The organism is Rhizomicrobium sp. (assembly GCA_037200985.1).
GTDB lineage: Bacteria > Pseudomonadota > Alphaproteobacteria > Micropepsales > Micropepsaceae > Rhizomicrobium.
The window spans coordinates 688,318-801,548 of sequence record JBBCGJ010000001.1; the positions used below are offsets into that span (position 1 = coordinate 688,318).

The 113,231-nt window shown below is 66.1% G+C and carries 113 protein-coding genes (2 of these 113 only partly in view); 58 read left to right on the top strand and 55 right to left on the bottom strand.

Translation table 11 applies throughout. The annotated features are described in order from the left end of the window. Positions 1-544, top strand: partial view of an SDR family NAD(P)-dependent oxidoreductase gene (locus WDN01_03010; protein MEJ0024975.1) — the 3' portion only. Its footprint begins 242 nt before the window's first position; the window shows 544 of its 786 coding nt (coding positions 243-786); the start codon falls outside the window, past its left edge; the stop codon is at positions 542-544. Between the two features lies 1 nt (position 545). On the opposite strand, the gene WDN01_03015 is transcribed toward WDN01_03010, so the two are convergent. Further along, on the bottom strand, positions 546-1,085 hold the full coding sequence (locus tag WDN01_03015) for a hypothetical protein (protein MEJ0024976.1): 540 nt from the start codon (positions 1,083-1,085) through the stop codon (positions 546-548). Positions 1,086-1,202: 117 nt separating this feature from the next. On the opposite strand from WDN01_03015, the gene WDN01_03020 reads away from it, so the two are divergent. From WDN01_03020 to WDN01_03030, 3 genes are read left to right on the top strand one after another with little or no spacing between them, the layout of a single operon-like run. Further along, positions 1,203-2,378 carry a zinc-dependent alcohol dehydrogenase gene (locus tag WDN01_03020; protein MEJ0024977.1) on the top strand — a complete coding sequence of 392 codons (1,176 nt, stop codon included), beginning with the start codon at positions 1,203-1,205 and terminating at the stop codon, positions 2,376-2,378. A gap of 39 nt (positions 2,379-2,417) precedes the next feature. Continuing rightward, positions 2,418-2,573 carry a hypothetical protein gene (locus WDN01_03025; protein ID MEJ0024978.1) on the top strand — a complete coding sequence of 52 codons (156 nt, stop codon included), beginning with the start codon at positions 2,418-2,420 and terminating at the stop codon, positions 2,571-2,573. A gap of 52 nt (positions 2,574-2,625) precedes the next feature. Next, positions 2,626-3,603, top strand: coding sequence for an ATP-dependent DNA ligase (locus WDN01_03030; protein ID MEJ0024979.1), 978 nt, complete (start codon positions 2,626-2,628; stop codon positions 3,601-3,603). Positions 3,604-3,646: 43 nt separating this feature from the next. Here WDN01_03030 and WDN01_03035 read toward each other — a convergent pair whose 3' ends face one another. Then, positions 3,647-4,924, bottom strand: a complete 1,278-nt coding sequence (locus WDN01_03035; protein ID MEJ0024980.1) for a DUF763 domain-containing protein — start codon at positions 4,922-4,924, stop codon at positions 3,647-3,649. Positions 4,925-5,183: 259 nt separating this feature from the next. On the opposite strand from WDN01_03035, the gene WDN01_03040 reads away from it, so the two are divergent. Then, complete coding sequence (locus tag WDN01_03040; protein MEJ0024981.1) at positions 5,184-7,433, top strand: TonB-dependent receptor; 2,250 nt, start codon at positions 5,184-5,186, stop codon at positions 7,431-7,433. A 62-nt stretch (positions 7,434-7,495) separates the two neighbouring features. Then, a complete protein-coding gene (locus WDN01_03045) occupies positions 7,496-8,200 on the top strand; it encodes a hypothetical protein (protein ID MEJ0024982.1) in 705 nt (234 codons plus the stop codon). Here WDN01_03045 and WDN01_03050 read toward each other — a convergent pair whose 3' ends face one another. From WDN01_03050 to coxB, 9 genes are read right to left on the bottom strand one after another with little or no spacing between them, the layout of a single operon-like run. After that, a complete protein-coding gene (locus WDN01_03050) occupies positions 8,201-8,845 on the bottom strand; it encodes a DUF1345 domain-containing protein (protein ID MEJ0024983.1) in 645 nt (214 codons plus the stop codon). Further along, positions 8,842-9,486, bottom strand: a complete 645-nt coding sequence (locus WDN01_03055) for a c-type cytochrome (GenBank protein ID MEJ0024984.1) — start codon at positions 9,484-9,486, stop codon at positions 8,842-8,844. Before WDN01_03055 ends, WDN01_03050 begins: the two co-directional genes overlap by 4 nt. Before the next feature lie 12 nt (positions 9,487-9,498). Then, on the bottom strand, positions 9,499-10,275 hold the full coding sequence (locus tag WDN01_03060; GenBank protein ID MEJ0024985.1) for a quinoprotein dehydrogenase-associated putative ABC transporter substrate-binding protein: 777 nt from the start codon (positions 10,273-10,275) through the stop codon (positions 9,499-9,501). Continuing rightward, positions 10,265-12,058: a PQQ-dependent dehydrogenase, methanol/ethanol family gene (locus tag WDN01_03065; protein MEJ0024986.1), complete on the bottom strand. Its 1,794-nt coding sequence runs from the start codon at positions 12,056-12,058 to the stop codon at positions 10,265-10,267. The genes WDN01_03060 and WDN01_03065 overlap by 11 nt, the downstream gene beginning before the upstream one ends. Further along, complete coding sequence (locus WDN01_03070; GenBank protein MEJ0024987.1) at positions 12,055-12,675, bottom strand: cytochrome c oxidase assembly protein; 621 nt, start codon at positions 12,673-12,675, stop codon at positions 12,055-12,057. The genes WDN01_03065 and WDN01_03070 overlap by 4 nt, the downstream gene beginning before the upstream one ends. Beyond that, positions 12,666-13,082: a hypothetical protein gene (locus WDN01_03075; protein MEJ0024988.1), complete on the bottom strand. Its 417-nt coding sequence runs from the start codon at positions 13,080-13,082 to the stop codon at positions 12,666-12,668. The genes WDN01_03070 and WDN01_03075 overlap by 10 nt, the downstream gene beginning before the upstream one ends. After that, a complete protein-coding gene (locus WDN01_03080; protein MEJ0024989.1) occupies positions 13,079-13,693 on the bottom strand; it encodes a cytochrome c oxidase subunit 3 in 615 nt (204 codons plus the stop codon). Before WDN01_03080 ends, WDN01_03075 begins: the two co-directional genes overlap by 4 nt. Further along, positions 13,686-15,641 (bottom strand): cytochrome c oxidase subunit I, encoded by a 1,956-nt coding sequence (ctaD, locus tag WDN01_03085; protein ID MEJ0024990.1) that lies wholly within the window; start codon positions 15,639-15,641, stop codon positions 13,686-13,688. Before ctaD ends, WDN01_03080 begins: the two co-directional genes overlap by 8 nt. Further along, the gene (gene coxB, locus WDN01_03090; GenBank protein ID MEJ0024991.1) at positions 15,638-16,570 is read right to left on the bottom strand and encodes a cytochrome c oxidase subunit II; all 933 of its coding nucleotides are present in this window, start codon (positions 16,568-16,570) and stop codon (positions 15,638-15,640) included. Before coxB ends, ctaD begins: the two co-directional genes overlap by 4 nt. A 245-nt stretch (positions 16,571-16,815) precedes the next feature. Between coxB and WDN01_03095 the strand changes: the two genes are divergently transcribed. The 3 genes from WDN01_03095 to WDN01_03105 all read left to right on the top strand — a co-directional run bounded on the left by WDN01_03095 (position 16,816) and on the right by WDN01_03105 (position 20,401). Further along, positions 16,816-18,585, top strand: a complete 1,770-nt coding sequence (locus WDN01_03095) for a thiamine pyrophosphate-requiring protein (GenBank protein ID MEJ0024992.1) — start codon at positions 16,816-16,818, stop codon at positions 18,583-18,585. Further along, positions 18,582-19,766, top strand: a complete 1,185-nt coding sequence (locus WDN01_03100) for a cytochrome c (protein MEJ0024993.1) — start codon at positions 18,582-18,584, stop codon at positions 19,764-19,766. The genes WDN01_03095 and WDN01_03100 overlap by 4 nt, the downstream gene beginning before the upstream one ends. A 68-nt stretch (positions 19,767-19,834) precedes the next feature. Further along, positions 19,835-20,401 (top strand): DUF4142 domain-containing protein, encoded by a 567-nt coding sequence (locus WDN01_03105; GenBank protein MEJ0024994.1) that lies wholly within the window; start codon positions 19,835-19,837, stop codon positions 20,399-20,401. A gap of 54 nt (positions 20,402-20,455) precedes the next feature. On the opposite strand, the gene WDN01_03110 is transcribed toward WDN01_03105, so the two are convergent. Then, complete coding sequence (locus WDN01_03110) at positions 20,456-20,668, bottom strand: hypothetical protein (GenBank protein ID MEJ0024995.1); 213 nt, start codon at positions 20,666-20,668, stop codon at positions 20,456-20,458. Between the two features lie 14 nt (positions 20,669-20,682). On the opposite strand from WDN01_03110, the gene WDN01_03115 reads away from it, so the two are divergent. Further along, a complete protein-coding gene (locus WDN01_03115) occupies positions 20,683-21,216 on the top strand; it encodes a cupin domain-containing protein (protein MEJ0024996.1) in 534 nt (177 codons plus the stop codon). A gap of 26 nt (positions 21,217-21,242) precedes the next feature. Here WDN01_03115 and WDN01_03120 read toward each other — a convergent pair whose 3' ends face one another. The 5 genes from WDN01_03120 to WDN01_03140 form a co-directional block, all read right to left on the bottom strand. Then, entirely contained in the window at positions 21,243-21,914 is a 672-nt protein-coding gene (locus tag WDN01_03120) for a polysaccharide deacetylase family protein (GenBank protein MEJ0024997.1), read from the bottom strand. Between the two features lie 13 nt (positions 21,915-21,927). Continuing rightward, positions 21,928-22,938: a hypothetical protein gene (locus tag WDN01_03125; GenBank protein MEJ0024998.1), complete on the bottom strand. Its 1,011-nt coding sequence runs from the start codon at positions 22,936-22,938 to the stop codon at positions 21,928-21,930. A 69-nt stretch (positions 22,939-23,007) separates the two neighbouring features. Next, positions 23,008-23,790, bottom strand: a complete 783-nt coding sequence (locus WDN01_03130; GenBank protein MEJ0024999.1) for an SDR family oxidoreductase — start codon at positions 23,788-23,790, stop codon at positions 23,008-23,010. 50 nt (positions 23,791-23,840) lie between these two features. Then, positions 23,841-25,283, bottom strand: coding sequence for an aldehyde dehydrogenase family protein (locus WDN01_03135; GenBank protein MEJ0025000.1), 1,443 nt, complete (start codon positions 25,281-25,283; stop codon positions 23,841-23,843). A gap of 45 nt (positions 25,284-25,328) precedes the next feature. Further along, a complete protein-coding gene (locus tag WDN01_03140) occupies positions 25,329-25,880 on the bottom strand; it encodes a VOC family protein (GenBank protein MEJ0025001.1) in 552 nt (183 codons plus the stop codon). A 362-nt stretch (positions 25,881-26,242) separates the two neighbouring features. On the opposite strand from WDN01_03140, the gene WDN01_03145 reads away from it, so the two are divergent. From WDN01_03145 to WDN01_03195, 11 genes are all read left to right on the top strand, one after another. Beyond that, entirely contained in the window at positions 26,243-27,127 is an 885-nt protein-coding gene (locus WDN01_03145; GenBank protein MEJ0025002.1) for a substrate-binding domain-containing protein, read from the top strand. 51 nt (positions 27,128-27,178) lie between these two features. After that, positions 27,179-28,297 carry an alcohol dehydrogenase catalytic domain-containing protein gene (locus WDN01_03150; GenBank protein MEJ0025003.1) on the top strand — a complete coding sequence of 373 codons (1,119 nt, stop codon included), beginning with the start codon at positions 27,179-27,181 and terminating at the stop codon, positions 28,295-28,297. Positions 28,298-28,316: 19 nt separating this feature from the next. Then, positions 28,317-29,051: an alpha/beta hydrolase gene (locus WDN01_03155; GenBank protein MEJ0025004.1), complete on the top strand. Its 735-nt coding sequence runs from the start codon at positions 28,317-28,319 to the stop codon at positions 29,049-29,051. A gap of 77 nt (positions 29,052-29,128) precedes the next feature. Beyond that, positions 29,129-29,776 carry a fumarylacetoacetate hydrolase family protein gene (locus WDN01_03160; protein MEJ0025005.1) on the top strand — a complete coding sequence of 216 codons (648 nt, stop codon included), beginning with the start codon at positions 29,129-29,131 and terminating at the stop codon, positions 29,774-29,776. Between the two features lie 15 nt (positions 29,777-29,791). Further along, complete coding sequence (locus WDN01_03165; protein ID MEJ0025006.1) at positions 29,792-29,995, top strand: aldo/keto reductase; 204 nt, start codon at positions 29,792-29,794, stop codon at positions 29,993-29,995. Positions 29,996-30,365: 370 nt separating this feature from the next. Next, on the top strand, positions 30,366-32,159 hold the full coding sequence (locus WDN01_03170) for an NAD(P)/FAD-dependent oxidoreductase (protein MEJ0025007.1): 1,794 nt from the start codon (positions 30,366-30,368) through the stop codon (positions 32,157-32,159). A 156-nt stretch (positions 32,160-32,315) separates the two neighbouring features. Further along, a complete protein-coding gene (locus WDN01_03175; protein MEJ0025008.1) occupies positions 32,316-33,260 on the top strand; it encodes a hypothetical protein in 945 nt (314 codons plus the stop codon). After that, on the top strand, positions 33,257-33,724 hold the full coding sequence (locus WDN01_03180; GenBank protein MEJ0025009.1) for a lasso peptide biosynthesis B2 protein: 468 nt from the start codon (positions 33,257-33,259) through the stop codon (positions 33,722-33,724). Before WDN01_03175 ends, WDN01_03180 begins: the two co-directional genes overlap by 4 nt. 172 nt (positions 33,725-33,896) lie before the next feature. Continuing rightward, the gene (locus tag WDN01_03185; protein MEJ0025010.1) at positions 33,897-34,046 is read left to right on the top strand and encodes a hypothetical protein; all 150 of its coding nucleotides are present in this window, start codon (positions 33,897-33,899) and stop codon (positions 34,044-34,046) included. 47 nt (positions 34,047-34,093) lie between these two features. Continuing rightward, positions 34,094-34,408 (top strand): PqqD family peptide modification chaperone, encoded by a 315-nt coding sequence (locus WDN01_03190; GenBank protein ID MEJ0025011.1) that lies wholly within the window; start codon positions 34,094-34,096, stop codon positions 34,406-34,408. A 2-nt stretch (positions 34,409-34,410) separates the two neighbouring features. Further along, positions 34,411-36,351, top strand: coding sequence for an asparagine synthase-related protein (locus WDN01_03195; GenBank protein ID MEJ0025012.1), 1,941 nt, complete (start codon positions 34,411-34,413; stop codon positions 36,349-36,351). A 27-nt stretch (positions 36,352-36,378) separates the two neighbouring features. Here WDN01_03195 and WDN01_03200 read toward each other — a convergent pair whose 3' ends face one another. The 10 genes from WDN01_03200 to WDN01_03245 all read right to left on the bottom strand — a co-directional run bounded on the left by WDN01_03200 (position 36,379) and on the right by WDN01_03245 (position 49,760). Continuing rightward, complete coding sequence (locus tag WDN01_03200) at positions 36,379-37,887, bottom strand: methyltransferase (GenBank protein ID MEJ0025013.1); 1,509 nt, start codon at positions 37,885-37,887, stop codon at positions 36,379-36,381. Positions 37,888-37,891: 4 nt separating this feature from the next. Beyond that, positions 37,892-39,715, bottom strand: a complete 1,824-nt coding sequence (locus WDN01_03205; GenBank protein MEJ0025014.1) for a RiPP maturation radical SAM C-methyltransferase — start codon at positions 39,713-39,715, stop codon at positions 37,892-37,894. Between the two features lie 178 nt (positions 39,716-39,893). Next, positions 39,894-40,859 carry an SDR family NAD(P)-dependent oxidoreductase gene (locus WDN01_03210; protein ID MEJ0025015.1) on the bottom strand — a complete coding sequence of 322 codons (966 nt, stop codon included), beginning with the start codon at positions 40,857-40,859 and terminating at the stop codon, positions 39,894-39,896. A 76-nt stretch (positions 40,860-40,935) separates the two neighbouring features. After that, on the bottom strand, positions 40,936-42,339 hold the full coding sequence (locus WDN01_03215; GenBank protein MEJ0025016.1) for an aldehyde dehydrogenase family protein: 1,404 nt from the start codon (positions 42,337-42,339) through the stop codon (positions 40,936-40,938). Between the two features lie 115 nt (positions 42,340-42,454). Then, a complete protein-coding gene (locus WDN01_03220; protein MEJ0025017.1) occupies positions 42,455-44,185 on the bottom strand; it encodes a cytochrome c biogenesis protein DipZ in 1,731 nt (576 codons plus the stop codon). A 117-nt stretch (positions 44,186-44,302) separates the two neighbouring features. Further along, positions 44,303-45,931 carry an OFA family MFS transporter gene (locus tag WDN01_03225; protein MEJ0025018.1) on the bottom strand — a complete coding sequence of 543 codons (1,629 nt, stop codon included), beginning with the start codon at positions 45,929-45,931 and terminating at the stop codon, positions 44,303-44,305. A gap of 14 nt (positions 45,932-45,945) precedes the next feature. Beyond that, positions 45,946-46,455, bottom strand: a complete 510-nt coding sequence (locus tag WDN01_03230) for an HPP family protein (GenBank protein ID MEJ0025019.1) — start codon at positions 46,453-46,455, stop codon at positions 45,946-45,948. A gap of 54 nt (positions 46,456-46,509) precedes the next feature. Then, positions 46,510-47,709 carry an NAD-dependent formate dehydrogenase gene (locus WDN01_03235; GenBank protein ID MEJ0025020.1) on the bottom strand — a complete coding sequence of 400 codons (1,200 nt, stop codon included), beginning with the start codon at positions 47,707-47,709 and terminating at the stop codon, positions 46,510-46,512. Between the two features lie 213 nt (positions 47,710-47,922). Next, a complete protein-coding gene (locus WDN01_03240) occupies positions 47,923-48,837 on the bottom strand; it encodes a LysR family transcriptional regulator (GenBank protein ID MEJ0025021.1) in 915 nt (304 codons plus the stop codon). A 23-nt stretch (positions 48,838-48,860) separates the two neighbouring features. Next, a complete protein-coding gene (locus WDN01_03245; GenBank protein MEJ0025022.1) occupies positions 48,861-49,760 on the bottom strand; it encodes a LysR family transcriptional regulator in 900 nt (299 codons plus the stop codon). A gap of 100 nt (positions 49,761-49,860) precedes the next feature. Between WDN01_03245 and WDN01_03250 the strand changes: the two genes are divergently transcribed. The 6 genes from WDN01_03250 (at position 49,861) to msrA (ending at position 54,251) form a co-directional block, all read left to right on the top strand. Further along, positions 49,861-50,922 carry an NAD(P)-dependent alcohol dehydrogenase gene (locus WDN01_03250; GenBank protein ID MEJ0025023.1) on the top strand — a complete coding sequence of 354 codons (1,062 nt, stop codon included), beginning with the start codon at positions 49,861-49,863 and terminating at the stop codon, positions 50,920-50,922. Positions 50,923-50,934: 12 nt separating this feature from the next. Next, positions 50,935-51,906, top strand: coding sequence for an aldo/keto reductase (locus WDN01_03255; protein MEJ0025024.1), 972 nt, complete (start codon positions 50,935-50,937; stop codon positions 51,904-51,906). A gap of 92 nt (positions 51,907-51,998) precedes the next feature. After that, entirely contained in the window at positions 51,999-52,373 is a 375-nt protein-coding gene (locus WDN01_03260) for a 6-carboxytetrahydropterin synthase (protein ID MEJ0025025.1), read from the top strand. Between the two features lie 14 nt (positions 52,374-52,387). Continuing rightward, a complete protein-coding gene (locus WDN01_03265; protein MEJ0025026.1) occupies positions 52,388-53,251 on the top strand; it encodes an aldo/keto reductase in 864 nt (287 codons plus the stop codon). 14 nt (positions 53,252-53,265) lie between these two features. After that, positions 53,266-53,727 (top strand): peptide-methionine (R)-S-oxide reductase MsrB, encoded by a 462-nt coding sequence (gene msrB / locus WDN01_03270; protein MEJ0025027.1) that lies wholly within the window; start codon positions 53,266-53,268, stop codon positions 53,725-53,727. Further along, positions 53,724-54,251, top strand: coding sequence for a peptide-methionine (S)-S-oxide reductase MsrA (gene msrA / locus WDN01_03275; protein MEJ0025028.1), 528 nt, complete (start codon positions 53,724-53,726; stop codon positions 54,249-54,251). Before msrB ends, msrA begins: the two co-directional genes overlap by 4 nt. 62 nt (positions 54,252-54,313) lie before the next feature. Here the strand turns inward: msrA and WDN01_03280 are convergent, their stop codons facing one another. Beyond that, positions 54,314-55,279 (bottom strand): alpha/beta hydrolase, encoded by a 966-nt coding sequence (locus WDN01_03280; GenBank protein ID MEJ0025029.1) that lies wholly within the window; start codon positions 55,277-55,279, stop codon positions 54,314-54,316. A gap of 124 nt (positions 55,280-55,403) precedes the next feature. Next, positions 55,404-57,851, bottom strand: a complete 2,448-nt coding sequence (locus tag WDN01_03285; GenBank protein MEJ0025030.1) for a PAS domain-containing protein — start codon at positions 57,849-57,851, stop codon at positions 55,404-55,406. A 157-nt stretch (positions 57,852-58,008) separates the two neighbouring features. Between WDN01_03285 and WDN01_03290 the strand changes: the two genes are divergently transcribed. After that, positions 58,009-60,192 carry an EAL domain-containing protein gene (locus tag WDN01_03290; GenBank protein ID MEJ0025031.1) on the top strand — a complete coding sequence of 728 codons (2,184 nt, stop codon included), beginning with the start codon at positions 58,009-58,011 and terminating at the stop codon, positions 60,190-60,192. A gap of 1 nt (position 60,193) precedes the next feature. Here WDN01_03290 and WDN01_03295 read toward each other — a convergent pair whose 3' ends face one another. The 6 genes from WDN01_03295 to WDN01_03320 all read right to left on the bottom strand — a co-directional run bounded on the left by WDN01_03295 (position 60,194) and on the right by WDN01_03320 (position 65,721). Further along, positions 60,194-60,688, bottom strand: a complete 495-nt coding sequence (locus WDN01_03295) for a spore coat protein U domain-containing protein (GenBank protein ID MEJ0025032.1) — start codon at positions 60,686-60,688, stop codon at positions 60,194-60,196. Further along, positions 60,685-62,997: a fimbria/pilus outer membrane usher protein gene (locus tag WDN01_03300; protein ID MEJ0025033.1), complete on the bottom strand. Its 2,313-nt coding sequence runs from the start codon at positions 62,995-62,997 to the stop codon at positions 60,685-60,687. Before WDN01_03300 ends, WDN01_03295 begins: the two co-directional genes overlap by 4 nt. Continuing rightward, positions 62,994-63,722 carry a fimbria/pilus periplasmic chaperone gene (locus tag WDN01_03305; protein MEJ0025034.1) on the bottom strand — a complete coding sequence of 243 codons (729 nt, stop codon included), beginning with the start codon at positions 63,720-63,722 and terminating at the stop codon, positions 62,994-62,996. Before WDN01_03305 ends, WDN01_03300 begins: the two co-directional genes overlap by 4 nt. A gap of 10 nt (positions 63,723-63,732) precedes the next feature. Further along, positions 63,733-64,263, bottom strand: a complete 531-nt coding sequence (locus WDN01_03310) for a spore coat U domain-containing protein (protein ID MEJ0025035.1) — start codon at positions 64,261-64,263, stop codon at positions 63,733-63,735. 286 nt (positions 64,264-64,549) lie between these two features. Beyond that, positions 64,550-65,170 carry a pyridoxamine 5'-phosphate oxidase family protein gene (locus WDN01_03315; protein ID MEJ0025036.1) on the bottom strand — a complete coding sequence of 207 codons (621 nt, stop codon included), beginning with the start codon at positions 65,168-65,170 and terminating at the stop codon, positions 64,550-64,552. Between the two features lie 26 nt (positions 65,171-65,196). After that, complete coding sequence (locus WDN01_03320; protein MEJ0025037.1) at positions 65,197-65,721, bottom strand: hypothetical protein; 525 nt, start codon at positions 65,719-65,721, stop codon at positions 65,197-65,199. Between WDN01_03320 and WDN01_03325 the strand changes: the two genes are divergently transcribed. From WDN01_03325 to WDN01_03335, 3 genes are all read left to right on the top strand, one after another. Then, positions 65,711-65,851 (top strand): hypothetical protein, encoded by a 141-nt coding sequence (locus WDN01_03325; protein ID MEJ0025038.1) that lies wholly within the window; start codon positions 65,711-65,713, stop codon positions 65,849-65,851. The two genes, WDN01_03320 and WDN01_03325, sit on opposite strands and share 11 nt — an antisense overlap. A gap of 118 nt (positions 65,852-65,969) precedes the next feature. Then, positions 65,970-66,497 (top strand): iron transporter, encoded by a 528-nt coding sequence (locus WDN01_03330; GenBank protein ID MEJ0025039.1) that lies wholly within the window; start codon positions 65,970-65,972, stop codon positions 66,495-66,497. A gap of 159 nt (positions 66,498-66,656) precedes the next feature. Further along, positions 66,657-67,775 (top strand): NAD(P)-dependent alcohol dehydrogenase, encoded by a 1,119-nt coding sequence (locus WDN01_03335; GenBank protein MEJ0025040.1) that lies wholly within the window; start codon positions 66,657-66,659, stop codon positions 67,773-67,775. A gap of 137 nt (positions 67,776-67,912) precedes the next feature. Here the strand turns inward: WDN01_03335 and WDN01_03340 are convergent, their stop codons facing one another. The 11 genes from WDN01_03340 to WDN01_03390 form a co-directional block, all read right to left on the bottom strand. Further along, positions 67,913-70,075, bottom strand: a complete 2,163-nt coding sequence (locus WDN01_03340) for a malate synthase G (GenBank protein MEJ0025041.1) — start codon at positions 70,073-70,075, stop codon at positions 67,913-67,915. A 12-nt stretch (positions 70,076-70,087) separates the two neighbouring features. After that, positions 70,088-71,482, bottom strand: coding sequence for a dihydrolipoyl dehydrogenase (gene lpdA, locus WDN01_03345; protein ID MEJ0025042.1), 1,395 nt, complete (start codon positions 71,480-71,482; stop codon positions 70,088-70,090). A gap of 86 nt (positions 71,483-71,568) precedes the next feature. Further along, a complete protein-coding gene (locus tag WDN01_03350; protein MEJ0025043.1) occupies positions 71,569-72,846 on the bottom strand; it encodes a dihydrolipoamide acetyltransferase family protein in 1,278 nt (425 codons plus the stop codon). 2 nt (positions 72,847-72,848) lie between these two features. After that, positions 72,849-73,862 carry an alpha-ketoacid dehydrogenase subunit beta gene (locus WDN01_03355; GenBank protein ID MEJ0025044.1) on the bottom strand — a complete coding sequence of 338 codons (1,014 nt, stop codon included), beginning with the start codon at positions 73,860-73,862 and terminating at the stop codon, positions 72,849-72,851. A gap of 3 nt (positions 73,863-73,865) precedes the next feature. Continuing rightward, complete coding sequence (locus WDN01_03360; protein MEJ0025045.1) at positions 73,866-75,098, bottom strand: thiamine pyrophosphate-dependent enzyme; 1,233 nt, start codon at positions 75,096-75,098, stop codon at positions 73,866-73,868. 165 nt (positions 75,099-75,263) lie between these two features. After that, positions 75,264-76,424: a 4-hydroxybenzoate 3-monooxygenase gene (gene pobA / locus WDN01_03365; protein MEJ0025046.1), complete on the bottom strand. Its 1,161-nt coding sequence runs from the start codon at positions 76,422-76,424 to the stop codon at positions 75,264-75,266. Positions 76,425-76,431: 7 nt separating this feature from the next. Next, positions 76,432-77,505 carry a 4-oxalomesaconate tautomerase gene (locus WDN01_03370; protein MEJ0025047.1) on the bottom strand — a complete coding sequence of 358 codons (1,074 nt, stop codon included), beginning with the start codon at positions 77,503-77,505 and terminating at the stop codon, positions 76,432-76,434. Positions 77,506-77,508: 3 nt separating this feature from the next. Then, positions 77,509-78,204 carry a 4-carboxy-4-hydroxy-2-oxoadipate aldolase/oxaloacetate decarboxylase gene (locus WDN01_03375; protein MEJ0025048.1) on the bottom strand — a complete coding sequence of 232 codons (696 nt, stop codon included), beginning with the start codon at positions 78,202-78,204 and terminating at the stop codon, positions 77,509-77,511. Between the two features lie 81 nt (positions 78,205-78,285). Continuing rightward, positions 78,286-80,019, bottom strand: coding sequence for an ATP-binding protein (locus WDN01_03380; GenBank protein ID MEJ0025049.1), 1,734 nt, complete (start codon positions 80,017-80,019; stop codon positions 78,286-78,288). Positions 80,020-80,144: 125 nt separating this feature from the next. Beyond that, on the bottom strand, positions 80,145-81,005 hold the full coding sequence (locus WDN01_03385; GenBank protein MEJ0025050.1) for a class III extradiol dioxygenase family protein: 861 nt from the start codon (positions 81,003-81,005) through the stop codon (positions 80,145-80,147). Between the two features lie 2 nt (positions 81,006-81,007). Then, positions 81,008-81,358, bottom strand: coding sequence for a protocatechuate 4,5-dioxygenase subunit alpha (locus WDN01_03390; protein MEJ0025051.1), 351 nt, complete (start codon positions 81,356-81,358; stop codon positions 81,008-81,010). Positions 81,359-81,506: 148 nt separating this feature from the next. Here WDN01_03390 and WDN01_03395 point away from each other — a divergent pair, with 148 nt between their 5' ends. From WDN01_03395 to WDN01_03430, 8 genes are all read left to right on the top strand, one after another. After that, entirely contained in the window at positions 81,507-82,529 is a 1,023-nt protein-coding gene (locus WDN01_03395) for an amidohydrolase family protein (protein MEJ0025052.1), read from the top strand. Positions 82,530-82,582: 53 nt separating this feature from the next. Then, positions 82,583-83,449 (top strand): amidohydrolase family protein, encoded by an 867-nt coding sequence (locus WDN01_03400; protein MEJ0025053.1) that lies wholly within the window; start codon positions 82,583-82,585, stop codon positions 83,447-83,449. Further along, positions 83,446-83,841 carry a protocatechuate 4,5-dioxygenase subunit alpha gene (gene ligA / locus WDN01_03405; protein MEJ0025054.1) on the top strand — a complete coding sequence of 132 codons (396 nt, stop codon included), beginning with the start codon at positions 83,446-83,448 and terminating at the stop codon, positions 83,839-83,841. The genes WDN01_03400 and ligA overlap by 4 nt, the downstream gene beginning before the upstream one ends. Beyond that, entirely contained in the window at positions 83,841-84,716 is an 876-nt protein-coding gene (locus WDN01_03410; GenBank protein MEJ0025055.1) for a class III extradiol dioxygenase subunit beta, read from the top strand. The genes ligA and WDN01_03410 overlap by 1 nt, the downstream gene beginning before the upstream one ends. 126 nt (positions 84,717-84,842) lie before the next feature. After that, entirely contained in the window at positions 84,843-85,793 is a 951-nt protein-coding gene (locus WDN01_03415) for a Gfo/Idh/MocA family oxidoreductase (protein MEJ0025056.1), read from the top strand. Next, entirely contained in the window at positions 85,790-86,773 is a 984-nt protein-coding gene (locus tag WDN01_03420) for an aldo/keto reductase (protein MEJ0025057.1), read from the top strand. Before WDN01_03415 ends, WDN01_03420 begins: the two co-directional genes overlap by 4 nt. Beyond that, positions 86,770-87,651: a DUF1932 domain-containing protein gene (locus WDN01_03425; protein MEJ0025058.1), complete on the top strand. Its 882-nt coding sequence runs from the start codon at positions 86,770-86,772 to the stop codon at positions 87,649-87,651. The genes WDN01_03420 and WDN01_03425 overlap by 4 nt, the downstream gene beginning before the upstream one ends. A 38-nt stretch (positions 87,652-87,689) precedes the next feature. Then, positions 87,690-88,100 (top strand): VOC family protein, encoded by a 411-nt coding sequence (locus WDN01_03430; GenBank protein ID MEJ0025059.1) that lies wholly within the window; start codon positions 87,690-87,692, stop codon positions 88,098-88,100. A gap of 116 nt (positions 88,101-88,216) precedes the next feature. On the opposite strand, the gene WDN01_03435 is transcribed toward WDN01_03430, so the two are convergent. Beyond that, complete coding sequence (locus WDN01_03435; protein MEJ0025060.1) at positions 88,217-89,224, bottom strand: amidohydrolase family protein; 1,008 nt, start codon at positions 89,222-89,224, stop codon at positions 88,217-88,219. Between the two features lie 164 nt (positions 89,225-89,388). On the opposite strand from WDN01_03435, the gene fdhD reads away from it, so the two are divergent. Together fdhD and WDN01_03445 are read left to right on the top strand one after the other, a co-directional pair. Beyond that, positions 89,389-90,231, top strand: coding sequence for a formate dehydrogenase accessory sulfurtransferase FdhD (fdhD, locus tag WDN01_03440; GenBank protein MEJ0025061.1), 843 nt, complete (start codon positions 89,389-89,391; stop codon positions 90,229-90,231). Continuing rightward, the gene (locus tag WDN01_03445) at positions 90,221-90,433 is read left to right on the top strand and encodes a formate dehydrogenase subunit delta (GenBank protein MEJ0025062.1); all 213 of its coding nucleotides are present in this window, start codon (positions 90,221-90,223) and stop codon (positions 90,431-90,433) included. The genes fdhD and WDN01_03445 overlap by 11 nt, the downstream gene beginning before the upstream one ends. On the opposite strand, the gene mobA is transcribed toward WDN01_03445, so the two are convergent. Genes mobA through WDN01_03465 form a run of 4 tightly spaced genes read right to left on the bottom strand, consistent with a single transcriptional unit; the run spans position 90,434 to position 93,870 of the window. Then, on the bottom strand, positions 90,434-91,027 hold the full coding sequence (gene mobA / locus WDN01_03450) for a molybdenum cofactor guanylyltransferase MobA (GenBank protein ID MEJ0025063.1): 594 nt from the start codon (positions 91,025-91,027) through the stop codon (positions 90,434-90,436). It abuts the gene before it with no gap. Beyond that, positions 91,024-92,361: a biotin carboxylase N-terminal domain-containing protein gene (locus WDN01_03455; GenBank protein ID MEJ0025064.1), complete on the bottom strand. Its 1,338-nt coding sequence runs from the start codon at positions 92,359-92,361 to the stop codon at positions 91,024-91,026. Before WDN01_03455 ends, mobA begins: the two co-directional genes overlap by 4 nt. Further along, positions 92,358-92,813: a biotin/lipoyl-containing protein gene (locus tag WDN01_03460; protein MEJ0025065.1), complete on the bottom strand. Its 456-nt coding sequence runs from the start codon at positions 92,811-92,813 to the stop codon at positions 92,358-92,360. Before WDN01_03460 ends, WDN01_03455 begins: the two co-directional genes overlap by 4 nt. Positions 92,814-92,820: 7 nt before the next feature. After that, on the bottom strand, positions 92,821-93,870 hold the full coding sequence (locus WDN01_03465) for a PEP/pyruvate-binding domain-containing protein (protein ID MEJ0025066.1): 1,050 nt from the start codon (positions 93,868-93,870) through the stop codon (positions 92,821-92,823). 210 nt (positions 93,871-94,080) lie between these two features. Here WDN01_03465 and WDN01_03470 point away from each other — a divergent pair, with 210 nt between their 5' ends. Beyond that, a complete protein-coding gene (locus WDN01_03470; protein ID MEJ0025067.1) occupies positions 94,081-94,965 on the top strand; it encodes an SDR family NAD(P)-dependent oxidoreductase in 885 nt (294 codons plus the stop codon). A 16-nt stretch (positions 94,966-94,981) separates the two neighbouring features. Here WDN01_03470 and WDN01_03475 read toward each other — a convergent pair whose 3' ends face one another. Next, a complete protein-coding gene (locus tag WDN01_03475; GenBank protein ID MEJ0025068.1) occupies positions 94,982-95,467 on the bottom strand; it encodes a MarR family transcriptional regulator in 486 nt (161 codons plus the stop codon). Positions 95,468-95,690: 223 nt separating this feature from the next. On the opposite strand from WDN01_03475, the gene WDN01_03480 reads away from it, so the two are divergent. From WDN01_03480 to WDN01_03490, 3 genes are all read left to right on the top strand, one after another. Then, a complete protein-coding gene (locus tag WDN01_03480) occupies positions 95,691-97,334 on the top strand; it encodes an MFS transporter (protein MEJ0025069.1) in 1,644 nt (547 codons plus the stop codon). Positions 97,335-97,581: 247 nt separating this feature from the next. Further along, entirely contained in the window at positions 97,582-98,973 is a 1,392-nt protein-coding gene (locus WDN01_03485) for a hypothetical protein (GenBank protein ID MEJ0025070.1), read from the top strand. A 193-nt stretch (positions 98,974-99,166) separates the two neighbouring features. Then, positions 99,167-100,230 (top strand): IS630 family transposase gene (locus WDN01_03490; protein ID MEJ0025071.1). Its coding sequence is split into 2 segments (ribosomal slippage): positions 99,167-99,647 and positions 99,647-100,230, totalling 1,065 coding nucleotides; the frame shifts between segments, so codons are not numbered across the junction. Between the two features lie 20 nt (positions 100,231-100,250). On the opposite strand, the gene WDN01_03495 is transcribed toward WDN01_03490, so the two are convergent. Continuing rightward, positions 100,251-100,976 (bottom strand): ZIP family metal transporter, encoded by a 726-nt coding sequence (locus WDN01_03495; GenBank protein ID MEJ0025072.1) that lies wholly within the window; start codon positions 100,974-100,976, stop codon positions 100,251-100,253. Between the two features lie 66 nt (positions 100,977-101,042). On the opposite strand from WDN01_03495, the gene WDN01_03500 reads away from it, so the two are divergent. The 12 genes from WDN01_03500 (at position 101,043) to WDN01_03555 (ending at position 111,944) form a co-directional block, all read left to right on the top strand. Further along, positions 101,043-101,306: a hypothetical protein gene (locus WDN01_03500; GenBank protein MEJ0025073.1), complete on the top strand. Its 264-nt coding sequence runs from the start codon at positions 101,043-101,045 to the stop codon at positions 101,304-101,306. Positions 101,307-101,436: 130 nt separating this feature from the next. Further along, entirely contained in the window at positions 101,437-102,048 is a 612-nt protein-coding gene (locus WDN01_03505; protein ID MEJ0025074.1) for a hypothetical protein, read from the top strand. A gap of 315 nt (positions 102,049-102,363) precedes the next feature. Then, a complete protein-coding gene (locus WDN01_03510) occupies positions 102,364-103,386 on the top strand; it encodes a KpsF/GutQ family sugar-phosphate isomerase (GenBank protein ID MEJ0025075.1) in 1,023 nt (340 codons plus the stop codon). A 29-nt stretch (positions 103,387-103,415) separates the two neighbouring features. Next, positions 103,416-104,090 (top strand): LPS export ABC transporter periplasmic protein LptC, encoded by a 675-nt coding sequence (gene lptC, locus WDN01_03515; protein ID MEJ0025076.1) that lies wholly within the window; start codon positions 103,416-103,418, stop codon positions 104,088-104,090. Then, positions 104,087-104,617 (top strand): LptA/OstA family protein, encoded by a 531-nt coding sequence (locus tag WDN01_03520; protein ID MEJ0025077.1) that lies wholly within the window; start codon positions 104,087-104,089, stop codon positions 104,615-104,617. Before lptC ends, WDN01_03520 begins: the two co-directional genes overlap by 4 nt. Before the next feature lie 62 nt (positions 104,618-104,679). Further along, entirely contained in the window at positions 104,680-105,459 is a 780-nt protein-coding gene (lptB, locus tag WDN01_03525; GenBank protein ID MEJ0025078.1) for an LPS export ABC transporter ATP-binding protein, read from the top strand. Positions 105,460-105,604: 145 nt separating this feature from the next. Then, entirely contained in the window at positions 105,605-107,122 is a 1,518-nt protein-coding gene (rpoN, locus tag WDN01_03530) for an RNA polymerase factor sigma-54 (GenBank protein MEJ0025079.1), read from the top strand. Positions 107,123-107,373: 251 nt separating this feature from the next. Then, positions 107,374-108,759 carry an ATP-binding protein gene (locus WDN01_03535; protein MEJ0025080.1) on the top strand — a complete coding sequence of 462 codons (1,386 nt, stop codon included), beginning with the start codon at positions 107,374-107,376 and terminating at the stop codon, positions 108,757-108,759. Positions 108,760-108,948: 189 nt separating this feature from the next. Continuing rightward, positions 108,949-109,278 carry a ribosome-associated translation inhibitor RaiA gene (gene raiA, locus WDN01_03540; GenBank protein MEJ0025081.1) on the top strand — a complete coding sequence of 110 codons (330 nt, stop codon included), beginning with the start codon at positions 108,949-108,951 and terminating at the stop codon, positions 109,276-109,278. Between the two features lie 20 nt (positions 109,279-109,298). Beyond that, positions 109,299-109,772, top strand: a complete 474-nt coding sequence (gene ptsN, locus WDN01_03545; protein MEJ0025082.1) for a PTS IIA-like nitrogen regulatory protein PtsN — start codon at positions 109,299-109,301, stop codon at positions 109,770-109,772. Between the two features lie 325 nt (positions 109,773-110,097). Then, positions 110,098-110,481 carry a DUF305 domain-containing protein gene (locus WDN01_03550; GenBank protein MEJ0025083.1) on the top strand — a complete coding sequence of 128 codons (384 nt, stop codon included), beginning with the start codon at positions 110,098-110,100 and terminating at the stop codon, positions 110,479-110,481. An 11-nt stretch (positions 110,482-110,492) separates the two neighbouring features. Continuing rightward, positions 110,493-111,944, top strand: a complete 1,452-nt coding sequence (locus tag WDN01_03555; GenBank protein MEJ0025084.1) for a YncE family protein — start codon at positions 110,493-110,495, stop codon at positions 111,942-111,944. Between the two features lie 78 nt (positions 111,945-112,022). Here the strand turns inward: WDN01_03555 and WDN01_03560 are convergent, their stop codons facing one another. Continuing rightward, the gene (locus tag WDN01_03560; protein ID MEJ0025085.1) at positions 112,023-112,274 is read right to left on the bottom strand and encodes a DUF1150 family protein; all 252 of its coding nucleotides are present in this window, start codon (positions 112,272-112,274) and stop codon (positions 112,023-112,025) included. Next, positions 112,271-112,720 carry an Hsp20 family protein gene (locus tag WDN01_03565; protein ID MEJ0025086.1) on the bottom strand — a complete coding sequence of 150 codons (450 nt, stop codon included), beginning with the start codon at positions 112,718-112,720 and terminating at the stop codon, positions 112,271-112,273. The genes WDN01_03560 and WDN01_03565 overlap by 4 nt, the downstream gene beginning before the upstream one ends. A 167-nt stretch (positions 112,721-112,887) precedes the next feature. Here WDN01_03565 and WDN01_03570 point away from each other — a divergent pair, with 167 nt between their 5' ends. Further along, positions 112,888-113,231: the 5' portion of an aminodeoxychorismate synthase component I gene (locus WDN01_03570; protein MEJ0025087.1), read on the top strand. Its footprint extends 1,414 nt past the window's final position; only the first 344 of its 1,758 coding nucleotides appear in the window; its start codon is at positions 112,888-112,890; its stop codon lies off the right edge, out of view.

Genomic DNA, 113,231 nt, shown 5'->3' on the forward strand with positions numbered 1-113,231 from the left:
CGCCTTGCTCGCCAATGCGGGTCATGGCCTTGGCCATGCCTTTCTCGACCAGGACTTCGACGAAGCTCGCCACGTCGTCGATACCAATATCGTCGGCACGATTTATCTCATTCACAAGGTCGGCAACGACATGCGTCGGCAAGGCTCGGGCCGGATCCTGATTACCGGCTCGATCGCCGGCTTCATGCCCGGCAGCTTCCAGGCAGTCTACAATGCCTCGAAAGCGTTCCTGGATTCGTTCTCCGACGCCCTGCGCAACGAGCTGAAGGACACGGGCGTCACCGTTACCTGTCTCATGCCCGGCGCCACCGAGACGAACTTCTTCGAGCGCGCCGGCCTGATGGACACCAAGATCGGCCAGTCGGAAAAGATGGGCGCGGCGGAGGTTGCCCAGCAGGGCTTCGAGGCCATGATGGACGGCAAGGACGGCGTCATCACCGGCTGGAAGAACAAGCTGGAAGTCGCGGAAAGCCGTGTCCTGCCCGCGAGTCGGCTCGCCGAAGCCCATCGCAAGCAGACCGAACCGGGCTCGGCCAACAACTAGGTTAGTCCTCCGCCGTCTGAACCTGTCCGCGGCGCGCAGCCCGCGCGCCGCGGATGAATTCCTCCGCGTAAGGGAAGATTGCGAGCAGCAGGAACGAGATGGCAGGTGGAGTCAGCGCCCACCAAGTCGGTGGCTCCTTGAGCGCGAGCGACCAGTCTGCGTGTTCCGGCCCGCTGCCGAAAAGCGCCTGTGCCTGCGGCCAGCGCAGGATGAAGAGAAGCAGCATTGCGGTCAGCGGCATCATCTCGAGCACGCTATGCACCTGCTGCTCGAACGCGGTGACGTTTCGGGTGCGCATCGCGATCTGCAGGTCGAGATAACCGGTGATCTCGTGCGCGATGAGGCACAGGATCATGAAACTCATGGTCAGCGCGTCCACCCGCAGGAAGACTGCTGCGAGCAACGGGATACCGACCTCGCCCAGCATCAGCCAGTGGATCGCCGATTCCGCCGGGCCGCTCGCATGTTCGATGTGGGACCGTCGATGGCACAGATAATCGATGAAGCCGGCGACCACCCAGAGCGGGAGGATCAGATACATCAGGACGAACCAAACGGGGTTGGATGACATGGGACCTCGAAAAACTAGGAGCGGCGATCAGGACACAGGAACAATCGACGACGCCTCGCATTGTCAGGAGAACAGCGGAGATTTCCAATGCGCGCGCTTGTCTGGCATGGCCGAAACGATGTTCGCCTCGACACAGTTCCCGATCCGACTATCGAAGATCCACGTGACGCCATCGTGAAAGTCACCTCGACCGCGATCTGCGGTTCCGATCTTCATCTCTACGACGGCTATATTCCCGCCATGGAGAAAGGCGATGTCCTCGGCCATGAGTTCATGGGCGAGGTCGTCGAGGTCGGCGCCGGCAACAAGAAGCTCAAGCCGGGCGACCGCGTCGTGGTTCCGTTCAACATCTGCTGCGGCGAATGCTTCTTCTGCAAGAAAGGCCAGTGGTCGTGTTGCGAGCGCACGAACCGGGATGCCGACAAGGCCACCCAGATGTTCGGCCACAATACGGCGGGCCTTTTCGGCTATTCGCATCTGACCGGGCACTATCCCGGCGGCCAGGCGGAATATGTGCGCGTCCCCTTTGCCGATGTCTGCCCGACCAAGGTGCCGAACGGCCTCACCGATGAGCAAGTTCTCTTTCTCACCGACATCTTTCCGACCGGCTGGCAGGGCGCGGATTTCGCCGGCATCGAAGACGGCGACACGGTCGCCGTGTGGGGTTGCGGACCGGTCGGCCAGTTCGTCATCCGCTCGGCACAGATGCTGGGCGCCGGACATGTCGTTGCCATCGACCGCATCCCGGAACGGCTCGCGATGGCTGCGGTCGCCGGTGCCGAGACGATCAATTTCGAAAAGGAGGATGTCTACGACCGCCTCAATCAGATCACGAAAGGCCGCGGACCCGACCGCTGCATCGACGCCGTCGGCATGGAAGCGCACGGAAGTGGAAGCTGGGACGCGGTTGCCGATCGCGCCCTGGCGCTGACCGGGCTTGGCACCGATCGCATCCATGCCTTGCGCGACTGTCTTCGCAACGTGCGCGCCGGCGGCACCGTCTCGATCTCCGGGGTCTATGGCGGGTTTCTCAACATGGTGCCGCTCGGTGGCGCCTTCCAAAAGGGCGTGACGATCAAGATGGGCCAGTGCAACGTCCTCAACTACATCGACAAGCTGATGCGCCTGATCGAGGACGGGAAGATCGACCCATCCTTTGTGATCACACATCGCTGCACGTTGGATGACGGCCCCAAGATGTACGATACCTTCAAAGGCAAGAAGGACGGATGCATCAAGGTGGTTATGCATCCACATGGCTGACGCCCCCGAAGAGACCGCCGATCCAAGGATGGGATTCTAATGCCGCTGACACCCAATGATGGCGACGAAGCGATCGACAGCATCGTCGACGCCGGTGAAGGCCCCGGACTTGAGGAGATGATTGCCGCACGGCCCATTACAGCGGTGCTGATTGCGACGCTGCTCGGTTTTGCCATCGCACGGATTGTTTTCTAACACCGCGGATTGGATACGCCTCACCGGGTGCTGCGCCGAAATGCTTGCTCCGATGGAAGCACATATCGCCGACGCGTTGCCATCAGACCGCGGTTGGCAGTTCGAACCCAAATGGGATGGTTTTCGCTGTCTTGCCGTGCGGCGCGGAACGACGGTTTCGCTCCAGGCCAAGTCCGGCAAGGCGCTCACCCGCTACTTTCCGGAGATGGTCGCGACTCTGGGCGCGTTGAAAGCAGACGATTTCATTCTCGACGGCGAACTCGCCGTGCCTCTGGGCAAGGCGCTTTCGTTCGATGCCCTGCAAGCCCGCTTGCATCCGGCGCAAAGTCGCGTCCGCAAGCTTTCCGTCGAAACGCCATCCGTCCTTATTCTCTTCGACCTTCTGCGGCTCGACGGGCGATCTTTCCTGGACCGCCCGCTGTCCGAGCGCCGCACCGCGTTGGAGGACTTTTTCGAATCCGAGGCGCCGGCGTTCTCACTACGTCTTTCGCCCTTCACCCGTGATATCCGTGTCGCGCGGCGATGGCTGGGCCGGACCGGCGGGTCGCTCGACGGCGTAGTTGCCAAACGCCTCGACGAACCGTATCGCGCGGGTGAGCGCGCCATGCTCAAAGTGAAGTGTCTGCGCACCGCGGACTGCGTGGTGGGGGGCTTCCGCTATGCCAGCGGCAGCCGCGCGGTTGGTTCGCTTCTGCTCGGCCTCTATAATGGCGAAGGCAGGCTCGACCATGTCGGATTCACCTCCGGCTTCGCCGCGCTCGACCGCAAAGCGCTCACAAAGACGTTGGAGGCACTACGGGGCGGTTCCGGATTCACCGGCGACGCGCCGGGCGGCCCGTCGCGTTGGAGCACCGAACGGTCGGCCGAGTGGGTACCACTGAAGCCCAGGCTGGTGGCCGAGGTGCGCTACGATCACGTCACCGGCTGTCGCTTTCGGCACGGTACGAAGTTCCTACGCTGGCGGCCGGACAAAGCCCGGTGCAGTGCACGTTCGATCAGATCGAGCCTCCGGCACGCCCGGCGAAACTGATCGCCATTCGCCCGACCCGCGCTAGTTTTGCGCCATTTTAGGTTCAGGGATCGGACGAGCGCTGCTGAGCGCGTTGCGGCACTGGCTGTGTGTCCTGCGGCGCTGGCTCCCAACCGAACACGCTTCGCCCGCCATAAGCAGGCGAGCGTTGCCGCTCTGTGGCGATCAGCGATTCGAAGTCTCCCGTCTTCACCTGCCGCTCAAGCTGCCTGGACTGGTTGTCGAGGCGCTTGAGCGCGTCGAGCATCTCCTGGCGTCCGAGCCTGGCGTTTTCGACCGCGGTCTTCATCACCTTAAGCGTCTGGTCGTAAACCTTCAGCGGCACGGGAAACGGATGCCGGTCCTTGCCGCCATGGGCATAGGAGAACCGGCCGGGGTCGGAAAAGCGGTATGGCGCGCCGTGCACGACCTCCGCGACCAAAGCAAGCGCCTCCACCGTGCGGGCGCCGACGCCCGGCACCAGGAGCAACTCGGCGAAATCCTTCGGGCCGCGTTCCGCCGCCGCCGCGAGATTGCCGTGCAGCCGGCGGACATGGACATCGCTGGACCGGACATCGTGATGCGCCGGCATGACGAGATGCGGCAGCATCGGCTGGTGGACGGGCACGGGTTCCGGCGCCAGCGCTGCGAGTTCGCGCGCGATCCCGTCAGGCCCCAGTGCCTGCAGGATTTCGATCTGCGTCCGGCGTGACGCCTCGGCCCTGCGATCGGTGAGATTGACGATGATGCCCTGGTCCTGGCCGTCAATCGCCGCATGCGGCTCCTCGACGAAGCTGCTCAGTCCCTCCGAGAGCCAGTGATAGCGCCGTGCCTGTTTGGCCCCGCCGTTCATACCCTGCTGCACCACGACCCAATGACCGTCATCGGTGACGATGAAGCCGTGGAGGTAGAGGTCGAAGCCGTCCTGTACCGCGGCGCTGTCGACTTTGGCGACCAGCCGGCTCGCGGTCGCCAGCGCGCCGCCGTCGAATCCTACCCGTTCGCCGATCGCGGTCAGTTCGCCCGGCGTCTTGCGCGAATGGCTGCCGCGCCCGCCGCAGACGTGAATGCCCAACTCGCTCGACAGCGGCGCCAGCCCGCGCTTCAGCGCACCGATCACGCTGGTGGTGATGCCGGAGGAATGCCAGTCCATGCCCATGACGGCGCCGAACGACTGGAACCAGAAAGGATGTGCCAGACGCCGCAGCAGCTCGTCGCGGCCATAGTGCTGCACGATGGCTTCGCTGATGACGGCGCCAAGCCTGCTCATGCGTTCGGCGAGCCAGGGCGGCACGCGACCGCCATGCAGCGGCAGGTCGGCGCTTCCGGCGCGGCGGGCCATGCGAGATCCTCGACTTGATGTCGGTCAGCGTAGCGCAGATGGCGTGGCGCGGGCCAGATTTCAACGCGGCCGTCGCGGCGCACAAAGTTCCGGAAGATCCTGCATCCGAAATCCGTCCCGAACGTTTGACGTTCGTTGTCCCCGGACGATCGCCTTGAACCACCGTAGCGGCCACAGGATCGCAGCCTTCGCATGCTTTTGGTTGTCCGCACCGGTCGCCGTCGCGGCCGCTCCGGATGGCGGTTCGGTTGAGACAATTGTGGTCACCGCCGCGGCGCCCCTGCCGGGCAGCGGCATCGACGTGGACAAGGTGGCTGGATCGGTCGAGACCTTGTCCGTACCCGACCTGATTCGCGACCGCGCGCAGGACGTCCTGCCCAACGCCGTCGCCACCCAACTCTCCAGCGTCGCGCTCAACGACGAGCAGGGCAGTCAGTTCCAGCCCGACCTCGTCTATCGCGGCTTCGAGGCTTCGCCGATCTCGGGCGTGGCCGAAGGCATCGCGGTCTATCAGGACGGCACGCGCCTCAACGAATCCTTCGGCGACAATGTGAACTGGGACCTGGTCCCGGAATTCGCCGTCGATCGCTTCACGCTTCAGAGCAACAACCCGGTGTTCGGGCTGAACACGATGGGTGGCGCGGTGACGCTGGAGATGAAGACCGGCCTGACGTTCGACGGGACCGACGCCGAGATTTCCGGCGGCTCCTTCGGCAACATTGGCGGCCATGCGGAATACGGCGGACGTTTCGGCGACTTCGGCGTCTATCTCGGCGTCGGCGGTTTGCAGGATAATGGCTTCCGCTATCGCTCGCCCACCACGCTCGAACAGGCCTATGGAGACATCGCCTATCAGTCCGGCGGGTTGGTCCTGCATCTGTCTTTTTCCGGTGCGTCCAATATGATCGCGGCCGTCGGCCCGACACCGGTGGAGATGCTGGCCTCCGACCCGCGAGCGGTATTCACCTTCCCGCAATCGATGCACAACGAGATGGAGCTGGTGCAATTTCGCGGCACATATCAAGCAAACGACACGCTTACTTTGAGCTTCAACAGCTATTACCGGCACTTCCACCAGAACCTGATCGACGGCAACACCACCGATGTCGACATTTGCGGCAACGACGCGACCGAGCTTTGCCTCGAAGGCAATTATGAATTCCCCGACGATGCGCTGTACGATACCAGCGGGAATCCAGTGCCGGCCAGCGCCCTGCCGGCCGGCGCGACACCCGGCGAAACCGATTTCACCCACACCGACGCCAGAACGTTCGGCATCGCCGTACAGCTTTCCTGGACCGCACCGATCCTGGGTCATGGCAACACGTTTGTGCTCGGCGGCTCGCTCGACCAGGGCCAGACCGACTATGCGGCCTATGGCGAACTCGGAAGCCTGCTCGACGATCTCGCCGTCGTGGGCTCCGGCGTCGTCATCGATCAGGCGCTGAGCCCCACCGCATCGCCGCCCATCGAGGCGCCTGTCAGCGTCGGCGCCCGCAACACCTATGGCGGCCTCTATGCGATCGACGTGTTCGACATCACGCCGGCCTTGGCCTGGACCCTGAGCGGCCGGCTCAACACCGCCGATGTCAAATTGACCGACCGGCTCGGCGGCGGCCTCGACGGCGACCACGGCTTTTCCCGCATCAATCCCGGCACCGGACTGGCTTACAAGGTTTCGGACGCGCTGACCGCCTATGGCGGCTATTCGCAGTCCAACCGTGCGCCGACCGCGGGCGAACTGTCCTGTGCCGATCCGGCGGCACCATGCCTGCTCGATGCGTTTCTGGTGTCCGATCCGCCGCTCAAGCAGGTGGTCTCGCACACCTATGAGTTCGGCTTGCGCGGCCGTTTCCAAGTCGATGCGCTGCCTGGCGTCATCTCTTGGAACGCCGGTGCCTACCGCACCGACGCCGACAACGACATCCTGCTGCTCGCCACCGACATCAACGGTTTCGGGTTCTTTCAGAATGCCGGCACGACCCGCCACCAGGGCATCGACGCGCATCTTGGCTATCGCGACGCGCGCTGGCGATTCGACGCCAACTATTCCCATCTGGAGGCGACGTTCCGCAATGCGCAGACATTGTCGTCCAACAGCCCGTCCGCTGATGCCAACGGCCTGATTTACGTTTCGCCGGGCGACCGCATTCCGCTCAACCCCGCCAACCGGTTGACGCTGTCCGCAGACTATGCCGCGACGCCGGCTTGGAGTGTGGGCGCCGATCTGCGCCTGCAAAGCGGCGAATATCTCGTGGGCGACGAATCCAACCAAGAGCCCAAGCTGCCGGGTTTCGCTACTGTCGATCTGCGAACTGCCTACGCTCTCGGATCGCATTTCATGCTGTTCGCGGACGTGCAGAACCTGTTCGACCGGCGCTATTACACCTATGGCGCCTTCACCGAACTCGACGGCCTGCCGCCGAGCTTCAACCTGTCCAACCCGCGAACCTACAGTCCCGCGCCGGGCCGCCTCTTCTTCGCAGGGTTGCGCGCGGCGCTAGACTGATCCGAACGGAACACAAGTTTCCGCCGGAACGTTGCCTCTTTGAGGTAGACGAGGATACCGCCATGCCGAAATCGTTGGCCCTTCGCGCCGGCGCCGCATACGCCCGCTCGCAGCCTTCACCGTCGCTGGGACGTGCGCGCCGGAAGTTCCTTCGGTTCTTCCCGGGCGGATTCCGCGACGAGACCTATCTGGCCTGGGAGCGAAATTACAAATGGGAAGCTCATCTGGAGTGGAAGGCACATCTCAATCAAAAGGATTTTGCCCGTGCACTGCATGAAGGACGCCATGCGGAGATCGCCGCGCGGGCGGTGCGGATCGAATCCGGCCGCAGCCTGCTGTTCTCGTTCGAGAAGATGGCTTTGCGCGATGCGGTCCGCGAAAAGGCCGGTGCGAAGGCCTTCGCGGAAGGATTGTTCGCCTTCCTGCATGGTACGCCGCCGCTCGCCGAGCGGTTCGAACGCTGGTGTGCCGCCGTCGAGGCTTTGCCGCGCAAGCAGACGCGCGTGCTGACATGGCCGCTGGTCACGGTGTTCGGCTTCCTCGCTCAGCCGCAGACGCATATCTTCCTGAAGCCGAACACCACCAGGGAGGCGGCGCGGATCCTGAGATTGCCTTTCGACTATACCTCGCGGCCAAATTGGCGGACCTATGAAGGCTATCTCGCGCTCGCCCGCGCGGTTCGCACGTCCATCCGCGACATGCGTCCGCGCGACCTGATCGACGTCCAGTCCTTTCTATGGGTGCAGGGCTCGGACGAATATCGTTGATCAGTGCGACACGGCGGCGTTCACCGCCAGCGCGATCAGAACGGTGTTGAACAGAAACGACACGAAGCCGTGCAGCGTGACCGCATTGCGCATGGACGCGCTTCGCACCTCCACATCCGAGGTCTGCGCCGTCATCCCAACGACGAACGAGAAATAGAGGAACTCGGCGACGCCCGGCTCTTCCGTTCCGGGGAATTCGAGTGGCGGCTGCCGCTTTTGCCCGCGTCCGGGCTTGGCGTAGAACAGGTTGGAATAGTGCAGCGTCTCGTTGAGCTGGATCACCAGCCAGCCCAGCGGTGCGCCGGCCAGCGACAGGGCGGTCCAGCCCGCGCCGGGCGACGGCTTGGCGTTCAGCGTCATGAAGATCGCGTCGCAGCAATAGGCGATGACGGCGAAGATGATCAGCGAGACGATAGCCGCGCCCTCGTCTTCGACCTGCGCCCGCGCTTGCAGCTTTTCCGGACTCATCCACGGCACCGTGACGGCGAAGCCGATGATGAACGACAGGAAGAACGCGTCCGCCGCGATCGCCACCGGCATGCGCACTTGCAGGTATAGCGAAACCGCAAACGCAACCACGCCGATCGCGAGCGAGGCATAGAATTTCGCATGATGATGCCAGTGATGGGTGAACGTCTCGGTCATCGGCCTTGGCTACCGGGTTGCTGCCCGTTCGGCGGCAAGGGTTCGGTATCGCTCCACGGCGTGGCGGTGACGGCGCGGCCCTGCGGGACCTGCTCGACATTCGGCGATTGCGGTGCGATCGAGGTCGTGGTGCCGAATTTGCCGCTCGGCTTCTCCGAGATGCTCTTGATGTAGGCCACGAGCTCCCAGATCGTGCGGTCCGGCAGCATGGCGCCGAAGGCGGGCATGCCCGCCTGACGGCCTTGCGCGATAGTGAGATAAATATTCCCGGGCGACGAGCGGTAGATCCAGATATCGTCGCTGAGCGATGGGCCCATGCCGCCGCCGGCATTCGCCGCATGGCAGCCCGAGCAGTTGAAGGCGTCGAAATCCTTCATGCCGCGCTGCACCGCATCGGGATCGTTGGCCAGCGGGTTCTGCATATTGGGATTGAGCCCCGCCGCATTGCCGCCGGGATAGATGCCGGTCACCGGCACGCGCAGCAGCGCACCTGCCGGCACCGCGCCGTTGTATCCGTTCGCGAGGTCCTGCTGCCGCGCCGCATCCTGCGAACCGGGCATCACGATGCGATAAAGCGCGACAGCGATCACCGCGATCACCACCACCGCGATGCCGAGCGTGATCCAGCGAAGCTTATCCATCAGAGCCTCCTTTCATCTCCACAGAGGGACGCCATAGGAGGTCAGAATGTTCCGGATGACGCCGTGCTCGCGTGCGATCACGCCGTCGAGACGGTTGCGCAGTGCGCTGTCACCCTTGCGCACGCCCATGGCGATGGCGAAACGGAAGCGCAGCGGCGCGAAGCCCTCCGTGCCTGTGACTGGCGTCACGCTTAGGGGCACGGGCGACACTTTGGCGAAATAGCCGCCTAAGGGTCCCCACACCGCTGCGACATCCACTTGGCCACTTTCCACCGCCTCGATCAGGCGCGCGGGCGGATTGGGCTTGGCATAGTCGCCATAGATCATGAAGCCCGAAACGTTATTGACAATGCCCTCCTGCCCCAGCGCGGCCTCTGGCGGTGCCGGATCGTCGCCGATCAGGTGGACGCCGATCTTCAGGCGGCGCAGGCGGGGATCGGTCAGCGAGGCGACGCGCGCACCGCCCCGTCGCGCCACGAAGACATAAGTCGAGGCATAGTAGGGACGCGTCTGGTCTACTTCGTCGTAGCCCACCGGCACGCCCATCACCACGTCGCAGGCATGCTTGTTCAGCGTGCGTTTGACGAAGGTCTCGTGCTGCGCCGCCCAGGTATAAGCGACCGTCATGTGAAGGTCGCGCGCGACCAACTCGGCGATCCTGTTCTCGAACCCCTGACCCGCGCGGTTGGAAAAGGGCAGGTTGTTCGGATCGGAGCACACGCGCAGCGCCGCGCCTTGTGCCACCGCAGGCACGCACAACAGAACCAGCGCCGCAAGCTTAAGGTGCACGGCCGCCTCCGCCGGGAAGCGAGAACACCAACAGCGTGCTGCCGCCGCTGGTGACGCCGGGCAGATCGCCGACCGCGCCGGTGAAGCCCAGCGCGCCGTTGCGCACGCGCGGGTCGATCTCGGCATTGGCGATCGCGCCGGGCCAGCCGCCGACGCCGTCCAGGATCGCGATGTACTGCTTGCCGTCCGTGCCCTGATAGGTGATCGGCTGGCCAACGAAGCCGCTCGGCGCATGGAACTGGTAGAGCAGTTTGCCGTTGCGGTCGTCGACGACCTTGAACCAGCGGTCCAGCGTGCCATAGACCGCGATGTGGCCCGCCGTCGCCATCGTGCCGCTCCACACCGGAAATTTCTCGTGGATTGCCCAGACCTTGGTGCGCTTGGTCGGGTCCCAGGCCGCGAACTCGCCGCGATAGCCGCCTGGTCCGCCATACATGTCGACCGTGGCGCCGACATAGGGCGTACCGGCAATATAGCCGACCTCGCTCGTCTTGTAATCCATGCACAGATGCTGGTGCGGGATGTAGAGGAGGTGCGTCAGCGGCGAGTACGCCGTCGGCTGCCAGTCCTTCGTGCCGGGCGAGGCGGGGCAGATGCCGCTGATGTTCTTGCCCAGGAGCGGTTTCATCGCGTCATTCATCACCGGCCGCGCCGTCGCGAGATCGACGCGCAGGATCGAGGTCTGGTTGTCGTATTTGTCGGCGGAATAAACCTGGCCGGTGGCGCGGTCGATCACATACATGAAGCCGTTGCGGCCCGGATGCACCACGACCGGCCTGACTTTGCCGTTGATAGGCAGGTCGAGCAGAAGGTTCTCGTTGATCTCGTCATAGTCGTAGAGATCGTGCGGATCGAGCTGCACCGCCCACACCGCCTCGCCGGTGTCGGCGTCGCGCGCGAAGATCGTGCTGGTCCAGAGATTATCGCCCGGCCGCTGGTTCGAATTCCACGGGCCGGGATTGCCGGTGCCGTAGATCACCAGATTCAGCTTCGGATCGTAGCTGATCCAGCCCCAGACCGGCCCGCCGCCGACCTGCCAGCGCCCCGGCGGCCAGGTGGAAATGCCGAGGTCCTTGCCGATCAGCTTCTTGTAGAATGGATGGAATTTTGGCCCGATCAGCACATCCTTGTCGGCGCCCACCGAATAGGCGCGCCAGGCGATGCGGCCGGTGTTCTCGTCGAGCGCCGTCAGCCAGCCGCGCACGCCCATCTCGCCGCCGGAATTGCCGACCAGCACCTTTCCCTTCACCACGATGGGCGCCATGGTGATGGTCATGCCGCGCGTGATCTCGCCCAGCTTGACGACCCACAATTCCTGCCCGGTCTTCGCATCCAGCGCGACGGTGTGGTCGTCCAGCGTGTTGAAGAAGATCTTGCCGTTGTCGTAAGCCTCGCCGCGATTGACCACGTCGCAACAGGCGACGCCTTGCGACGACGGATCGACATGCGGCGAGTATTTCCACTTCAGGTCGCCGGTAGTGGCGTTCAGCGCGAAGACCTCGTTGGGATAGGCGCCGACGACATACATCGTGTCGCCGACCACGATCGGCGCTGCCTCCTGGCCGTGGTTCGAGCCGACCGAGAACGTCCAGGCGACGCGCAACTGGTTCGCATTGCCTGCATTGATCTGCGCCAAACTCGAAAAACGCGTGTTGGCGTAGTCCTTGGCCGGCATCACCCATTGTCGGTCGTCGCGCATCATTGTGCCGAGGTCCTCGGCAACAGCGATCGAGACCGTGCCGAGAGCGGCAACCACGGCGGCGAAGAGCAAGCGTTGTCTCATGAAGTCACCAAAGTGCGTGGCGGTTGGGCGCGCATATACTGCGCGAACAGAAATATGGCGAAGCCGAAGAACACCAGATTGGCCGGCACCCACATGAGGAGGCCCGCGAACTGCTGGTCCTCCAGCGCCGACAGCCCGAAGCGTGCGGCGTTCTCGTCCGGCATGGTGCAGATGGCGCGCGGCGCGAAGATCATCACCACGCCCGGCAGGTCGGTGGCGATGGCGGCCGTCATGACGAACAGCGCGGACGCGCCATGGCCGAGCCGCGGCGCCGGCGCCAGCATCGCTGCCCAGAACACCGTCGCAGCGGCGAGGACACTGCCGAGCTCCAGCAGGCGCGTCGCTTCCGCCGCCGCGGCCCATTGGAACACCGCCGGCCAGTGCCAGAACAGGAACACGCACACGAAGGCGCACCACGCGGTGAGTGGTGCGACGCGTTCCAGTGCCGACCAAGGCCGCGCCAGCGCCAACAGGGGCGCGGTGATGCAGATCAGGATCAGATGCTGCGCCATATGCGCGGCGAAGAGCTCGCGCGCGGCGCTCTCCAGCGGCGGCAACAACGCCACGGCCAGCGAGACCGCGGCGGCGACGAGCAGGAGCGCCTGTCTCATCCGCATGGCGGCACCGTGACCGACGCGATCGTCGCGAACAGGATGGCGACCAGGAAACAGCCGCTCGACAGCATGCCCCAGGTCGAGAGGAACCGGTTGCGCGCCTCGCCGATATGGGCGATCGGTTCGGTCTCACGCGCCTTCTCGTCGCGCACGCTTTGCCAGACGCGGTACGAAACGAAGAATCCCGCGACGGCCACCGCGATCGACAGGACGTCGAATATCGCCACGCAGACGATAAGGCCGCGTGAGCTCTCCCACACGATCGGCGTGTCGCCCGGATAGCAGCGATAGGCCCAGAGAAAATAGCCGAGCAGCAGCTGCGCGAACCAGAAGCCCGGCGCTGCCGCGATGCCAAACCATAGCAGCCACAGGTTGGCGGCGCGGCGATGGGGCTGCAGCACCTCGCTCATGCGCGCAATCCCAGGAGCGGCGTAATGTAAAGCGTAAAGAACACCGCCAGCCATACCGCGTCGACGAAATGCCAATACAGCGCGCCGATATGGATCGGCGCATACCGCACGCGGTTGAAATAGCCCAGCGCCGACCACACGAGAACGGTCGCAAGAACGCCCACACCGACCACGACATGCATCATGTGAAAGCCGGTGATGACGAAATAGAGCGACGAATAGGCCGTCGAGGACAGCGTGAACGGCTTCTGCGCCCACTCGAAATACTGCACGATCAGGAAGACAACACCCAGAGCGACCGCAACAGCGAGACCTATGATCAGCCGCAGGCTGTCGTCGCGCTGGATGTTGAACTGCGCCCAACCCACCGCGACCGAGGATGTCAGCAGGATGATCGTGTTGGGCAATGCCAGGGCCAGCGACGGCGTGCCGCCTTCCGGGAAGGTGCCGGGCGCGTGCGGCTGGACCGCCAGATAGAAATAGCTGAACAGCAGATAGCCGAACAGCGCGGCCTCGGTGCAGACGACGAAGATCATCGCCCACCAGCCGCTGGCGCGCGTGTCGATGGCGCCGACCGGCAGGGTGCCTTCGAGGGCGATGCGGTCAGTCACGGGCCGGCTCCCGTGTCTCGCCCAAATTCCGCTCCGGCCACAGCCAGCCCACCGTCGTCGCCGCCGTGACGACGGCCGCCAACGCCACCAACCACCATGCCAGGAGCAGCAGGCCGATGAAGATCGCCGTCACGGCGATCGCGAAGACGAGCGGCGCATAGGAATCGCCCGGCATCTTCAGGATGATGTCCGGCTGCGCGTCGAGCGGGTCGGTGCCGATGGCTTCGCGCCCGTGCTCCAGCACCAGCCCGGCATGCGGATGGCTGCGGGCTTCGTCCGGCCGGCTCGCCAGCCGGTCTTCCCACAAGGGATGGCGGCTCTGCACCGTCGGAATCACGACGAAATTGTAGGGCGGCGGCGGCGAGGATGTCGCCCATTCCAGCGTCGGCGCGTCCCACGGATTGTCGCCTGCGATCGCTCCGCTGCGCACGGACTTCAGCACGTTCCAGATCAGCATGAGCACGCCGGCCGCGAACACGAACGAGCCCAGTGTGGTGATGAGGTTCAGCCAGTCCCACCCCATTCCTTCTGCATAGGTGTAAACGCGCCGCGGCATGCCGAGCAGGCCGGAAATGTGCATCGGGAAGAAGCCGAGATTGAAGCCCACGAACATGGTCCAGAAATTCCATCGCCCCAGCCGCTCGTCGAGCATCCGGCCGGTGAATTTCGGGAACCAGAAATAGATCGCGCCCGCGACCGGGAAGACGTTGATGCCGATCAGCACATAGTGAATGTGCGCCACCACGAAATACGTATCAGTGAGCTGCCAGTCGACCGGCACCGATCCCGTCATGAAGCCGCTGACGCCGCCGATGGTGAAGAGAAGGATGAAAGACGCAAAGAACAGGAATGGTGTCGTGAACACCGGCCTTCCCGTCCAGATCGTCGCGAGCCAGGCGAACACGCCGACGGCGCTCGGCACCGCGATGATGATCGAGGCAGCACTGAAGAACGACAGCGAGATGTTCGGCAGGCCCGTCGCGAACATGTGATGCACCCACACGCCGAAGCCCAGCACCATGGTCGCGACCGTCGCCAGCGCCACGGCGCTGTAGCCGACCAGCGGCCGGCGGCAGAACACCGGCAAGCCGTCCGACACCATGCCCATCGCCGGCAGCACGATGGCGTAGACCCAGGGATGGCCGAACATCCAGAACAGATGCTGCCACAGCATCGCCGACCCGCCGCCGCCCGCCGTGTCGAAGAAATGCGTGCCGACATTGCGGTCCATCCAGAGCAGGAAGAACGCCAGGCTCACCGCCGGAATCGCGAAGATGTTGGCCATCGACGCGGTCAGCGTCCCCCAGATCAGGATCGGCACACGATTGATCGACATGCCGGGCGCGCGCATGCGCATGAAGGTGACGACGAAATTGACCGCGCCGACCGTCGTCGAGATGCCGAGCAGGATCATGCCCAGCGCATAGAAATCGATGTTCGGCCCGCCATTATAGGCCCGCGCCGCCAAGGGCACGTAGTTGAACCAGCCGTCGTTCGGCCCGAAGCCGATGGCGAAGGCGGCGTAGAGGAAAATCCCCGCGAACAGATAGATCCAATAGGACAGGGCGTTCAGCCGCGGCAGCGCCATGTCACGCGCGCCGAGCAGCAGCGGCCACAGGTAATTGCTGAATCCCGACAGCACCGGCCCGGCATAAAGGAAGATCATCGTCATGCCGTGCATGGTGAAGAGCTGGTCGTATTGCTCCGGATTCAGCAGATGCCGGTCCGACCATGACAGTTGCAGCCGGAAGACCAGCGCCTCGACGCCGCCCAGAATCAGGAAGGCGAAGGCGGTGACGATGTAGCGGAGCCCGATCTCCTTGTGGTCGACGGTGGACAGCCAGCCGCCGATGCCGGGCGCCGTCTCCCAGATCTTCTGCAGCCGCGCCGCCAGCTCCGGCTGCTCCGTGCCGACGCTCGGCGCTCGGGTGTAGTCGCTGATCGTCATTTGAGCGTCTCGAGATAGGCGACGATCTGGCCGCGCTGCTCCAGCGACAATTCGGGCTTCTGCATCAGATTGCCCGGCTTGATCCCTTGCGGATCGTCGATCCAGGCGCTGAGGTTCTGCGGCGTGTTCGCAAGCACGCCGGCGGCGATCGTCTGCCGCGTCGCGAAATGGCTGAGGTCGGGGCCGAGCACGCCGGCCGCGTCGCTGCCGCGCACTGCGTGGCAGCTGCCGCACTTCATCCCGAAATAGACTGCACCCGAGGCGAGTACCCCGCCGCCCGGCGTTACATCCGGCGCGATCTGGTGCGAGCGCCAAGCCGCGAAATCGCGCGGCGTGTCGGCGACCACGACGAAAGCCATCTTGGCGTGCTCTAGCCCGCAATACTCCGTGCACTGGCCGCGATAGGTGCCGGGCTTGTCGGCCTCGAGCCAAATTTCGTTGGTCTGGCCGGGGATCAGGTCGGTCTTGCCAGCCAGCGCCGGCACCCAGAAGGAATGGATCACGTCGCCGCCGATCAGCTTGAACTGCACCGGCGTGCCGGTCGGGATATGGATCTCGTTGGCGGTGGTGAAAATCGCGCGCGTATCGTTATCGAGATAGCGAACCTCCCACCACCACTGATGCGCCGTGACTTCGATGGTCAGGGCGGGCGTTACGGTCGGCTTGCCGATCTCCGCCAGAACCTTCACCGTCCATACGATCGTGGCGAGCAGCGCGAGAGTCGAAATCCCGACACCCACCCACAGGAAGTTCGTTCCGCCCTTGTCAGGCCCTATAGCCATCCGGGTAGCCAGCGCGATTCCCGGCCGCCGCCAGATCGCCAGCGCCAGCAATGCGGCGACGATCACCATCACGGCTACCGACACGCCGATCACGCCCCAGGTCAGCGGCAATGTCGCGCTCGCCTTGGCGCCGCTTGCGCCGGCCACATAGTTCAAAGGTGTTTGGGAACTCGCGGCCCAAAGGAGGACGGACACTAAAGGGATCGACGCGTGAGGTTCCACGTTATGCCCACCCGCGGCGGATGCCGCCGATTTTTCAACGCATAGTTCCGCAAACCGATCCCGGGCAGAGACAGGAAATGGCTGGCCTTTCAGGCCTGTAATCCTGCCTTCCGCGAGGAACGGCCTCTCCGTCCTGCCGTTTTCCAAGGCAACGCTTGATGGAGACGCAAATGGCGAAGACGGTTGGAGACTTCCTGTTCGAACGGCTCAGCCAGTGGCAGGTGCGCCGCGTCTTCGGCTATCCCGGCGACGGCATCAACGGCATCGTCACCGCGCTCGGCCGCGCCGGCGACGCCATCGAATTCGTCCAGGTCCGCCACGAGGAGGAGGCCGCCTTCATGGCGTCGGGCCACGCCAAGCTGACCGGCGAGGTCGGCGTCTGCCTCGCCACGTCCGGTCCCGGCGCGATCCATCTGCTCAATGGCCTGTACGACGCGAAGCTCGACCGCCAACCGGTCGTCGCCCTGGTGGGCCAGCAGGCGCAGGCCTCGCTCGGCGGCCATTTCCAGCAGGAAGTCGATCTTCTCTCGCTGTTCAAGGACGTCGCGTCGGACTTCGTGCAGGTCTGCAACACGCCGGCGCAGGCGCGCCATCTGATCGACCGCGCCTTCCGCATCGCCAAGGCGCAGCGCACCGTCACCGCGATCATCTTCCCCAATGACGTGCAGGAATCCCCAGCGGCCGAGTCCGGCCACGTCCACGGCACCATCCACACCGGCACCGACTTCGCACAGCCCGTGATCGTGCCGGCGCAAGTCGATCTCGAACGCGCCGCCGGCATCCTCAACAAGGGCGAGCGAGTCGCCATGCTGATCGGGCGTGGCGCGGCGAATGCCGAGAACGAGGTGATCTCGATTGCCGACGTGCTGCAGGCCGGCGTAGCCAAGGCGCTGCTCGGCAAGGCGGTGCTGCCCGATGATCTGCCATTCGCCACCGGGCAGATCGGCCTCCTCGGCACCAAGGCATCCTACGAATTGATGCGTAACTGCGACACCTTGCTGATGATCGGCTCGACCTTTCCCTATAGCGAGTTCCTTCCCAAGGAAGGGCAGGCGAAAGCGGTTCAGATCGACATCGATCCCACCATGCTGTCGCTGCGCTATCCGATGGACGTCGCGCTCCAGGGCGATTGTGCGCTGACCTTGCGCGCGCTCCTGCCGCTGCTGGCGCCCAAGCCGTGGGGCAAATGGCGCGAGACCGTCGAGAAGAACGCCGCCGCGACCTGGGACGAGGAAGACAAGAAGGCCCATCTGTCAGCCGATCCGCTGAACCCAGAACTGTTCTTCTGGGAATTCACCAAGCACCTGCCGGAGCGCGCAATCATCGCCGTTGACACCGGCATGTCGACCACCTTCTTCGCCCGCGCGGTGAAGATGCGCCGCGACATGAAGCTCGCGATCTCCGGGACGCTGGCGACGATGGGCCCGGCAATCTCTTTCGCGACCGCCGGCAAGTTCGCCTTTCCCGACCGGCCGGCCATCGCCTTCGTCGGCGACGGCGCGATGCAGATGCTCGGGCTCAACGCCTTCGTTACCGTCGCGAAATACTGGAAGCAGTGGACCGATCCGCGCTTCGTGGTGGCGGTGCTGAACAACCGCGATCTCAACATGGTGACGTGGGAGCTGCGCGGCCTGGGCGGCGCACCCAAGGTCGCCGCGACCCAGGAGCTGCCCGATCTCGACTATGCCGCCTATGCCCGCATGCTCGGCCTCGCAGGCTTCACCGTCGACAAGCCGGGCGATGTCGACCGTGTGTGGGAGGAAGCGCTCTCCGCCGGCCGGCCCGCGATCATCGACGTCAAGGCCGATCCCAACGTCATCGCGCTGCCGCCCCATGCAACCTTCGAACAGACCAAGAACTTCTTCCTTGCGATGGCCAAGGGCGACGAGGATCGCCACGCGGTGCTGTCGCAGCTCTACAAGCAATTGGCCGCCGCTTGATCCTCCGGCTCGCGCTTCTGCTGGTACTCGTGGCCGGCAACGCCGCCGCGCAGACGGCGATCGAGCGCGGTCGCTATCTCGCTGTTCTCGGCGACTGCGCCGGCTGTCATGACACGCCGCACGGGGCGCCGTTCGCGGGTGGACAACCGCTCTCCGCGGTGTTCGGGCGGGTCTATTCCTCCAACATCACGCCGGATCCGCAGACCGGTATCGGACGGTGGTCGGCGGACGATTTCTACAACGCCCTGCACGACGGAGTGCGGCCCGACGGCGCCCATCTCTATCCGGTGTTTCCGTATCCCTATTTCACCCATACGAGCCGTACAGACAGTGACGCGCTGTTCGCCTATCTCAAGATGCAGAAGCCAGTGCATTATCGGCCACCCGCCGCCGAGATGATCTTCCCGTTCAATATCCGTACCTCGGTTTGGTTTTGGAACCAGCTCTTTGTGAATACCGCGCCCTTGCCACAAGGCCGCGACGCGCAGTGGAACCGGGGCAATTTCCTCGTCAACGGCCCCGGCCATTGCGCCGAGTGCCATACGCCCAAAAACCTTTTGTTCGGTGATCGCGACTCACGCGCCTTCACCGGCGAGATAATGGACAACTGGTTCGCCGCCAACCTAACCGGCAGCAGGCCGGACGGTCTTGGCGCATGGACTGCCGCCGAGATCGCCGGCTATCTGAAAACCGGCGTCGGCCCGCACGCCACGGCTGTCGGTCCGATGCAGGACGTCGTCTCGTACTCCACGCGGTTGATGAGCGACGCCGATCGTGCGGCCATTGCGGCCTATCTCAAATCTCTGCCGCCGCAGAAAAGAGATACGCCGAACCCTCAAGCCCCGGCCCAGATGGCTGCCGGAGAGGCGGTGTTCGTCGAAATCTGCTCGGTTTGCCACAAGATCGGCGCGCGCGAGCAGCTCGGCGGGTTCCCCCTCCTGGCGCATAACACGCTGGTGCAGGGGCGCAATCCGGTGACCGTGCTGCGCGTCATTCTCGGCGGCTCGCAGTCTATCGGTCTCAAGGACACGAAGATGCCCTATTCGATGCCGTCCTTCGCGACATTGAGCAGTGAGGACATCGCCGCCGTCGCGACCTATATCCGCAACGCCTGGGGCAACCGCGCCCCTCCGGTGACGGCAGCGCAAGTCGCGGCGCTGCGAACAGCCGTCGGCCGTTGAACCCGCGGAACGCGGTCTGCCTTCGTTCGTTCGCGCAAGTGAAGGGTGAGCCCAGAGAGGAAAGTTCCATGAAACCGCACATTGCCGCGCTGTTCGTCTCCGCCGCGCTGATCGCCGCACCAGGCACCGTGTCGGCGAAGGAGATTCTCGGCATCGGCACCCCCGATGCCACCCAGTTCCGCGCCAAGGCGAGCGCCAGCGACGCGTTCGAGATCCTGTCCAGCAAGATCGCCCTCACCCACGCGACGCGCGACGACATCAGGGACTTCGCCCAGATGATGATCCACGACCATACCGCTAGCACCGACAAGCTCGTGGCGCTGGGCGGCATCAGCAAGGCGAGCCTCAAGACCAAGATGGAGCCCGGGCCGGACGGCAAATACCGGACCAACGACTTGCTCGACAGCGATCATTCGACGGAGCTGAACAGCCTGGATTCCAAGTCGAACCGTGACTTCGACAAGACCTATATCGCCGACCAAGTGAAGGGTCATGAGGACGCCGTGGCGCTGCTCGACGAGTATTCCCGCAATGGCGATAACGCCAAGCTCAGGGCGTTTGCGCGCGAAATCCTTCCCACGGTGCGCGAGCACCTGGCCAAGGCCAAGGCTCTGCAGCAGCAGATCGGCGCGTAGCGTCCTGCCGATGCGTTAAGGCGCGGTCGGCACGGCCGCGCTTTTCGCTTTTTCTTAAAGAATGTCCTCGAGTCGCACCGGAATATGCCGCACGCGCTTGCCGGTGGCGTGATAGACCGCGTTCACCACCGCCGCATTCATGCCGACATTGCCGAGCTCGCCGACCCCCTTGATGCCGAGCGGGTTCACGATCGAATCTTCTTCGACGCGCTCGATGCGCCCGATTTGTGCACACGTGACCATCATGGTAATATTGTTGAAATTCATTGGAATAGATCATCATGAACGTCCGCCGCATCGTGACCGGCCGAAACGGCGAGGGAAAATCGGTTTTCGTATCTACCGACTCTGCGCCAAATGCACACGACTATGTTCACATTCCCGGTATGTCGAGCACGCAAATCTGGTCGACACCGAGCTCTCCGCTTCTGCCTTCGGACGTCGAGGATCCCACCCTAACGTCGCGAAGCGTCGTACCGCCGGTTGGCGGCACGCAATTTGTGTTTCTGAAGCTCCCACCCGACTCGGTCATGCAGAGCCCGCACTTCGATCCAAGCGCCGCGACCGAGGAAAATAAGAAAGTCATATCGGGGTTGGCCGAATGCTTCGAACCGGACGGGATGCACACGACCGACACGATCGACTACGGGATTGTTCTGGACGGCGAAGTATGGCTCGAGCTGGATGACGGCCGCGCGGAACATCTGCGCCAACACGACGTGATCATCCAGAACGGTACCCGCCATGCGTGGCGAAACAAGAGCAACCGGCCCGCACTTCTCGCTTTCGTGTTGATTGGCGCACGTCGCGCCTGACGTGATTGGCGGTCGGGGATCGCACGTTAAGCCTGTAAGCCGCGCACGTGAGGCGTCAAGGGCATGCGAACTTCTCCCCGCCGAATGGGCACGCACGTGTCGGGAAAGTCCTGGACAAATTCAATACCGGAATCACGGGCCCACATGAGATAGCGTTCCAGGAATGCCATTGCACCCGCCGGAACGTCATGACCGCTTGGGCGATCGTGCAGGACTAGCAACGGCCAGTCGCTGTCACGGGACGCGTGCTGCGCATCTGTCACCCACGCGTCCGCTGCCACGCCACGATCGCGCGGAATGTGCGTCCACAGCACCAACGTGCCACGATGCGCGACGAGATGGTCACGGGCGGCCGGGCTCAGCGCGTGCGGGCCAAGCGTACCTCGGGAATTGGGCCGAAACAGTCGCGCCTCGTGAGCCAACGGACCCAAAAGCGTATCCACATCTCCGATCTCGCGCTCCGCGACCTCGCGATCCGGCCGATCGCCGAGGGGCACGCCGTGCGTCATGGAATGATTGCCGATCCAATGTCCCTCCCGATGCGCTCTCTGCGCCAGGCCACGTGCTTCGGGAAGCAACAAGTGCTTGCCGACGACAAAAAACGTGACACGAACACCATGCGCCTTGAGTACGTCGAGTACATGGTTGGTGATGCCCGGCGTGGGACCATTGTCGAACGTAAGCGTCACGCGCTTCATGAACCTAGCCTTCTCAGGCGCCGACAAGTTCGAGCCGTACCCTCTCCGCAGCTGTGCAGAGGTTTTTTAAGCGCGCGAAGGCAACATCACGGCTCATATACTTCATGCCGCAGTCCGGCGCCGGTAGAAGCCGGTCTGGCGAGATGAACTTGAGCGCCTCACGAATTCGCGCCGCGACAACATCGACGGGCTCGGCCTCATCGGTCGAGTGATCCAGGACGCCGAGTGCAACGTCCTTGCCCGCAAGATCCCTCAAGACACCGACGTCCAGTTTCGGCTGGGCCGCCTCTATCGAAATTTCCTGCACGGTGGACTCCGAGAGTTCGGACAGGAACTCATAGGCATTGGGCTTTTGTCCCTTGCGCAGGAACGCATAGCCAAAGCAGACATGCACCGCCGTGCGTGCGTGCAAGCCCTCGACCGCCCGATTGAGCGCGCGTACCCCGACCTGCCGTGCCGCCCGCGGGTCGTTGCGAAACCACGGCTCGTCGAATTGGATCACATCGATGCCGGTGTCCTGAAGCAGGCGCGCTTCCGTGTTCAGCGCCGCCGCGAACGCCAGCGCCAGCGCCTCGGGATCGCCGTAGTACTCGTCCACCACCAGCTGCGCGAGCGTGAATGGGCCGGGCAGCGTGACCTTGGCGGTCCGACGTGTCCGCGTCCGCAGAAACTGTGCCCATTCCACTTCGACGGGCGCACGGTGGAGAATCGGGCCAACGACCCGCGGTACTTTCACTTCGCGTCCCACCCGGTTCAGGATGGAAGCAGGCGCATCGTGGTCCAAGCCCGACAGGGATTGCGAAAAGTGATTGGTATAGCTGACGCGGCAAATTTCGCCGTCCGTCACCACGTTGAGACCGGCCTCTTCCATGTCGTGGATCGCGATGGCCGTTGCGTCTCGCAGCGCCTCTTCGCGCACGTCTGGTTCAACCCGCCAGAGTTCGTCCATGCTGACGCGCGGCACGAATTGTCCGAGCAATACCGCCCTGTTGACCAGCCAGGCGGGCTGCGGATAGCTGCCCACGACCGACGTTCTCAGTAAACGTCCGGCTCCAGGTTCGGGCACAAGCTCGCTCATGGAAGACCGGCACGGTCAGACGAGGCCCGCATAGGATCCTCCATCCAATTGAAGGTTTTGGCCGGAAATGAAGGCGCTCTGGGCGCTGCACAGGAACGCGCAGGCGGCGCCGAACTCCTCGGGGGTTCCAAAGCGCTTGGCGGCTATCGTCAAGGCGATTTGCGCCCGCGCCTCGCCAATCGTGATGGATTTCTCCTCCATCATTCGGGCGGCCATGAATGCCTGCCGAGGTGTATCGATGCGCTCGGGCAGGAGGTTGTTTATCGTCACGTTGTCGGCAGCGACCTCGAGGGAAATCGCCTTGCAGGCGGCGGTGAGACCGGTTCGCGCCGCGCTGGACAGCGCCATTCTATAGCGCGGCGACTTCACCATGGCCGAGGTGATGTTGACGATCCGTCCGAAGCGCCGGCTGCGCATGCCCGGCACGACGGCGCGCAGCAGCATGAGCGGCGCGATCATATTGGCTTCCAGAGCATGCAGCCACGCCGCACGGTCCCAATCCTCCAGACGGCCGGGCGGCGGTCCCGCATTGTTGTTGATCAGAATGTCCGGATCGGGGCAGCCGGCGAGAAGAGCCGTTCGTCCGGCTTCGCTCAGGATGTCCGCGGCGACAAATCCGATCCTTGCGTCCGGAAACTCGGATGCGAGGTCCGCACGGGCCCGTTCGAGCTTTTGCGCATCGCGCCCGTTTATCAGGACTTCCGCGCCTTCGCGCACCAGGGCACGCGCGCAGGCGAGCCCCAGACCCTGCGAGGACGCGCATACGATGGCTTTGCGTCCGGAAATGCCCAAGTCCATCTGCCGACTCCGCGATTGGGAAAGCGATATTCCGTTCGGGCGACTGTCTCTCAGCTTCGTGCCGCCGGCGCGCTGCTGCCCAGCAACGCTTTCACTTCCAGATATTCCTCCAGGCCGAACACGCCGCCTTCGCGACCGTTGCCCGACCGCTTGTAACCGCCGAACGGTGCAAACCCGTCCGGCGGCGCGCCGTTGAGGTAGACACGCCCCGTGCGAAGCCGGCGCGCGACATTGCGTGCCCGGTCCGGATCGGACGAGGTGACCCAGCCTGCCAGGCCGTATGGCGAGTTGTTGGCAATCGCGACCGCCTCGTCTTCGCTTTCGTAAGGAAGAATGGACAGCACCGGACCGAAGATTTCCTCCTGCGCGATGGTCGCGTGGCGCTTCACATTCCCGAAGACCGTGGGTCGGACGTAGAAGCCGCGCCGGAGCCCGGGCGGCCGACCGGTTCCGCCGGTGACAAGAGTCGCGCCCTCCTCGATTCCGGCCGCGATCAGGCGCTGTATCTTCTCGAACTGTCCCTTGTAAGCGACGGGACCCATCGTGGTGGCCGGGTCGTTCGGATCGCCCACGACAAAGGCCTCGGCCGCGGCCTTCGCGATCGCCAAAGCCTGCGCGTGCTGCGACGCATGTACAAGCATCCGCGTCGGCGCCTGGCACGATTGGCCGCTTCCGACATAGCAACGCTGCACCCCCCACGTCACCGTTCTCTCGATATCGGCGTCCGGAAGGACGATATTGGCGGACTTGCCGCCGAGCTCCTGATGCACGCGCTTGACGCTGTCGCTCGCCGCGCGCGCGACCGCCGCACCTGCGCGCGTAGAGCCCGTGATCGAAACCATGTCGACATCCGGGTGCGATGCGATACGCTGCCCAACCGTCTCGCCGTCGCCGTTGACGAGATTGAAGACGCCCCTGGGCACATTGGCTGCATGCATGACCTCGGCGACGATGAGGGGACTGAGCGGGGCGTACTCCGAAGGCTTCACGACGACGGTGCATCCCGCGGCCAGGGCCGAAACGACTTTGGTTATCATCGTGCCCACCGGCACGTTCCACGGCGTGATGAGCCCCGCCACGCCGATCGGTTCGCGCACGATGAGCGTCGTGCCCAGCGTCTGCTCGAACGCATAGGATTTCAGCGTCGTTATGGCGTTGCGCAGCGTGGTAAGCGCTCCCTCGGCATGAAACGAGCGCGCAAAGGCCGCCGGCGCACCCATTTCCGCTGTCACCAGAGCCGCGATTTCGCCTACCCGCGACTGATAAGACGCGACGATCGACTCGAACAGCGCTATCCGCTCGTCTTTGCTCCAGCGCCCATAGGATTCGAAGGCGGATCGCGCCGCGGCGGTGGCCTTTTCGACGTCGGCCGCGCTTCCCATGCTCACGGACGAAAAGGGCGCTTCAGTCGCCGGATTAACGACGTCGATCTGCCGCGGAAATGCCGGCTCGACCCACTCCCCGTCGATGTAGAACTGATGTTCGTGTGGCATGACTTCACATGGTTTTGGTGGATCGTCGGGCGCCGCGCGGCCGGCCTAGTGCTGCCGCCAATCGTTGTTCGGCCGGCGCTCGCCGGCTTGCCATGCCGCGAGCGACCGGCGCGCGGTGCGGGCCTGGTACGCCTCGATCGATGCGATGTCGGGAGCGTCGAGCGTGAACTCGACAATGAGTCCGTCCGGGTCGGTGAGATAGAGGGACTTGCAATAGCCGTGATCGATGTCGCGGGTCTTCACGCCTGCGGCCAGGCAGCGCGAGCGGATCGAATCCTGTGTCTCCTCGTCCACCGAAAGCGCGATGTGATGGTACAGATTCTTCGGCTCTCCACCGCCGTACACGCGCTGCTGGGTCTCGGGATTGGCGAAGGTGAAGAATGCGAGCGCGCTCCCGTCGGCCAGGCCGTAGAAGGAATGGCAATAGGCTTCGCCCTTGAGGTTTTCGGAGATCTCGATCCAGGTCGCGCGCAAGGGTAGGCCGAGGACGTCCTCATAAAAGGCCCGGGTCCGTTCCTGATCGGCAACGACGAATGCGTTGTGATGCAGCCGAAGGGGCGGCTCAGCACTTCGCACTGTCCCGGTGTTGTCCGTCATGTCGCTCTTCCTTCTTCCGGCGCCGCGATCCTCGCGCCACGCAGGCCCCGATCCAGACAGAACGAAACTACCAGCATTGCGCATCTATGGCAACGTGTGCATAGTCGGAGCGAGGACTTCGCGTCTGTCGTGATCGGGGCGACCCAAGCATGCGCAAATCGAAACCGCCCGCAACGGCAAGGGCGAATATTTCCATAAAGGACATCGCCAGGCATCTGGATATCGCGCATTCGACGGTATCGCGGGCCCTCGGCGATCATCCCTACACCAACCGGGATACGAAGGAGCGTGTGCGCCGCGCTGCGGAGAAGCTCGGCTACATACCGCATACCGCGGCGCGAGCGCTGCGCAGCGACAAGGGTGTGCTGATCGGCCTGATCGTTCCCAACATCACGAGCGAGGCCTTCGCTGCCGCCGCGCAAACTCTATCGCATCGATGCTTGAAGGAAGGCCTTCAAGTTGTGCTTGCGATTTCGGAGGACGATCCGGACCTCGAGTATGGGCACGTGGCGGCCCTTCGCGCCGCGCGCGCGGCCGGCATCGTCATCGCGCCCTCGCGCATGCCGCACGAGAAGACGATTTCTCTGCTCCGCTCCGTTCCCACGGTTCAATACGCACGCCATCATCCGCGCATTGTGGCGCCGAGCGTCGCCGTCGACAGCGAGCGCGGCATCGCCCTCGCAACGCAGCACCTCTTGCAGCTGGGCCATCGTCGCATCGCCTATCTGGGCCCCGACCGCGCCATCAGCACCGGCGCCGCCCGCCTGTCGGGATTTGTCGATGCCCATGCGAAATTCGGGCTGAAGCCGGCCATGGCGATGGCGTCGACCGGGACAATGGATTCGGACCGCGTGCAAACGCGGATTGTGGAGCTGCTGCAATCGCGCACGCCTCCGACCGGGGTCATCTTCGGCGCGGGGTCCGGGATAGCCGGCGCGCTCATGGCGCTGCGTGACGCCCAACTCGAAGTGCCGCGGGACATCTCGATCGTCGGCTACGGCAATCCCCAATGGTACGAGATTTGGGGGCCCGGCATAACGACCGTCGCGCAGCCGTTCGTCCAGATGGCGAATGCGGCGGCGTCCGAATTGATTGCCCAGATTGCCGATCCGGCCAAGGCGCCGGCAAAGCCTCTTCGGATCAAGCTGGCCCCGGAATTCATCGTGCGCGGGTCCACGATGCGGCCACCGCCGCACGGCGCCAGACGGCGCGCCTCGGCGCTGAACTCCGAGCTCGCGGGCGCCTGAACAAGCGGTGACGACTGACCTTTAGAGGTTCAAAAAAAAGCGGGAGGACAGATGACCAAGACAATGCTGGCGGCGCGGTTGCATGAGTTCGGCAAACCATTCTCGCTGGAGGAAGTGCCCGTGCCGGTACCCCGGCCCACCGATGTCCTGATATCCGTGCGCGCGTGCAACGTGGTGCCCAACCTCGCCAACGTCATCACGCACTACGCGGAATGGTTTCCCTACCTGCCGCTCCCCAAGCTTCCGGCAACGTTCGGTTTGGACGTCTCGGGCGTCGTTGCCGAGGTCGGTTCGCAGGTGCTTGGCATCGCGCCGGGCGACCGCGTGTACGTGAATCCGCAGCGGTCGTGCGGCGGCTGCAAGGCGTGCCGCAGCGGCGAGCCGATCGCGTGCGATTCCGTAACCTTCCAAGGCTATTTTGGGTTCGGTGCGGGCTCGTCGCGCGTGTTCGAACAATACCCGGACGGCGGCCTGGCCGAGTTCATGGTCGCGCCGGTGCGGTCGCTCGTGAAGCTTCCCGACAGCATCAGCTTCGAAGCCGGCGCGCGGTTCGGCTATCTCGGTACTTCGTATGCAGCTCTGCGCCAGGGACATGCTGGACCGGGAAAGTCGGCCATCATACTCGGTGCGACGGGGACGCTCGGCGTCGGTGCCGTCCTGCTCGCCTTGGGAATGGGCGTAACGAAGATCTTTGCGGTCGCGCGCAACGCCGCCGTGCTCGACCTCGTCCGAAACTGGGATCCTCGCAGGATCGACGTTTTGTCCTACGGCACGCAGCCGCTCGAAGCCTGGGTGCGCGATCGGACCGGCGGTGCAGGCGCGGATATGTTGATCGACGCGCTGCCAACCGGCGCGCCTGTCGGCGTCACCATGGATGCGATCAAGTCCCTCCGCCGCGGGGGATGCGGTGTCAGCATCGGTGCGATGGCGGAAACGCTGCCGCTCGATCCCGTCTGGTTCATGTGCAACGCATTGCAATGGAAGGGATCGGCTTGGTTCACGGTGGCGGAGGGCGAAGACATGGCGGCGATGGCCGATGCCGGAACGCTGAATCTCTCCAAATTCGAGCACAAGCGCTACGCGCTGCAGGACGTGAACAAGATGATGGCATCTTTGAGTGACCGTGAAAGCGGCCTTGCCAATTTCGTCGTGATGCCAGGCTTCAAGTGACCTGTCGGATGCCGAAAGCATGAGCGGCGACTCCCCGCCCTACGTGCTCGTGCACGGCGCCTATATGGGTGCGTGGTGCTGGGGACCCGTGGCGAGCATTCTTCGGTCCCGAGGATGTCAGGTTTTCACGCCGACCCTGACCGGCCTGGGAGAACGAAGGCATTTGATGTCGCCCACGATCGACATCGAAACATTCGTCGCGGACGTCATGAACGTCATACTGTTCGAAGACTTGAGCGACATCGTTCTGGTTGGATACAGCTACGGCGCGCGCTCAGCCAGCGGCGTCGCCGACCGGGTCCCCAATCGAATTAGAAAGCTCGTCTTCATTGATGGCGGACTGCCCATCGAGGCGACAAGCCGGCTGGATGCAATGCCGCCCGAGGAACGGGCAAGACGAATTGCGTCGGCCGTGAATTTCGACGGCGGCATCAGCGTGCCGCCGCCACCTGCGGAGCAATTCGGCGTGCCCGATCCGGCGATCCGCGATTGGATGAACCGCCTCATGACCCCACAGCCCTTGAGCGTCGACAAGACGGCCTTGAAGCTTTCTCGACCCATCGGAAACGGCCTCCCGGTCACATATGTGAGATGCACCGATCCGCCATTTCCGCAGGTGGAGCACCACGCGGCCTATGCGAGAGCGCGCTCCGACTGGCGCTATACGGAGCTTGCCGCCGGACATGCTGCGATTGTCACGCACCCAAAGCAGGTGGCGGACCTTCTCTTGAACGAACGGACTCAAGGTCCCTGAGCGCTGACCAAACGAAGGCTCTCAGGCGACTGCTCATGAGAAATTCCGCTGTCCATGCCTAAGGAGGAAGCGCCGAAATGCGATGGATCTCATATCGGACGCCGGACGGTGCCGAATCTGTCGGGATCGCCGCAGCAGGCGGTTATCGGGGACTGCCGATAGCAGATCTGGGCGCGGACCTTCTGACCCTTGTCGCGAAAGGCAGTTGCGCCCAGGAACAAGCGGCAGCCAGGCTTTCGTCGCAGCCTGTAATCTCCGCCGATGCCGTTGCGTTTCTCACTGTGATTCCGCGGCCGTCCAAAATCATCTGCATCGGCCTCAACTACGCCGCACACTCCGAGGAGACGGGATTTCGGCGCCCGGTCTATCCTGCCGTGTTCGCGCGCTATCCCGCGAGTTTGGTTGCGCATCGCGCCCCAATCGTGCGCCCGAACGCGTCGGAACAACTGGACTATGAGGGCGAACTGGCCGTCATTGTTGGCCGGGGAGGCCGACATATCCCTGAAGCCGATGCCCTGGAGCGCATCGCCGGATACTCGGTGTTCAACGACGGTTCGATCCGGGACTATCAGCGCAAGTCGGCACAATGGACGATGGGAAAGACCTTTGACAGCACGGGCGGCTTCGGGCCGGAGCCGGTGACTGCGGATGAGTTGCCGCCAGGCTGCAAAGGCTTGTGGCTCGAGACGAGACTCAATGGGCAGGTCGTTCAGCGGGAGTCTTGAAATAACGGCGTCGAAATGCCCGCGCTTGGCTTTGGCGTGTTTCAGATGCGCGATCTAGCGGAATGCGAGCGCAGCGTCAGCGATGCCATCGAAGTCGGCTATCGGCTCATTGACACCGCAGCGTCCTACTTGAACGAGGAAGCGGTTGGGCGTGGAATCAAGAAAAGCGACGTTCCGCGCGAACAGCTCTTCATCACAACGAAGGAGGCGCATGGATAGCACGTCTCACACTAGGTGAATGCGGGCTTGCCGGAACCCCTATGTCCGCTTGCGGCCGATAGAGATCGGTCTCTAAATGAGCGGAATCTCCGGATTCGACCGCCGGCGACCGGAAGATTTCTGCGTACAGTCTGGGTACGGCAACACTCCGCTGGAGACACAATTATTAGATGTCAGCTGGTTACAGGACTTTTGCGGGTTCTCTTCTGGCACCAGGATTTTATCCCTACAAGCGCGCATATCGGATCACCGGGCAGAATCCCGGCGGGTGCGCGCATAACATGCAGCGGGATGGCGAAATCATCTGCGCGTACCATTGACGCCGAGCCGCCGGACGAGGCTGGCCAGGGATAGAAGGACGGACGACGACATGGCGACCGCGACAGGCACGACTCCGCCGTCCGTGCGGGACTGGGTGGCGCGCTTCGCGGCGGCGCTCGCGGCCCCGGCGCGGGCAGAGTGGAGTGCGTTGTTCGGCGAGGACTGCTACTGGCGCGACCTGCTGGCCTTCACTTGGAACATCGTGACGCTCGAGGGGCGCGACGCGATCGCCGCCATGGTCCGGGAGCAGGCGGGTTCCATCGGCGCCGGCGGTTTCGCGCCCGACGTTCCCGCGCTGCCGATGACCGACGAGACGCAGGGCTGGTTCACCTTCGAGACCGCGACCGCGCGCTGCCGCGGCCATGTCCAGCTTCGCGACGGCCGCGCCCATATCCTTCTCACCGCCATGATCGAGCTCATCGGCCATGAAGAGATCGGCGGACCGCGCCGCCCCGACGGCATCGCGCATCGCGCCGGCAGGGGCCGCCGGACCTGGCGCGACGAGCGGGAGGCGACCGCCCGCACGCTCGGGCACAGCGTCCAGCCCTATTGCCTCATCGTCGGCGGTGGCCAGAACGGACTGATGCTCGCGGCGCGCCTCAAGCGCCTCGGCGTGTCCGCCTTGGTGATCGACGCGCTGGAAAGGCCCGGCGACAGCTGGCGCGCGCGCTATCACTCGCTCTATCTGCACGATCCGGTCTTCCTCGACCACTTCCCCTATCTGCCCTTTCCCGACCATTGGCCGCTTTACTCGTCCAAGGACAAGATCGCCGATTGGCTGGAGATCTATGCCAAGGCGATGGAGATCGATTTCTGGGGCGGTGCGCTGGGCACCGCCGCCCGCCATGACGCGAAGACGGGCGAATGGACCGTCACCGTCGAGCGCGGCGGCGAAACGCTGACGCTCCGGCCCAGGCAGTTCGTCCTCGCCACCGGCCTTTCGGGCGCGAAGCATATTCCCGCGATTCCCGGCGCCGAGCGCTTCGGCGGCAAGCACTATCATTCGGCCGACCATGGCAGCGGCGTCGGCCTGGCCGGCAAGCGCTGCGTCGTCATCGGCTCGAACAATTCGGCGCATGACATCTGCGTCGATCTCTGGGAACACGATGCGCGGGTGACGATGATCCAGCGCTCTCCTACCATCGTGGTGCGCGCCGACACGATGCGCGAGGTCTCCAAGGACATCTACTACGCGCAGCCCGGCGCGGACGTCGACCTTGCCGATCTCATGGGCGCGACCATGCCGTTCCGCCCGCGCACGGCGTTCGAGAAAGGCTTTGCCGACCATCTGCGGAAGATCGACGCCGATTTCTACACGCGCCTGGAAAAGAGTGGCTTCCGGCTCTGGCACGGCGAAGACGAGACCGGCTTCTTCATGGCGTATTATCGCCGCGCCGCGGGCTATTACATCGACGTCGGCGGTTCGGATCTGATCGCCGGCGGCGAGATCGCGGTCCGCCACGGCGAGATCGCCGAGATCGTCGAGGACGGTTTGCGCCTGGCGGACGGTACCTTCCTGCCGGCCGATGTCATCGTTTATGCGACCGGCTATCGGCCCATGCACGAATGGACCAGCCATCTCGTTTCGCCCGAGATCGCGCGCAAGGTCGGGCCCTGCTGGGGGTTGGGCTCGGGCACCGAGGGCGATCCCGGTCCCTGGGAAGGCGAGCTGCGCAACATGTGGAAGCCGACGGCGCAGGAGGGACTCTGGTTCCAGGGCGGCAATCTCATGCAGAGCCGCTTCCATTCGCTGCACCTCGCATTGCAGCTCAAGGCGCGGATGGAAGGCCTGCCGACGCGGGTCTTTCGCGCGCCGCCGATAAAGATGACGCTGAGCGACTAAGTCTGATATCCGACATTGCGGCGTCGCCAGCGGGACAGGCGCAACAATACCGGCGAATATTGGAACCATTGAACGTCGGAATTGTTGCTTGAGTAGGGGCGTTGGGTTCAGCGCACAATCGGCAGCGGCGCAGCTTGCGCCGGCGAGATGATGCAGATGGAACTGCCATGGACCTATTTCGCTCTCGGCCTCTGCATTCGGTCCGAACGCCCGATCCTTGAGCTGGCCGTGTGCGTCGACGGCGCCGGCTGTCCCGGACCTGTCGTCGAAATCCGATGGGCGGGCCTGGACCCTGACCTCCCGGGCGCCCGCTATCGCGGCCCCATCATCCAGGTCGGCGACAATGAAATCCAGCTCGCCGTCGGCGATATCGCGCGCTTCCGCATGCGGGCCGGCAATGAGATCGTTGTCGACGCGCTGCCCGGCGCGTCGGAGCGCGACGTCCGCGTCTATCTGCTCGGCGCGGCGCTCGGCATGTTGTGCCATCAGCGCGCCTTGCTGCCGCTGCACGCCAATGCCGTCGTGATGCGCGGCCGGGTCGTCGCCATTGCGGGCTGCTCGGGCGCCGGAAAATCGACGCTCGCCGCGCATTACCACGACAAGGGCTACGAGATCCTGTCCGACGATGTCTGCGCCGTGAGCTTTCCGGACGAGGGCGCCCCGCTCGCATGGCCAGGTATCCCGCGGCTGCGGCTGTGGCGGGATTCGGCGGAAGCTTCGGGCCGGGACGTGGAACGGCTGGAACAGGTCGCCGACGGCCTGGAAAAATACCATTGGCCGGTCAAATTGCACGCGGCGCTGGAAGGCCTGCCGCTCGAGCGAATCTACGTTCTGTCCGATGCCGGGCGCGGAACGCGGCCCGGGATTTCGCGGCTCACGGGCTCCGACGCCCTGGAAGCGGTCATGGAACAGACCTTTCGCCGCGAATATCTCGGCCTGATGGACGGCGCGCGGCAGCGCTTCGCAAACGGCATCGCGCTGCTGGCAAGCGTGCCGGTTTTCCGCGTTCCCTGGCCGCACGATTTCGGCTTGCTGGCGGCGGAAGCGGCGCGGCTCGAAGACCACATCCTCGACGACGCAATGGCGGATCGCGCGTTGTGAGACCATTCCGCCTTCGCGAGCTCGCGGCGGCGAGCGCGGGCAAACGACTGCTTCTGTGCGAGACGCTGGTGGCGCTGTCCGTGGCGAGCCTGGCGATCAGGATTTTGCCCTTCCGGACCGTCATGGCCACCGCGCGCCACATCGCGCGCGGTCCGGCGCGTTCCGGCGCGGAGCGGCACGCCACCTGCGCACGCATCCGCTGGTCGGTGACCACCTGCGCCGGTCGCCTTCCCTGGCATCCGCTTTGTTTTCCGCAAGGGCTGGCGGCGCAATGGATGCTGCGCCGCCGCCGAGTCCCATCCGTTCTTTACTACGGCGCCGCGCCCGACGCCGCGAAGGGAATCGTGGCGCATGTGTGGGTGTGCGATCGCGATGTGCCCGTCGTGGGAGGACAAGCGGCGGAAGGCTTGGCCGTCCTGGCGAGATTTCCGTCCGCCGAGTCGGGCCACGCGGCATCCTCTTGACGGCGGTCGGCATCTGCAGGCACGTGGTATGCGTGAAGCTTGGTTCGCCGAACTATTTGTCGATGGCGTGAATTAATGTGTTCCACCGCTTTTATAGTGGAACTTTACCGTTCTCTTGACCGTATAGTCTTGTGACTATACTTGTTATCCCTACAACCTGAAGGAATACGCAATGGCAAGAAGCGACGAGCAGCGGGAATGGGCGGGCGTGTCACCTTCGGCACGCGCGGTTTATGAGAAACCCAGCTTCCATCGGATCGGCGCCGATGAAGCGGAAACCGGAATCCAATTCGGTCCCGAAATTCTGATCCTACTGAGTTGAGCGCGCCCGCCTGCGATAGGCGCGCGTCGACCCGAGGCTGCATCTGAATGGACAACAAACCGCCGCTGACGTCGGCGTCTCGCGTCGTGCGCAGCAGCAACCTTGTTCAGGCCGAGGTCAATGGCGAGATCGTCGCCCTGCACATCGAAAAAGGTACCTGCTACGGACTGAACAAGGTCGGCTCGCGCGTCTGGGAGCTGGCCGCCTCGCCGGTTTGCGTCTTGGACATCTGCGCGATTCTTTCCAAGGAATATGACGTTGCGCCGGCCATCTGCCAGAGCGACGTCCTCGATCTGCTCGAAGGCTTGCGCGCGGAGGGTTTGATCGACGCGCTTCCGGCGAATACCCCGCCGGGGCCCTAAAGGTGACCGCCATCGCCGGCATGTGGCGTCTCGACGGCCGGAGCGACGCGGCGCCGGCCTGCGCCCGCATGCTGGCGGCACAGAAAATCTACGGACCCGATACGGCGGATCGATGGGACGACGGTTTCGTCGCCGTCGGCCGGGCGCTGTTTCGGCTGCTGCCTGAAGACGTTCATGACATGCAGCCCCTGGTCGGCTCGTCCGGCAAGCTTGTTCTCGTGGCTGACATCCGGCTCGACAACCGCGACGACCTTGTCTCCGCGCTCGGCCTGTCGCCGACGTTCGCACGCACACTCTGCGATGCGGCGATCCTGCTGGCGGCCTTCGAGCGCTGGGATGTCGGATGCCTCGACCGCATCGTCGGCGACTTCGCCTTCGCGGTCTGGGATATGCAGCGCCGCCGCCTCGTGCTGGCGCGCGATCCTCTGGGCCAGCGGCCGCTTCACTACCACCGCGGCGCCGGCCTGTTCGCCTTTGCGACCATGCCCAAGGGCCTGCATGCCCTGGCCGAGATCCCGCGCGCGCCGGACGAGGACCGCGTGGCGGAATTCGTCGTCCTGCTGCCGGAAACGGGCTCACCGTCCTACTTCGCCGGCATCGAGCGCGTCGAGCCCGGCCATGTCGTCACGGTCGATGCGAGCGGCGTCGCGAGCCGCCGCTATTGGGAACCGTCGCGCCCGAGCGCATCCTTCAAGACGGCGGGCGATTATGAGGAGGGGTTGCGCCATTACGTCGATCTGGCCGTACGGTCGCGGCTGCGCGGCGTGTCCGGCACGGTCGCGACGCATCTGAGCGCGGGGCTCGACAGTTCCATCGTCACGGCGACGGCTGCGAGGGAAATGGCGCGTTCGGGAGGGCGCGTCATGGCGTTGACCGCGGTCCCGCGCGAGGGCTATGCGGCCCGGCCGGACGGCGCATGCATCAGCGACGAGAGCCCGCACGCGGCATTGACCGCGGCGCTCCATCCGAACATCGACCATGTCGCGATCAGCGGCGACGCGACCGCGCTGCTTGGAGAGCTCGACCGCTATTTCTTCCTGTTCGAACAGCCGGTCCGCGATCTGCCCAACGGCGCCTGGGTCTGCGCCGTCAACGACGCGATCCGCCGCCGAAAAATCTCCATATTGCTGCCCGGCTATTTGGGAAATCTGACGCTCAGCTACAACGGCGTCGAACGCCTGGCGCAGGATGTCGGACGCGGGCGCTGGCTCAGCTGGTATCGCGAATGCGCCGCGGTGATCCGCAGCGGACATATGAGCCGGTTGGGAGCGCTCGGCGCCAGCTTCGGCCCGCAATTGCCGCCTTCGCTATGGGCCTGGCTGAAGCGGGTGCTGAGGGGCCAGGATCTCGACGTGACCTCCCACACCGGCATCCATCCGGGGCGGCTCGCGGAACTCGATCTGAAGGGCAGGGCGCGGTCGCGCGATCTCGATTTCACCTATCGGCCGCGCAAGGACGGCTTTGCGACCCGGCTTTGGGCGCTTCGTCGCGTCGACATGGGAAACGTGAACAAGGGCACGCTGGCCGGCTGGGGCATCGACCAGCGCGATCCGACGACGGACCGCCGGCTGGTGGAATTCTGCCTCGGCGTACCGGCGGGGCTGTTTCTCGCGAACGGCATCCCGCGGGCGCTCGCGCGCCGGGCCTTTGCGGACCGCGTCCCCGCCGCCGTCCTCAACGAACGGCGCCGCGGCCGTCAAGGCGCCGATTGGCACGAAAGCGTCGACGCGGCGCGTGTCCCGATCGCGGAGGAAATCGCGCGGCTCGGCGATTGCGCCCCCGCGGCCCGGACGCTCGACCTGGCGCGCTTGCGAGGATTGGCGGCCGACTGGCCGCGCGAGGGATGGGAGCGGGAATCGACCGAGCTGTCCTATCGCATCGTCCTGATGCGTGCCTTGGCGGTGGGACATTTCCTGCGCCGGGCCGGCGGCGGCAATATGTGATGCGCGCCGCGGCTCCGGCGACGGCCGTCACGAAAGCGGCTTGCGGCACCAGAATTCGTACATTTGCGAAAACAGGAACGGATCGTCCCGTTCCAGTCGGGCCCAGGCGGCGATGTCCCGGTAAAGCGCGCCGATCGGTGCGCCGGTGCGGTGCTGGGCCGCGCGTCGGCGCGGCGGCAGACCGTATCCCAGGAAGACCAGGCCCAGCGTCTCGATCGCACGCATGATGCGCGGCACGTCGAAGGCGATTTCATGCCGGTGCAGGAGCAAATCGAACACGCTGGCCAGCGTGTAGAAGTCGGGCGATCCCGCGACCAGGGCCGGTGCCTTCTCGACCAGGCGCCTCCGCACCGCGCGCAGGAGATCTGCGTCGACAGGCTGCGCCGCCAGATCGGCGATGAGGGTCTGTGCCGCCCGTATGCGCAGCCGCGCCACCGCGCTGTAGACCATCACATGCATGACGCCGCCGGGCTTGAGCACGCGCACGAGCGCTTCCCATCCCGCCTCGGGATCGGGCAGGTGATGGAGCACGCCGCTGCAGGTGATGGCGTCGAACCGGGTTTCCAGCGACGCGACGTCGTGAAGATCGAGCGCGAGAAACGTGATACTGCGCAATCCCGCCGCGGCGCAACGCTCTGCCCCATAGCGCAGGCTGGCCTCGCTTATGTCGATCGCCGTGATGTGGGCGTCCGGACATTGACGCGCCCAGATGGCTGCTTCGCGCCCGGTGCCGCAGCCGGCGACCAGGATTTCCGCGCGCAGGGGTGGCGTGCCGCGCGGGCCGCCGGGATCGAGCTTCTCGATCAGACGCGGCAGCGTCGTGGTCTTGGAGACCATGACGCGGGACCACGCCGGATAAGGAAAGGACTCGTATTGCCCCGCGACGGCGCGGGTCGTCGGGTCGGCTTGGGCCGGCCGCACGACATCGTAGGGCGGCGGCGGCCGATAGGCGCGCGCGACGTCCGTGTCGCCTTCCGTGCCGAGGCGTTCGTCTTCTTCGGCATCGAAAAGCCATGCCCCGCCGTTTCGCACGGTCTGCGCTGCCAGCGCCGCGACCGAACGCGGAAACGTAGGCCAGCGCCCCGACAACAGCAGCCAGCGGCGAAGCGCGGTCAGGGAAATCTCGACATCCAGATTCGCGACATGCGTCTCGCGAAGCAACCGCTGCGCCAGCAGGTTGGTCTCCAGCCACCGCCCGACATCGTCCGGCGCGGCCGACGCCTGCAAGAGCGGCGTCTCGCGCGAAAGGAGGACCCATCCCGCCGGGCCGATGAACCACGGATCGACATCCGCGTCGTCCAGCAGGGCATGCAAGGACGACGCCCTATCCGGCCCGATCAGATCCGGGCTGTCCAGAAGAAGGCGTGCGATGAGAGCCTTTGTCTGCCGATCGTCCGGCGCGGTGTCGAGGATGCTCCATGCCGCGGCGAGGGCTTCGCCGGCCCGCCCCGCGGCCTCATGGCCCAGGGCGGTGGAGCGCAGCGTCTCCCGCTCGTTTTCGAAAGAGGGGAGGGTCGCGCCGGTTCCGTCCGTCATGCCGTCAGGCCGCCGCGGCTTCTGCGACGGAGAGCGGCGCCTCGCGCCTTGCGGATGCATGGGACCGCGTCACGACCGTCAGCAGCAGCCCCTCATGCTCCACCACGAAATTCCGTTCGAGGAGAAACCGGACGTCGTCCGCCATCGCGGCGTCCACATCCGCGGCGGGCCGGGGCCGCTCGAAATATTTCAACACCTCGAACATCCTGTGGGACACGACGGTGAGGCCCGCGACGGCGATGCGCCGCGTATCCGCGACCGCAAGGTCGCGGCCGCCATTGTCCATGAGGCGCAGCATCGGCGGGCGCTCCGTTCGCGACCATTGATGCTTCCACACGCCGATCGCCAATTGCAGCTTGGCGATCGTGTCCTTGTTCTCCAGCAGCGGCGTCGAATAGCTGCCGGAGAAGTGATAGGCGATGTCGGCGAGCGGCGCGTCCGCGGGATAAAGCCCCGCATAGCCCCTGGCGGGGGAAATGCTCTCGATGCCGAACTGCTCCGGCGTGTTGTGATAGGGGCTGAAACGGTCGACGATGATCCTGTTCAGGCCGGACGGCGGCTGCAGATGCTCGATCTTCGGCATCAGCCGCAGCACCGATTCATAGTCTTCGAGGCTCTCGCCCGGCAGTCCGTACAGATAATTCCAGGCCACCCGTGTCCCCATCGACTTGCAGGACCGCAGCAGGGACAGGTTTTGCAGTCCCGACACGCCCTTGCGCATCAATTTCAGGACATTCGAGGACAGCGATTCGATGCCCGGCTGGATCGCGTCGATCCCGGCCTTGGCCATGATGAGGATCTGCTCGTCGCGCAGATTGGCCTTCACCTCGTAGAACAGCCTGGGGCGCTCGGGCCAGTTCGCGAGCGCCGGCAGCAGCGTCTTGAAATAGCCGAGCGGCATGATGTTGTCCGCCAGGAAGAACCGCTTGGCGTCCCAGCGCGCCGTCAGCGTCCGGATCTCGTTCAGCACGCGGCCGGCGGGCTTCTGGCGGAACTCCATGCCTTCGCCGTTGAGGCCGCAGAACGTGCAGTGGTGCTTCTGGCCCCACCAGCAGCCGCGCGAACTCTCCATCGTCAGGAACTCCGGAAGCTCCGGCGGCAGAAGTCCGTCGCGCTGGAACTGCCGCAGCGTCGAGAAATAGTCGGAAAAGTCGGGCGCGAAGACGCGGGTGAAGTCGTCGATCGGCTCGCATTTGACCAGCACGCCTTGCGGCCGGAGGCCGCCGCGGACCAGGCGCTCGCAGAATTCGGGGAATTCGAAATCGGCTTCGCCGATGAAGAAATGATCGATCCAGGGGAAGACGCCGGCAAGGCCGGTGCCCATGGGACCGGCGACGTTTGCGCCGCCCATGACGACGACGATGTGCGGCGCCGCCTGCTTGACGAGGCGCGCCAACCCCGCTGCCGCGAGATTTTGCTGGAAGGTCGAAGAGATGCCGAGAATGCGCGGATTGAGCGCGACGATGCGGTGCGCCAGTGCCTCCTGATAGGGGCCGATAGCGGGCGCCAGCTTGTCGTATAGCGGCCGAAGATCTTTCGGTAGCCCTGCCGGCTGCGTCAGCGGGCGCTCCGGCGTCCTGGGATAGGCATGCGGAAGAAAGAGATGTTCGCCCAGCTGGAGGCTCATCGGCGAGTCGCATACCGCCTTGTAATCCCGGTAGCCGATCTGCGACGCAAGCATCATGCTGCCGTACAGAAGCTCGGTTCTCAGGCCGCGTGCGCGGCATGCCGCGACGAGCACCGAGGGACCGAGCGCGGGAAAATTGATCGCATCGAAGGGCGGCACGACGAAGCAGACGTCCGGCCGGTCTTCGTCTTTCAGGGGCATCGACCCTCCAGGCCGGCGCGCGCCGGTGGACCGTACTACGCTTGTTGAACAATGATTATTGGAAAAAGATGGCGCAGTTCTTGGGATGATGCGCCAAAAGCCGCAAATACTCCAATCGTCGCCCGAAGGTGGTCGACGGCTTTCAAAGTTCCGTATCCGCGGCCCGTGCCGGTATTCCCTATTGCGGGAACGTCTCGCCGACCATCTCCTCGCTTTTCGCCCAGAGCGCCTTCGCGTGCTCGGGATCGAGCGCATAGGCCCTTACGCCGGCGCGCAATTCCGCGCCTTCCATGACCTCGGCGACATGGCAGTCCTCGCAGAACTTCCCGCCGACCAGGCCCGCCGGCGCGACGAAGCCGCTCCACACCGATGTGGCCGCGCCTTGCGGAATCGTCTTCCATTTGAACCCGGGTGCACCGGCGGGCGTGTTCTCATTGATGGATTTGATCAGGGCATCCCGGACTTCATCCGTCATATAGCGCCCGAGTTCGGTCTGGATGCCGCCGGGATGCACCGCCGCGGCGCGCACGCCCCGGGCCTTGTGCCGCCGGTCGAACTCCACCGCGAACAGGACATTGGCCGTCTTGGACCGGCCATAGGCGCCGAACTCGGTATAGGGCGTGTGCTCGAAATTCGGGTCTTCGAGATCGACATCGGCGAACCGGTGCCCCGACGACGACAGATTGACCAGGCGTCCCCCGTCCTTGATGAGCGACGCGATCCGGTTGACCAGCACGAAATGCCCCAGGTGATTGGTCCCGAACTGCGTCTCGAAACCGTCGGCCGTCTGGCCCTTGGGGCAGGCCATGACGCCGGCATTCGCGATGACGACGTCGAACGGTTTGCCGGCGGCCACCAGCGCGTCGGCGCATTTGCGCACGCTCGCGAGCGACGCCAGGTCGAGCTCGACGAGTTCCAGACCGCCGCCCTTGGCGGCCTGCGTGCGGACAGCCTCCGTCGCTTTGCGCGCCTTGTCCAGATTGCGCGCCGCGCCGACGACCTGGGCGCCATGCGCCGCCAGCGTGCGGGCGGTCTCCACGCCAAGGCCGGCGGACACGCCGGTCACCAATACGCGCATGCCCGTGAGGTCCACGCCGGAGAGCACCTCGTCGGTCGTGGATTCCGCTCCGAATTGCGCTGCCATGGTTGTTCCTCGTCTGCGATGCTCGAAAAGAAAAGCGGCCGCCCGGACGGCGGCCGCCCCGGGACAACGCCGGCGCTTATGCCGACGCGTTGATGACCTGCAATTGGGTGAACTCGGCCAGGCCTTCCTCGCCCATTTCGACTCCGAGTCCCGATTGCTTGGCGCCGCCGAACGGGATGTGGGGCGCCAGATCGATGTGCTTGTTAATCCACACCGTGCCGGCGTCCATCCGCTCGGCGAGCGCATGCGCGCGGTCCATGTTCGACGACCAGATGGAGCCGCCCAGGCCGTAGGGCGAGGCATTGGCCCGCGCCAGGGCGTCTTCCGGATCGGCGTATTTGATCACGGGCAGGACCGGGCCGAACTGCTCCTCGTCCACCAGCCGCGTTCCGTCGGTGATGTCGCGCACGATGGTGGGGCGGACGAAGAAGCCCTTCTCGGGCGTCGCGCCGCCGCCGGCGATCACGGTGCCGTGCTTGCGCGCGTCTTCCAGGATCTCCTTCACCTTTTCGAACTGCATGCGGTTTTGCAGCGGCCCGAGCTTGGTACCCTGTTCGAGGCCGTCGCCGATCACCGTGGCGTCGGCGATGGCCGCGAGCTCGTCGCACATCTCGTCGTAGATCGACTCATGAACATAGAGCCGCTTCATCGCGATGCAGACCTGGCCGCTGTTCTGGAATGCGCCGTCGAAGATTTTCTGCGCCGCGGTCTTGGGATCGACGTCGTCGAGCACGATGCCGGCGTCGTTGCCGCCCAGTTCCAGCGTGATGCGCTTGAGCGTCGAGGCGGCGCCCTCCATCACCTTCCGGCCGGTCGCGGTCGAGCCGGTGAAGGAGATCTTGCGCACGTCGGGATGCTTGGTCAGTTCGCCGCCCAGGTCGTTGGCGTCGGTGACGATGTTCAGCACGCCGGGCGGAACGACGTCTTTGAGCAGCTCGCCGAGCTTCAGCGCGGTCAAGGGCGTGGTTGGCGCCGGTTTCAGAACGATCGTATTGCCCGCCAGGAGCGCCGCCGGCATCTTCAGGCCGATCAGGATCAGGGGGAAATTCCACGGCACGATCGCGCCGATGACGCCGAGCGGCTTGCGCCGCAATTCGACCTTGCGGCCCGCGCTCTCCTCGATGACCTTGGTGGGCAGGTCGAGCGAGGTGAAATAGCGGCAGAACGCGGCCAGGCCATAGGCTTCGCCGATGGCATCGCCCAAGGGCTTGCCCTGTTCCTGGGTCAGGAGCCGGCCCAGCTCGGCGGCGTTCTTCTCCACGACGTCGGCGATGGCGTTCAGCACTTGCTTGCGCTCGTCGAGCGTCTTGCGGCTCCACGCCGGGAAGGCCGCCTTCGCCGCCGCGACGGCCTTGTCGAGCTGCGCCTTCGAGCCGCGCGGGCACTCGGAAAGGACCTCTTCGGTCGCCGGATTGATCACGTCCATCACGGCGTCGCCGTCTTCCAGCTTGCCGTCGATCAGTAGTTTGTAAGTGCCCATCCGCGTGTCCTCTTCCCGGTTTTTTTGCATTGCCTGACCGGAAATCCGTCCGGTCCGAACATGATATTTGCACGAATATCACGCTCCTGCGAAGCCAATTCGGCTGCCGCGCCGATCAGCCGAAGGTGAATGAAAACGCCTGAACGCCCGGGTCCAGAAACTCGATCGCGAAGGTCCGGTCGGCAATCGCGCCGTTCTGGCGAACCAGTTGATAGAGCCGCTGGCCGGTTATGGTCCCCAAACCCTTGTCGTCCGTGTCCGCGCCATGCGATGCGCCCGGCGGCGCGCCGTCCACCGTCACCCGGAACCGCACCGGTTTGCCGTCCGGTCCGGGACCCACCACCAGATGCAGGTCGCGGGCGTGGAAGCGGAAGACGATCTTTCCCGGCGCGCGGTCGAGCGAGGCGTGCTCGCCGGCGATGGTCCAGATCCCGACCAGGCCCCATTGGTTGAGCTGAAGCGTGCTCGGCACGGAATAGGATTGCGGCGCATCGAACAGCGGTGTGCCGGACGCGAAATTCTCCGCCCGCGCGTAGCCGAGATAGGTCTCCGGCGATTGCAGGTCGGCATTGTCGGCGGCGGCCAGCGCGCCGGCGGCCTGCGGGTTGACGATGCCCGTCGGCACGCCGCGGTAACCCGCGTCTTTCAGCAATTCCTGGATGACCCGCTCGGACTGGTCGTACTCGCCTTCGCCGAAATGGTGGAAGCGGATGCGGCCCTGCGCATCGATGAAATAGTGCGCCGGCCAGTACTGGTTGTTGAAGGCCTGCCAGATCTTCAGATCGTTATCGACGGCGACGGGATAGGTTATCCCGAGATCGCGGACCGCACGCCGGACATTGTCGAGATCCTTCTCGAACGCGAACTCCGGCGCGTGCACACCGATCACGACCAGGCCGTGATCCTTGTACCTGGCCGCCCAGGCCCGGATATAGGGCAGAGACCGCAGACAGTTGATGCAGGAATAGGTCCAGAAATCCACCAGCACGACCTTGCCGCGCAGCTGCGCGGGCGTGAGCGGCGGCGAGTTGAGCCATGTCGTCGCGCCGGCGAGCGACGGGAAGGTGCCTTCGCTCGGCCGGTTGCTTCCGGCGACAGCGTCGGTCTTTGCGGCGCGCGTCGGAAGCGTTCCCGCCACCAGCGTCTGTTCGAGCCCCGCCGTGCTGGCGAGCGACAGTCGCGTCAGAAGGCCAGTGTCGAGGCCAAGCGCGATGGCGACCACGCCGAGAAGCACCGCGACGCCAAGCCCGCGCCTTATCCACTCGCCGGCGCCCAGCGATTTCTTCATGAACGCGAAGACGCGGCCGCCGACCAACAGCGCGGCCGCGAGCGAGGTCGCGGCGCCCGCCGCGTAAGCGAAGAGCAGCAGCGTCGTGCTGGCGCTCGCGCCCTTGATGGCGGCGCCGGTCAGGATCAGGCCGAGAATAGGCCCGGCGCACGGCGCCCAGAGCAATCCGGTGGCGACGCCCAACAGAAGCGAGCCGCCGATATGGCCGTCCTTGTCGCCGGCGCCGCCGGTTCTCTGGCTGAGCCGGTCGCCGAGCGCCACGAGCGGGCGCGTCAGCCGTTCGGCCAGCGAATCCGACAGCAGCGTCAACCCGAAAAACGCCAGCAGGACCAGCGCCGCGATCCGGCCGTACTGGTTCGCATGAATGGCCCAACTGCCGCCCAGTGTCGCCAGCGTCGCGATGGCGGCGAAGGTCAGCGCCATGCCCAGCAGCAGCGGCAATCCCGAACGCAGGAAGGGCTGGTCGGCGCGCGCGAAAACGAACGGCAGGACCGGCAGGATGCACGGGCTGACGATGGTGAGCACGCCGCCCAGATAGGACAGCAGGAGCAAAATCACGGGTGGCCCTCCCTCTCGCACCGCGCCGTCGCAAGGTTGGGGCGGCCCGACAGCATTATGTCCGGCAGTATATCACGACAGGAGCGGCGTCGCTCCGGCCGCCGATTCCGCGTCGCGTCAGAACAGCGCCGCCGCCTTGGCGAGGGCGATATAGAGCCCGATCAGGAACGGAATTCCCACTGCCAGCCAGGCCAGGATGCCGAGCCCGCCGAAGGGGCCGCGCGCCGCCGTGACGGCGTCGGCCGTCACGCGGTCCTCGTGCTGCAGCGAGCGCTCATGCGCGAGCTGTTCGTCGGTCATGTAGTTCTTCTCGGCGACCGGCCGCACGAACAGATTGCAGAGCAGGCCGACGAGCAGAAGGCCCGCCATGATGTAGAGCGTCCCGTCATAGACCAGGGTCTTGGCGACGCCATGCGCAAGCTGCGTGTCGCGCAGCCCCGCGATCAGCGCCGGCCCCGCGACGCCCGCCACCGACCAGGCGGTGATCAGCCGGCCATGGATCGCGCCTACCATCTGGGTGCCGAAGATGTCGGCGAGATAGGCGGGCAGGGTGGCGAAGCCGCCGCCATACATCGTGATGATGATGCAGACCGAGGCGACGAACGCCGCCGCGAGGCCCATATGGCCCCAGGTCGGCAGGAGGCAGTAGAGAACGATGCCGAGCGTGAAGAACACGAAATAGGTGTTCTTGCGGCCGAGAAAATCCGACAGCGACGCCCAGAACAGCCGGCCGAGGCTGTTGAACAGGCTGATCAGCCCGACCAGTCCCGCCGCCGCCGCGACGATCGCGGCCTTCTGCGCATCGGTGAGCGCGGCGTGCGCGTCGAGGCCGAGCAGCTTGCCGCCGAACACGTCCTGCAGCATCGGGCTTGCCATCGAGATCACCGCGATGCCGGCCGTGACGTTCATGCACAACACGCCCCAGATCAGCCAGAATTGCGGCGTCTTCCACGCCACGTTCAGATGGACATGGCGGCCGGTGATCATGCCGCCTTTCGAGGCCGCGGGCTGGGTCCAGCCGGCGGGCTTCCAGCCGACCGGCGCGACGCGGAAGCCGAAGGCGCCGAGCGCCATGGCGGCGAAATAGACCGCGCCCAGCACCATCAGCGTGGTCGACACGCCGGACGTGCCGTCGCCCGCGAAGCGCGCCATCAGCCAGACGGCGAGCGGCGAGCCGATCATCGCGCCGCCGCCATAGCCCATGATGGCGAAGCCCGTCGCCATGCCGCGGCGGTCGGGAAACCATTTGATCAGGGTCGAGACCGGCGTGATGTAGCCCAGTCCCTGCCCGATGCCGCCGATGAAGCCGCAGCCGAGATAGACCAGCCAGAGCTGGTGGATCATCACGCCATAGCCGCCCAGGATCAGCCCGCCGCCCCAGCACAGCGCGGCGTAGAGCCCGGCCCGTCGCGGACCGGCGCGCTCCAGCCAGCCGCCCCAGATCGCCGCCGAGATGCCGAGCATGGCGATGAAGGTCTCGAAGATGTGCGTGACGTCGGCGACCGACCAGTTGCAGTTGCGCGCGGTCAGTTCGGCCAGGAAGCCGGATGAGCAGATGGCCGCGCCCGGCAGCATCTTGCTCATCGGCAGCCAGAACACGCTGAAGCCATAGGCCATGCCGATGCACAGATGGATGGCGAGCGCCGCGGGCGGCACCAGCCAGCGATTGAAGGCGGGACCGGCGATGGTGCGCTCGCGCGCGAGAAAGCTTGAGCCGCCCGTGCCGGAAAAGGTTGCGCTGGTCATGAGGTCTCCGGATTTTATGGGAGTGGATAGGGTCGATGCGAAAGGATGCGGTGATAGACGAAGGCGCCGGCGACGATCAGCACCGCGCCCGCGAGCACCGGCGACAGCAGGAAGGTCCATCCCGCCTTGGCCATGATCGCGACGATGGGATCGGCGCCGGCCGGTGGATGCAGCGTCCCGGTCAATTCCATGAGCGCGATGGAAAGCCCGACCGCGAGCCCCAAACTCCACGGCGCGGCGCCGAGCAGCGCGTAAACCGACAGGCCGACCGCGGCGGACACCAGATGCCCGCCGATCACATTGCGCGGCTGCGCCAGGGGGCTGTGCGGCAGCGCGAACACCAGCACGCAGCTCGCGCCGAACGGCGCGATGAGAAGCAGGCTGTGCAGGCTGGCGGTCGCCTGCGCGAGCAGGAAGATCACGACGAACCCGCCGAGGCCGGAGATCGCCGCGAAGCCGAGCTTGCGCGCGAGCGACGGCAGTGGTTCCGGCCCCAGCTTCGATGCGTCGTCCTGTGTGGACATTCGGAGATTCCAAAAAACGAAGGGCCGGCCCGCGCCGGCCCTTCGCCCGTGTTCTTAGCGTTTGAACTTGGCCGCTTCTTCGGAGCCCTTGGTGGCGTTGCCTTCGCTGTAGGAATGCGCGCCGGTGCCCGCGAGCTTGCCGCCCTGCACGATCAGATATTCGTCGCGGATCGGCCGCCCCTCGAAGAAGCATTCCAGGATTTCGCGCGTGCCCGCCGCATAGCGCGTCTGCGCCGACAGCGAGGTGCCCGAGATATGCGGCGTCATGCCGTGATGCGGCATGGTCCGCCAGGGATGGTCCTTCGGCGCGGGCTGCGGGAACCAGACGTCGCCCGCATAGCCGGCGAGCTGGCCGCTCTCCAGCGCGCGCACGATGGCGTCGCGGTCGCAGATCTTGCCGCGCGCCGTGTTCACCAGATAGGCGCCGCGCTTCATCTTCGACAGCAGCTTGTCGTTGAACAGGCCCTCAGTCTCGGGATGCAGCGGCGCGTTGATGGTGACGACGTCGCACACCTTCACCATGTCCTCGACATTGGGATGCCAGGTGAGGTTCAACTCCTTCTCGACCGCCTCGGGCAAGCGATGACGGTCGTAATAGTGCAGATGCATGTCGAAGGGCTTGAGCCGCTTCAGCACGGCGAGGCCGATGCGCCCGGCGGCCACGGTGCCGACATGCATGCCTTCGACGTCATAGGAGCGCGCCACGCAGTCGGCGATGTTCCAGCCGCCCTTCACCACCCACCGATAGGAGGGGATGTAGTTGCGCACCAGCCCCAGGATCATCATCACGACGTGCTCGGACACGCTGATCGAGTTGCAATAGGTGACTTCGACGACCGAGATGCCGCGCTCGCTCGCCGCCTTGAGGTCGACATGGTCGGACCCGATGCCGGCGGTGATCGCGAGCTTCAGGTTCTTGGCCTTGGCGATGCGCTCGGCGGTGAGATAGGCCGGCCAGAAGGGCTGCGAGATCACGATGTCGGCATCGACCAGCTCGCGCTCGAACACCGAGTCCGGGCCATCCTTGTCGGAGGTCACGACGAATTTGTGGCCGTGGGATTCGAGATATTTGCGCAAGCCCAGCTCGCCCGACACGCTGCCGAGCAGCGTGCCCGGCTTGAAGTCGATCGCTTCCGGCGTCGGCAGCGTCTGCCCGCCCGGATAGAAGTCTATCTTCGGCAGATCGTCCCGCGCATAGGATTTGGGATAGCCCGTGACCGGATCGTCATAGAGAACGCAAACAACTTTCGCCATTTGGATATTCCTCGTGCTTCGAATTTTGCGGAAGAGGAACGCCCATGGCGGTCGCATGGATTGTGGTCGAAATGTCGCGCACTGGATCGTTTCCTCGTTCGAAGGAAGCGTGCGCTTGGCGCGCCTTCGTCTCGCATCGAACGGCGCGATACTTGTCCCGCTTGCATCGCGGTATCCAATGAAAGCTTTGGAACGCCTGATAGGCGATTCCGATCAAGCCTCTCGCGGTTGCGAAAAGGTGAAACCGAGATCGCCTTCCAGCACCGACGCCAGCAGCGCGTTCGACATCGGCGATGGCGGCTCGCGATTGGAAAGCACGAGTCCGATGGATTGCGTGTGCACCGGCTCGACGAGATCGACCGCGACGAGATCGCGCATGCCGCCGAACATGTAGGAGAAGGTATGCGGCACGATGCTCGACCATTCGCCGTGCTGCAGATGCGAGTAGATGCCCAGAAAGGAATTGCTCACGATCGGTGGGGATATTGCCACGCCGATCGACGCGAGAAGATTGGTGATGATGCGCCGGTTCTGCATGTCCTCGCTGAGGAGACAGAGCTTTTCCCCGGCGGCCTCCGTCCAGGTGACGGTGCGGCGCGCCGCCAGCGGATGCTCGCGCCGCGTCACGAACACATAGTGTTCACGATAGAGCGGAATGCGGCGCACATTCTCCAGCGGCTCGTTCTCCAGATAGGTGATGCCGCCGTCGAGCTCGAACGCGTCCAGCCCGCGCTGGATGGCGCGCGAGTTCAGCGACTGGATTTCGACATCCGCCGCCGGATGGTCCTTGCAGAACCGCGCCGTCAGGAACGACACCGAAGGCATCGCCGCCGGAATGACGCCGAGCCTGAGCGTGCCGACCATCCCCTTGCGCAGCCGCGAAAGGTCTTCGCGCAGGCTGTTGTAGTCGGTCAGGATCTGCCGGCCCCAGGCGAGCACGCGCTCGCCTTCGGGCGTCAACCCGACGAAGTGATGATTGCGGATCACGAGGCGGGCCTCGAGATCCTCTTCCAGCTTGCGGATGGCGGCGGACAGCGTCGGCTGCGCCACATTGCTGGCCTCGGCGGCGCGCGCGAAGTGACGCTCCCGCGCCAGGGTCACGAAATAGGCAAGGTGGCGGACAAGCATGGCTGCCGCTTATAGCAGGGTTTTCATGCCGGGCGGGCGGCCTTGGCCATGTCGATGAAGGCGCGCAAGGCGGCCGACACGCGCCGCTGCCGCGGATAGTACAGCGTGAATCCCGGAAAACGCGGGCACCAATCTTCGAGCACACGGACGAGCCGGCCGTCGGCGAGGGCATTTTCCACGACGTCCTCGAACACGAAGGCGAGGCAATGGCCGCTCAACGCCACGCCGACCATCAGGTCCTGGTCGCCGAGCGCCACGCGCCCCTTCACTGCCATCTCGATCTTGGCGTTGCCCTTCTCGAATTCCCAGCGATAGAAGCGCCCGCTGGCGAAGCGATGGCGGATGCAGTCGTGTTCGAGCAGATCGTCGGGATGCGTCGGCGCGGGATGCCGCGCGAAATAGTTTGGCGCCCCGACCACGACCAGGCGCAGAGGCGCGCCGATATGCACGGCCACCATGTCCTCCGGCACCTGTTCCTCGAAACGGATGCCGGCATCGAAGCCGCGTCCCACGATGTCGACCAGGCCGTCGTCGTTCACGATCTCCAGATGCATGTCCGGATAGGCCGCGAGGAACTTCGGGATGAGGGGCGCCAGGAGAAGATGCGCCGCGACACGCGAGGCGTTGATCCGGAGCGTTCCGGTCGGCGTGTCGCGGAAGCCGTTCATCTCGTCCAGCGCATCGCCGACATCGCGTAGCGCCGGGGTGAGCCGCTCGAGCAGGCGCCGGCCGGCCTCGGTCAGCGCCACGCTGCGCGTGGTGCGGTTGAACAGGCTGACGCCCAGCCGCTCCTCCAGCCCGCGGATCGCGTGGCTGACGGCCGATGTCGACAGGCCGGTTTCGGCGCCCGCGCGTTGAAAGCTCGTGGTGCGCGCGACGGCGGCGAAAACCGTGAGATGGGCGAGGGTCGGCTGAACGCTCATTCTTGAGCGTTATTCAACAACTCGTGCAAAAACTCAACGTTGCTGCGGCGCACACCCGTCCCTATTTTCCGACCAGGCTAATCAAATCCGAGGCAATCCCATGATCCAGGTTCGCGGCTATGCGGCCCATGACCCCCATTCTCCGCTCGTTCCGTTCAGCTTCGAGCGGCGCGACCCGGGGTCGCACGATATCCAGATCGAGATCCTCTACGCCGGCATCTGCCACTCCGACCTGCACCAGGCCCGCGACGATTGGGGCGGGGCGCTCTATCCCATGGTGCCGGGACACGAGATCGTCGGCCGCGTCGTCGCGGTCGGGAAACATGTCGAAAAGCTGAAGGTCGGCGACTATGCCGGCGTGGGCTGCATGGTCGATTCCTGCCGTCACTGCTCCGCCTGCAACGACAATCTTGAACAATATTGCGAGAACGGCGGGCCGACCCCGACCTATAACGGCAAGGAGCGCGACAGCAACCGGCTGGTCTTCGGCGGCTATTCCGAGCAGATCGTGGTCGAGGAGCGCTTCGTGGTGAATATCCCGGCCCATATGGACCTGAAGGCCGTCGCGCCGCTGCTGTGCGCCGGCATCACCACCTATTCGCCGCTGCGCCATTGGAAGGTCGGTTCCGGCCAGAAGGTCGGCGTGATCGGGCTGGGCGGCCTCGGCCATATGGGCGTGAAGTTCGCGCATGCGCTGGGCGCCCATGTCGTGATGATCACGAGCTCGCCGGAGAAGGGCAGGGACGCCAGGCGCCTGGGCGCCGACGACGTGCTGGTCTCGCGCGACGCGGCCGCCATGGCGGCGCACAAGGCGAGCTTCGACTTCCTGCTCAACACCATTCCGGTCGGCCACGATCTCAATCCCTATATCGATCTGCTCAAGCGCGACCGCACCATGGCGCTGGTCGGCGTGCTGACCGAGCTGGAGCCGGCGCTCAAGGGCGTCGGCCTGATCGCGGGACGCAAGAGCGTCACGGGCTCCGCCATCGGCGGCATGAAGGAAACGCAGGAGATGATCGATTTCTGCGCCGAGCACGGCATCGTCAGCGATATCGAGATGATCCCGATTGAGGCCGTGAACACGGCCTATGAGCGCCTGCTGAAGAACGACGTGAAATACCGTTTCGTCATCGACATGGCATCGCTGCGCAACGCGGCCTAAAGGAGAACCGACATGCTGCCCAAACGCACACTGGGAAAACTCGAAGTTTCCGCCCTCGGCCTCGGCTGCATGGGCATGAGCCATGCCTATGGTACGCCGGACGACGCGGAATCCATCGCGACTATCCATCGCGCCATCGAGCTGGGCTGCACCTTCCTCGATACGGCTGAGGTCTACGGCCCGTTCACCAACGAGGAACTGCTCGGCCGCGCGCTGAAGGGCCGGCGCGACCGGGTGACGCTCGCCACCAAGTTCGGCTTCGTCATCGCCGATGGCACGATGCAGGGCACCGACAGCCGGCCGGCGCATATCCGCGCGGTGGTGGAGGCTTCGCTGAAGCGGCTCCGGACCGACCGCATCGATCTTCTCTATCAGCACCGCGTCGATCCCAATGTGCCGATCGAGGACGTCGCGGGCACGGTGAAGGCGCTGATCGCCGAGGGCAAAGTCCTTCACTTCGGTCTGTCCGAAGCCGGCGAGAAGACGATCCGCCGCGCCCATGCCGTGCAGCCGGTCGCGGCCCTGCAGAGCGAATATTCGATCTGGGAGCGCGGGATCGAGGATCGCATTATCCCGACCCTCGTGGAATTCGGCGTCGGTCTTGTGCCGTTCAGCCCGCTCGGGCGCGGCTTTCTCACCGGCGAGGCGAAGCGCGCCGAAGACTACGCGCCGAACGATTTCCGTGCCCAGAACGATCCGCGCCTCCAGGGCGGGAATTTCGCGGCCAATCTGCGCATCGCCGATCTGGTGCGCGAGATCGCCGCGGCGCATGAGGCGAAGCCGGCGCAGGTCGCGCTCGCCTGGCTGCTGCAGCGCGGACCGCATGTCGTGCCGATCCCGGGCACCAAGCGGCGCAAATATCTGGAGGAAAATCTCGGCGGCGCCTCGCTGGTTCTGGCGGCCGGCGACGTCGCGAAGCTCGACGGCGTCTCGGTATCCGGCCCGCGCTACACCGAGCGCGCCTTCGCCATGGTCGACCGCTGAGCGACGCGTGACAAATTTGCAAAGGATCGAGGCGATCCGGGCGCAGGATTGTGCTATCTGCCCACGATCGGTCTTGGAGAATCCTGCGCATCATGTGGGAATTGACGAAAGCCTTCGGTTTCGAGGCGGCGCATACGCTGCGCCGCGACATCGACCGCGAGGCCAGCCAGCGCATTCACGGGCACTCGTATAAGGCGGAGGTCACGGTCGCCGGAACGCCCGACCGCGCCTCCGGCATGGTGGTGGACATCGGCGTGCTCGAACGGCAACTGGGCGAGGTCCGCGCGCAACTGGATCATCAATTCCTCGACGACATCAAGGACATGGGCCCGGCGACGATGGAAAACATCGCGCGCTGGATCTGGGATCGGCTCGCAACTACCCTTCCGGGTCTTGTGCGGGTCACGGTTCTTCGCGAGAGTTGCGGCGAGCGTTGTGCCTATGAGGGGCGGGCCGCCGACGCATAAGTCAGGAGCCCATCATGGCCGACGCAGCTTTATCCGGCACTTTCAAGATCGGCGGCGATGTCGAGGTCCATCGGCTCGGTTTCGGCGCCATGCGCATCACCGGCGACGGCATCTGGGGTGAGCCCGCCGACCGCGCCGAATGCCTGCGCACGTTGAAGCGCTTGCCCGAACTCGGCGTGAACTTCATCGACACCGCCGACTCTTACGGACCCGATGTGTCGGAGAAGCTCATCCATGAGGCGCTGCACCCCTACAAAGGCATGCTGATCGCGACCAAAGCCGGTCTGGAACGCTCCGGCCCGAATGTGTGGACGCCGAACGGCCGGCCCGACTATCTCATCAAAGAAGCGCATAAGAGCCTCACGCAGCTCGGCGTAGAGCAGATCGGCCTGTGGCAGCTGCATCGCATCGATCCCAAGGTCCCTGCCGGCGAGCAGTTCGGCGCGATCAAGTCGCTGCTGAAGGACGGTCTGATCAAGCATGCGGGGCTGAGCGAAGTCTCGGTCGCCGACATCGAAGCCGCTTCGAAAGTGTTCCAGGTCGCCACGGTCCAGAACCGTTACAACCTGGTGGATCGCGGCAGCGAGGCCGTGCTCGACCATTGCGAGAAACGCGGCATCGGTTTCATTCCCTGGTTCCCGCTGGCGGCCGGAAGCCTCGCGAAACCCGGATCGGTGCTCGATGCGATCGCGCGGAAGCACAAGGCGGCGCCCAGCCAGGTCGCGCTGGCATGGGTGCTGAAGCGCAGTCCGGTGATGCTGCCCATCCCCGGCACGTCGAAAGTCCGTCATCTCGAAGAGAACGTGGCGGCGGTCGACATTCGTCTGAGCGACGACGAATTCGCCACGCTCGACCGGGCGGGGCGCAAAGCCGCCTGACGGAGGAGAACACGATGTCCGCCTACAAGAAAGACGAAGCCGCGATCGCCCGGCTGACGCCGGAGCAATACCGCGTCACCCAGCAGAGCGGCACCGAGCGGCCGTTCGAGAACGCATTCTGGGACGCCAAGGACCCTGGCCTCTATGTCGACATCGTGTCCGGCGAGCCCTTGTTCGCGTCGGCCGACAAATTCGACAGCGGCTGCGGCTGGCCCAGCTTCACCAAGCCGGTCGCGGGCGGCAAGATCGTCGAACGCACCGACACGACGCTGGGCATGCGGCGCACCGAAGTCCGCTCGGGCGGCGCCGACAGCCATCTCGGCCATGTCTTCGACGACGGGCCGGAGGAGGCGGGCGGTCTGCGCTACTGCATCAATTCCGCCGCGCTGCGCTTCGTACCCCTCGCCGACCTTGAGAAAGAGGGCTATGGCGACTATCTGAAGCTGTTCACAGCCGAAAACTGGAGGCAGAAATGAGCGAAGAACGGGCCATTCTCGCGGGCGGATGCTTTTGGGGCGTGCAGGACCTCCTGCGCAAATATCCCGGCGTGATCTCCACCCGCGTCGGCTACAGCGGCGGCGACACCCCGAACGCGACCTACCGCAATCACGGCGACCACGCCGAGGCGGTCGAGATCGCCTTCGATCCGGCGAAGATCGGCTATCGCAAGCTCCTGGAATTCTTCTTCCAGATCCACGATCCCACGACCGTGGACCGCCAGGGCAATGACCGCGGCCGCAGCTACCGCTCTGCGATCTTCTACACCAACGACGAGCAGAAGCGCGTCGCGCTGGACACCATCGCCGATGTCGAAGCCTCCGGCCTATGGCCGGGCAAGGTCGTGACCGAGGTCAAGCCGGCCGGCGCGTTCTGGGAGGCCGAGCCGGAGCACCAGGACTATCTGGTGAAATATCCCAGCGGCTACACCTGCCACTTCATCCGCAAGGACTGGGTCCTGCCGCACCGGAACGAAGCAAAGCTCAGCAGCGCGGCGGAGTGAACGTCCGGCGCGCGATTGGATCGCCCGCACGACGCGGGCGATCCAAGGCGTCTTGGAACCGATCAGCTCTGGATGAACGCCAGCAGGTCGGCGTTGATCGTCGGCGCTTCGGTGGTCGGCATCCCGTGCGGGAAGCCGTGATAGGTCTTCAGCGTGCCGTTCTTCAGGAGCGCGGCGGATTTCGGCGCGGAGTCCGCGTAAGGCACGATCTGGTCGTCGTCGCCATGCATCACCAGCACCGGCACGGTGATCTTCTTCAGGTCGGCGGTGAAATCGGTCTGCGAGAAGGCGACGATGCCGTCGTAATGCGCCTTGGCGCCGCCCATCATGCCCTGGCGCCACCAGTTCTGGATGATGCCCTCCGACGGCTTCGTACCCGGCCGGTTGTAGCCGTAGAACGGCCCCGCCGGCACGTCGCGATAGAACTGCGCGCGATTGGTCGCGACCTGGGCCTGGAAGTCGTCGAACACCGATTTGGGCAGGCCTTCCGGATTGGCGTCGGTCTTCACCATCAGCGGCGGCACGGCGCTGATCAGCACGCCCTTGGCGACGCGCGCCTGGCCGTGGCGGGCAATGTAGCGGGTCACCTCGCCGCCGCCGGTGGAGTGTCCGACATGCACCGCGCCCTTCAGGTCGAGGTGCTCGACCACCGCCAGCAGGTCGTCGGCATAGTGGTCCATGTCGTGGCCGTTCGCGACCTGGGTCGAGCGGCCATGGCCGCGGCGGTCATGCGCGATCACCCGATAGCCGTGATTGAGGAAGAACATCATCTGCGCGTCCCAGTCGTCCGCCGACAGCGGCCAACCATGGCTGAACACGATGGGCCGACCCGAGCCCCAATCCTTGTAGTAGATCTGGACGCCGTCCTTGGTCGTGACATAGCTCTCATGCGCGCGCGCCGGCGGCGCCTTCGCCGGCGGTTTCGCCGCGGCCCCGGCCTCCGTGGCGGCGACCGCGACGGCCGTCGCGACGCCGACGCCGGCCAGCAGATCGCGGCGCGATGCCGAAGAAGACTGCGAATTGGTCATGGTATTTTCCCTCTTGAGAATAGCGTGGATGGTTCGTGCCGTCGCCGCGAACGGCGCCGACAGGTGCATTATATGCTTTCCGGCACATGCCATGATTCGAAGCGTAAGCGCGCTCCCACGAACCTCATGCGTCGAGCATTTTGCGGACTTTGTTGGTGAGCGCCGACATCGCGAAAGGCTTGGTGAGCACTTCCATCCCATGCCCCAGCCGGCCGCTGGCGACGCTGGCGTTTTCCGCATAGCCGGTGATGAAGAGCACCTTGAAGTCCTTGCGCGCGGCGCGCGCCGCCTCGGCCAGTTCGCTCCCGTTCATGCCGCCGGGCAGCCCGACATCGGTGATCAGCAGCGCAATGCGGGGCCGGGCCTTCAGGATCTTGAGCGCCGCCGCGGCGTCGCATGCCTCGAGCACCTCATAGCCGCTCTCCGTCAGGACTTCGGTCGCCAGCATCCGCACCGTCGGTTCGTCGTCGACCACGAGGATGGTTTCGCCCGCGCCGGGATGGGTCCGCTCGGCGGTCCCGTCGGCGTCCGCATCCGCCGTTCCGAAATGGCGCGGAAGATAGAGGCACATGGTCGTGCCCTTGCCGACCTCGGTGTAGATGCGGACCTGCCCGCCCGATTGGCGGGCGAAGCCGTAGATCATGGACAGCCCCAGTCCCGTGCCCTGGCCCAGCGGCTTGGTCGTGTAGAACGGATCGAAGGCGCGGGCCGCCACCTCCGGCGTCATGCCCGTGCCGGTATCGGAGACGCACAGCGAAATATATTGTCCCGGCGGCAGTTCGCGCTCCGCCGCCGCGCGCTCGTCGAGCCATCGGTTGGCGGTCTCGATGATCAGCTTGCCGCCGTTCGGCATCGCGTCGCGCGCATTGATGCACAGATTGAGGAGCGCGCTCTCGAGCTGCGGCGCATCGACCCGCGTCGGCCACAGCCCGCCCGCGCCCACCACCTCGACCGCGATATTGGGGCCGACCGAGCGGCGGACGAGATCCTCCATGCCGGCGATGAGCCGGTTCACGTCGGTCGGCCGGGGATCGAGCGTCTGGCGCCGCGAGAACGCCAACAGGCGGTGGGTGAGCGCCGCCGCGCGGTTGGCGGATTCCAGCGCGGCGTTCAGGAAGCGGTCCGCGTCGCCGGCGCGGCCGTCGGCGATGCGGTGCCGGGCGCGGTCCAGCGCGCCGGTGATGCCTTGCAGGAGGTTGTTGAAATCATGCGCCAGGCCGCCGGTCAGTTGGCCGACCGCTTCCATCTTCTGCGCCTGGCGCAACTGCTCTTCGAGGTTCTGGCGCTCGGTGATGTCCCGCGCCGTGACCGCAAGGCGCGGCTTCTGGCCGGGCTCGGCCGGGATCGGCGTCACGACCGCCTCGATTGTGGAATCGCCCTGCGCTCTGGAATATCGATAAGGCACGTCGTGCTTCAGCGCTTTCGCGAGGTGCGCATTCAGGATTGCGGCGGCGTCCGGGCCCAGGATCTCGTCGACGGTCCGGCCGATCACCTCTTCGCGCGACCTGGCGTAGAGGCGCAGCGTGGCGGGATTGATCTCGTCATACTCGAACCGGCCGTCCTCGCGCAGCGCCAGCGTCGCATGGCACTCGGACGAGTGCAGGTAGAAGGTCTGGATGTTCCTCAGGTCCGCCGTGCGGTCCGCGACCCGGCGCTCGAGCGTTTCGTTCGCGGCCTGGAGCGCGATCTCCATCTTCTTGCGCTCGGTCACGTCGACGCCTTGCACGAAGATGCCGATCACCGCGCCCTGGCCGTCCAGGATGGGCTGATAGACGAAGTCGACATAGCGTTCGTCGATCGGCCCGGCCGGCCTGTCCTGTCGCAGATATTTGGAGCCGACCGCCGAGTAGACCTTTCCCTCGCGAAAGACGCCGTCGAGGATGTCCAGATAGCCCTGCGCGACCGCATCGGGCAGAGCCTCGGCGAGGGTGCGCCCGATCACGGGGCGGTGCCCCACGAGTTCCAGATAGCGCGGATTGGCCAGCTCGAAGACATGGTCGGGCCCGCGCAGCATGGCCATGAAGGTCGGCGCCTGCTCGAACAGGCGGGACAGCCTCTGCTGCTCCGATGTCAGGAGCCGGTTGGCGATGACCTGATCGGTGATTTCCATGCAGGCGCCGAACAATCCCGCGACGGTTCCGTCCTCCCGCCGCGCCGGCGTATACGAAAAGGCGAAATGCGCCTCCTCCGGCTTGCCGCGCCGGTCCAGGGCCAGCGAGATGTCGTCCATATGAACGGGCTGCCCGGCCCAAACCTGGTCGAACAGCGGCTCCAGATCCGTCCATGCTTCGGCCCAGACCGCGCTGGCGGGCATGCCGAGACAATCGGGATGCTTGCGCCCCGCGATCGGGATGAAGGCGTCGTTGTAGAACCAGGTCCGCTCCGAGCCCCAGGCGATGAACATCGGCTGGCGGGAATCCAGCATGAGCTCGACCAGCGTTTTGAGCTCGACGGGCCAGGTTTCGATGGCGCCCAGCGGTGTGCGCGTCCATGGGTGCGCCGCGATCCTCGCACCGAGAGCGCCCGCCGCTGCCCAGCGGGGTCGGGCATCGGTGGAACGTTGACCGGTCACAGACTTGCCCCCGAGAGTTCCCGCCTAGCTGAAATGCAAACGCTTGCACAAAGTTCCCGTCAGCCGCGTGGGTGTGCTGCGGCGTGCGGGGCGCAAACGCTAACGGCGCGTTAGCCTGAAGAACCTAGGGTGGTACCTCTAAACGAGGTCCAACCCTATGTCCCTGCATCGTGAAGATGAAGATCGCCGTCTTGCGGCATTGAGCGAATATGGCGTCGACGAAGCGCTGGCCGAACCGGGATTCGAACGCCTCGTGCAGCTCGCGGCGCACGTCTTCGACGTGCCGATCGCGCTCGTCTCCCTCGTTGAGGCAGAGCGGCAGATCTTCGCGGCACGCGTCGGGCTCGATGTCTGCGAGACGTCGCGCGACGTCTCGTTCTGCGCCCATGCCATTCGCGGCGACGACATCATGGTCGTGCCGGACGCGACGCGGGACGACCGCTTCCGGGAGAACCCGCTGGTCACCGGCGCGCCGCATATCCGTTTCTACGCAGGCGCGCCGCTCCGGGCGCCCTCGGGCGCGAAGATCGGCACGCTCTGCATCATCGATACGAAGCCGCATGGGAGTTTCGGCGATTCCGAGCGTCGCAATCTGACCGACCTCGCGGCGCTTGTGCTGGACAAGCTTGAGATGCGCCGGCTGGAGCTGGCGCGGCGCGAGAGCCAGAACCGCTTCGAGAACATCGCCGCCACCTCGCCCGACGCCATCATCTGCGCCGACTATGCCGGCCGCGTGACCTTCTGGAACGTCGCGGCGGAGCGGCTTCTGGGATATTCCGCCGCCGAGATCGCCGGCGAGACGATCGACAAGATCGCGCCGGACCGCATATTGAACAGGCTCCGCTATCTGGCGGCGACCGTCGAATCGCTCGTGGAAGGCCGCACCGCGGAGCTCGACATGCACCGCAAGGACGGCACGACGGTCCCCGTCGAGCTCTCCGTGTCGACCTGGCGCGAGGCGGGGCGCACCAGCTTCGGCGCGATCCTGCGCGACGTCACCGAGCGCCGCGCCAACGAGGTGCGGCTGTTCCGCTTGGCGCATCTGGACCCGCTCACGCAATTGCCGAACCGGATGCTGTTCAAGAGCCGTATCGAGCAGGTGCTTCAGACCGAGGAGTCGGCCTGCGTCATGCTCGTCGATCTCGACGGCTTCAAGGACGTCAACGATAGCCTGGGCCATTCGGCCGGCGACGCAGTGCTCATCGACGTCGCCCAGCGCCTGCTGTCGAGCGTGCGCCCCGACGACACTGTCGCCCGCATGGGCGGCGACGAGTTCGCGATCCTCATTCCCGCCATGGGCGATCCCTTCCGGGCGTCGGAGATCGCAGACGCGGCGATCGAGAGCGTTTCGCGGCTCGTGACGATCGAGGGCCAGCCGGTCCAGATCGGCGCGAGCGTCGGGATCGCGATTTTCCCCGCCCACGGTTCGCGCGGCGACGAATTGCTGTCGAACGCGGATCTGGCGCTCTACCAGGCCAAGGCGGAGGGCCGTCACTGCCGGCGCTTCTTCACCCCGGCGCTGCGTCACGCGGCGTCCCTGCGCCACGCCTATCAGGGCGAATTGCGCCGCGCCTATCAGGAGGGCGAGTTCGAGCTGTTCTACCAGCCGCAGGTCCGCCTTTCCGACCGGACGCTGGTCGGCGCGGAGGCGCTGCTGCGCTGGCGGCATCCCGAGAAGGGGATCATCGCGCCGGGCGCCTTCCTTCCCGCGCTGGAAACGAGCCCGCTGGCCGCGCAGATCGGCGATTGGGCCATCCGCATGGCATGCAAGCAGGCCGCCGAATGGCGCGGCAACGGCGCGTCCTCGTTCCGCATAGGCGTCAATCTTTTCGGCGGCCAGTTCCGCACCAGCGATCTGGCCCGCAAGGTGCGCGCCGCCCTGGCCGAGGCCGAACTGCCGCCGGCCGCGCTGGAACTGGAGATCACCGAGAACATCATCCTGCGGCATGACGACGAGATGATCGGTCCCTTGCGCGAGCTTCATGCCGAGGGAGTCGGCATCGCCTTCGACGACTACGGCACGGGATACGCCTCGCTCAGCATGCTCAAGCGCTATCCCTTGAACCGGCTCAAGGTCGATCAGTCCTTCGTGCGGGGCATGTGCGAATCCCCGACCGACGCCGCGATCGTGCGCGCCATCCTCTATCTCGGGCGCAGCTTCGGATGCGAGGTGATCGCCGAAGGCGTCGAGACCGAGGAGCAGCTCGCGCGGCTGCGCAAGAAGGGGTGCGAGGAAGGGCAGGGCTATCTGTTCGGCCGTCCGATGACCGCGCGGGAATTCGGCACGCGCTTCGGATTTCTCGGCGCGGCGCAGGCCAAGCCCCGGCGCAACGCCGGATAGGTCAGTAGGTCACCGTCACCGTGATGCCGTCCGTATAAAGGCCGGGCGTCGCGAACTGGCGAGCGGCGAGGCTGCCATAGGCGGTGAACGTCGTCAGGGAGAGCCCGGTGCTGGCGGCATAGGCTTGCGTTGCCGTCGGCGTGGTGCCGTCGCCCCAGATCGTGCCGAGCGACGCGGTCGTGTAGAGATTGTAGTTGAGGCGCGCGGCGCCGAAGGCCATCTTCCGCTGGTTGAACGTGCCGTTCGTGCCGGCGGACAGCGCGATCGTGAAACTCGGCAAGGTCGAGGCCAGCACGACCGTGCAGGTGACGGTGACGGTTCCGTTGGACGGCGTGGCGGCCGCGGCGCCCGGCGAATACAGTCCGAACGACACCCCCGTGGCCAGCACCAGGATCGGATTGAGCCCGGTGCCGCAAGCCGCCGCCGCGGCCGGCATCGGCGCCGCGAGCAGGGTGGCGCCGAGAAGATAGCCGAACATACGCGCACCGATTGTCATGGCGATTCGTCCCTTGCGCAAAGAACCGGTCCCAGCCGGGGAATGCTGTCGTTCGGGGAACCCGGCGGCGGCTGCACCTCGAAACGGCAGGATCGTTCGCCGTACTCCACGGTCCCCTTCAGGGCGCGGCGAAAATCCGCGATGAAGATCTCGCCGCCGCGACCCACGACCAGGGGGTCGCCGCCGTCGCTCAGCGCGACGCGCGAACCGGGCGGCGGAGGATTTCCGTCGCGCAGATGCAGGATGACGATGGCCGGACTGTGCGAACGCGGCGCCAGATCGACGATCACGCCACCCATGCGCCGCGGCACCACGATCTCGTCCGTGGTGTCGATGATCGTCGCAAGGTCGTAGTCGCGCGGGTCGATGGCGATCCGGTTCTCGGTATAGGGCACCAGCCCGGTGAGCAGCGCATCGCCGTCCGAATCGGCCGTCGCGACCTGCCGGTTCTCGCGGAAGATGCGGGCGTTCTCCTGGCCCGTGTGCACCAGCGCCACCGCGCCGTTCGGGATCTGCGTCGCGTAGACCGAACCGTCCATCGCCACGACCGCGCCGGAGGCCAGCACCCGCCCCGCCACGGCGCCGTCCCGCGACGTGACGTCGGCATCGAGACTGCCATGCGGGCCGATCCAGGTTGCTCCCGCCCGCGCGATGGTGGTGTCGCCGGTCGAGGCGGAGACGCGATAGCCGAAGCCGCCGTCGGGATTGACCGATCGGGCGAGGCCGACCTCTTCCTCATTGGCGTGGCGTCCGGCGCGCGCCGAGGCATCCGCGATGAGGCCGTCGTCGAGCGAGACGCTGAGAAACGCCTCGGCGGTCCACACCCGGTTGGTATAATCGTAGAAGCCGGTCGTGCCGACATACCAGCGGTCGGCGAAGGACAAGGTGTAGGATGCGGAGGCGAGCCGCGTCGTGTCGCGCCGCTCGCGCCGGGTTTCGATCCAGGACGCCGCGAAAGAGCCGTAGCGGGCGAGATTGAGATTCGCGCCGAGCTGCACCTGCAGTCTGGGCGGCGCGACGCCGCCGATGGTCGCGATGTCCTCATAGGTGCCGGAGGTGGCGTTGAGCGAGGCGAAGAACCCGACCGGATAGGACTGGGTGTCGAGCGACACCGAATAGAGCGCGCCGGTGCTGCGGATGCCGGCACGGTCGCTATGGCTGGCCGCGGCGGCGATCTGCATCGCGCCGTAAGGGCCGAGCGAGAAGGCCGCGCCGCCGCCCGCGAGCTGCACGTCCAGGGTCGCCTCGCCATGCGTCTCGAGCGTCAGCCAGTCGGCGACGCCGACCCGATAGGTCCCGGTCATCGCCGCCTGGTCGTAGTCGAAACTGCGTATTCCGTAATTCTGGCGCAGGAACCCGATATCGAGATCGTAGGAGGAAAGCCCCGGGCGGAGCAGCGCATTGGTCGCGAAGAACGGCAGCACCGCCGTGGTCTCCCGCCCCAGCACGTCGCGTACCACGATGCTCGCCTGGCCGGCGCCGGTGATGACGGGAAGATTGTCGATCTGGAACGGGCCGGGTGCCAGCTCCGTCTCGAACACCCGCGCCGAATTGACGAACACGTCCACCGTCGCGGGGACCGCCGACTGGCCGAAGAAACTCGGCAGGGGCAGGGTCGCGAGATCGGGCCGGAGCGCGAAGTCGGTGGCGATCTGCAGGCCCGCGAAACGCACCGAGCGCGACCAGTTCAGGCCGCCGGAGATCGCGTCTCCCACCAGCCAGTGCCGCATCGATTCCTGCTGGTCGAACTCCGCGGTCGTATCGAGTCGCGTGAAGCGCGAACTTCCCGACTGGATTTGGGAGAAGCCGTTCGCGGTCAGTGTCCCGTACGGCGTGAAGACGGTGCCCGCCAGGGCGGCGCCGAGACTCGCCGTGTCGCCGGCATGGCCGAAATCGTCGACGGTGGCCGCCAGATCGTATTGGCCGATGAATCCGATGCCGGCGGTGGTCGCTTGCGCCGTCGGCGGCGCGCGCAGATCGAAGGTCTGCGGCGCGAGGCGGCGCTCGTCCGCGGTGAGCTGGAGCTGCTGCTCCGCGCCCTGGAGCTGCGCCTGCACGCCGTCGAGCGCGGCAAGGGCGACGAGCCCGTCGGCATCCGTTTCGGCGGGGCCTGCCTTGATGCCCGCCGCGGCAAGATCGACCGCGTCGACGAGGATCGCTCCGTCGCGGTCGATGACCTTGGCGATCACATGGCTGGAATGGCCATTGACCCACAGCTCCAAAACGAGCCGTTCGCCGCCGCTTGCCGCCGCCGCCGCGCCGGCCAGATATGAATATGCCAGGGCCGCCGCGAGGGCCGCGCGTGTCACGGAGCGACGATGATCGACGTACCGATCGCCGTGCTGTCGCTGTCGTCGAGCCCGGTGAGCCGCAGCGTTTCACCGGCTTTCAGCCCCGGCAGCGCCACCGTCCAGCGGCGCGAAACGCCGGCAAGGATGTAGGAGATCGTGTCCGGCGCCACGGCGACCTTCGCGCCGCCGGCGGTCGTGAGAACCATGTTCATGAGCTTGGCGTGGCGCGTGCCGCTGTTGCGGGCCGCGAGCGAAAAACCGCCGGGGCTCGGCACGGCGCTCCAGGCAAGGCGGGCCGGAGTCGGATGCGGGCTTGCGACGAAGATGGGAACGCTCAATTGCAGCAGCACGCGGACGCCCTGCGGAGCGGAAATCTGCGGATCGGGAAGTTCGCTGACGACGAGGCGGAAGCTTCGCTCGTCCGGCGCGGCTCCCGGCCCGATCGCCAGACGGATGGTCTGGCGCCGTTCCGGGATCAGACGCACCATGGGCGGACTGATGGTCAGCGCATCGCTTCTGTCGAGTTGTTCGCCCCTGTCGGTCTGCCGCCAGTCGAAGCCCTGGACCTGGACGACGATCGGCTGCGATCCGTGGTTGGTGACGTAGAAGACCGCCCGGTCGGCCCCCGGCGCCAGATCGATCGTCGTCGGGGCGATTTCGAAAGCACCCGCCGCGGCCGGGCCGGAGCCCAGCGCTCCCAGCCCGACCGTGCCCGCCACCAGAAGACCGATCAGTGCGCGCATGGCGACGGCCTCAGTACGTCAGCGTGACGGTAACGAGATCGGCATAGAGGCCGGCCGCGGGATGCTGCAGCGCCGGCGCGCGGCCGTAGATCGTGTAGTTCTGCGGCACGAGCGCCGCCGTGCCGCCGACCGTGCTGGTCGCCAGCGTGCCGTCGCCCCACAAGGTCGTGCGACCCGCGTTCGAGTACATCATATAGTTGAGCGTGCCGCCGGTCACGAGGCCGGTCATCGACCGCGCCGCGACCGTCGCGCCGATGCCCGTGCCCGCGTCGGCCGCGATCGTGTAGGCGACGCCGGCGGTGCAGATCGCCGTCACTGTGCTCGACGCGTCGGTGGGCGTGGCGGCAACGCTGGAATAATTGCCGAAGATCAGATCGGTCGCGGTCACGGCGCACCCGGACAGGACGGTGGCCGTCACGGCGAAGGTGCCCGTCGCCGTCGCGGCTTGACCTTGTGTCGCGCCGCCGGCGGCGAGAAGAACGAAGGCGCCGCAAACGCGCAACGATCTGTGCCCGGCAGGCAGAAGATTTGCAAAACGCATCGGATGGATATCCTTTGGATGACGACAGGCCGTCTGGCGATGCAGCTCGCAAAACCGGTTTTCTGCTCAATGCAACCTGTCAGTGCACATGAATGCGCATGCAACCGTTAATGAAATACTTTTTCGCAAGGAAATCGACAAACAAAATTCATAGGTAGAAATACAGCTATCGGAACTGTTCAATATTGACGCCGGAAGTTCCACGAATACGTGGGATGAAATCCAGTAAACGGCGCGAATTCCATTGCCATGGCCTGATGGCCGGTGACCAAGTTCCGGCTGGAACTCAATACAGATTTTTCCTGGCGTCCTGGTCCAGGGCGAAATCGATGATCTTCGCGGGGACGATCGACTTCAACTGGTCCTTGACCATCTGGCCGAAGCTCGGCAGTGCGGAGCGCGGCACGCGCTTGCCCGGATTCCACAAATCGGACCGGCGCAGCGCCTTGGTGCAGTGCAGATAGGACTCCCGCACCGCGACGACCACGACGGAGCGCGGCCGCTTCCCCTCGACGACGAAGCGCGCCATGAGGTCTTCCGCGGTCGAAACGGTCGCCAGTCCGTTGATCCGCAGCATCTCGTCGAAGCCGGGGATGAAGAACAGCAGGCCCACCGCCGGCGCGCGCACGATGTTGGTGAGCGTGTCGAGCCGGTTGTTGCCGGGCCTGTCCGGAAAGGCGAGGCGCTTGGCGTCGAGCACATGGACGAAGCCGGGCTCGCCGCCGCGGGGCGATACGTCGGCGAGATCGTCCGGCCGGCTGGAGCCGATGCAGAAGAACGGCGACAGCGCGATGAAAGCCCGCGCATGGACGTCGACATGGTCGAGCGCCTTGTCGCGCGCCCCTTGCGACGGTTCGGCATAGGTCGTCCGCAGATCCGCTTCGGAACGCAGTTCGTGATCGGTCATCGTCTCTTCCCCGTCCGGATCGTCGTCTAGTGAACCATGATCGAGCCGCGATGGGTCGGCTCCGCCCGGCGCCCGGCGGCGCCTGTCATGCGATGGCGCAGCGGCACGACGAGATCGGCCCTGGCCAGCGCCGCCGCCAGGCCCTTCGCCGGAAAAACCGCGAGGCGCACCGCCGCCGGCGCAAGCCAGCCGGCGAGAACGTCGCGCGCCTCCCAGGCGCGGCCGTGCTGCAGGAGGCTCACGAGCTGCAACAGGCGTCCTTCGTCATGGCTGAGGGATGGGCAATGCCGACAGCGCACATCGAGGCTGCGGCGCGCCGTGGCGGCGACGATTCCGAACAGGGCGTCGAAGGCCGGCACGGCGCAGCAGCCGGCGCCGCTGGCCGCGAGGCCGCCGCGCCAGTCGATTCCGCTGTCGGGATGGCAGTGCGCCGCCGCGAACAGGCGCAGCGTCGTGACAAGCAGGAGCTCGGAAGTGTGAAGGCGCGCGAGCGGCTCGTTGTCCAGATAGACCCTTTGCGGCACGTGAGCTTCGAAGGGCATGACCGTCATGATGGACCTTTCCTGGAAAAGCGCCGCGGACACCGCCGACGACGGCGCGGCCGCGCTGAAATTGCAGACGCCGGTGGGTTCCCATCCGAACGCCGGACCTCCATTGTATTTGCGAATTAATCGCAACTAGAGGATTCAATATTGCTAGTGAGAGTGAATTGCAATAGCGACGGTTACGGGTAGCGGCACGCCGGAGCCGTAGCTGGGGGCGGCGCCGATATCTTTCGCATCCACCACGGGAGCAAGACATGCGCAGGGCAATCGCCGTTTCGATGGGACTTCTGGCCGGCGCCGCCGGTCTCGCCTCCGCGGCGCGGGCCGCCGAATTCTATATCGGCGAGCCGGTCGTGAAGGACGGCCTGCAGATCGTTCCGAACTACCTGGTCGGCATCGAGATGGACCGCATGCCGCCCGGCGGCGAAATGGGACCGAATACGGTGCATCTCGAGGCGGACGTCCATGCGACCGCCGGCGAGACGCATGGCTTCGCCGAGGATGCGTGGATTCCCTATCTCACGATCCGCTACACGCTGACCAAGGATGGCACCGCGTTCAAGAAAACCGGCACGCTCGCGCCGATGACGGCGGGCGACGGTCCGCACTACGCGAACAACGTCGCGATGTCGGGACCCGGGACCTATCGGCTGACCTATGAAATCCTGCCGCCCTCCGCCAACGGCTTCCGCCGCCATATCGACAAGGCGACCGGCGTGCCCGTCTGGTGGAAGCCGATCACGGCCCATTGGACCTTCGCCTATCCCAGCAAGAGCAAATAACGCCCGCCGCCGCCGCGCCACGCCCGCCGTCAGGCTTTGGATGAGACGCGCGCGGAAGCGCTAAAATGCGCTGCGTCGTTCGCCGATCGGCGTTGCGCGGTCTTGACTTTCCGCCCGCAAGACGCCTTCCAAGGTCAGCGATCTCGTAGAGGTAGGTTCATGGACGGCGATCTTCTCGGCATTACCGCGGCAGTGGCGCGCCGGCCCAACGAGCCCTTCAGCATCGAGCAGTTGACGCTCGAACCGCCGCGGCCGGACGAGGTGCTGGTGCGCATCGTCGCCGCCGGCATGTGCCACACCGATCTGATGGCCAAGGACACGGCGCAGATGCCGCATCCGATGGTTCTGGGCCATGAAGGCGCCGGCGTGGTCGAGCGGGTCGGCTCGGCCGTTCGCACGCTTCGGCCGGGCGACCATGTGGTCCTCACCTTCATGTTCTGCGGCCATTGTTCGCGATGCCTGCGCGGCGAGCCCAGCTATTGCGAGTCGATCATGCCGCTCTGCTTCGGCGGCGCGCGCGAGGACGGCTCGACCGCGACGCAGGATGCGCACGGCCCCGTCCACGACCATTTCTTCGGCCAGTCGTCCTTCGCGACCTATGCCCTGGCGAGCGAGCGCAATGCGATCAAGGTCCCCAACGACGCACCACTCGAATTGCTGGGGCCGTTCGGCTGCGGCCTGCCGACCGGTGCCGGCGCGGTGATCAACGCGCTCAAGGTCGGCGTCGGCCAGAGCCTGGCCGTGTTCGGCGCCGGCGCGGTCGGCATGGCGGCGATCATGGCCGCGAAGATCGTCGGCGCCACGACGATCGTCGCGGTCGATCTGGTCGACAGCCGGCTCGAGCTGGCGCGCGAGCTCGGCGCGACCGATGTCGTGAACGGCCACGCGCCGGATCGGGTCGAGCGGGTCATGGCGGCGACCTCGGGAAAGGGCGTGGACTTCGCGCTGGATGCCACGGGCACGGACAAGGTCATGCCCATGGCGATGCAGGTCCTGGCCCATCGCGGCACCTGCGGCTTCGTCGGCGGCGCCGCGCCGGGCGCGACCACGGCGGTCGATCTCGGATGGCTGATGACCGGCGGGCGCACCCTGCGCGGCATCCTCGAAGGCGACGCGGTGCCGGACCGGTTCATCCCGGCGCTGATCGAGCTGCACCGCCAGGGCCGCTTCCCGTTTGAGAAGCTGGTGAAGGTCTACGAGCTGGCCGACATCAACCAGGCCGCCCGCGACAGCGAAAGCGGCAAGACGATCAAGCCGGTCATTCGGATGCCTGGCTAACTTGGCACCACCTTCGTTTGGATCAAATCGATAAGAAATTCGTCGTCGTCCAGCTTGTCCGGGCGACCCAATTTTCTTTCGGCGGCCAAATTGGATCGCCCGCATGAAGCGGGCGATGACGACTGGTTTCCCACGATTCAATCCAAACCGGAGCGATGCTGACCGCCCCCTGCCTTCGCCCGCGCGCGGAAGGCGTGCAACAGCGGCTCGGTATAGCCATTGGGCTGCTCGACGCCTTCGAACACGAGCGCGCGCGCGGCCTGAAAGGCGAGACTCTCGCTCTCATTCCCCGCCATCGGCCGATAGGCCGGATCGCCGGCATTCTGCGCGTCGACTTTGCCCGCCATGCGCCTCAGCGCCTCCTCGACCTCGTCGGCCGTGCACACGCCGTGCAGGAGCCAGTTCGCCATGTGCTGGGACGAGATGCGCAGCGTCGCGCGATCCTCCATCAGTCCCACATCGTGGATATCCGGCACCTTGGAGCAGCCGATCCCCTGGTCCACCCAGCGCACGACATAGCCGAGGATTCCCTGAGCGTTGTTGTCGAGCTCCTCGCGGATCTCTCCCGGCGACCGGTTGCGCCCCGGCGCTACGGGAATTTTCAACAAGTCATCGAGCGGCGGAACGGCCTCGCCGGCGATCTCCCTCTGCCGTCCGAACACGTCGACCTGGTGATAGTGCAGCGCATGCAGCGTCGCCGCCGTCGGGCTCGGCACCCAGGCGGTGTTCGCGCCGGCGCGGGGATGGCCGATCTTCTGCTCCAGCATCTCGGCCATGCGGTCCGGCGCCGCCCACATGCCCTTGCCGATCTGCGCCTTGCCCGCGAGGCCGCAGGCCAGCCCGATCCGCACATTGCGGTCCTCATAGGCCTTGATCCAGGTCTCGCCGCGCATCTGACCCTTGCGCACCATCGCGCCGGCGCGCATCGACGTATGGATTTCGTCACCCGTGCGGTCGAGGAAGCCGGTGTTGATGAAGACGAGCCGGCCTTTGACCGCTTCGATGCAGGCGGCGAGGTTCGCCGACGTCCGCCGCTCCTCGTCCATCACGCCGACTTTCACCGTATGGCGCGCGAGCCCCAGCAAGTCCTCGACGGCATCGAACAGATCGTTCGTGAACGCGGCTTCTTCCGGTCCGTGCATCTTCGGCTTGACGATATAGACCGAACCGGCACGGCTGCTCCGGTGACGGCCGAGGTCTTTGATGTCGTACAGCCCGATCAGGCTGGTGACGATAGCGTCCAGGATGCCTTCCGGGGCCTCGCCGCCATCGGCCAGCAGCACCGCCGGCGTGGTCATCAGATGGCCGACATTGCGCACGAACAGCAGCGCGCGGCCGGGCAGGGTGATCGTCCCGCCACCGGGCGCCGCGAAGATCCGGTCGGGATGCAGCGCGCGGGTCATGGCCCGTCCGCCCTTGTCGAAGCTCGCTTCCAGATCGCCGCGCATCACGCCCAGCCAATTGGCATAGGCGGCGACTTTGTCCTCGGCGTCGACCGCCGCGATGGAATCCTCCAGGTCGACGATGGTCGTCAGCGCCGATTCCAGAACCACGTCCGCCACGCCCGCGCGGTCGGTCTTGCCGATGGGATGCGCGCGATCGAGCAGCAATTCGATATGCAGGCCGTTGTGCTTCAAGAGGATGGACGCCGGGTTCGCCGGATCGCCGATATAGCCGGCCAGAGCCGCGGGCTCCTTCAGCGCGGGCCGCAGCGCACCGTTTTCGACGGCATAGCCCGTCGCATCGGCATGGCTGCCCGTCGCGAGCGGCGCGGCCTCGTCTAGGAACGCCTTGGCCCGCGCGATCACAAGCGCGCCGCGCTCCGGATCGTAACCGCCGGATTTGCCGTTACCCGGAAGGGCGTCGGTCCCATACAGCGCATCGTAGAGACTGCCCCAGCGCGCATTGACGGCGTTGAGCAGGAAGCGCGCGTTCAGCACCGGCACGACCAGTTGCGGCCCCGCCAGCCGCGCCACCTCGTCGTCGACCTTGGTCGAGGTGATGGCGAACGGCTTGGGCTCCTCGACCAGATAGCCGATGCCGCGCAGGAAAGTCTGATACGCCGCCGCATCAAAGGGTTGGTAGCGACGCTCTTCATGCCAAGCGTCTATCGTCTTCTGCATCTCATCGCGCTTGGCAAGAAGCCGCCGGTTCAGCGGCGCAAAGCGCGCGAAGATCGTCGCGACGCCCGCCCAGAACCCGTCCGGCGCGAGGCCGGTCGGCGGCAGGACATCGTCCTCGATCAGCCGCACGAGCGTTGCGGCGACGCGGAGGCCGGCTCTTTCCAACATCTCGGTCATGGCTCGCTGCTTTCAGATGTGGATGGCGTGACCGAGCGCGCGCAGGGCGGATTCGTGGAACGCCTCGCCCAGCGTCGGATGGACATGGATCGTCCCGGCAATGTCCTCCAGCACCGCGCCCATTTCCAGCGCGAGCGAGAATTCGTTCGACAGTTCGCTGACATGCGCGCCGACCGCCTGGATGCCCAGCACGCGATGATCGGACTTGCGCGCCAGGATGCGCACGAAGCCGCCATTGTCGCCGCCGTCCATCGACAGCGCCCGCCCGTTCGCCATGAACGGGAACACGGCGGTGATGACGTCCTCGCCCTCGGCCTCGTGCGGGCTCATGCCGGCGCTGACGATCTCGGGCTCGGTGAAGCACACCGCCGCGATGGTCATGGGATCGAAGCGTCGCTTATGCCCGGCGATGATCTCGGCGACCATCTCGCCCTGCGTGGCGGCCTTGTGCTCCAGCATCGGCTCGCCGACGAGGTCGCCCACCGCCCAGACATTCTTCATCGCCGTGCGGCACTGGTCGTCCACCTTCACGAAGCGGCCGTCCATGTCGACCGCCATGTTCTCCAGCCCCCAGCCCTCGGTCGCGGGCTTGCGCCCCACCGTCACCAGGATGTTGTCCGCCGCGATGTCGACCGTGCTGCCGTCCTTCAGCTCGGCCGCAAGCCCGTCCTTGCCGAGCCCCTTCGCCTTGGCGCCCAGATGCAGCGCGACGCCGTTCTTCTCCAGCCATTTGGCGACCGGCGCGACGAGCTGCGCATCATAGAGCGGCAGGATGCGGTCCAGCGCCTCGACCACCGTGACCTCCACGCCCAGCTTGCGGAACGCGATCCCCAGCTCCAGCCCGATATAGCCCGCGCCGACCACCGCGAGCCGCTTCGGCAGCACCGGCAGCGCCAGCGCCCCGGTGGAGGAGATCACCTTGCCGCCGAACGGCAGGAAGGGCAGCTCCACCGGCACCGAGCCGTTGGCGAGGATGACGTGCTCCGCCGCGATCGTGACCTCGCCGTCCTTCGTCTTCACCGTGCAGGTCTTGGCGTCCGAAAACACCGCCCAGCCCTCGACCACCCGCACCTTGGCGCGCTTGAGCAGCCCCGCCACGCCGGTGTTCAGCCGCTTCACGACGCCGTCTTTCCACTTCACCGTCTCGGCGAAATCGATCTTCGGCGCGGCGGACAGCGAGATGCCGTTCAGCGGCGCCTTCGCGGCATGCGCCATCGTTTCGAATTCGCCCGCGACATGGATGATCGCCTTGGACGGAATGCAGCCGACATTGAGGCACGTCCCGCCCAGCCGTTCCGCCTCCACCAGCACGGTCTCGAGACCGAGCTGGCCGCAGCGGATGCCGGCGACATAGCCGCCCGGCCCGCCGCCCACGATGAGGACCTTGGTGTTGATGCGTTCCGACATGGCAATCGTTCTTTCGAGAGCGAATAGCGAATAGCGAATAGCGAGTGGCAGGCGACCCTATTCGCTACTCGCCACTCGCTATTCGCTTAGTCCATGAACAGCGTGGCGGGATGTTCCAGCAGCGCCTTGATCTTCTGGATGAACTCCGCCGCATCGTAGCCGTCGACCACGCGATGGTCGAAGGACGACGACAGGTTCATCATCTTGCGCACCACGATCTGGCCGCCGCGCACGACGGGACGCTCGACGATCGCATTCGGCCCGATGATGCCGACCTCCGGATAGTTGATGACCGGCGTGGTCGCCACCCCGCCCAGCGCGCCCAGGCTGGTGATGGTGATGGTCGAGCCGGTGAGATCCTCCTTCGACGCCTTGTTCTCGCGCGCCGCCGCCGAGACGCGCGCGACTTCGAGCGCGCTGTCCCACACATCGCGGGCCTCGGCATGGCGCACCACCGGCACGATCAGCCCGTTCGCAGTCTGCGTCGCGATGCCGATATGGACCGCGGCATGGCGGTGCACCACGCCGGCCTCGTCGTCGAACCGCGCATTGATCTGCGGATAGGCCGGCAGCACCTTCACCAGCGCCCGCATCAGGAAGGGCAGCACGTTCAGCTTGGGCTGGTCGTCGCGCCTGGTCTTGTTCAGATGCGCCCGCAGGTCTTCCAGCTCCGTCATGTCGATTTCCTCGACATAGGCGAAATGCGGAATGCGCCGTTTGGAATTCTGCATGCTTTCGGCGATGCGGCGGCGCAGGCCGATCACCTTCACCTCCTCGACGCCTTCGCGCGGCGCATAGGACGTGCCGCCACCGCGCGCCGCGACGCGCCCGCCAGCGGCGATATAGGCGTCGAGGTCTTCATGGGTGATGCGGCCGGCGGGTCCGGTGCCCGGCACCAGCCGCAGATCGACGCCGCGATCGCGCGCCCGCTGGCGCACCGCCGGCGCCGCGAGCGGCCTGTCGCCTTCCTCCAGCACGAAGGTCGCGGGATGCACCGCCGCACGCGCCACGGGTTTCGCGGCAACCTTCTCCGGCTTCGGCGCCGGCGTGGCGACCGGCTTTGCCGGAGCCTCAACCTTCTTCTCCGGTGCCGCTTGGCCGTTGGCCTTGGCGTTTCCCGCGCCTTCGACTTCGAGTTCGACCAGGGGCGATCCGACCGACGCCATCTGGCCCGGCTCGCCGTGCAGCGCCACGACCTTGCCGGTGACCGGCGAGGTCATCTCCACCGTCGCCTTGTCCGTCATCACATCGACCATGTTCTGGTCTTCGTGGATATCGTCGCCGACCTTGACGTGCCAGGCCACGATCTCCGCTTCCGCCGTGCCTTCGCCGACATCGGGAAGCTTGAACACGTATCGACCCATCGTCAGGCCTCCATGGCGCGCTTCAGCGCCGCGATCACGCGCGCCGGTCCGGGAAAGTACTGCCATTCGAAGGCATGCGGGTAGGGCGTATCCCAACCCGTCACGCGCTCGACCGGCGCTTCGAGATGGTGGAAGCAGTTCTCCTGCACCAGCGCCGACAGCTCCGCGCCATAGCCGCCGGTATGGGTCGCCTCGTGCACGATCACGCATCGTCCGGTCTTCTTCACCGAATTGACGATGGTCTCGATGTCCAGCGGCACCAGGGTGCGCAGGTCGATGACCTCGCAGTCGAGCCCCGAATCCGCCGCCGAGGCCAGCGCGACATGCAGCATGGTGCCGTAGGCCAGGATGGTCACGTCGCCGCCTTCGCGCACCACCGACGCCTTGCCGAGCGGCACGGTGTAATAGCCCTCCGGCACCTCGCCGGCCGGAAGTTTGGCCCAGGTCGTGACCGGTCGGTCGGGATAGCCGTCGAACGGGCCGTTGTAGAGGCGCTTGGGCTCCAGGAAGATCACCGGATCGTCGTCCTCGATGGCGGCGATCAGGAGGCCCTTCGCGTCATAGGGCGTCGACGGGATCACGGTCTTCAAGCCGGCGACATGGGTGAACAGCGCTTCGGGGCTCTGGCTGTGCGTCTGGCCGCCGAAAATGCCGCCGCCATAGGGCGTGCGGATCACGATCGGCGCGGTGAAATCGCCCGCCGAGCGATAGCGCAGCCGCGCCGCTTCCGAAACGATCTGGTCGTAGGCCGGATAGATGTAATCCGCGAACTGGATCTCCGCGACGGGGCGCAGGCCATAGGCGCCCATGCCGATGGCGGCGGCGACGATGCCGCCTTCGCCGATGGGCGTGTCGAAGCAGCGCGTCAGCCCGTGCTTCTTCTGCAGGCCGTCGGTAACGCGGAACACGCCGCCGAAATAGCCGACATCCTCGCCGAAGGTGAGCACGTTGGGGTCCTTGGTCAGCATCACGTCGAGCGCGGAGTTGAGCGCCTGGATCATGTTCATCGCCGGCATGGCTCAGACCCCCATCTGCTGGCGCTGGCGGCGCAGATGTTCCGGCATGTCCTTGAACACGTCCTCGAACATCGTCTTCAGGCTCGGCAGCTCGCCATGGCCGAGCGTGCCGATGGCCTCCGCCTCCTTGTTCGCCGCCTTCACCTGCTCGACCGCCTCGCGGTGCGCCTCCTGCTGGCGGTCCTCGCTCCATTCGCCGAGCGCGATCAGATGATCCTTCAGCCGCTCGACCGGGTCGCCCAGCGGCCACAGCTTCGCCTCGTCGATGGGGCGGTAGCGCGAAGGATCGTCGCTCGTCGAATGACCCTCGACCCGATAGGTGTAGTGCTCGATCAGCGTGGCGCCGAGATTGGACCGCGCCCGCTCCGCCGCCCAGGCCGTCGCGGCATAGACCGCGAGGAAGTCGTTGCCGTCCACCCTGAGCGCCGGCAGGCCATAGCCGATGCCGCGCGAGGCGAAGGTCGATTCGTTGCCGCCTGCGATGCCGGCGAAGCTCGAAATCGCCCACTGGTTGTTGACGACGTTCAGGATCACCGGCGCGCGATAGACGCTGGCGAAGTTGAGCGCGTGATGGAAATCGCCTTCCGCCGTGGTGCCGTCGCCGATCCAGCTCGCGGCGATGCGGTCGTCGCCCTTGTAGGCCGAGGCCATGGCCCAGCCCACGGCCTGCGGAAACTGGGTGCCGAGATTGCCGGAGATCGTGAAGAACCCGTACGCCTTGCTCGAATACATGATCGGAAGCTGGCGGCCCTTCAGGGGATCGTGGGCGTTGGAATAGACCTGGTTCATCATCTCCAACAGCGGATAGCCGCGCGCGATCAGCAGGCCCTGCTGGCGGTAGGAGGGAAAGCACATGTCGTCGCGCTCGAGCGCGAAGGAAGCGGCGATCGCCACCGCCTCCTCGCCGGTGCACTTCATGTAGAAAGACGTCTTGCCCTGGCGCTGCGCCCGGTACATCCGGTCGTCATAGGCGCGGGTCAGCAGCATCGCCCTCAGCGCCCGGCGCAGCGTCTCGGCGTCCAGCTTGGGATTCCACGGCCCGACCGCGCGGCCCTTGTCGTCCAGAACCCGGATCAGCGCATAGGCGAGGTCGGACACGTCATGCGCCCGCGCGTCGATCTCCGGCCGGCGCACTTCGCCGGCGGCCTCCAGCTTGATGCTGCTGAAGTCGGGCGCGTCTCCCGGCCGGGCCGGCGGGGTCGGCACGCGCAGGGACAGACGGGCTCGGTTCTTCATGGGGTCTCCAGACCTAGGACTCATGCCGGCGGCGTCTTTCGTATCTCCCGTTCCGCGCGATGCTGCAATACGCCGCTGTCCGCGCAACAATCCGCGCCGATAGCCTGCCGCCGCGACAGGGAATGGCGCCGTCCCGCCACCGGCCGGACCGGACATGAAAGCCGCTCAATCCATCGGCAGTCCGACATAGTTCTCGGCAAGCGCGGCTTGGGCGTTGCGCGACCGCGCCAGATAGTCGAGCTCGGCCTGTTGGACGCGCTGGGTGAACCGCTCGTCGTCCGTGCGGTGCAGGAGATTGGTCAGCCACCAGGAGAAGCGCACCGCCTTCCACACCCGCGCCAGCGCCCTCGCGGAATAGGTCTCGAGCCCCTGGCCGTCGCCGTTGCGGTAGCGATCGATCAGCGCTTTGGACAGGTAGTGGACATCGGAGGCCGCCAGGTTGAGCCCCTTGGCCCCCGTCGGCGGCACAATATGGGCCGCGTCCCCCGCGAGGAACAGCGACCCGAACCGCATCGGCTCGGCGACGAAGCTGCGCAGCGCCGCGATGCTCTGTTCGATCGCCGGGCCGGTGACGAGGCTGTCCGCCAATTCCGCTGGCAGCCGCCGTCGCAATTCGTCCCAGAACCGGCTCTCGCTCCAATCGGCCACCGTGTCGGTCAGCGCGCATTGCACATAGTACCGGCTGCGCGTCCGCGACCGCATGCTGCACAGCGCGAAACCGCGCGTGTGATTGGCATAGACGATCTCGTCCGCGACCGGCGGCGTATCGCTCAGCACGCCCATCCAGCCGAAGGGATAGATGCGCTCATAGGTGGTCAGTGCGGCCGCGGGAATGCTCTGACGGCTCACGCCATGCGCCCCGTCGCAGCCGACGATGTAGTCGCACGCGATCTCGTGCCCGGCGCCATCCTTGGCATAGCGCACGCGCGGCGCGTCGGTATCGAAATCGTGCAGGCTGACGTCCTCCGCCTCATAGACGACGCGCGCGCCCTGCGCCGCCATCAGGTCGCGGGTGATCTCCGTCTGTCCGTAGATCGTGACGTCGCGCCCGCTCAAACCCTTCAGGTCGATGCGCAGCCGCTGTTCGTTATGCGCGATCTCGAAGCCGTCATGGACCAGCCCTTCGCGGTCCAGCCGTTCCGCGCATTGCGCGCGATGCAACAGGTCGACCGTGATCCGCTCCAGTACCCCGGCGCGGATGCGGCCCAGGACATAGTCTGGCGAGCGCCGCTCCAACAAGAAGCAGTCGATGCCGTTCAGGCTCAGCAGCTGCGACAGCAGCAGCCCCGCGGGCCCGGCGCCGACGATGCAAACCTGCGTCCGCATGAAGCCCTCAGACGGCGGCGAACACGGTCCCATCCATCAGCTTGCGCGCCGTGCGCAAGAGGGCGGAGCGGCGGATTTCGAGGCCTTTCGGTCCCGTCGAAATCTCCATCTCCACGGTGAAGAAGCCGGTCGGGTGCTCGACATCGAGCCGCAGCGGCTTTGCGTTCCGGTCGACCGCCGCGACGCCGTCCGCGACCGAGCCCTCCAGCACGCAGGCCGTCGCCACGCTGACCGCGCCGAACACGCCGATGGCCTTGTGCACGCGATGCGGAATGAAATTGCGGGTGTGCACGGCGCCGCCGTTCCGCGGCGGCGCGATCAGGCACATCTTGGGCACGGTCTTTTTCAGCGCGTCGCCGAGATTCATCTTCGGCCCCAGCGCCAGCCGGATCTTCTCGACCCGCGCCTTCAGCGCCGCATCGGCTTCGAGGTCCTCGGGATCCTCATAGCCGGTCTTGCCCAGATCGGCGGCGCGCATCAGCACCACCGGCATGCCGTTGTCGATGCAGGTGACCTCGATTCCATCGACGACATCGCGCGCATTGCCGGTCGGCAGCAGCGCGCCGCAGCTCGATCCCGCGACGTCGAGGAAATCGATGGGGATGGGCGCCGCCGTCCCCGGCACGCCGTCGATCCGCGCCGCGCCTTCGTAGTTCACCGCGCCGCCCGGCGTCTCGATCGCGGCGACCGCGATGCTCTGGGTGTTGAGCATGTTGATGCGCACCGGCGTCACGTCGCCGGTCGCCGCCACCAGGCCGCGTTCGATGGCGAAGCCGCCGATTCCCGCCAGCAGGTTGCCGCAATTCTGCGAGGAATCGACCCGCGCCTCGTCCACCACGACCTGGAGGAACAGATAATCGACATCCGCATCGGGCCGGCTCGGCGGCGACACGATGGCGACCTTGCTGGTGAGCGGATCGGCCCCGCCCATGCCGTCGATCTGCCGCGCGTCGGGCGAGCCCATGGCGCGCAGCAGGAAGCGGTCGCGCCCCGCGTCGTCGGCCGGCAGCTCGCTCTTGAGGAAATAGAGCCCCTTCGAGGTGCCGCCCCGCATCACCATGCAGCGTATGCCGGTCAGCATGGTTCAGCCCTTCGCCGCCGGCGCCTTGTCCACATAGGTGAGGCCCTTGGCCTTCAGCTTCTCGCGCATGCCGTAGATGTCGAGCCCGAGTTCGCCGGCCTTCAGCCGCGCCCGCGTCGCCGCTTCCTTGTTCTCGCGCTCGATGCTCTTCTCCAGCACGTCAGCGACCTTGGCGCGCGGCACCACGACCACGCCGTCATCGTCGGCGACGATGAGGTCCCCGGGATGGACCAGCGCCCCGCCGCACACCAAGGGCACGTTCACGCTGCCCAAAGTCTCCTTGACCGTGCCCTGCGCCGACACTGCCTTCGACCAGACCGGGAATTTCATGTCTTCCAGCGCGGCGATGTCGCGCGCGCCCGCCTCGATGATCAGCCCGCGCACGCCGCGCGCCGCCAGGGACGAGGCGAGAAGCTCGCCGAAATATCCCGTGTCGCAGGGCGAAGTCGGCGCCGCCACCAGCACGTCGCCCTCGCGGCATTGCTCGACCGCGACATGCAGCATCCAATTGTCGCCCGGCGCCAGTTCGACCGTTACCGCGGCGCCCGCGAGGAAGGCGCGGCGATAGATCGGCCGCATATAGCTGCCCATCAGTCCGGTGCGGCCCTGGGCTTCGTGCACGGTGGCGACGCCGATGCCGGCGAAGCCCGCGACGAGATCGGGCGCGGGTCGTTCGATCGACTGGACAACGATGGCCATGGATGCATCCGCAAGCGTTTCGGCGCGGAGATTGCGCCGCGGCGGACGAGCCCGTCAACGGACGCGCGGGTGCCGATGCCACTAGGCGGGAAGTGAAACCTGCGCGTCGGCGTCCGGCGGAAACTCGCCCCAGACGCGCGTGCCGCGGCCCGGCGCGGACTCGATGCCGAACGTCGCGCCATGGGCTTCGATCAGCGCCTTGACCAGCGGCAGGCCGAGGCCGGTGCCGCGGCCTTCGACGGTGACGGTATGGGCGACCTGGCCGAACGGCTGCAGCGCCTTCGTCAGGCCGTCCCGCGTCATGCCGATGCCGGTGTCCTCGACCCCCAGCCGCACGCCCTTGCCGTCCGCCGCCCGTTCCGCGAACACGGTCACGCGTCCGCCGCGTCTCGTGAACTTCACCGCGTTCGACAGCAGGTTGACGAAGATCTGCTTCACCGCCCGCTCGTCGGCCAGAAGACGGACGCCGCCGTCGACGCGCGAATCCATCGCGAGCCCGGCCTCGGTCGCCTGCGTCTCGACCATCCGCAGCGCATTGGTCGCCGTCGCCGCGATGTCCAGGTCGACGGGATTGAGCTCGAGCTTGCCCGCCTCGATCTTCGCCATGTCGAGCACGTCGTTGATGAGGCTCAAGAGGTGGCGGCCGCTGTCGTGGATGTCGTCGACATATTCGCGGTATTTGGCGGGCCGCAGCGCCCCGAAGGTCTCGTGACGGATGACGTCGGAGAAACCGATGATCGCGTTGAGCGGCGTGCGCAGCTCATGGCTCATGCTGGCGAGGAACTCGGACTTCGCCTTGTTGGCCTTGTCGGCCAGCACCTTCGCCTCGGCGAGTTCGGTTTCGCGCCGGCGCTGCTCGGTGATGTCGGCCATCGTGCCGATGGCGCGCGAGGGCAGGCCGTCCGCGTTGCGCAGGATGCGGCCCTTCAGCGTCACCACGCGTTCCACGCCGTCGCTCACGCGCCGGATGCGCACCTCCTCGTTGCGCTGCGTGTCCGCCGTGGGCGAGAACGGGCCGCCGAAGGTGGCGCTGAACCGGGCCCGGTCGTCGGCATGGATCAGTTCCAACAGAAGCTGAACGCTGGGCTTGGTCGAATCCGGCAAGCCCAGGATGGTCTTGAACTGCGGCGACCAGATGTCGTGGCCGGTCGCCAGGTCGACGTCATAGGTGCCCAGGTCGGTCGCCTCGGCGGCCAAGTGCCAGCGCGCCTCGCTGTTGCGCAGCTCCTCTTCCTTGCGGTTCTGGGCCAGCGCCAGGCGCACCAGCCGCGACGCCGGTTCGAGCAGGCCCCAATCGCGCGAGGTCGGCGCGCGCGGCTCGCGATAGTACATCGCGATGGTGCCGAGCACCGCCTCGTTCTTGTCCAGGATGGGCAGCGACCAGCAGGCGCGCAGGCCGAAGGACAGCACGAAGTCCCGCGGCCCGGCCCAGAGCGGATCGTTCGCGATGTCCCGCACGATCACCGGCGTCTTGCGGAAGGCGGCGGTGCCGCAGGACCCGGCGCAAGGTCCGATCTCGATGCCGTCGATCGCCTCGAAAAAAGGGCGCGGCAGGCTCGGCCCAGCGGCGGGCCGCAGGTGGAGGCCGTCCGCCTTCAGCAGCAGGATCGAGCACAGGGCCGGCGGCGCCAGGCGCTCGACCAGCAGGGCGATATGGCTCAGCGTCTCGCGCAGGCTGGCGCCGCCCGCCATGAGATCGATGATCTCGCCCTGCACTTCGAGCAACGCCAGAATCGGAAGTTTGGCTTTTTCGAAGTGGGGCAGTATCTCGCTGTGAGCGTCGTGGCTTGTTGCCAGCCTTCCGATCGCGGCCATCTTCCGTCTCCCTCGCGGGATGGAATTTAAGCCCGCTCGGTCAACGGCCGATTAAACGAAGCCCGACTAATCCGGACAATGCCGTAAGTATAATTCCGCACCACCCATTTTGTGGTGGGAACTTTCTAGGCCGCGATGGCCGAAAGAGGCCGGTTTTCCAGCAAAAGAACGCCCGACGCCGTGTTTGAGATCGGGATGTGATAGTTGCCGTGGATTTTCGAAACCTCGCCGTTCAGCGCGCCGCGCATCGCCAGCCAGTTGACCAGCTCGACGCCCTGGGTGCCGGCCAGCTCGACCAGTTCCGCGATCGAATAGCGCGCCAGCATCTCGGGATCGCTCTGCAGCTTCTCCAGGCACATCAGATCGAACGGCTTGTTGATGAAGCCCGCCCGCGCGCCGTCGAGCTGGTGCGAAAGCCCGCCGCTGCCCACGACGAGCACGTTGGTGTCCTCCTCATAGCTCTCGATCGCGCGCCCGACGGCGCGGCCGAGCTTGAAGCAGCGCGCCGGCGAGGGCAGGGGATGCTGCACGGTGTTGATCGCGATCGGCACGACCCGGACCGGCCAGTCCGCGCCGCCCGGCCACATCAGCGACATCGGCACGGTGAAGGCGTGATCGACCGCCATCTCCTGGCAGGTCGTGACGTCGAATTCGTCGGCGACCAGCGCCTCGATCAGGTGCCAGGAAAGTCCGGGATCGCCGCGGAACGGCTTCTGCGCCGGCAGGCCCCAGCCTTCGTCGGCGTTGCGGTATTGCGCCGCCGCGCCCACCGCGAAGGTCGGCATCTTGTCGAGGAAGAAATTGAGCCCGTGGTCGTTGTAGAACGCCACGACCACATCCGGCCGCTCGCGGCCCAGCCAGGCGCGCACCGCCTCATAGCCGTCGAAGAACGGCTTCCAGTACGGCTCCTGCTGCCGGCCGGCGGCGATCGCCGCGCCGATCGCCGGAACGTGGGAGGTGCCGAGCCCGCCGATGATTCTCGCCATGATTATCTCCCCGCCGCCGCCAGCCTGGCCTTGAACGCCTCGACGCTGACGCCGGTCTGCTGCGCGCCCACGTCCTGCACGTTGAAACCGAATATCCCGGCGAGCTTCGCCAGATAGTAGATGTTGCCGCCCGCGGCGATCATCTCCAGCACGCTGCGCCGGCGCACGGCCGCGCGCTGCTCCTCGCCCAGGCCGAATTTCGCGCAATAGGCGTCCTCGTCCTTCAGGAACGCCGCGCGGTTCGCCGCATCGTTGAAGGAAAAGCACATCCGGTTGAGGGCATAGCCCTTCTGCGCCATGGCGCCGTCGAACAGCGTCGTTCCCGCGATGTCATGGCTTGTCGCGACGGTCATGCATGGCCTCCGGAAAATTCCGTGAAACGCTAAGCGAAGATTTCTGCGGCCGCCTTGATCCCGATCAGTGACCGCAGCGATGCGAGCGGGGTGGCTTCTGCGCCGCCGCTTTTGCTAATCTCGCGCGGGAACGAATCCGGGTCCGCATATGATCATCGACTGCCACGGCCATTACACCACCGCGCCGGCGCCGCACGACGCCTTCCGTCAGGCACAGATCGCGGCCCTGAAGGACCCGGCGGCGGCGCCCAAGGAATTGCCGAAGATCAGCGACGACCAGATCCGCGACAGCCTGGAGGGCGCCCAGCTCAAGCTCCAGCGCGCCCGCGGCACCGACGTGACGATCTTCAGCCCGCGCGCCTCGGCCATGGCGCATCACATCGGCAATGAGGAGACCAGCAAGGTCTGGTCGCGCCTGTGCAACGATCTGATCGGGCGGGTCTGCGGCCTCTATCCCGAGAATTTCGTCGGCGTCTGCCAGTTGCCGCAGTCGCCCGGCGTGCCGCCCGCCAACAGCGCCGCCGAGCTCGAGCGCTGCGTGAAGGAGCTGGGCTTCATCGGCTGCAATCTCAATCCCGATCCGTCGGGCGGCTATTGGACCTCGCCGCCGCTGACCGACCGGCACTGGTATCCGCTCTACGAGAAGATGGTCGAGCTGGACGTGCCGGCGATGATCCATGTCTCAGGCTCGTGCCATCCCGGCCTGCACGCCACCGGCGCCTATTACATCAACGCCGATACGACCGCCTTCATGCAGTTCATCGAGGGCGATCTGTTCAAGGACTTCCCGACGTTGCGCTTCGTCATCCCGCATGGCGGCGGCGCGGTGCCCTATCACTGGGGCCGCTACCGGGGCCTCGCCGACATGCTGAAACGTCCGCCGCTGGCCGAGCATGTGATGAAGAACGTGTTCTTCGACACCTGCGTCTATCACAAGCCGGGCATCGAGCTCCTGCTCAAGGTGATCCCGCTGGAGAACATCCTGTTCGGCTCGGAGATGGTGGGCGCGGTGCGCGGCATCGATCCGGAAACCGGCCAGTATTTCGACGACACCAAGCGTTACTTTGACGCGCTGGCCCTGAGCGACGAGGTCCGCGCGCAGCTGTTCGAAGGCAATGCACGGCGCGTCTATCCGCGGCTCGGCGCCGCGCTTGCGCGGGCGGCGGGGTAGAGCTTCGCCCACAGTGGGGTGGCAATGCTCCGCGGGAGGTAACAGAGGCTGCCATGGACCCCGATTATCTGCCGTTCTGCCCCAATCCGACCAGGCCGTCCTTCCGGCCGCCGCCCGGCGCGGTCGACGCGCATTGCCACGTCTTCGGTCCGGCCGCCGAATTCCCCTACGCGCCCGAGCGGAAATACACGCCCTGCGACGCGCCGAAGGAAAAGCTCTTCGCGCTACGCGGTTTCCTGGGATTTTCCCGCAACGTGATCGTGCAGGCGAGCTGCCACGGCAAGACCAACGACGCGATGGTCGATGCGCTGAAGAGCGCGGGCGGCCTGGCGCGCGGCGTCGCGGTGGTCGGAGGCGACGTCACCGACGACGCCCTCAAGACGATGGACGAGGCCGGCGTGCGCGGTGTGCGCTTCAACTTCCTCCGTCGCCTCGTGGATTCGGCCCCGCGCGACGTCTTCGCCAGGATCGCCGAGCGTGTCGCCGGGCTCGGCTGGCACATCGTGGTCTATTTCGAAGCGCCCGACATGGAAGACCTGACGCCCTTCCTCAAATCGCTGCCCACCACGGTGGTGATCGACCATATGGGCCGTCCCGACGTCTCCAAGCCGGTCGACGGTCCCGACTTCCAGCGCTTCGTCCGCCTTTTGGAGGACAATCCCAATTTCTGGACCAAGGTGAGCGGCGAGGAGCGCGTGACGCTCAAGGGCCCGCCCTATGACGACGTCATCCCGTTCAGCTCTTATCTGGTGGAGCGTTTCCCCGACCGCGTCTTGTGGGGTACGGACTGGCCGCATCCCAACATGAAATCGCACATGCCCGATGACGGCGTTCTGGTCGACTCGCTCGCCAAGATCGCCCCGACGCCGGCTCTGCAGAAGGCCCTCCTGGTCGACAATCCGATGAGGCTCTACTGGTGACCAAGACCGAAGAATACGAAGACATCCCCGGCACCGTGGTGTTCGACGCCCAGCGCGCGCGCAGGGGCTATCACCTGAACCAGTTCCTCTACTCGCTGATGAGCGCCGCCAACCGCATGGAATTTCGCGCCAACGAGCACGGCTATCTGATGAAATTCCCGATGACGGAAGACCAGCGCCAGGCGGTGATGAGGCGCGACTGGAACACGCTGCTGGCGCTCGGCGGCGTCTCCTATGCGCTGGCCAAGCTCGCCTTCACCGACGAGCACTCCTATCAATACATGGCCGCCGAGATGACCGGCATGACCCAGCAGCAATATATGGACATGATGATCGCCGGCGGCCGCTCCGTCGAAGGCTGGCGGTCGAAGAAAGCGCGGGGAGAAGCCTGATGGCCAGGATCGTCGCCGGCGTCGGCACTTCGCACACCCCCGCCATCGGCGCCGCCGTCGACAACGGCAAGACCGCCGAGCCCTATTGGGCGCCCCTGTTCAAGGGCTACGAGCCCGCCAAGAAATGGATGGAAGAGGTCAAGCCGGACGTCGTGATCATGGTCTACAACGACCATGTCAACGCCTTCGACTTCAAGATCATCCCCACCTTCGCCATCGGCTGCGCCGAGGAATTTCCCATCGCCGACGAAGGCTGGGGCGCGCGCCCCGTGCCGGTCGTGAAGGGCTACCCCGAATTCGCTTCCCATCTCGTGCAGTCGCTGGTGCTCGACGAGTTCGACATGACCATCGTCAACGAGATGCTGGTCGACCACGGCCTGACCGTGCCGCTGACCCTGTTGTTCGGCCAGCCCGCCGCCTGGCCGTGCCGGGTGATCCCGCTGGCGGTCAACGTGATCCAGTATCCGGCGCCCACCGGCAACCGCTGCTACAATCTCGGCAAGGCGATCAAGAAAGCGGTCGAGAGCTGGGACGAGGACCTGAAGGTCGTGATCTTCGGCACCGGCGGCATGTCGCACCAGATCCAGGGTCCGCGCGCCGGCCTGATCAACACGCCGTTCGACACCCGCTTCCTCGACGGATTGACGAAGGACCCCGAGGCACTCGCCAGGATTCCGCCCATCGAATATCTGCGCGAGGCCGGCAACGAGGCGATCGAGCTCGTCATGTGGCTGATCATGCGCGGCGCGCTGGGCGAGGCGGCGGAGGAGGTCTACCGCTTCTACCACGTGCCCGCCTCGTCCACCGGCGTCGGCACCATCATCATCGAGACGAAGGAATTCCACGAGCAGCGGACCAAGAAAAGTGCGGCTTAGACAAAAATACTGTCATGCCCGCGAAGGCGGGCATCCAGGCCGTCCCGCCGTGCAGGCTGCTCTGGATTCCCGCTTGCGCGGGAATGACAAATTGCAAGGATATCGCACTCTGAAAGAGGCACGTCTATGAAGATTTGTCTGGCCGGGCAGGGCGCCTTCGGCGTCAAGCATCTCGAAGCGATCCGCAACATCCCCGGCATCGATGTCGTGTCGCTCGCCGGCGGCCGGCCCGAAACGACCAAGCAGGTCGCCGAGAAATTCGGCATCCCGCACTGGACCACCGACCTCGCCGAAAGCCTCAAGCAGCCCGGCGTGGAGGCCGCGATCCTCACCACGCCCACGCAAATGCATGCCGATCAGGGCGAGCAATGCCTGCGCGCCGGCAAGCATGTGATGATCGAGATTCCCATCGCCGACAATCTCGCGGACTCCGAGCGCCTCGCGCGCGTGCAGAAGGAGACCGGCCTGATCGCCATGGGCGGCCACACCCGCCGCTTCAATCCCAGCCATCAATGGGTGCACAAACGGATCGAGAAGGGCGAGCTCAAGATCCAGCAGATGAATGTGCAGACCTATTTCTTCCGCCGCACCAACATGAATGCGCTCGGCCAGCCGCGCAGCTGGACCGACCATCTGCTCTGGCACCATGCCTGTCACACCGTCGATCTCTTCATGTACCAGACCGGCGAGCCCGTCACGATCGCCCGCGCCGTCGAAGGCCCGATCCATCCGACGCTCGGCATCGCGATGGACATGAGCATCCAGCTCAAGACACCGTCCGGAGCGATCTGCACCCTGTCGCTGTCGTTCAACAACGAAGGACCGCTCGGCACCTTCTTCCGCTACATCTGCGACAACGGCACCTATATCGCGCGCTATGACGACTTGGTGGACGGCAACGAGAAGCCCATCGACCTCAGCCACGTCGCCGTCTCGATGAACGGCATCGAGCTGCAGGACCGCGAATTCTTCGCCGCCATCAAGGAAGGCCGCGAGCCCAATGCCAGCGTGGCGCAGGTTCTGCCCGCGATGCAGACGCTCGACCGCCTCGAAAAGAGCCTGAGCCTGCCGCAATGACGCGCAAGCTCGGTCCCTTCTCCGTGCCGGCCGTCGGCCTCGGCTGCATGTCGCTCAGCCACGCCTATGGCTCGCCGCCGGATGCGCAGACCGCCGCCAAGGTGCTGCACGGCGCGCTCGACATGGGCTGCACCTTCCTCGACACCGCGGCGCTCTACGGCTTCGGCGCCAACGAGACGCTGATCGGCAACGTCTTGAAGGAACGGCGCGGCGAATACGTCCTCGCCAGCAAATGCGGCATCTCCCGCAACACCCAGGGCGTGCGCGAGATCAACGGCCGCCCGGAGGAGATCAAGAAGACCTGCGACGAAAGCCTGTCGCGCCTCCAGACCGACGTCATCGACCTCTATTACCTGCACCGCTGGGACAAGCGGGTGCCGATCGAGGAAAGCGTCGGCGCGCTCGCCGATCTGATCCGCGCTGGCAAGATCAAGACCATCGGCCTCTCCGAAGTCTCCGCCCCGACATTGCGCAAAGCGCATGCCGTGCATCCCGTCACCGCGCTGCAAAGCGAATATTCCCTGTGGACCCGCAACCCGGAGATCGCGACCCTCGCCGCCTGCAAGGAATTGGGCACCGCCTTCGTCGCCTTCAGCCCCGTCGGCCGCGGCTTCCTCGCCGGCGGCCTGCGCGACGCCGGCGCGCTCCAGGAAAAGGACATCCGCCGCGCCATGCCGCGCTTCCAGGGCGAGAATTTCGCGGCCAATTTGAAACTGCTCGAAGGCCTCGCGACAATCGCGCGCGAGAAGGATTGCACCCCGGCCCAGCTATCGCTCGCCTGGGTGCTGTCGCGCGGCGAACACGTCATCGCGATCCCTGGCACCACCAGTCTCGCACATCTGCAAGAGGATTTCGCCGCGCGCGACCTCGCGCTCGACGCGGCGACGTTCGCCCGCCTCGACGCGCTGATCAACGCCCGCACCGTCCACGGCCGGCGCTACAACGCCGCGACCGAAGCCGAGATCGACACCGAGTCATGACCGCACCCAGAAGCATGGCGATCATCGGCTTCGGCGAAGTCGGCCAGACCTTCGCCAGGCAATTTCATGCCGCCGGCCTGACCGATATCCGCCTGTTCGACATCCTCTTCGCCGATCCCGCCAGCATCCCATCCAAGGCTGCCGCTGGCCCTTGGAAGACATGCGCATCTGCCGCCCAGGCTGTTGCAGGCGCCGATCTTGTGCTTTCGGCCGTCACGGCCGGCTCCGATATCGCCGTCGCGAATGCCGTGGCGTCCGCGCTCGCGCCCGGAGCCTTCTACTGGGACGTGAACTCGGTCTCGCCCGGCACCAAGCGCGCCGCCGCCGCCATCATCGAGGGCGCGCGCGGCCGCTACGTCGAATCCGCGGTGATGTCATCCATCCCGCCCAAGGGAATCCGTTCGCCCATGCTGCTCGGCGGCCCGCATGCGAAGGCCTTCATCGCCGCGATGGCGCCTTTCGATCTCGACCTGACGTTCTACGCGGACGAGATCGGCCAGGCCTCGGCGGTCAAGATGTGCCGCAGCGTGTTGATCAAGGGCCTCGAAGCGCTGCTCACCGAAAGCATGCTGGCCGCGCGCCATTACGGCGTGGAGGCCGATGTGCTCGCCTCGCTGAAAGACACCATCCCGCATCCCGACTGGCCCAAACAGGCCGCCTACATGATCAGCCGCGCCCTGCTGCATGGCCGCCGCCGCGCCGAGGAGATGCGCGAGGTCGCCCGCACGGTGGAGGAGGCCGGCGTCGCCCCGCTGCTCAGCCGTCCCACCGCCGAGCGCCAGGATTGGGCCGCCGGCGAGGGCGCCCGGATCGCCAAGGACCTCTTGAAGACACCCGACCTCGAACGCCTCTTGGACGAATTGACCGCGAAGTCCTGACGCGGGAGACTTGCAACGATCAACGCCGGAGTGACGCCATGCCCGCCGTGATGCTCGAACACTACACGCTCGAATGCGCCGACCTGACGGTCACGCGCGACTTCTACGTCGACATGCTCGGCCTGACCGAGGAATTCCGGCCGCAGATGAGCTTCCCCGGCCACTGGCTCTATTGCGGCGGCGTGCCGGTGGTCCATCTGATGAAGAAGGAGGCGGCGGACCGCCCCAAGGTGCAGACTGGCCGCCTCGACCACATCGCCTTCAAGAGCGAGAACCCCGACGACGTCCTGGGCAAGCTCCGCCGCGCCGACATCGCTTACGAAGAGAACAAGGTGTGGGAGATCGGCCTGCTGCAGGTCTTCGTCCACGACCCCGACGGATTGCAGGTCGAACTCAACTTCCACGGCGCGCTCCCGATCGACAAGAGCCGGATGCCGTCGGCGGCGTAACGAAAGATTGTCATCCGCCGCGAATGCGGCGGACCCAGGTGACATCTGTACTGCAAGACGTCACCTGGGCGGTCCGCATTCGCGGGCCATGACAATTGAGCAGGGGTGCAGGCACCTCACGCCGGAATGTGAAACACCTTCTCCGCATTCCCGTGGAAGATCTTCTCCCGGTCCGCGTCGGAAATCTCCGCCGCGTTCATCCATGCCACCGCCGGCGGCGACACTTGGTAGGGATAGTCGATCGCCCACATCACCCGGTCCGCGCCCAAGACCTCGATGCAGTATTTCAGCGCCGGCGTGTGCTCCACCCCGCTGGTCGTGATCCAGAAATTCCGCTTGAACACGTCGCCCGGCTTCTCGTTGCCCGGCACGTCGCCCCACGCCTTGTGCAGCCCGTAGATATAGTCGTTGCGCCAGATGTTGTAGGGGATGCTCTCGCCCATATGGCCGATGACGATCTTGAGCCTGGGGAATCGCTCGAACAGCCCGCACAGGATCATCCGCATGCAATGGACCGAGACCTCGGCCTGGAAGCCCCACAGTGCGGTGTACATGCCGTAATCGCCGTAGAGCGCCGCCATGTGCTTGGACGGACAGCGCGGATGGATATAAATCGCGCGGTCCAGCGCCTCGGCCGCTTCCAGGATCGGCCAATATTTCGGATTGTCGAGGTACTCGCCATTGGTGTGCGAGTTCAGGATGAAGCCGTTGAGCTTCAATTTGTTGATCGCCCGCTCCATCTCGATCACGGCGCGCTTCGGGTCCTGCGGCGCGAAGGACGCGAGGCCGGCAAAGCGGGTCGGATGGCGCACGATGGCCTCGGCCATGCGGTCATTGGCCAGCGTTGCCATGCCGACCGCCGTGTCGGCGTCGAACATCTGCACGCCCGGCGAGGTCAGCGACAGCAGATGCATCGACACGCCGTCGGCATCCATGCTCTCCAGCCGCTGCCTGTCGTCAATGAGGCCGTTGTACAGCGGGCTCCCGGGCACCGCCGACCGCCGCGGCAGCCGCAGGTCGAGATCGTCCCAGGTGCTTTTTGTCAGCGCCAGGATCGCCGCCATGTGTTCGGGAATGCTCCACGCCTCTTCCGTCGCGATGCGGCGGATTTTCTTGTCGGTCACGATGTCCTCCCTGGACGCGCCGTTGCTCCGGCACTGCCGGCGAAAAGGGTAGGGCGATCCGCCGTCTCCCACCGCCGCCCCGAGGAATGAAATACCGACTGCCAGCGAATTCTCGCGCGTCGGTGCAAATGACATCGCGCCCGGATTTGTGCGATATTTCGGCGATGACCGCGAAAGAAGCCGCGACCGGCACAAAGCCGCCCGCCATGCGCGCCCGCCGCAGCCGCATCGGCCGCACGGACGAAAGCACGGGCACGCGCGCGCTGCCGCAGGAAACGCCGGTCGCCTTCACCTATGGCCGCCAGACCCACGCGGTCATGCTGGCCACGCCGGCCGACCTGGAGGATTTCGCGGTCGGTTTTTCCTTCACCGAACGGCTCGCCGACGCGCCCGCCGAGATCGAGGAGCTCGAGATCGTCGATCTGCCCAGCGGCGTCGAGCTGCGCATGTCGCTGACCGGCGAACGCGCGGATCTGGCCGAGGCGCGCCGCCGCCGCATGGCGGGCCCCGCCGGCTGCGGCCTCTGCGGCATCGAAAGCCTCGCCGCGGCGACCGCGCCGCCGCCGCCGGTCCGCGCCGAACTCCAGGTCGAGACCGCCGAGATTTTCCGCGCCCTGGCCGCGCTGCGCGAGCACCAGCCACTCAACGACGAAACCCGCGGCGTCCATGCCGCCGGCTTCTGGTCGCCGTCGGCCCATCGTTTCCTCGCCGTGCGCGAGGACGTCGGACGCCACAACGCGCTGGACAAGCTGATCGGCGCGCTGCTCCGCGCCGACATCGCCCCCGGCGACGGCTTCATCGTGCTGACCAGCCGCGTCTCCATCGAACTCGTCCAGAAGACGGCGAAGATCGGCTGCCCCGTGCTGGTGGCGATCTCGGTGCCGACCGCGCTGGCGCTCGAGACGGCGGAGGCGGCGAACATCACGCTCGCGGCCATCGCGCGCGACGACGGTTTCGAGGTCTTCACGCATGCGCGACGGATCAGGACGGCCGCGCATGTCGCCTGACGAGAAGCTGGTCTACATGGCCAACCAGATCGCGGCCTTCTTCGCGGCCCAGGGCGAGGCCCGCGCCGTCTCCGGCATCGGCGACCACATCCGGAAATTCTGGGATCCCAGGATGCGCAGCGATTTCCTGCGCCTCGCCAGCCAAGACGACAGCAAGCTCAACCCGCTCGTCCGCAAGGCCTTGCCGCTGATCGACGGGTAGCTAACGGCTGCCTGCCATCGCTTCCGCCTGCGCCAGATCCTCCGGCGTGTTGACGTTGAAGAACGCGCCCTCTTCGCAAGCGACGTCGTAAACCGCGCCGCCGAGTTGGTCGAGCGCGCCATGCAGGCTGCGCCACTGTCCCTCCACGACGCCCGCGCGCAGCCGCTCCAGGCACGACACCGGCCACACCGCGCACACGCCGTGCATCCGCCCTTCGCTCCGCGCCGCGACCGGCGCGCCGGCCGCATCGCGCATCAATTGCGCGACGAGATCGTCCGGCAGGAACGGCGTATCGCACGGAAAGGTCGCGAGCCACTCGGCCGTCCCGCGCGCCCATTCCAGTCCCCTCACCACGCCGGCGAGCGGTCCGGTGCCGCCCGGAAGCGAGTCGACCAGCAGCGGAAACCGCGTGCCCAGGTGCGCCCGATAAGCCTCGAGCCCTGCCGTTGGAACGCTCAGCGCCAATTCGCCGACCTGGCCCCGCACCCGCGCGATCGCCGCGTCGATCAGCGTCCGCCCGCGAAACGGCACCAGCGCCTTGTCGCCGCCGATCCGGCTGCCGGCGCCGCCCGCCAGGATGACGCCGGCGATCATGTGCGCCAGAAGCGCGGGAAATAGGCGGTGTCGACGCCGCCGCGGCGGAATTCCGCATCCGCCAGCAGCGCGCGATGCATGTCGAGGTTGGTCGCGATGCCCTCGATCCGGCAATCCGCCAGCGCGCGGCCCGCGCGCGCCAGCGCCTCCGCGCGGTCGCGCCCGTGCACGACGACCTTCGCCACCAGCGAGTCGTAGAATGGCGGGATCGCCGATCCGGCCTCGACATGGGTGTCGACGCGCACGCCGTCGCCCACGGGAAACACCGCGCGCGTGACCGTGCCCGGGCTGGGCCGGAAGTCGCGCAGGCAATCTTCCGCGTTGATGCGGAATTCGATGGCGTGCCCCACGAACGCGACGTCCTCCTGCGCGAGACGCAGCGGTCGCCCGTCCGCTATCGCGATCTGCTCGGCGACGAGATCGAGTCCCGTGATCGCCTCGGTGACCGGATGCTCCACCTGGATGCGCGCATTCATCTCCAGAAAATAGAATTCGCCGCGCTCGGCGTCGACCAGGAATTCCACCGTGCCCAGTCCGCGATAGGCCAGCGCCCGCCCGAACGCCACCGCCGCCGCGTGCAGCCGCCCGCGCAACCCGTCGTCCAGGTCCGGCGCCGGCGCTTCCTCGACCATCTTCTGGTAGCGCCGCTGGATCGAGCAGTCGCGGTCGCCGAGATGGACGACGGTCTCGCCGTCGCCGACAAGCTGCACCTCGACATGCCGGCCGCGCGCCACGAAGCGTTCGAGATAGACCCGGCCGTCCGCGAACGCCGCTTCGGCCTCCGCCGCCGCCAGCGCGATCGTCGCGCGCGCGTCCTTCGGGTCCAGCAGCAGCTTCATGCCGCGCCCGCCGCCGCCGCCCACCGCCTTGATCAGGATCGGACAGCCGATCCGCGCCACGATGGCCTCCGCCTCTTCGACGCTCCCCGCCGCGCCGCCCGGCACCACCGGCAACCCCGCCGCCACCGCCAGCTCGCGCGCCCGCAGCTTGTCGCCGACGCCGGCAAGCTGCGCTTCGGTCGGCCCGATGAAGACGATCCCCGCGCCGCGTGCCTTCGCCGCCAGCACGATGCTCTCGGAGAGAAATCCATACCCCGGATGGATGGCGTCGCACCGCGTATCGATAGCCGCCGCGACGATGGCGTCTGCGTTCAGATAGCTTTGTGCCGACGGCGCCGGTCCGACGCACACCACGCGGTCGGCGCGCCGCGCCGGAACCGCGCCCAGATCGGCGGCCGACGCCGCGAGCACCGTCTCGATGCCGAGCCTGGCGCAGGTCTCGATGATCCTGACCGCGATCTCGCCGCGATTGGCGACCAGGATGCGCCGGATCATGGCTGAAGGCGCAGGATCATCAGGACGCGGTCCTGCTCGACGAATTCGCCGTTCTGCGCATGGATGGCCTCGATGACGCCGCGCGCCCCCGCCGGCACCGAATTCATCAGCTTCATCGTCTCGACGATGCCGATGGCGGTGTCCGGCGCGACGACCGACCCGACCTCGACGAAGGGCGCCGCCCCCGGCTTGGGCGCGCGATAGAACGTGCCCATCAGCGGCGGCTTGATGGCGATGGTGCCGGGCTCCAGCGCGGCGGCCGCCTCTTTTGCAACCGCGAGCACCGGATCCGCCGGCGCCGCGGCGCGCGTTTCGTTTTCCTGCGTCCAGCCGCCCGCGCCCGCGCGGCGCAAAGTGAGCTTGAACTTGTCGGTCTCCAGCCTGAGTTCGTCGAACGCCGACTTATCCAGCAGCCCCACGATCTCGGCTACGTCCTCGCGCGTCAGGTTCATCGCCGCCTCAGCGCTTGCCGGCGAAGGCGGCGAAGACGTGGTCGACCGCCCGCGCCTTGGGCGCGATGACCGGCTGCGCGTCGCGCCGGCTCCACACCGTCTCGGGCCGGCTTTGCAGCAGGAATATCTCCGCCTTCGGTCCGCGCGCCACCGCCCATTCGATGTCCTGCGGCTTGCCGTAATGGCGCTCGACCCGCCGGCCGATCTCCGCCAGCGCCGTTATCTCTTCATCCGCGAGGCAGGGCTGCAGGCGCTCCGCATCGGGCACCGCCGCCACCACCACGCCGCCGGCGGCGAAATCGGGCAGGTGCTGCACCGCCTTGTCCGCGACCGCGCGTCCGGCGATCTCGCCCGTCACCTTGTTGACGATGTACTTGTCGGGCGTGACCTCGCCGCCGACGATCGCCGAGCCCAGGCCATAGGCGCCCTCGATCACGATGACGGAGCGGTCGCCGGTCGTCGGGCTGCGGGTGAACATCACGCCGGAGCAGCGCGAATCCACCATCGCCTGCACGACCACGCCCATCGCCAGGCCATCTTCGCTCAGCTTCAGCCGCAGGCGGTAGTTGAGCGACTCGACGCTGTAGAGGCTGGCCCAGCAGCGGCGCACATGCGCCAGCACGCTATCGGGCCCGCGCAGCCAAAGATAGGTGTCCTGCAGCCCCGCGAAGCTCGCATCCTCGCCGTCCTCGCTCGTCGCGCTCGAGCGCACCGCGAGCGGCAGCGACGGATCGCCGGCGCACAGCGCGGCATGCGCCGCGGCGACGGCGCTTTCGACGTCCTCGGGAAAGCGCGCCGCTTCGATCCGTTCGCGGATCGCGCGGCTCGCGGCATCGATGGCGACAAGATCGTCGGGTTGAAGCTTCGCCAGGGCGCGTCGCACGTCTTCGCCGGCGCCGGTCGCGGCCATGAACCGCTCGAAGGCGGAGGTCGCGACGACGAAGCCCGGCGGCGGCGCGATGCCGGCGCGCGTCAGCTCGCCCAGATTCGCGCCCTTGCCGCCGACCGACAGGCGGTCGCCGAGGCCGATCTCGCGAAAGAAAAGCACGAAGGTCATCTGTCGCTCGTTCTGTGCGGCTGCGAATTGGCCGCGCGCACCATCGTTAGCAGGCGTCGCGCGGTGCGCCAACGCTCGGTTCGCGCGGCCTCTCCGGTTTTCCTGCAACGGCGCCTTTTAGTGCGCAGTTGGTGGAGTAGCGCTGCAACCGTGGCACGAAGCTCTGCCGGGACCGCCGTGACGCGGGGGCGGCACGGAGGCGCGCGAGCGATGAGAGACATCGAGGGCAAGACCGCGTTCATCACCGGCGGCGCCAGCGGCATCGGCCTCGGCATGGCGAAAGTGTTCGCCGGCGCCGGGATGAAGGTGGTGATCGCCGACATCCGCCAGGATCATCTCGACCGGGCGATGGCGCAGTTCGACAACACCAATCTGCGCGTCCATCCCATCCGGCTCGACGTGACCGACCGCGCCGCGATGGCGGCGGCCGCCGACGAGGCCGAACGCGTCTTCGGAAACCTCCATGTCGTCTGCAACAATGCCGGCATCAATCTGTTCGCGCCGATGGACGAATGCACCTATGACGACTGGGATTGGGTGATGGGCGTCAATCTCGGCGGCGTGATCAACGGCGTGCGCACCTTCGTGCCGCGCATCAAGAAGCACGGCGAGGGCGGCCAGGTGGTCAACACCGCCTCGATGGCGTCGTTCATCACCGGTCCCGCCGCGGGCATCTATACCGCGTCGAAATTCGCGGTGCGGGGCTTGAGCGAAAGCCTGCGCTGGAGTCTCGCGCCCCACAATATCGGCGTGTCGGTCCTGTGCCCGGGCCTCGTCGACACCGCGATCCATGAGAGCGACAAGGTGCGGCCCGAGAGCCTGTCGCGGAACAAGGGTCCGATCGACGAGGAATTCATGAGCCTTCTTCCCGACATCAACAAGGCCGGGATGAATCCGGTCGAGGTCGGCGAGAAGGTGCTGGCCGGAATCCGGCGCAACGACCTCCACATCTTCCCGCATCCCGAATTCCGGGACGAATTGCGCGAAATCTTCAACGACATCCTGTCGGAGCTGCCGGAAGGGCCGGTCGATCCCAAGCGGCTCGCCATCGAGGAATTTCGTCGTGAGACCGTAGCCAAAGCCAAGCTCCACTGATCGGACGGCGATGTCCCTAGCGATCGATGCGCCGCAGCAGGCCCAGAAGATCGGCGATGTCGTCCTTGCCGACGTTGTCCGCGATCCACTTCTCGTGCTCCGCGACCGCCGCCTTCGACAGCGCCAGGACCTTCTGGCCCTTCGGCGTGAGGTAGAGCTCCTGGCGGCGGCCGTCACTGCTGGAGCGCTCGCGGATCAGGAGCTGGCGGTCGGCCAGCCGGTCGATGATGGCCATCATCGAGGCGCGGTCCATGCCGAGCTCGCTGGCGAGCGTCACCTGCGAGATGCCGCCATTGGCGCCGATCATCCACAGCACGCCGGTCTGCTTCTGGGTCAGGTCGAGCTTGGCCATGATCGAGGCGAAGCGCCGCGAGATCGCGACATAGGCCATCCGCATGCGAAAGCCGACCAGGCTGTCCAGGTTGGCGCGGTCGACCTTGCCGGCCGGTACGCCGTCAGGTGTCTTGCGGACGCGCGAAGCGGGCGTTCCTTTTGTCAGCATCGCGGTCTTGGGAAGCTCTCTGTTTCGGCTTGTGGGCGATGCCTTCGCTCTTACAGGAACGGCCCCGCCGGACGCAATGCGCGATGGGGGCGCGGCGCGGCCGGCGTCGGGTCCGCTGCAGCGCATCAAGCGCGGCGGGTGCGGCCGTTTGCGGGTCTGCATAACGTAGCGGAATGCGCGGCGGCCGCGCCGCCCGGGCGTAGCCGTTCGAGGGGGGAAAACGATGGCGTCCAACGAGCCGGGCGATAGTCCGGCGGCGAAGCCCGCCGGCCGGTACCGCTGGTATGTGCTGGCCGTCCTGACGGCGGCGCTGGCGCTCAGCCTGCTCGACCGGCAGATCCTCACCATCCTGGCCGGACCCATCAAGGCGGATCTGGGGCTCTCCGACGCGGAGATCGGCCTTCTCTACGGCACGACTTTCGCGGTGTTCTATTCGCTGTTCGGCATCCCACTGGGCCGGGTCTCGGATGTGTGGCTGCGCGGAAGGCTGATGGCGCTGGGCCTCATCGGCTGGTCGGCGATGACCATGTTCAGCGGCTTCGCCGCCAACCTCACCCAGCTCGTCATCGCGCGCATGGGCGTGGGCGTCGGCGAGGCGACCGCCAATTCGGCGACCTATTCGCTGCTCTCCGACTATTTCCCCAAGGAGCAGCGCGCCACCGCCATCGCGCTCTATTCCTGCGGCGTCTCCTTCGGCCTCGGCGGCTCGCTGTGGTTCGGCGGCAGCATCGTCGATCTGTGGCAGGGCTGGTTCGGCGCCGGCGGCGCGCCGCTCGGCCTGAAGGCCTGGCAGGCGGCCTTCGTCATCGTCGGCTTGCCCGGCTTCCTCGTCGCCGCGCTTCTGTGGTTCGTGCGCGAACCCCAGCGCGGCCTCGCCGACGGCCTGGTCCAGACCGAAACCCGAAAGCCGTTCCCGGTCTTCCTGTCCGAACTTCTCGCCATCCTGCCGCCGCTGACGCTGGTAAACCTCATCGTCCACAAGGCGACGCGCCGCGTCTGGGCCGTGCATCTGCTCGTGCTCGCCGCGATCGTCCTCTGCGCCGCAGGGCTCATCGTCTTCACCAACGGCATCGTGCCCGCCGCCAAGCGCCATGTGCTGTTCGATATCGGCGGCTTTCAGATCACCGGCCACACCGTGCAATGGACCGCGCTCGGCATCGGGCTCTACGGCGTGTTCTCCTGGGCCCAGACGCTTAGGCTCCGCGACGCGCCGGCCTACGCGCTGATCTTCCGATCCCCCGCCATGCTCGGCCTGATGGGGGCGGCCTCGCTCAACATGGTACTCAATTACGGCCTGACGTCCTGGGCGCCGTTCTACGCGGTCACGACCTACAAGCTGTCGCTCGCCCGCGTCGGCTTCGAGATGGGCGTCGTCGCGGCCTCGGCCGGGCTGATCGGCACCTACCTCGGCGGCGTGCTCGCCGATTGGGCGCGCCGCCGCTCGCCGCGCGGCCGGCTCTATGTCTCGCTCGTCAGCATGATCGGCTCGGTGCCGATCGCGCCCTTCATGTTCTCCGCGCCGACGCTGGAGATCATGCTGGCCTGGTGGCTGGTGCTGGGCACCATCGTCACCGCCTGGATCGCCGGCATGGCGGCGGCGACGCAGGAGCTGGTCCTGCCGCGCATGCGCGGCACCGCGGCGGCGGCGCTGACCCTCGGCATGTCGATGTTCGGCCTCGGCCTCGGGCCCTATTCGGTCGGCTTGGTCAGCGACGCGACCGGCGATCTGCATTTCGCGATCCTCAGCGTCTACGCCGTGATCCCGTTCCTGATCCTCTGCATGCTGCTGGCGATCCGCCATGTCGGCGCCACCGAGGCCAATCTCGTCGCGCGCGCCCGCGCCGCCGGCGAGTCGATCGAGCCCTAGGATTTGTACGTTCAACATACGAATTTACGCCTCGCTGCGGCGAGGTGGTGGGCAAGCCCCACGCGACGTCTGACCCGCTGCGGCCCGAGTCGCGAAACATTGTAAAAAAGTGCGCTCTGTGGCGGGTAGCGTGACTGCCCGCCGGCGATCCCAACCTTGCCCACGTCATGCGTGGGCGAACCGTAACTTGACCATTTCGTATGTCGCGCATACGAATCGCGCCGGGGAATGCGAGGGAGGCAGCGACTTGGAAAGCCAGGCGCTTGTCGACGAGATAGCCGATTATTGCCGCAGGCACGGCCTGGCCGAATCCACTTTCGGCCGGCTCGCGATCAACGACGGCAAGCTGATGAGCCGCCTGCGCACCGGCGGCCGCGTCACCCATGAGACGCTCGACCGCATGCAGGTCTTCATGCGCACGGTCGACCAGCCGCTGCGCCGCAAGCCCGCCGCCTATGCCAACGGCCATGCCCGCGTCCCGCGGATGTCGCTGGACCCGCCCGGCCGCGACGCGGACGCGAAATTCCGCCTCTACGACAACCGCCAGAAATATCTGTTGTTCGTCACGACCTGCTCCGAGAAATGGGTCGTCGCCGACCGCGTCAGCCGCGAGCTCGCCAACATCCATCCCCAGCCGCCGGCGGTCCGCCTGTTCGACGCCGGCGTCGGCGACGGCACCATCCTGACGCGCGTCATGCGGGCCATGCATCACCGCTTCCCCGCCGTGCCGTTTCACATCGTCGGCAAGGAGATCAGCCTTGAGGATATGCGGCTGACGCTGGAGAAGATGCCCGACCGCTTCTTCGAGCATCCCGCGACCTGCCTCGTCATGACCAACATGAACTACACCGAGGCGCCTTGGCTGACGCCGAGATCGGTGGCGGCGGCGCAGAGCATGGTGTGGCACGAGTTGGTGCTGACCGGCGACACGGCGCACGATTTCGAGCGCCAGATCGCCGAGCTCCAGCCCTTCCTGTCGCAGAACTGGGGCGCCCAGATCAGCCCGCGCTCGGGCAATCCGGTCTATGAGAAGCCGGTGGCGCTCGTGATCTACCGCGCCGATTACAAATTCCTGCTCGATGCCGTGCGGCCGCGCCAGGGCGTGCCGACGGCGGACTACGATCTCGTCATCGCCTCGCAGCCCTACCGCGCCCGTGCCCCGCTCGACTTCCGCGCGCGGCGCGTGATCGCGCCCCTGGTGCGCGCGCTCAGGCCCGGCGGCCGCCTGCTCGGCATCCATTCGCATGGCGAGGATCCGGGGCTGGAGATCGTCCGCAAGGTCTGGCCGGACGAGACCCCGTTCGCCGTCGACCGCCATCGATTGCTGCGCGCCGTGAAGGCCGAGCTCGGCAGGGACGCGCGCGACATCACCTTCCACGCCAATGCCGACGCCCGCTCGCTGTTCCGCTATGACATGCACACGCTGCCCAACGAGATCAGCAGCCATATGGGCACCTCGACGCTGCTGGCGGCGTGGAACGCGGCGATCTTCGTCGCCCAGATCGACGACGGGCGGCTGGCCGGCGCGATGGCCAGCGACGCCTATCTCGAAGCGACGCAGGAGGTCGTGCACAAGCATGGCGGCCTGTGGTTCTGGGACGAGTCCTTCATCATCTCGCGCCGCCAGGACCGGCTTTAGCGATTGTTCCTTTTTGTCATGCCCGCGCAGGCGGGCATCCAGCGACCGGGCGAGCAGCCGGGTTTGGATTCCCGCCTGCGCGGGCATGACAATCTGGAATAATACCAACGGCCTTAGTTTCTGACTCGTGAGGATTCAACGCGGCCGCTGTCTGTGATTCGCTTTGCGAGGTGATTCGCGAAGGGGATCGGCGATGGCGATCAAGATTTTGCGTTCGGAACACAGTGCTTCGGATTTGCGGCGGGAGGCGGCCAAGACGCGGCACGCCGATCAGGCTCGCCGGTTGCTGGCGCTGGCACTGGTGCTGGAAGGCACGTCTCGCACGGACGCGGCAACGGCGTGCGGCATGGATCGCCAGACGCTGCGCGACTGGGTGCATCGCTATAATGCGTCAGGCATCGATGGTCTTGTCGACCGCAAGGCTCCAGGCCCAACGCCCCGGCTGACGGAGCAGCAGGAGGCTGAACTTGTCCAGATTGTGGAGCAAGGTCCCGATCTTGCGAACGACGGTATGGTGCGCTGGCGCCGCGTCGATCTTCGCGACGTGATCGCCGCGCGCTTTGGCGTTGCGCTTCACGAGCGCACCGTGGGCAAGGTGCTGGATCGTCTCAACTTCAGCCATATGTCGGTTCGCCCGCGCCATCCCAAAGCAGACGCCGATGCCCAAGAGGCGTTCAAAAAAACTTCGCGCAGCTTGTCGATCGCGCCTTGCCGGATGCCGCCAAAACCAAGCCGGTCGAGATCTGGTTCCAGGATGAAGCCCGGATCGGCCAGAAGGGAAGCTTGACCAGAATGTGGGCGCGGCGCGGGACACGCCCCACCGCGCCGCGCGATCAGCGCTACAAGTGGGCCTACCTCTTCGGCGCGGTCTGTCCCGAGCGCGCCTGTGCCGCCGGTCTGGTTCTTCCTTGCGCCAATACCAGGGCGATGACGGCGCACCTCAAGGAGATCAGCCGGGCCGTCAGGCCAGGCGCCCATGCTGTCCTGGTCATGGACGGCGCTGGCTATCACGAGAAAGCCATCACCCACCTGCCGTCCAACATCTCGCTGCTGACGTTGCCGGCATACGCCCCCGAACTCAACCCGGTCGAGAATGTCTGGCAGTTCCTGCGCCAGAACCATCTCGCAAACCGCGTCTTCAAAGACTACGACGCCATCCTCGATGCTTGTTGCGACGCTTGGCGAAGCTTCCTCAGAAACCCAGACAATATCGCCTCGATAACCCAAAGATCATGGGCCAAATGTGTCAACCACTGAGGCCGTTGGTATAACTCTCCTCACCCCGTCACGGCATTCGCCACATAGATCAGCGCCGCGCCCAGCAGCGTCATCGCCGTGGTGAGGAATTTCGGATGGGCGTGCTGGCTCTCCGGCACCAGGTCGCTGGCGCCCAGATAGAGGAACAGCCCCGCGAACACCGCGAGCACGGTCGCGAACACCGGTCCCGCCGGATGCACCAGAAAGGTGAGCCCGACGCCCACCGCCGGCGCCAGCGCATCGGCCGCGAGCCAGCGTAGGCCCTCGCGCCTTGTGCCGCCGTTCTTCAGCACGACGTTCATCGTGTTGATCCCGTCGGAGAAATCATGCGTCACCACCGCGATCGCCACCGCCAGCCCGATCGTCGCCGACACCTGGAACGCGAAGCCGACCGCCAGCCCGTCGAACATGCTGTGCGTCACCAGCGTGGCGGCGCCCAGCGCGCCGCGCGGCGGCGCGTGTCCATGGCCGCCATGTCCGTTGTGGTCGTCATGGCCGTGCAGCAGCGCGACGCGGTCCAGCAGCAGGTAGAACAGGAACCCCGCCGCCACCCAGACCATCGTTCGTCCCGGATCGGCCGGCGCCAGGCGCAAGGCCTCGGGCATCAGGTCGAAGAACGCCACGCCCACGACCGCGCCGGCGCTGAAGCCCAGGATCAGGTGCAGCCGGTCCTTGAGACGCAGGGCGACAAGGCCGCCCAGCATCGTCGCCGCGAAAGCGGCCGATGCGATCAACAATGAAGCCATGGACGGGTTGCGTGCGGTTGCGTGTCTCTTAGGTCATACCATAGCATCGGTTTTCCGACGCACGGGATGATCATGGCCGCCGCAAAGAAGCGCACAGCGAAAAAAGCGAAAAAGAAGAAGGCCGCCGGCCGCAAGACCGCGCCGGCCGCCAAGAAGGCGCCCGTCAAAAAGAAGGCGCCTGCCAAGAAGAAGGCAGTCCCGAAGAAGAAACGCCCGGTCGCGAGGAAGCCGCCGCCGAAGCGCCGGCCCGACCCTGTGGACGAATCGTCCGACGAGAGCTTTCCCGCCAGCGACCCGCCCGCCTGGACGCCCGTCACCGGCGAAGGCTGAGGCGTGGCGCCGTTCGCGCCGTCGGCGCGTTCGATTTCCGCAACGACTTGCCTGCGGCGGAATTTCTCTCCATACCGATCCCGGTTCTGTTCTGGAGACTCTATCGCGCGTCGCGCGTGGAAGGCCGCGCATGAAGATCAAGCTGCACAAGGGCGATCTGCCCGCCAATCTCGACCTGGGCCCGCTCGTCGCCATCGACAGCGAGACCCTGGGCCTCAACCCGTTCCGCGACCGCCTCTGCCTGGTGCAGCTCTCCGCCGGCGACGGCGTGTGCCACGCGGTCCAGTTCGCGCCGGGCGAATACGCGGCGCCCAATCTCAAGAAGCTGCTCGCCGACCCCGACGTGACCAAGCTGTTCCATTTCGCTCGCTTCGACGTCGCCATGTTCCGCCGATATCTCGGCGTCGTGACCCAGCCGATCTACTGCACCAAGATCGCCTCCAAGCTGGTTCGTACGTATACGGACAAACACGGCCTGAAGGACCTGGTGAAGGAGCTCCTGGGCGTCGATCTCTCCAAGGAACAGCAGAGTTCCGATTGGGGCGCCCCTGTCCTGACCGAGCGGCAGCTTGCTTATGCCGCCAACGACGTCGCCTTTCTGCACAAGCTGAAAGTGGCGCTGGACGCCATGCTGGCGCGCGAGCACCGCACGGCGCTGGCCAAGGCGTGCTTCGACTTCCTTCCCGCCCGCGCCGAGCTCGACCTCGCCGGCTGGAACGAAGTGGATATTTTCGCGCATTGACGGGCGTATTTTCCTCCCCGGCAAAGCGGGGGAGGTGGCACGCCGCAGCGAAGCGAAGGCGTGACGGAGGGGGCCAGCTGGGCGGGCCCCCTCCGCCTCGCTTCGCTCGGCACCTCCCCCGCAACAGCGGGGAAGGGAAATCGGGAATCGGGGTAAATCCCCCATTTACCGCAACGCAATAATGTAACTTGAACCGGCCGCCCGGCTGGGACACATTTGGCACGATTTTCGCTTAAGCACGCGATCCGCAGCGGTCGCGACCGGAATAGAAACGGCCGGCTCCAAGGGGCTTTGCCAACAAGAACAAGGGACTCGATGGCGTCCGCCAAGATCCGAAGCATCCGTCCGGCTGCCGTGAAAGCGCGCGACATCGCCGCCGCGCGCCGGGTCCTGCGCCACGCCACCGACGCCATCACCCTGCTTGGGGAGACGCTGAACGGCGAGTTCTCCCGCGCCATCGACGCCATCCTCGCGGTCAAGGGCCGCGTGATCGTCAGCGGCATGGGCAAGTCGGGCCATGTCGCGCGCAAGATCGCCGCCACGCTCGCCTCCACCGGCACGCCGGCCCTGTTCCTCCACCCGGCCGAGGCGAGCCATGGCGACCTCGGCATGGTCACGCGCGCCGACGCGCTGCTGATGCTGTCCAATTCCGGCGAGACCGCCGAGCTGACCGATCTCATCACCTACGGCAAGCGGCTCTCCATCCCGCTGATCGGCATGGCGAACAACCCCGATTCGCGCCTGCTTCAGGCCTCCGACATCCAGCTCCTGCTGCCCAAGGCGCAGGAGGCCTGCCCGATGGGCCTGGCGCCGACCACCTCGACCACGATGATGCTGGCGCTCGGCGACGCGCTGGCGGTGGCGCTGATGGAGCGGCGCGGCTTCTCCGCCGACCAGTACCGCGATTTCCATCCCGCCGGCGCGCTCGGCAAGAAGCTGATCCGCGTCAGCGACATCATGCACAAGGGCGAGGAGCTTCCGCTCATCGCGCCGCGGACCCCGATGCCCGACGTCATCATGACGATGACCTCGGCGAAGTTCGGCATCGCCGGCTATGCCGGCGTGGTCGACGAGACCGGCGCCCTGGTCGGCATCATCACCGACGGCGATCTGCGCCGCCACATGGAGCCGGGTCTCTTCGGCAAGAGCGCCGCCGACGTGATGACGGTCAATCCCAAGACGGTGGCGCCGGAAATCCTGGCGTCCGAGGCGCTCACCTTCATGAACGCCAAACCGCCGAAAGTGACCTATCTCTTCGTCGTGGACCCCAAGGATGCGATCCGCCGGCCAATCGGGTTTCTCAGCGTGCACGACATCCTGCGCGCCGGCCTGACGTGACGGCGCGGCGCGACATCGCGGGCGAAGCCGTGGCACAGCCTTTATCCCCGCCGCCGAAACAGCGCCGCTTCCAGCGCGACTGGACCGCGCGGACCCGCGACACCGCGATGGGCGCGCTGCGCTATTCGCGCTTCGTGGTGGTGATGAAGCGCGTGCTGCCGATCGCCGCCGGCCTCCTGATCGCCGCCGTGATCGCCTATTCGCTGGTGCCGCGCCAGTCGGAGAGGCTGTCGCTGGCGACCGAGAACTGGGCGATCATCAACAACGATCTGACGATGACCAAGCCGCGCCTGACCGGCACCGACCGCAAGGGCAATCCCTTCGTCATCACCGCCGATGCCGCCGTCCAGGACCCCGCCGATGTCCGCCGCGCGACGCTCCGCTCCGTCCAGGCCGACATGACGGTCGACAAGAACCGCTGGCTCAACGCCACGGCGGCCAAGGGCCTCATCGACATGGACAAGGGTGCGCTGGCGCTCAGCGGCGGCATCGCGGTCTTCTCCGACGACGGCTACGAGATCCATACCGAACGCGTCGATGTCGACCTGAAGAAGGGCCTGTTCCACGGCCCCGTCGCGGTGAACGGACACGGCCCGATGGGGACGTTCCGCGCCGACACCTTCGACGTCGATCGCTCGACCAGCCAGATTCAGCTCCACGGGCATGTCCACATGACCATCCAGCCGCCGGCGCACCCCAAGTGACGCGCGCGCTCCTTCTTTGCCTGCTCTTCGCATCGGCGCCCGCTCTCGCCGGCCCGGCGCCGGCGCCCGCCGCGATCCGGCACAATTCCAGCGAGCCGATCGACGTCTCGGCCGACAATTTCGTCGCCGAAAAGGTGCCGGTGAAATCGGGCCCCGGCGTCATCAACGGCACCTATAGCGGCAACGTCATCGTCCGGCAGGGCGACATGCGGCTGCGCGCCGACACGGTGCGCCTCCTCATCGTCGACGGCCATGCCGACCGGGCCTTCGCCAACGGCCACATCGTCATCGACTCGCCGAACTCCGGAACCGCGACCGGCGATTCCGGCGTCTACGAGGTCGGGCCGCGCATCGCGACCCTGACCGGCCATGTCGTGCTGACCAAGGAGAAGAATGTGATGCGGGGCCAGCAGCTCACCGTCAATCTCATCACCGGCGTCGCGAAACTCGGCGGCGGGGTGGCGGGAACGCATGGCGGCCGCGTTCAGGGAATTTTCACGCCGCCGCCGCAGAGCGGCGGCAAATGACGGCTTCATCCTTCCTTAAAGACGAATAGGCACAGTTCTTGCCGGAAACCGCGAACGAAACCATGAGCATCAGCGACAGCCCGACCGACCTATCCGCCCGCCCTCGCGTGATCGAAGGCGGCAAGGGGCTGGTCGCGACCCGCATCGCCAAGGCCTATAACCGCCGGCCCGTCGTCCGCTCGGTGAGCCTCACCCTCAAGCGCGGCGAAGTGGTGGGCCTGCTCGGCCCCAACGGCGCCGGCAAGACGACCTGCTTCTACATGATCTCGGGCCTGATCGCGGCCGATGCCGGCACCATCGAGGTCGACGGCGTCGACGTCACCCGCCTGCCGATGTACCGCCGCGCCCGTCTCGGCATCGGCTACCTGCCGCAGGAGGCATCGATCTTCCGCGGCCTGACCGCCGAGCAGAACATCCGCGCCGCCGCCGAGCTGATCGAGCCGGAACCCAACCGCCTCAACGCCATGGTCGAGGAATTGCTGGCCGAGTTCGGCATCAGCCATGTCCGCCAGACGCCGGCCATCGCGCTCTCGGGCGGCGAGCGCCGCCGGGTCGAAATCGCCCGCGCCCTCGCGACGCATCCCTCCTACATCTTGCTCGACGAGCCCTTGGCCGGCATCGATCCCATCGCCGTCGCCGAAATCCGCGCCCTCGTCGTCCACCTGAAGGACCGCGGCATCGGCGTCCTCATCACCGATCACAATGTGCGCGACGCGCTCGACATCATCGACCGCGCCTACATCCTGCACGACGGCCAGGTGATGAAGGAGGGCACGCCGGCCGAGATCGTCGCCGACCGCGACGTGCGCCGCGTCTATCTGGGCGAGAGGTTCTCGCTGTGACCCGAGGCCCCGACATTTCCTCCCCCGCTGTTGCGGGGGAGGGGAACCGCGAAGCGGTGGAAGGGGCCGCCGTCTGCGCCGCCCCCTCCGCCTCGCTTTGCTCGGCACCTCCCCCGCAAACGCGGGTGAGGAAAAGGTCTGGTCGATGGCGGGCGTAGGACAAAGGCTCGAGATAAGGCAGGGCCAGGGCCTTGTCATGACCCCGCAATTGCAGCAGGCGATCAAGCTGCTGCAATTGTCCAATGTCGAGCTCGCGGAATACTGCGAGCAGGAGCTCGAGCGCAATCCGCTGCTCGAACGCGACGACGGCCCGTCCGAGCCGGAACGCGAGATCGTCGAAGCCGGAGCGAAGTCCGAGACCCTCGACACCGAGCTGGCGCGGGAGGATTTCTCCAAGGTCGCCGACATGGATGCCGGCCATGAGAATCTTTACGACGGCGACACGCCGCAGCCCGCCGCGACCGCGCAAAGCGCGTCCCTCACGGATTGGACCACCGTCAAGTCCGGCAACAGCTTCGACGGCGACGAGGACCTGCTGGAATCCACGCTCGCCGACGGCGGCACGCTCAAGGACCATCTGCTCGACCAGGTCGGCATCGCCGCGCTGCCGCCGGAAAAGCGGCTGATCTGCCTCACCCTGATCGATTCGATCGACGAGGCCGGCTATCTGCGCGCCGATATCGCCGAGCTCGCGGACCGGCTGGGCTGCGACCTCGGCGCCGTCGAGGAGGTGCTGCGCACGCTGCAGGGCTTCGATCCCATCGGCGTCGCGGCGCGCGATCTCGCCGAATGCCTGGCGCTCCAGCTCAAGGCGCAGAACCGCTACGACCCCGCCATCGCGGCGCTGCTGACGCGGCTCGACCTCGTCGCCCGCCGCGACCTTTCCGCCCTGGCGCAGCTTTGCGGCGTCGACACCGACGACGTCGCCGACATGATCGGCGAGATCCGCGGCCTGACGCCCAAGCCGGGCCTCGCCTTCGGCAGCGAGCCGGTGCAGCCGGTCGTGCCCGACGTCTTCGTGCGCGTCGGCGCCGACGGCGGCTGGGCGATCGAGCTCAACTCCGACACCCTGCCGCGGCTTCTGGTGAATGCGCGCTACTTCGCGAAGGTCTCGAAGGGCGCGCGCGACAAGGATTCGAAGAACTACCTCACCGAGTGCCTCAACAGCGCCAACTGGCTGGTGAAGAGCCTCGACCAGCGCGCCCGCACCATCCTCAAGGTCTCGACCGAGATCGTGCGCCAGCAGGACGGCTTCCTCACCTATGGCGTGCGGCACCTGCGCCCGTTGAATCTCCGCACCATCGCCGACGCCATCGGCATGCACGAATCCACCGTCAGCCGCGTCACCTCGAACAAGTACATCTCGACGCCGCGCGGGCTGTTCGAGCTCAAATATTTCTTCACCGCCTCGATCCAGTCGATCGACGGCGCCGAGGCGCATTCCGCCGAGGCGGTGCGCGACCGCATCCGCGAGATGATCCAGAACGAGCAGCCGATCGAGATCCTCTCCGACGACCGCATCGTCTCGCTGCTTACCGCCGACGGCGTGAACATCGCGCGCCGCACCGTCGCCAAATACCGCGAGGCCATGCGCATTCCGTCTTCGGTGGAGCGCCGGCGTCTTAAGGGCGTGCAGGAACCTCAGGCCTCCGCGTTCCGTTAGTGATCCGGCGCGGTAGCGAAATCGTAACCATGTTGTATGGAACGGACCGAGCGCGGTCCACGTTACGATAACGCTGGGATGTCTGTGAAAATTTGCCTGATGTTCGCCGGTCCGGGCCTATTTGCTGGGTCGACTGCCGAATTGCCTCGGACGAGTTGCCGAATCCGGCCTTCGGTATTGTGTTGCCGGCCTTGCGATTGCACGCGGCCTCTCTGGGATCGCGGCGTCTCGCATTACCTGAAGGGCCGGACGTGACCGCTGCGATACGGACCTCGGATCAATCGAAGGTTGCAAGGTTCCGCGCGCCCGCCGTCAGCAAGACGACGGACAGGCTGCTGCGGCAGCAGGCGGCGCTGGCCGAGTTCGGCAGCTTCGCGTTCGGCGAAGCCGACCTGCAGAAGATATTGACCCAGGCGGTGCGCATCTGCGCCGCCAGCCTGGACGTCCCGTTCGCGAAAGTCTGCCGCTACCGCGTGGAGGAAAACGATCTTCTCGTCGTGGCGGGCTGCGGCTGGCAGGCGGGCGTGGTCGGCCATGTCGTCTCGGCAGCCGATGTGACTTCGACACAGGGCCGCGCCTTCGTCGGCGGCGAACCGGTGATCCTCAAGGACATCGCGAAAAGCACGGGCTACGAGCTTCCGCCGTTCTACGCGGAACACGGCATCGTCGCGACGGTCGATGTCCTGATCAAGGGCAGGGGCGGAGCCTGGGGCGTGCTGGAAGTCGACAGCACGGCGGCGCGCAAATTCGACCGCTACGACATCGTGTTCCTAACCGGCTTCGCGAACGTCCTCGCCGAGGCCGCCGCCACCGCCGAGCAGATCGTGAACCTGCGGGCCGTGGTCCAGCAGACCCAATCGCTTCTCGCGCAGAAAGAAAGGCTGCTCACCGAGCGCCGCGAGTCCGAGCGCATGTTGCGCGATCTGCAGGCTGAGCTGCTGCGGGTCGCCCGGCTGAACATGATGGGCCAGATGACGGCGGCCATCGCGCACGAGCTCAACCAGCCCCTGTCGGCCATCGGAAACTATCTGGCGGCCGCGAAGCGCACGCTCAAATCCGCCGAGCCTGACGCGATGGCCGGCCTGCCGGCGATCGTCGGCAAGGCGGCGGACCAGACCAAGCGCGCCGGCGACATCATCAAGAACCTGCGCGAATTCGTGGAGAAGCGCGAGAGCGCCCATTCGTCGGAAGACATCGCCGTCATCGTGCGGCGCTCCCTGGCGCTGGCGACCTATGGCGCGCTCGACGAAAAGGTCGACGTGACGCTGAACCTCGACGAGACGCTGCCGCCGGTGGCGATCGACGCGGTGCAGGTTCAGCAGGTTCTCACCAATCTCATCTGCAACAGCGTCGAGGCCATGCGCCCGCTCGACAGGCGCAACCTTCTGATCGTCACCGAACGCGGCGAAGCGGGTTTCGCGAACGTGACGGTGCAGGACACCGGACCAGGACTCCCCACCGATGTCCGCGAGCATCTGTTCGAGCCCTTCGTCACGACGAAAGACAGCGGCATGGGCCTGGGGCTCAACATCTGCGAGGTCCTGATCAAGGCGAATGGCGGGCACCTGTCGCTGGTCGAAGGCCTCTCCGAAGGCACCGGATTCCGCTTCAGCCTGCCCTTCGCGAAGGCCGCTTGAGGCCTTCGCCGAGCGCCCGCCGCGACCGCGGATTTGCGAAGAATCGCGGCCTTCCCGGCATCGTTAATTGCAAGAATTGACAATCGGAAAAGCTGGGCCTACACACCCGCGCCTTTCGCGTTGGGCGCGTGTCTTGAAAGCGGAACATTTGTGACGCAAACAGTGTCTCGGCCAGCACAGAAGAAGGCCATGCGGGTACGGGTTTCAGGCAAACAGGTCCAGATCGGCGAGACGCTTCCGGCCGGAGTCCGGGCGCGTCTCGAAGAAACGGTGGCCAAGCATTTCGACGGCGGCGCGGACGCCAATGTCGTGTTCTCTCACAACGGTCCGTTCTATCGGGTCGACTGCACGCTGCATCTGGATTCCAAGACGATCATAAAATCGGAAGGCGAGGGGGCGGACGCACACCGGGCGTTCGATAAAGCCTTTCTTCATATCGAGGCCCAGCTTCGCCGTTACAAGCGCAAGCTGAAGAACCATCACCCCAAGGCCCGTGCGCGCGCCAGCGCCGAGGCCTGACGGCATCGAAAAGGTCGCTCATGAAGATCTCCGATTTGCTCCAGCCCTCCGGTGTGGTCGCCACGCTCAAGGTGCACGGCAAGAAGCAGCTCCTGCAGGAACTCGCCGCGCGCGCCGCCACGCTGGTGCGCCAGCCCGAGCGCAAGATCTTCGAGACGCTGATGGAGCGCGAGCGCCTCGGCACCACCGGCGTGGGGCAGGGCATCGCGATCCCGCACGGCCGCCTCGCCGACCTCAAGGACATCGTCGGCGTCTTTGCGCGGCTGGAATCTCCGATCGACTACGACGCGGTGGACAACCAGCCGGTCGATCTCGTCTTCATGCTGCTGGCGCCCGAAGGCGCCGGCGCCGATCACCTGAAAGCGCTGGCCCGCGTCTCGCGTCTCTTGCGCAACCAGCAGGCCACCGAGAAGCTGCGCGCTGCCAAGACCGCCGAAGCGCTCTACGCCATCCTCACCGAGCCGACCGGCACCGCGGGCGCCCAGGCGGCCTGAGCGGCGCGCGGCGGCGCCATCGGTTCGGGCGCCCCTTCTCGATATCGTCTGCGCCGTCGCCGGGGACGCGTCGTGCTCCATGATCGCGACGAAAAGCCGAGACGCGTCCGGCGGTCGGCCGCTTTTGCGCCAAACGCACTAGCGCGTTCACATTTGCACTATTTTTGGGGCCGGCGGAGGCGCCATTGTTTTCGCGAAACCACGCGAAAAATCGACCATGACCGCTACCCTTTCTCGACCGCCCGATCCGACCGCGGGATCCGGCTTGCCCGGTCGGCCGGCTGAAGCGGCGATACGATCCCTTCCGTTTCGAATCCGCCCCGGCATGCAGGCGCTCGTCTTGGTTTTTCTTGTCGTTTCCGCGCCGCTGGTGCTCGCTGCCGACACGGTGTCTGCCGAGGCACCTTTCCTGGCGCAGAACGACGCCGCGATGGCGCGCATGATGAACGCGATGGCGGTCAAGCCGACCGGCGACGTCGACCGCGATTTCGTCGCGATGATGGTGCCGCATCACCAGGGCGCCATCGACATGGCGCTGGCGGTTCTGCGCTACGGCCGCAATGAGCGGCTGCGGCGCCTGGCGCAGGAGATCATCGTGACGCAGCAGCAGGAGATCGCGGCGATGCGGCTTGCCGTGGGCGAGCCGCTGCCGCCGTCGATCCCGTCGCCGACCGCCGCGGCGATGCCTCCCGACATGAAGATGAAATAGGAGCGTTTCCCGTGAAGCATCGCCTGCTCGCCCTGTTGGCCGCCACCGTCCTCGCCTGTCCCTTGCCCGCCTTCGCCGGACAGGCGCCCTTCGCCGCCGCCGCTCCCGACATACCGCTGAGCCACCACGACCGCGTCTACGCGGCCGAGCAGTTCTCCAACACCGTCTCCGTCACCGATCCGGCCAGCAACACGCTGCTCGGCGTCATCCGCCTCGGCGATCCGCAGCCGGGCAATCTCAGCCCGCTCTACCGCGGCCAGGTCCTGGTGCACGGCATGGGCTTCTCGCCCGACCGCAAGACGATCGCCGTGGTCTCCATCGGCACCAATTCCGTCAGCTTCATCGACACCGCGACCAACACGGTAAAGCACGTCGCCTATGTCGGCCGCGCTCCGCACGAGGCGTTCTTCACGCCGGACGGCAGCGAGGTCTGGGTGACGGTGCGCGGCGAGGATTATGTCGCGGTGCTCGACGGCACGACCTTCGCGGAGAAGACGCGGATCAAGGTGCCCAACGGCCCCGGCATGCAGATCTTCTCGCCCGACGGCACATACGGCTATGTCTGCTCGTCCTTCACGCCCGAGACCGTCGTCGTCACCGTCGCCGACCACCGGATCGTCGGCCATGTGCCGCAGGCCAGCCCGTTCTGCCCCAACATCGCCGCGTCGCCCGACGGCACGCAGGTCTGGTTCACGCTCAAGGATGTCGGCAAGACCCAGGTGTTCGACGCCAAGCCGCCCTTCGCGCTGCTCCAGACCATCGACACCGGTCCGATCACCAACCATGTGAACTTCGCGCACAACGCCAACGGCACGTTTGCGTATGTGACGGTCGGCGGCCTGAACGTCGTCAAGGTGTTCCGTACCGACACCTTCGCGCCGGTCGCGACGATTCCGGTCGGCAACCTGCCGCACGGCGTCTGGCCGTCGGGCGACGGCGCGCGCGTCTATGTCGGGCTCGAGAACGCGGACGGCCTCGCCGCCATCGACACGCTGACCAACACGGTGATCGCGACCGTCCCCATCGGCCAGGCGGCCCAGGCCGTGAACTACGTCCCCGGCGCGGTGCCGGACGGCGATGGCCTGCAGGGCCTCCAGCCGCTCGGCGTCGCCGGCGTGACCGCCCATCTGGCGATGTCGCCGGACGGCAAGGCGAACGGTGTGCCGCCGACCAGCGTCTCGCTGTTCGACCAGGGCCTCTCCCAGGTGCTGGAGGCCTCCGTGACGGGTCTGGCGCCCAAGCAGCCCTATGTCCTGGCCCTGGCCGCCAAGCCGGACGGCAGCGGCGCGCTGGAGCCCTTGTCGGCCTTCACGACCAACCCGGCCGGCTCGGCCATCGTCAACGCGGTCGGACCCATCCGGCAGATCGTGCAGGACGCCGCCAAGCCGCAGCGCCGCTACCTCGTGATCCTGGCGGGCACGCCCGACAAGCTCGGCCCGCCCGTCCAGCGCCAGATCCCTTGAGCCCCGAAACGAAAGAAGCCGGCCGTCCTTGCGGACGACCGGCTTCTCCCGTTGAACCTACTCCGCGCAGGAGGGGGGCTAATGCACGGAGACAGGCGTCAGTTCGTTCTGCACCGCCGCGCCATAGGCGCTGTCATAGGCGTCGGTGTAGCCCAGCACGCTGCCGTCGACGGCGTGCAGCACATAGAGCTTCACGCCTTTCGGAAGCGTGATCCCCGGAGGGATCAGGCCCAGCCGGTGGGCCTCTTCGTCGCCCGTCGGCTTGATGTAGGTCAGCCGGCCGCCGCCGAAGGCGGGCGCATTGTTGTCCATTTTCATTTCATTGCTCATGACTGAACTCCTTCGCCCTTCACATTCGTATTGCCGGCACGCGTCCGGATGTCGATCGTCCGCACGACGCTGTCCGCGGCTGGACGGGAGAGCTCGATCGTGAGCAACCCATTTTCCAACTCCGCACCGGAAACTTCGATCCCTTCGGCCAGCACGAAAGCACGCTGGAATTGTCGTGCCGCGATGCCGCGGTGAAGGAACGTTTTGTCGTTGGCCTCAACCTGCTTGCCCCGGATGACCAGTTGGCGGCCCTCGACGGTGACGCCCAACTCGTCCCGGCCGAAGCCGGCGACCGCGAGCGTGATCTTGAGTTTGTCCTCGGCCGACTGCTCGATGTTGTACGGCGGGTAGCCGTCTCCGGCGCTTTTGGCGGTTCGTTCGAGCAGGCGTTCGAGGTGCTCGAAACCCAGGAGAAACGGGCTGTTGAAGTAAACATTCCTGTTCATGTTCCAAGCCCTCCTTCAAGCGGCTCAGGGTACTCTGCCGGCCCTCCCTGGGAGCTGCCGGAATTCGTTTCTGGCCCTTATCGGCACCAGCGTCTGCGATAGAATGTGGGGACCGGCTCCGCCAAATCAAGGGATAGGCCCTTGAGACGTTAACCCTGGGTAACCGCGTGCAGAGTTCCCCCACCGTCATCCTGGACGACGCGACCCCCGGTGCCGAGCGGCTGCTGCGATTTGGAGCGCCCGACGCGGTCGTTCAAGCCCGCCGGCCCGACGAGGTTCCCGCCGCGCTGGCCCGGATCGAGGCCGCGCTGGCCGCCGGCCGCCATGTCGCCGGCTGGTTCGGCTATGAGCTGGGCTATGTCCTGGAGCCGCACCTGGCGCCCCTGCGCTGGCCGGACGATCGGGCGCCGCTCCTCTGGTTCGGCATTTTCGACGCCCCCGAATCGGTTTCCCGCGCCGGTCTCGCCGCCGCCGGCCGGGCCTATGCCGGCCCGCTGCGCCACGAATGGGA

Coding starts and splice junctions, on each gene's coding strand:
- WDN01_03015 (MEJ0024976.1), bottom strand. CDS start 1,085: ATGTATCTGATCCTCCCGCTCTGGGTGGTCGCCGGCTTCATCGATTAT.
- WDN01_03020 (MEJ0024977.1), top strand. CDS start 1,203: ATGCGCGCGCTTGTCTGGCATGGCCGAAACGATGTTCGCCTCGACACA.
- WDN01_03025 (MEJ0024978.1), top strand. CDS start 2,418: ATGCCGCTGACACCCAATGATGGCGACGAAGCGATCGACAGCATCGTC.
- WDN01_03030 (MEJ0024979.1), top strand. CDS start 2,626: ATGGAAGCACATATCGCCGACGCGTTGCCATCAGACCGCGGTTGGCAG.
- WDN01_03035 (MEJ0024980.1), bottom strand. CDS start 4,924: ATGGCCCGCCGCGCCGGAAGCGCCGACCTGCCGCTGCATGGCGGTCGC.
- WDN01_03045 (MEJ0024982.1), top strand. CDS start 7,496: ATGCCGAAATCGTTGGCCCTTCGCGCCGGCGCCGCATACGCCCGCTCG.
- WDN01_03050 (MEJ0024983.1), bottom strand. CDS start 8,845: ATGACCGAGACGTTCACCCATCACTGGCATCATCATGCGAAATTCTAT.
- WDN01_03055 (MEJ0024984.1), bottom strand. CDS start 9,486: ATGGATAAGCTTCGCTGGATCACGCTCGGCATCGCGGTGGTGGTGATC.
- WDN01_03065 (MEJ0024986.1), bottom strand. CDS start 12,058: ATGAGACAACGCTTGCTCTTCGCCGCCGTGGTTGCCGCTCTCGGCACG.
- WDN01_03070 (MEJ0024987.1), bottom strand. CDS start 12,675: ATGCGGATGAGACAGGCGCTCCTGCTCGTCGCCGCCGCGGTCTCGCTG.
- WDN01_03075 (MEJ0024988.1), bottom strand. CDS start 13,082: ATGAGCGAGGTGCTGCAGCCCCATCGCCGCGCCGCCAACCTGTGGCTG.
- ctaD (MEJ0024990.1), bottom strand. CDS start 15,641: ATGACGATCAGCGACTACACCCGAGCGCCGAGCGTCGGCACGGAGCAG.
- WDN01_03095 (MEJ0024992.1), top strand. CDS start 16,816: ATGGCGAAGACGGTTGGAGACTTCCTGTTCGAACGGCTCAGCCAGTGG.
- WDN01_03105 (MEJ0024994.1), top strand. CDS start 19,835: ATGAAACCGCACATTGCCGCGCTGTTCGTCTCCGCCGCGCTGATCGCC.
- WDN01_03110 (MEJ0024995.1), bottom strand. CDS start 20,668: ATGAATTTCAACAATATTACCATGATGGTCACGTGTGCACAAATCGGG.
- WDN01_03115 (MEJ0024996.1), top strand. CDS start 20,683: ATGAACGTCCGCCGCATCGTGACCGGCCGAAACGGCGAGGGAAAATCG.
- WDN01_03120 (MEJ0024997.1), bottom strand. CDS start 21,914: ATGAAGCGCGTGACGCTTACGTTCGACAATGGTCCCACGCCGGGCATC.
- WDN01_03130 (MEJ0024999.1), bottom strand. CDS start 23,790: ATGGACTTGGGCATTTCCGGACGCAAAGCCATCGTATGCGCGTCCTCG.
- WDN01_03135 (MEJ0025000.1), bottom strand. CDS start 25,283: ATGCCACACGAACATCAGTTCTACATCGACGGGGAGTGGGTCGAGCCG.
- WDN01_03140 (MEJ0025001.1), bottom strand. CDS start 25,880: ATGACGGACAACACCGGGACAGTGCGAAGTGCTGAGCCGCCCCTTCGG.
- WDN01_03150 (MEJ0025003.1), top strand. CDS start 27,179: ATGACCAAGACAATGCTGGCGGCGCGGTTGCATGAGTTCGGCAAACCA.
- WDN01_03155 (MEJ0025004.1), top strand. CDS start 28,317: ATGAGCGGCGACTCCCCGCCCTACGTGCTCGTGCACGGCGCCTATATG.
- WDN01_03160 (MEJ0025005.1), top strand. CDS start 29,129: ATGCGATGGATCTCATATCGGACGCCGGACGGTGCCGAATCTGTCGGG.
- WDN01_03165 (MEJ0025006.1), top strand. CDS start 29,792: ATGCCCGCGCTTGGCTTTGGCGTGTTTCAGATGCGCGATCTAGCGGAA.
- WDN01_03170 (MEJ0025007.1), top strand. CDS start 30,366: ATGGCGACCGCGACAGGCACGACTCCGCCGTCCGTGCGGGACTGGGTG.
- WDN01_03175 (MEJ0025008.1), top strand. CDS start 32,316: ATGGAACTGCCATGGACCTATTTCGCTCTCGGCCTCTGCATTCGGTCC.
- WDN01_03185 (MEJ0025010.1), top strand. CDS start 33,897: ATGGCAAGAAGCGACGAGCAGCGGGAATGGGCGGGCGTGTCACCTTCG.
- WDN01_03190 (MEJ0025011.1), top strand. CDS start 34,094: ATGGACAACAAACCGCCGCTGACGTCGGCGTCTCGCGTCGTGCGCAGC.
- WDN01_03200 (MEJ0025013.1), bottom strand. CDS start 37,887: ATGACGGACGGAACCGGCGCGACCCTCCCCTCTTTCGAAAACGAGCGG.
- WDN01_03205 (MEJ0025014.1), bottom strand. CDS start 39,715: ATGCCCCTGAAAGACGAAGACCGGCCGGACGTCTGCTTCGTCGTGCCG.
- WDN01_03210 (MEJ0025015.1), bottom strand. CDS start 40,859: ATGGCAGCGCAATTCGGAGCGGAATCCACGACCGACGAGGTGCTCTCC.
- WDN01_03215 (MEJ0025016.1), bottom strand. CDS start 42,339: ATGGGCACTTACAAACTACTGATCGACGGCAAGCTGGAAGACGGCGAC.
- WDN01_03225 (MEJ0025018.1), bottom strand. CDS start 45,931: ATGACCAGCGCAACCTTTTCCGGCACGGGCGGCTCAAGCTTTCTCGCG.
- WDN01_03230 (MEJ0025019.1), bottom strand. CDS start 46,455: ATGTCCACACAGGACGACGCATCGAAGCTGGGGCCGGAACCACTGCCG.
- WDN01_03235 (MEJ0025020.1), bottom strand. CDS start 47,709: ATGGCGAAAGTTGTTTGCGTTCTCTATGACGATCCGGTCACGGGCTAT.
- WDN01_03240 (MEJ0025021.1), bottom strand. CDS start 48,837: ATGCTTGTCCGCCACCTTGCCTATTTCGTGACCCTGGCGCGGGAGCGT.
- WDN01_03245 (MEJ0025022.1), bottom strand. CDS start 49,760: ATGAGCGTTCAGCCGACCCTCGCCCATCTCACGGTTTTCGCCGCCGTC.
- WDN01_03250 (MEJ0025023.1), top strand. CDS start 49,861: ATGATCCAGGTTCGCGGCTATGCGGCCCATGACCCCCATTCTCCGCTC.
- WDN01_03255 (MEJ0025024.1), top strand. CDS start 50,935: ATGCTGCCCAAACGCACACTGGGAAAACTCGAAGTTTCCGCCCTCGGC.
- WDN01_03260 (MEJ0025025.1), top strand. CDS start 51,999: ATGTGGGAATTGACGAAAGCCTTCGGTTTCGAGGCGGCGCATACGCTG.
- WDN01_03265 (MEJ0025026.1), top strand. CDS start 52,388: ATGGCCGACGCAGCTTTATCCGGCACTTTCAAGATCGGCGGCGATGTC.
- msrB (MEJ0025027.1), top strand. CDS start 53,266: ATGTCCGCCTACAAGAAAGACGAAGCCGCGATCGCCCGGCTGACGCCG.
- msrA (MEJ0025028.1), top strand. CDS start 53,724: ATGAGCGAAGAACGGGCCATTCTCGCGGGCGGATGCTTTTGGGGCGTG.
- WDN01_03280 (MEJ0025029.1), bottom strand. CDS start 55,279: ATGACCAATTCGCAGTCTTCTTCGGCATCGCGCCGCGATCTGCTGGCC.
- WDN01_03290 (MEJ0025031.1), top strand. CDS start 58,009: ATGTCCCTGCATCGTGAAGATGAAGATCGCCGTCTTGCGGCATTGAGC.
- WDN01_03295 (MEJ0025032.1), bottom strand. CDS start 60,688: ATGACAATCGGTGCGCGTATGTTCGGCTATCTTCTCGGCGCCACCCTG.
- WDN01_03305 (MEJ0025034.1), bottom strand. CDS start 63,722: ATGCGCGCACTGATCGGTCTTCTGGTGGCGGGCACGGTCGGGCTGGGA.
- WDN01_03310 (MEJ0025035.1), bottom strand. CDS start 64,263: ATGCGTTTTGCAAATCTTCTGCCTGCCGGGCACAGATCGTTGCGCGTT.
- WDN01_03315 (MEJ0025036.1), bottom strand. CDS start 65,170: ATGACCGATCACGAACTGCGTTCCGAAGCGGATCTGCGGACGACCTAT.
- WDN01_03325 (MEJ0025038.1), top strand. CDS start 65,711: ATGACCGTCATGATGGACCTTTCCTGGAAAAGCGCCGCGGACACCGCC.
- WDN01_03320 (MEJ0025037.1), bottom strand. CDS start 65,721: ATGACGGTCATGCCCTTCGAAGCTCACGTGCCGCAAAGGGTCTATCTG.
- WDN01_03330 (MEJ0025039.1), top strand. CDS start 65,970: ATGCGCAGGGCAATCGCCGTTTCGATGGGACTTCTGGCCGGCGCCGCC.
- WDN01_03335 (MEJ0025040.1), top strand. CDS start 66,657: ATGGACGGCGATCTTCTCGGCATTACCGCGGCAGTGGCGCGCCGGCCC.
- WDN01_03340 (MEJ0025041.1), bottom strand. CDS start 70,075: ATGACCGAGATGTTGGAAAGAGCCGGCCTCCGCGTCGCCGCAACGCTC.
- lpdA (MEJ0025042.1), bottom strand. CDS start 71,482: ATGTCGGAACGCATCAACACCAAGGTCCTCATCGTGGGCGGCGGGCCG.
- WDN01_03350 (MEJ0025043.1), bottom strand. CDS start 72,846: ATGGGTCGATACGTGTTCAAGCTTCCCGATGTCGGCGAAGGCACGGCG.
- WDN01_03355 (MEJ0025044.1), bottom strand. CDS start 73,862: ATGCCGGCGATGAACATGATCCAGGCGCTCAACTCCGCGCTCGACGTG.
- WDN01_03360 (MEJ0025045.1), bottom strand. CDS start 75,098: ATGAAGAACCGAGCCCGTCTGTCCCTGCGCGTGCCGACCCCGCCGGCC.
- pobA (MEJ0025046.1), bottom strand. CDS start 76,424: ATGCGGACGCAGGTTTGCATCGTCGGCGCCGGGCCCGCGGGGCTGCTG.
- WDN01_03370 (MEJ0025047.1), bottom strand. CDS start 77,505: ATGCTGACCGGCATACGCTGCATGGTGATGCGGGGCGGCACCTCGAAG.
- WDN01_03375 (MEJ0025048.1), bottom strand. CDS start 78,204: ATGGCCATCGTTGTCCAGTCGATCGAACGACCCGCGCCCGATCTCGTC.
- WDN01_03380 (MEJ0025049.1), bottom strand. CDS start 80,019: ATGGCCGCGATCGGAAGGCTGGCAACAAGCCACGACGCTCACAGCGAG.
- WDN01_03385 (MEJ0025050.1), bottom strand. CDS start 81,005: ATGGCGAGAATCATCGGCGGGCTCGGCACCTCCCACGTTCCGGCGATC.
- WDN01_03390 (MEJ0025051.1), bottom strand. CDS start 81,358: ATGACCGTCGCGACAAGCCATGACATCGCGGGAACGACGCTGTTCGAC.
- WDN01_03395 (MEJ0025052.1), top strand. CDS start 81,507: ATGATCATCGACTGCCACGGCCATTACACCACCGCGCCGGCGCCGCAC.
- WDN01_03400 (MEJ0025053.1), top strand. CDS start 82,583: ATGGACCCCGATTATCTGCCGTTCTGCCCCAATCCGACCAGGCCGTCC.
- WDN01_03410 (MEJ0025055.1), top strand. CDS start 83,841: ATGGCCAGGATCGTCGCCGGCGTCGGCACTTCGCACACCCCCGCCATC.
- WDN01_03415 (MEJ0025056.1), top strand. CDS start 84,843: ATGAAGATTTGTCTGGCCGGGCAGGGCGCCTTCGGCGTCAAGCATCTC.
- WDN01_03420 (MEJ0025057.1), top strand. CDS start 85,790: ATGACGCGCAAGCTCGGTCCCTTCTCCGTGCCGGCCGTCGGCCTCGGC.
- WDN01_03425 (MEJ0025058.1), top strand. CDS start 86,770: ATGACCGCACCCAGAAGCATGGCGATCATCGGCTTCGGCGAAGTCGGC.
- WDN01_03430 (MEJ0025059.1), top strand. CDS start 87,690: ATGCCCGCCGTGATGCTCGAACACTACACGCTCGAATGCGCCGACCTG.
- fdhD (MEJ0025061.1), top strand. CDS start 89,389: ATGACCGCGAAAGAAGCCGCGACCGGCACAAAGCCGCCCGCCATGCGC.
- WDN01_03445 (MEJ0025062.1), top strand. CDS start 90,221: ATGTCGCCTGACGAGAAGCTGGTCTACATGGCCAACCAGATCGCGGCC.
- mobA (MEJ0025063.1), bottom strand. CDS start 91,027: ATGATCGCCGGCGTCATCCTGGCGGGCGGCGCCGGCAGCCGGATCGGC.
- WDN01_03455 (MEJ0025064.1), bottom strand. CDS start 92,361: ATGATCCGGCGCATCCTGGTCGCCAATCGCGGCGAGATCGCGGTCAGG.
- WDN01_03460 (MEJ0025065.1), bottom strand. CDS start 92,813: ATGAACCTGACGCGCGAGGACGTAGCCGAGATCGTGGGGCTGCTGGAT.
- WDN01_03465 (MEJ0025066.1), bottom strand. CDS start 93,870: ATGACCTTCGTGCTTTTCTTTCGCGAGATCGGCCTCGGCGACCGCCTG.
- WDN01_03470 (MEJ0025067.1), top strand. CDS start 94,081: ATGAGAGACATCGAGGGCAAGACCGCGTTCATCACCGGCGGCGCCAGC.
- WDN01_03475 (MEJ0025068.1), bottom strand. CDS start 95,467: ATGCTGACAAAAGGAACGCCCGCTTCGCGCGTCCGCAAGACACCTGAC.
- WDN01_03480 (MEJ0025069.1), top strand. CDS start 95,691: ATGGCGTCCAACGAGCCGGGCGATAGTCCGGCGGCGAAGCCCGCCGGC.
- WDN01_03495 (MEJ0025072.1), bottom strand. CDS start 100,976: ATGGCTTCATTGTTGATCGCATCGGCCGCTTTCGCGGCGACGATGCTG.
- WDN01_03500 (MEJ0025073.1), top strand. CDS start 101,043: ATGATCATGGCCGCCGCAAAGAAGCGCACAGCGAAAAAAGCGAAAAAG.
- WDN01_03505 (MEJ0025074.1), top strand. CDS start 101,437: ATGAAGATCAAGCTGCACAAGGGCGATCTGCCCGCCAATCTCGACCTG.
- WDN01_03510 (MEJ0025075.1), top strand. CDS start 102,364: ATGGCGTCCGCCAAGATCCGAAGCATCCGTCCGGCTGCCGTGAAAGCG.
- lptB (MEJ0025078.1), top strand. CDS start 104,680: ATGAGCATCAGCGACAGCCCGACCGACCTATCCGCCCGCCCTCGCGTG.
- rpoN (MEJ0025079.1), top strand. CDS start 105,605: ATGGCGGGCGTAGGACAAAGGCTCGAGATAAGGCAGGGCCAGGGCCTT.
- raiA (MEJ0025081.1), top strand. CDS start 108,949: ATGCGGGTACGGGTTTCAGGCAAACAGGTCCAGATCGGCGAGACGCTT.
- ptsN (MEJ0025082.1), top strand. CDS start 109,299: ATGAAGATCTCCGATTTGCTCCAGCCCTCCGGTGTGGTCGCCACGCTC.
- WDN01_03550 (MEJ0025083.1), top strand. CDS start 110,098: ATGCAGGCGCTCGTCTTGGTTTTTCTTGTCGTTTCCGCGCCGCTGGTG.
- WDN01_03560 (MEJ0025085.1), bottom strand. CDS start 112,274: ATGAGCAATGAAATGAAAATGGACAACAATGCGCCCGCCTTCGGCGGC.
- WDN01_03565 (MEJ0025086.1), bottom strand. CDS start 112,720: ATGAACAGGAATGTTTACTTCAACAGCCCGTTTCTCCTGGGTTTCGAG.